Annotated in this window: 112 protein-coding genes and 3 pseudogenes (2 of these 115 only partly in view); 57 read left to right on the top strand and 58 right to left on the bottom strand. The window is 71.1% G+C overall.

The window, feature by feature from the left end:
* Positions 1-151, top strand: the 3' end of a protein-coding gene (locus tag G401_RS0115355; protein ID WP_027343195.1) for a DUF4437 domain-containing protein. 695 nt of this gene lie to the left of the window's left edge; 151 of the gene's 846 nt are visible here — the last part of the coding sequence; the start codon falls outside the window, past its left edge; the stop codon is at positions 149-151.
* Between the two features lie 59 nt (positions 152-210).
* On the opposite strand, the gene G401_RS0115350 is transcribed toward G401_RS0115355, so the two are convergent.
* A complete protein-coding gene (locus G401_RS0115350) occupies positions 211-1638 on the bottom strand; it encodes a dihydroorotase (protein ID WP_027343194.1) in 1428 nt (475 codons plus the stop codon).
* A gap of 78 nt (positions 1639-1716) precedes the next feature.
* Here G401_RS0115350 and G401_RS0115345 point away from each other — a divergent pair, with 78 nt between their 5' ends.
* Genes G401_RS0115345 through G401_RS0115335 form a run of 3 tightly spaced genes read left to right on the top strand, consistent with a single transcriptional unit; the run spans position 1717 to position 5065 of the window.
* Positions 1717-2907 (top strand): CaiB/BaiF CoA transferase family protein, encoded by a 1191-nt coding sequence (locus G401_RS0115345; protein ID WP_027343193.1) that lies wholly within the window; start codon positions 1717-1719, stop codon positions 2905-2907.
* Complete coding sequence (locus G401_RS0115340) at positions 2907-3698, top strand: cyclase family protein (protein WP_027343192.1); 792 nt, start codon at positions 2907-2909, stop codon at positions 3696-3698. Before G401_RS0115345 ends, G401_RS0115340 begins: the two co-directional genes overlap by 1 nt.
* Positions 3695-5065: an MmgE/PrpD family protein gene (locus G401_RS0115335; protein WP_027343191.1), complete on the top strand. Its 1371-nt coding sequence runs from the start codon at positions 3695-3697 to the stop codon at positions 5063-5065. The genes G401_RS0115340 and G401_RS0115335 overlap by 4 nt, the downstream gene beginning before the upstream one ends.
* A 71-nt stretch (positions 5066-5136) precedes the next feature.
* On the opposite strand, the gene G401_RS0115330 is transcribed toward G401_RS0115335, so the two are convergent.
* From G401_RS0115330 to G401_RS0115280, 11 genes are all read right to left on the bottom strand, one after another.
* Positions 5137-5985, bottom strand: a complete 849-nt coding sequence (locus G401_RS0115330; protein ID WP_027343190.1) for an HpcH/HpaI aldolase/citrate lyase family protein — start codon at positions 5983-5985, stop codon at positions 5137-5139.
* Positions 5982-7145 carry an acyl-CoA dehydrogenase family protein gene (locus tag G401_RS0115325; protein ID WP_027343189.1) on the bottom strand — a complete coding sequence of 388 codons (1164 nt, stop codon included), beginning with the start codon at positions 7143-7145 and terminating at the stop codon, positions 5982-5984. Before G401_RS0115325 ends, G401_RS0115330 begins: the two co-directional genes overlap by 4 nt.
* Entirely contained in the window at positions 7130-7540 is a 411-nt protein-coding gene (locus G401_RS45935; protein ID WP_034591733.1) for a Zn-ribbon domain-containing OB-fold protein, read from the bottom strand. The genes G401_RS0115325 and G401_RS45935 overlap by 16 nt, the downstream gene beginning before the upstream one ends.
* Positions 7537-8652 carry a thiolase C-terminal domain-containing protein gene (locus tag G401_RS0115315; protein ID WP_027343188.1) on the bottom strand — a complete coding sequence of 372 codons (1116 nt, stop codon included), beginning with the start codon at positions 8650-8652 and terminating at the stop codon, positions 7537-7539. The genes G401_RS45935 and G401_RS0115315 overlap by 4 nt, the downstream gene beginning before the upstream one ends.
* An 82-nt stretch (positions 8653-8734) precedes the next feature.
* Positions 8735-9169: a MaoC/PaaZ C-terminal domain-containing protein gene (locus tag G401_RS45930; RefSeq protein WP_064741771.1), complete on the bottom strand. Its 435-nt coding sequence runs from the start codon at positions 9167-9169 to the stop codon at positions 8735-8737.
* Positions 9166-9633 carry an FAS1-like dehydratase domain-containing protein gene (locus tag G401_RS0115305; RefSeq protein ID WP_027343187.1) on the bottom strand — a complete coding sequence of 156 codons (468 nt, stop codon included), beginning with the start codon at positions 9631-9633 and terminating at the stop codon, positions 9166-9168. Before G401_RS0115305 ends, G401_RS45930 begins: the two co-directional genes overlap by 4 nt.
* A complete protein-coding gene (locus G401_RS54735; RefSeq protein ID WP_051366697.1) occupies positions 9630-10589 on the bottom strand; it encodes a RidA family protein in 960 nt (319 codons plus the stop codon). Before G401_RS54735 ends, G401_RS0115305 begins: the two co-directional genes overlap by 4 nt.
* Positions 10586-12013 carry an MmgE/PrpD family protein gene (locus G401_RS45925; RefSeq protein ID WP_051366696.1) on the bottom strand — a complete coding sequence of 476 codons (1428 nt, stop codon included), beginning with the start codon at positions 12011-12013 and terminating at the stop codon, positions 10586-10588. The genes G401_RS54735 and G401_RS45925 overlap by 4 nt, the downstream gene beginning before the upstream one ends.
* Complete coding sequence (locus G401_RS0115290; RefSeq protein ID WP_027343185.1) at positions 12006-13205, bottom strand: CaiB/BaiF CoA transferase family protein; 1200 nt, start codon at positions 13203-13205, stop codon at positions 12006-12008. The genes G401_RS45925 and G401_RS0115290 overlap by 8 nt, the downstream gene beginning before the upstream one ends.
* On the bottom strand, positions 13202-14203 hold the full coding sequence (locus G401_RS0115285) for an LLM class flavin-dependent oxidoreductase (RefSeq protein ID WP_027343184.1): 1002 nt from the start codon (positions 14201-14203) through the stop codon (positions 13202-13204). The genes G401_RS0115290 and G401_RS0115285 overlap by 4 nt, the downstream gene beginning before the upstream one ends.
* Before the next feature lie 2 nt (positions 14204-14205).
* Positions 14206-14721, bottom strand: a complete 516-nt coding sequence (locus G401_RS0115280; protein WP_027343183.1) for a MaoC family dehydratase — start codon at positions 14719-14721, stop codon at positions 14206-14208.
* Between the two features lie 76 nt (positions 14722-14797).
* Between G401_RS0115280 and G401_RS0115275 the strand changes: the two genes are divergently transcribed.
* Together G401_RS0115275 and G401_RS45920 are read left to right on the top strand one after the other, a co-directional pair.
* On the top strand, positions 14798-15505 hold the full coding sequence (locus G401_RS0115275; protein ID WP_027343182.1) for a hypothetical protein: 708 nt from the start codon (positions 14798-14800) through the stop codon (positions 15503-15505).
* An 86-nt stretch (positions 15506-15591) separates the two neighbouring features.
* A complete protein-coding gene (locus G401_RS45920; protein ID WP_051366695.1) occupies positions 15592-16482 on the top strand; it encodes an alpha/beta hydrolase family protein in 891 nt (296 codons plus the stop codon).
* 166 nt (positions 16483-16648) lie between these two features.
* On the opposite strand, the gene G401_RS0115265 is transcribed toward G401_RS45920, so the two are convergent.
* Positions 16649-17524, bottom strand: a complete 876-nt coding sequence (locus G401_RS0115265) for an IclR family transcriptional regulator (protein ID WP_027343181.1) — start codon at positions 17522-17524, stop codon at positions 16649-16651.
* A 163-nt stretch (positions 17525-17687) separates the two neighbouring features.
* Here G401_RS0115265 and G401_RS52765 point away from each other — a divergent pair, with 163 nt between their 5' ends.
* From G401_RS52765 to G401_RS0115235, 6 genes are read left to right on the top strand one after another with little or no spacing between them, the layout of a single operon-like run.
* Positions 17688-18680, top strand: coding sequence for a flavin reductase (locus G401_RS52765; protein ID WP_169734196.1), 993 nt, complete (start codon positions 17688-17690; stop codon positions 18678-18680).
* The gene (locus G401_RS0115255) at positions 18677-19963 is read left to right on the top strand and encodes an acyl-CoA dehydrogenase family protein (RefSeq protein WP_027343180.1); all 1287 of its coding nucleotides are present in this window, start codon (positions 18677-18679) and stop codon (positions 19961-19963) included. Before G401_RS52765 ends, G401_RS0115255 begins: the two co-directional genes overlap by 4 nt.
* Positions 19960-21456, top strand: coding sequence for an aldehyde dehydrogenase family protein (locus tag G401_RS0115250; RefSeq protein ID WP_245601726.1), 1497 nt, complete (start codon positions 19960-19962; stop codon positions 21454-21456). The genes G401_RS0115255 and G401_RS0115250 overlap by 4 nt, the downstream gene beginning before the upstream one ends.
* Positions 21453-22310, top strand: coding sequence for an isocitrate lyase/PEP mutase family protein (locus G401_RS45910; RefSeq protein ID WP_034591730.1), 858 nt, complete (start codon positions 21453-21455; stop codon positions 22308-22310). The genes G401_RS0115250 and G401_RS45910 overlap by 4 nt, the downstream gene beginning before the upstream one ends.
* On the top strand, positions 22307-23446 hold the full coding sequence (locus G401_RS0115240) for an FAD-dependent oxidoreductase (protein ID WP_034591728.1): 1140 nt from the start codon (positions 22307-22309) through the stop codon (positions 23444-23446). Before G401_RS45910 ends, G401_RS0115240 begins: the two co-directional genes overlap by 4 nt.
* Positions 23443-24882: an aldehyde dehydrogenase family protein gene (locus G401_RS0115235; protein WP_027343177.1), complete on the top strand. Its 1440-nt coding sequence runs from the start codon at positions 23443-23445 to the stop codon at positions 24880-24882. Before G401_RS0115240 ends, G401_RS0115235 begins: the two co-directional genes overlap by 4 nt.
* Positions 24883-24956: 74 nt before the next feature.
* Here the strand turns inward: G401_RS0115235 and G401_RS0115230 are convergent, their stop codons facing one another.
* On the bottom strand, positions 24957-25265 hold the full coding sequence (locus G401_RS0115230; protein ID WP_027343176.1) for a Dabb family protein: 309 nt from the start codon (positions 25263-25265) through the stop codon (positions 24957-24959).
* A gap of 89 nt (positions 25266-25354) precedes the next feature.
* Between G401_RS0115230 and G401_RS0115225 the strand changes: the two genes are divergently transcribed.
* From G401_RS0115225 to G401_RS0115185, 9 genes are read left to right on the top strand one after another with little or no spacing between them, the layout of a single operon-like run.
* A complete protein-coding gene (locus tag G401_RS0115225) occupies positions 25355-26950 on the top strand; it encodes a carbon-nitrogen hydrolase family protein (RefSeq protein ID WP_027343175.1) in 1596 nt (531 codons plus the stop codon).
* A 6-nt stretch (positions 26951-26956) separates the two neighbouring features.
* The gene (locus G401_RS0115220; protein WP_027343174.1) at positions 26957-27760 is read left to right on the top strand and encodes an oxidoreductase; all 804 of its coding nucleotides are present in this window, start codon (positions 26957-26959) and stop codon (positions 27758-27760) included.
* Entirely contained in the window at positions 27757-28734 is a 978-nt protein-coding gene (locus tag G401_RS0115215; RefSeq protein ID WP_027343173.1) for an alpha/beta hydrolase family protein, read from the top strand. Before G401_RS0115220 ends, G401_RS0115215 begins: the two co-directional genes overlap by 4 nt.
* Positions 28735-28737: 3 nt before the next feature.
* Positions 28738-29937, top strand: coding sequence for an aromatic ring-hydroxylating dioxygenase subunit alpha (locus tag G401_RS0115210; protein WP_027343172.1), 1200 nt, complete (start codon positions 28738-28740; stop codon positions 29935-29937).
* Entirely contained in the window at positions 29934-30638 is a 705-nt protein-coding gene (locus G401_RS0115205) for a hypothetical protein (RefSeq protein WP_027343171.1), read from the top strand. Before G401_RS0115210 ends, G401_RS0115205 begins: the two co-directional genes overlap by 4 nt.
* On the top strand, positions 30631-31602 hold the full coding sequence (locus G401_RS0115200) for a hypothetical protein (protein WP_027343170.1): 972 nt from the start codon (positions 30631-30633) through the stop codon (positions 31600-31602). The genes G401_RS0115205 and G401_RS0115200 overlap by 8 nt, the downstream gene beginning before the upstream one ends.
* A complete protein-coding gene (locus G401_RS0115195; RefSeq protein WP_027343169.1) occupies positions 31599-32360 on the top strand; it encodes an SDR family oxidoreductase in 762 nt (253 codons plus the stop codon). Before G401_RS0115200 ends, G401_RS0115195 begins: the two co-directional genes overlap by 4 nt.
* The gene (locus G401_RS0115190; RefSeq protein WP_027343168.1) at positions 32357-32977 is read left to right on the top strand and encodes a hypothetical protein; all 621 of its coding nucleotides are present in this window, start codon (positions 32357-32359) and stop codon (positions 32975-32977) included. Before G401_RS0115195 ends, G401_RS0115190 begins: the two co-directional genes overlap by 4 nt.
* Complete coding sequence (locus G401_RS0115185; protein ID WP_027343167.1) at positions 32974-33717, top strand: maleate cis-trans isomerase family protein; 744 nt, start codon at positions 32974-32976, stop codon at positions 33715-33717. The genes G401_RS0115190 and G401_RS0115185 overlap by 4 nt, the downstream gene beginning before the upstream one ends.
* Positions 33718-34268: 551 nt before the next feature.
* Here G401_RS0115185 and G401_RS0115180 read toward each other — a convergent pair.
* The 7 genes and pseudogenes from G401_RS0115180 to G401_RS52760 form a co-directional block, all read right to left on the bottom strand.
* Positions 34269-34889, bottom strand: coding sequence for a neocarzinostatin apoprotein domain-containing protein (locus G401_RS0115180; RefSeq protein WP_027343166.1), 621 nt, complete (start codon positions 34887-34889; stop codon positions 34269-34271).
* Positions 34886-37549, bottom strand: a complete 2664-nt coding sequence (locus tag G401_RS0115175; protein WP_027343165.1) for an ABC transporter permease subunit — start codon at positions 37547-37549, stop codon at positions 34886-34888. The genes G401_RS0115180 and G401_RS0115175 overlap by 4 nt, the downstream gene beginning before the upstream one ends.
* Positions 37546-38190, bottom strand: a pseudogene (locus G401_RS0115170) (ABC transporter ATP-binding protein); the annotation flags it as partial. The pseudogene G401_RS0115170 and the gene G401_RS0115175, both read right to left, overlap by 4 nt.
* Before the next feature lie 64 nt (positions 38191-38254).
* On the bottom strand, positions 38255-39610 hold the full coding sequence (locus G401_RS0115165; RefSeq protein ID WP_027343163.1) for a type 1 periplasmic-binding domain-containing protein: 1356 nt from the start codon (positions 39608-39610) through the stop codon (positions 38255-38257).
* Positions 39603-40640, bottom strand: coding sequence for a hypothetical protein (locus G401_RS0115160; protein ID WP_027343162.1), 1038 nt, complete (start codon positions 40638-40640; stop codon positions 39603-39605). Before G401_RS0115160 ends, G401_RS0115165 begins: the two co-directional genes overlap by 8 nt.
* Positions 40637-41575, bottom strand: a complete 939-nt coding sequence (locus G401_RS0115155) for a WxL protein peptidoglycan domain-containing protein (protein ID WP_027343161.1) — start codon at positions 41573-41575, stop codon at positions 40637-40639. Before G401_RS0115155 ends, G401_RS0115160 begins: the two co-directional genes overlap by 4 nt.
* Positions 41576-41644: 69 nt before the next feature.
* On the bottom strand, positions 41645-43294 hold the full coding sequence (locus G401_RS52760) for a beta strand repeat-containing protein (RefSeq protein ID WP_051366692.1): 1650 nt from the start codon (positions 43292-43294) through the stop codon (positions 41645-41647).
* A 256-nt stretch (positions 43295-43550) separates the two neighbouring features.
* Here G401_RS52760 and G401_RS0115145 point away from each other — a divergent pair, with 256 nt between their 5' ends.
* Positions 43551-44531 carry an alpha/beta fold hydrolase gene (locus G401_RS0115145; protein ID WP_034591723.1) on the top strand — a complete coding sequence of 327 codons (981 nt, stop codon included), beginning with the start codon at positions 43551-43553 and terminating at the stop codon, positions 44529-44531.
* Positions 44532-44782: 251 nt separating this feature from the next.
* Here G401_RS0115145 and G401_RS0115140 read toward each other — a convergent pair whose 3' ends face one another.
* Positions 44783-45376 (bottom strand): NAD(P)-dependent oxidoreductase, encoded by a 594-nt coding sequence (locus G401_RS0115140; protein WP_027343159.1) that lies wholly within the window; start codon positions 45374-45376, stop codon positions 44783-44785.
* Positions 45373-46245, bottom strand: a complete 873-nt coding sequence (locus G401_RS45900) for an alpha/beta fold hydrolase (protein ID WP_245601725.1) — start codon at positions 46243-46245, stop codon at positions 45373-45375. Before G401_RS45900 ends, G401_RS0115140 begins: the two co-directional genes overlap by 4 nt.
* Positions 46246-46413: 168 nt before the next feature.
* Here G401_RS45900 and G401_RS0115130 point away from each other — a divergent pair, with 168 nt between their 5' ends.
* Positions 46414-46965 carry a TetR/AcrR family transcriptional regulator gene (locus G401_RS0115130; protein ID WP_027343158.1) on the top strand — a complete coding sequence of 184 codons (552 nt, stop codon included), beginning with the start codon at positions 46414-46416 and terminating at the stop codon, positions 46963-46965.
* A gap of 17 nt (positions 46966-46982) precedes the next feature.
* On the opposite strand, the gene G401_RS0115125 is transcribed toward G401_RS0115130, so the two are convergent.
* The 4 genes from G401_RS0115125 to G401_RS0115110 form a co-directional block, all read right to left on the bottom strand.
* Complete coding sequence (locus tag G401_RS0115125) at positions 46983-47483, bottom strand: cupin domain-containing protein (protein ID WP_027343157.1); 501 nt, start codon at positions 47481-47483, stop codon at positions 46983-46985.
* Positions 47484-47559: 76 nt separating this feature from the next.
* On the bottom strand, positions 47560-47919 hold the full coding sequence (locus G401_RS58580) for a hypothetical protein (protein ID WP_027343156.1): 360 nt from the start codon (positions 47917-47919) through the stop codon (positions 47560-47562).
* Positions 47920-47973: 54 nt separating this feature from the next.
* Entirely contained in the window at positions 47974-48396 is a 423-nt protein-coding gene (locus tag G401_RS0115115) for a VOC family protein (RefSeq protein ID WP_027343155.1), read from the bottom strand.
* Between the two features lie 58 nt (positions 48397-48454).
* Complete coding sequence (locus G401_RS0115110) at positions 48455-49213, bottom strand: helix-turn-helix domain-containing protein (protein ID WP_034591722.1); 759 nt, start codon at positions 49211-49213, stop codon at positions 48455-48457.
* Between the two features lie 190 nt (positions 49214-49403).
* Here G401_RS0115110 and G401_RS45895 point away from each other — a divergent pair, with 190 nt between their 5' ends.
* The 3 genes from G401_RS45895 to G401_RS0115095 all read left to right on the top strand — a co-directional run bounded on the left by G401_RS45895 (position 49404) and on the right by G401_RS0115095 (position 53373).
* Entirely contained in the window at positions 49404-50192 is a 789-nt protein-coding gene (locus G401_RS45895; RefSeq protein WP_322787737.1) for a proprotein convertase P-domain-containing protein, read from the top strand.
* A 286-nt stretch (positions 50193-50478) separates the two neighbouring features.
* On the top strand, positions 50479-50970 hold the full coding sequence (locus G401_RS0115100; RefSeq protein ID WP_169734195.1) for an NUDIX hydrolase: 492 nt from the start codon (positions 50479-50481) through the stop codon (positions 50968-50970).
* Positions 50971-51417: 447 nt separating this feature from the next.
* A complete protein-coding gene (locus tag G401_RS0115095; protein ID WP_034591721.1) occupies positions 51418-53373 on the top strand; it encodes a S8 family peptidase in 1956 nt (651 codons plus the stop codon).
* Between the two features lie 41 nt (positions 53374-53414).
* Here G401_RS0115095 and G401_RS0115090 read toward each other — a convergent pair whose 3' ends face one another.
* Positions 53415-54353, bottom strand: coding sequence for a hypothetical protein (locus tag G401_RS0115090; RefSeq protein ID WP_027343151.1), 939 nt, complete (start codon positions 54351-54353; stop codon positions 53415-53417).
* Between the two features lie 162 nt (positions 54354-54515).
* Here G401_RS0115090 and G401_RS0115085 point away from each other — a divergent pair, with 162 nt between their 5' ends.
* Positions 54516-55043, top strand: a complete 528-nt coding sequence (locus G401_RS0115085) for a CYTH domain-containing protein (RefSeq protein WP_027343150.1) — start codon at positions 54516-54518, stop codon at positions 55041-55043.
* A gap of 342 nt (positions 55044-55385) precedes the next feature.
* Here the strand turns inward: G401_RS0115085 and G401_RS0115080 are convergent, their stop codons facing one another.
* Together G401_RS0115080 and G401_RS45890 are read right to left on the bottom strand one after the other, a co-directional pair.
* On the bottom strand, positions 55386-56237 hold the full coding sequence (locus G401_RS0115080) for a hypothetical protein (protein ID WP_027343149.1): 852 nt from the start codon (positions 56235-56237) through the stop codon (positions 55386-55388).
* A 309-nt stretch (positions 56238-56546) separates the two neighbouring features.
* A complete protein-coding gene (locus tag G401_RS45890; RefSeq protein WP_034591719.1) occupies positions 56547-58397 on the bottom strand; it encodes a HEAT repeat domain-containing protein in 1851 nt (616 codons plus the stop codon).
* Positions 58398-58676: 279 nt separating this feature from the next.
* Here G401_RS45890 and G401_RS45885 point away from each other — a divergent pair, with 279 nt between their 5' ends.
* The 3 genes from G401_RS45885 (at position 58677) to G401_RS0115050 (ending at position 61135) form a co-directional block, all read left to right on the top strand.
* Positions 58677-59357 carry a hypothetical protein gene (locus G401_RS45885; RefSeq protein ID WP_051366688.1) on the top strand — a complete coding sequence of 227 codons (681 nt, stop codon included), beginning with the start codon at positions 58677-58679 and terminating at the stop codon, positions 59355-59357.
* A 56-nt stretch (positions 59358-59413) separates the two neighbouring features.
* Positions 59414-59881 (top strand): DUF4279 domain-containing protein, encoded by a 468-nt coding sequence (locus G401_RS0115060; RefSeq protein ID WP_027343146.1) that lies wholly within the window; start codon positions 59414-59416, stop codon positions 59879-59881.
* Between the two features lie 720 nt (positions 59882-60601).
* A complete protein-coding gene (locus G401_RS0115050) occupies positions 60602-61135 on the top strand; it encodes a hypothetical protein (protein WP_027343145.1) in 534 nt (177 codons plus the stop codon).
* A 68-nt stretch (positions 61136-61203) separates the two neighbouring features.
* Here the strand turns inward: G401_RS0115050 and G401_RS0115045 are convergent, their stop codons facing one another.
* Positions 61204-61728: a hypothetical protein gene (locus G401_RS0115045; RefSeq protein ID WP_027343144.1), complete on the bottom strand. Its 525-nt coding sequence runs from the start codon at positions 61726-61728 to the stop codon at positions 61204-61206.
* Positions 61729-62026: 298 nt separating this feature from the next.
* Between G401_RS0115045 and G401_RS45880 the strand changes: the two genes are divergently transcribed.
* From G401_RS45880 to G401_RS0115025, 4 genes are read left to right on the top strand one after another with little or no spacing between them, the layout of a single operon-like run.
* On the top strand, positions 62027-62263 hold the full coding sequence (locus G401_RS45880) for an acyl carrier protein (RefSeq protein WP_034591718.1): 237 nt from the start codon (positions 62027-62029) through the stop codon (positions 62261-62263).
* On the top strand, positions 62263-63486 hold the full coding sequence (locus tag G401_RS0115035) for a beta-ketoacyl-[acyl-carrier-protein] synthase family protein (protein ID WP_034591717.1): 1224 nt from the start codon (positions 62263-62265) through the stop codon (positions 63484-63486). Before G401_RS45880 ends, G401_RS0115035 begins: the two co-directional genes overlap by 1 nt.
* A gap of 10 nt (positions 63487-63496) precedes the next feature.
* Positions 63497-65260: an acyl-CoA dehydrogenase family protein gene (locus tag G401_RS45875; protein ID WP_051366687.1), complete on the top strand. Its 1764-nt coding sequence runs from the start codon at positions 63497-63499 to the stop codon at positions 65258-65260.
* Between the two features lie 15 nt (positions 65261-65275).
* A complete protein-coding gene (locus G401_RS0115025) occupies positions 65276-65593 on the top strand; it encodes a ubiquitin-like domain-containing protein (protein WP_027343142.1) in 318 nt (105 codons plus the stop codon).
* Positions 65594-65747: 154 nt separating this feature from the next.
* Here G401_RS0115025 and G401_RS55840 read toward each other — a convergent pair whose 3' ends face one another.
* From G401_RS55840 to G401_RS0115010, 3 genes are all read right to left on the bottom strand, one after another.
* On the bottom strand, positions 65748-65918 hold the full coding sequence (locus tag G401_RS55840) for a hypothetical protein (RefSeq protein WP_157545745.1): 171 nt from the start codon (positions 65916-65918) through the stop codon (positions 65748-65750).
* A 41-nt stretch (positions 65919-65959) separates the two neighbouring features.
* A complete protein-coding gene (locus G401_RS0115015; RefSeq protein WP_157545744.1) occupies positions 65960-66517 on the bottom strand; it encodes a hypothetical protein in 558 nt (185 codons plus the stop codon).
* Between the two features lie 101 nt (positions 66518-66618).
* Positions 66619-67842 carry a helix-turn-helix domain-containing protein gene (locus tag G401_RS0115010; RefSeq protein WP_027343140.1) on the bottom strand — a complete coding sequence of 408 codons (1224 nt, stop codon included), beginning with the start codon at positions 67840-67842 and terminating at the stop codon, positions 66619-66621.
* Positions 67843-67988: 146 nt separating this feature from the next.
* Between G401_RS0115010 and G401_RS0115005 the strand changes: the two genes are divergently transcribed.
* Complete coding sequence (locus G401_RS0115005; RefSeq protein ID WP_027343139.1) at positions 67989-68408, top strand: carboxymuconolactone decarboxylase family protein; 420 nt, start codon at positions 67989-67991, stop codon at positions 68406-68408.
* Positions 68409-68414: 6 nt separating this feature from the next.
* Here the strand turns inward: G401_RS0115005 and G401_RS52755 are convergent, their stop codons facing one another.
* The 3 genes from G401_RS52755 to G401_RS45865 are packed head-to-tail and all read right to left on the bottom strand — an operon-like array spanning position 68415 to position 75462.
* On the bottom strand, positions 68415-73055 hold the full coding sequence (locus G401_RS52755; protein ID WP_051366686.1) for an SDR family oxidoreductase: 4641 nt from the start codon (positions 73053-73055) through the stop codon (positions 68415-68417).
* Complete coding sequence (locus G401_RS58320; RefSeq protein WP_169734194.1) at positions 73052-74377, bottom strand: acyltransferase domain-containing protein; 1326 nt, start codon at positions 74375-74377, stop codon at positions 73052-73054. Before G401_RS58320 ends, G401_RS52755 begins: the two co-directional genes overlap by 4 nt.
* A 41-nt stretch (positions 74378-74418) precedes the next feature.
* Entirely contained in the window at positions 74419-75462 is a 1044-nt protein-coding gene (locus G401_RS45865) for a beta-ketoacyl-ACP synthase III (RefSeq protein WP_034591716.1), read from the bottom strand.
* A gap of 208 nt (positions 75463-75670) precedes the next feature.
* Between G401_RS45865 and G401_RS56740 the strand changes: the two genes are divergently transcribed.
* Together G401_RS56740 and G401_RS0114980 are read left to right on the top strand one after the other, a co-directional pair.
* Complete coding sequence (locus G401_RS56740; protein ID WP_034591714.1) at positions 75671-75910, top strand: acyl carrier protein; 240 nt, start codon at positions 75671-75673, stop codon at positions 75908-75910.
* Positions 75907-77127, top strand: a complete 1221-nt coding sequence (locus tag G401_RS0114980) for a beta-ketoacyl-[acyl-carrier-protein] synthase family protein (protein WP_027343137.1) — start codon at positions 75907-75909, stop codon at positions 77125-77127. Before G401_RS56740 ends, G401_RS0114980 begins: the two co-directional genes overlap by 4 nt.
* Before the next feature lie 10 nt (positions 77128-77137).
* Here the strand turns inward: G401_RS0114980 and G401_RS0114975 are convergent, their stop codons facing one another.
* Complete coding sequence (locus tag G401_RS0114975; protein WP_027343136.1) at positions 77138-78082, bottom strand: LnmK family bifunctional acyltransferase/decarboxylase; 945 nt, start codon at positions 78080-78082, stop codon at positions 77138-77140.
* 264 nt (positions 78083-78346) lie between these two features.
* Entirely contained in the window at positions 78347-78880 is a 534-nt protein-coding gene (locus G401_RS0114970; RefSeq protein WP_157545742.1) for a hypothetical protein, read from the bottom strand.
* Between the two features lie 268 nt (positions 78881-79148).
* Between G401_RS0114970 and G401_RS52750 the strand changes: the two genes are divergently transcribed.
* The 3 genes from G401_RS52750 to G401_RS0114955 all read left to right on the top strand — a co-directional run bounded on the left by G401_RS52750 (position 79149) and on the right by G401_RS0114955 (position 82191).
* Complete coding sequence (locus G401_RS52750) at positions 79149-80261, top strand: helix-turn-helix domain-containing protein (RefSeq protein WP_051366684.1); 1113 nt, start codon at positions 79149-79151, stop codon at positions 80259-80261.
* A 202-nt stretch (positions 80262-80463) separates the two neighbouring features.
* On the top strand, positions 80464-81120 hold the full coding sequence (locus tag G401_RS52745) for a helix-turn-helix domain-containing protein (protein WP_051366683.1): 657 nt from the start codon (positions 80464-80466) through the stop codon (positions 81118-81120).
* 180 nt (positions 81121-81300) lie between these two features.
* Positions 81301-82191, top strand: coding sequence for an esterase/lipase family protein (locus tag G401_RS0114955; protein WP_027343134.1), 891 nt, complete (start codon positions 81301-81303; stop codon positions 82189-82191).
* Here G401_RS0114955 and G401_RS52740 read toward each other — a convergent pair.
* Complete coding sequence (locus G401_RS52740) at positions 82178-83299, bottom strand: helix-turn-helix domain-containing protein (protein WP_169734192.1); 1122 nt, start codon at positions 83297-83299, stop codon at positions 82178-82180. The two genes, G401_RS0114955 and G401_RS52740, sit on opposite strands and share 14 nt — an antisense overlap.
* Before the next feature lie 245 nt (positions 83300-83544).
* On the opposite strand from G401_RS52740, the gene G401_RS0114945 reads away from it, so the two are divergent.
* On the top strand, positions 83545-84036 hold the full coding sequence (locus G401_RS0114945; RefSeq protein ID WP_027343132.1) for an RICIN domain-containing protein: 492 nt from the start codon (positions 83545-83547) through the stop codon (positions 84034-84036).
* A 148-nt stretch (positions 84037-84184) separates the two neighbouring features.
* Positions 84185-84730 carry a hypothetical protein gene (locus tag G401_RS0114940; RefSeq protein ID WP_027343131.1) on the top strand — a complete coding sequence of 182 codons (546 nt, stop codon included), beginning with the start codon at positions 84185-84187 and terminating at the stop codon, positions 84728-84730.
* Positions 84731-85156: 426 nt separating this feature from the next.
* On the opposite strand, the gene G401_RS55835 is transcribed toward G401_RS0114940, so the two are convergent.
* Complete coding sequence (locus tag G401_RS55835) at positions 85157-85459, bottom strand: hypothetical protein (protein ID WP_157545740.1); 303 nt, start codon at positions 85457-85459, stop codon at positions 85157-85159.
* A gap of 159 nt (positions 85460-85618) precedes the next feature.
* Here G401_RS55835 and G401_RS0114930 point away from each other — a divergent pair, with 159 nt between their 5' ends.
* Both G401_RS0114930 and G401_RS45840 read left to right on the top strand, forming a co-directional pair.
* Positions 85619-86170, top strand: coding sequence for an EF-hand domain-containing protein (locus G401_RS0114930; RefSeq protein WP_027343129.1), 552 nt, complete (start codon positions 85619-85621; stop codon positions 86168-86170).
* A gap of 135 nt (positions 86171-86305) precedes the next feature.
* A pseudogene (locus tag G401_RS45840) lies at positions 86306-87555 on the top strand (IS256 family transposase).
* A 31-nt stretch (positions 87556-87586) separates the two neighbouring features.
* Here the strand turns inward: G401_RS45840 and G401_RS0114920 are convergent.
* Positions 87587-87877, bottom strand: coding sequence for a hypothetical protein (locus G401_RS0114920; protein WP_027343128.1), 291 nt, complete (start codon positions 87875-87877; stop codon positions 87587-87589).
* A 604-nt stretch (positions 87878-88481) separates the two neighbouring features.
* Here G401_RS0114920 and G401_RS45835 point away from each other — a divergent pair.
* The 6 genes and pseudogenes from G401_RS45835 (at position 88482) to G401_RS0114890 (ending at position 92925) form a co-directional block, all read left to right on the top strand.
* The gene (locus G401_RS45835) at positions 88482-88961 is read left to right on the top strand and encodes a hypothetical protein (protein WP_051366682.1); all 480 of its coding nucleotides are present in this window, start codon (positions 88482-88484) and stop codon (positions 88959-88961) included.
* Positions 88962-89068: 107 nt separating this feature from the next.
* Positions 89069-89662 (top strand): glycoside hydrolase family protein, encoded by a 594-nt coding sequence (locus tag G401_RS52735; protein WP_027343127.1) that lies wholly within the window; start codon positions 89069-89071, stop codon positions 89660-89662.
* Positions 89662-90168: a glycoside hydrolase family protein gene (locus G401_RS0114905; protein ID WP_157545738.1), complete on the top strand. Its 507-nt coding sequence runs from the start codon at positions 89662-89664 to the stop codon at positions 90166-90168. The genes G401_RS52735 and G401_RS0114905 overlap by 1 nt, the downstream gene beginning before the upstream one ends.
* Before the next feature lie 13 nt (positions 90169-90181).
* Positions 90182-91039, top strand: coding sequence for an endonuclease/exonuclease/phosphatase family protein (locus G401_RS0114900; protein ID WP_027343125.1), 858 nt, complete (start codon positions 90182-90184; stop codon positions 91037-91039).
* A 405-nt stretch (positions 91040-91444) separates the two neighbouring features.
* Positions 91445-91749, top strand: a pseudogene (locus tag G401_RS45825) (LysR family transcriptional regulator); the annotation flags it as partial.
* Between the two features lie 450 nt (positions 91750-92199).
* Positions 92200-92925, top strand: a complete 726-nt coding sequence (locus G401_RS0114890; protein WP_245601724.1) for a maleylpyruvate isomerase family mycothiol-dependent enzyme — start codon at positions 92200-92202, stop codon at positions 92923-92925.
* A gap of 344 nt (positions 92926-93269) precedes the next feature.
* On the opposite strand, the gene G401_RS0114885 is transcribed toward G401_RS0114890, so the two are convergent.
* Complete coding sequence (locus G401_RS0114885; protein WP_027343122.1) at positions 93270-93761, bottom strand: DUF2231 domain-containing protein; 492 nt, start codon at positions 93759-93761, stop codon at positions 93270-93272.
* Positions 93762-94041: 280 nt separating this feature from the next.
* Here G401_RS0114885 and G401_RS0114880 point away from each other — a divergent pair, with 280 nt between their 5' ends.
* The gene (locus tag G401_RS0114880) at positions 94042-95385 is read left to right on the top strand and encodes a chymotrypsin family serine protease (protein ID WP_157545736.1); all 1344 of its coding nucleotides are present in this window, start codon (positions 94042-94044) and stop codon (positions 95383-95385) included.
* A gap of 247 nt (positions 95386-95632) precedes the next feature.
* Here the strand turns inward: G401_RS0114880 and G401_RS0114875 are convergent, their stop codons facing one another.
* The 6 genes from G401_RS0114875 to G401_RS0114850 all read right to left on the bottom strand — a co-directional run bounded on the left by G401_RS0114875 (position 95633) and on the right by G401_RS0114850 (position 98726).
* A complete protein-coding gene (locus G401_RS0114875) occupies positions 95633-95878 on the bottom strand; it encodes a hypothetical protein (protein ID WP_027343120.1) in 246 nt (81 codons plus the stop codon).
* A gap of 145 nt (positions 95879-96023) precedes the next feature.
* On the bottom strand, positions 96024-96227 hold the full coding sequence (locus G401_RS0114870; RefSeq protein ID WP_027343119.1) for a cold-shock protein: 204 nt from the start codon (positions 96225-96227) through the stop codon (positions 96024-96026).
* Positions 96228-96461: 234 nt separating this feature from the next.
* Positions 96462-97004: a maleylpyruvate isomerase N-terminal domain-containing protein gene (locus G401_RS52730; protein WP_051366681.1), complete on the bottom strand. Its 543-nt coding sequence runs from the start codon at positions 97002-97004 to the stop codon at positions 96462-96464.
* Positions 97005-97045: 41 nt separating this feature from the next.
* On the bottom strand, positions 97046-97549 hold the full coding sequence (locus G401_RS52725) for a GNAT family N-acetyltransferase (RefSeq protein ID WP_245601733.1): 504 nt from the start codon (positions 97547-97549) through the stop codon (positions 97046-97048).
* A 137-nt stretch (positions 97550-97686) separates the two neighbouring features.
* The gene (locus tag G401_RS0114855) at positions 97687-98145 is read right to left on the bottom strand and encodes a peroxiredoxin family protein (protein ID WP_027343118.1); all 459 of its coding nucleotides are present in this window, start codon (positions 98143-98145) and stop codon (positions 97687-97689) included.
* A 56-nt stretch (positions 98146-98201) separates the two neighbouring features.
* Positions 98202-98726 carry an RNA polymerase sigma factor gene (locus tag G401_RS0114850; RefSeq protein ID WP_027343117.1) on the bottom strand — a complete coding sequence of 175 codons (525 nt, stop codon included), beginning with the start codon at positions 98724-98726 and terminating at the stop codon, positions 98202-98204.
* 201 nt (positions 98727-98927) lie between these two features.
* Between G401_RS0114850 and G401_RS45810 the strand changes: the two genes are divergently transcribed.
* On the top strand, positions 98928-99752 hold the full coding sequence (locus G401_RS45810) for an alpha/beta fold hydrolase (protein WP_051366679.1): 825 nt from the start codon (positions 98928-98930) through the stop codon (positions 99750-99752).
* A gap of 49 nt (positions 99753-99801) precedes the next feature.
* Here G401_RS45810 and G401_RS45805 read toward each other — a convergent pair whose 3' ends face one another.
* The 8 genes from G401_RS45805 to G401_RS0114810 form a co-directional block, all read right to left on the bottom strand.
* Complete coding sequence (locus G401_RS45805; protein ID WP_084557251.1) at positions 99802-101016, bottom strand: MFS transporter; 1215 nt, start codon at positions 101014-101016, stop codon at positions 99802-99804.
* A gap of 201 nt (positions 101017-101217) precedes the next feature.
* A complete protein-coding gene (locus G401_RS0114835) occupies positions 101218-102546 on the bottom strand; it encodes a hypothetical protein (RefSeq protein ID WP_027343116.1) in 1329 nt (442 codons plus the stop codon).
* Positions 102547-102817: 271 nt separating this feature from the next.
* Positions 102818-103384, bottom strand: a complete 567-nt coding sequence (locus G401_RS0114830; protein ID WP_027343115.1) for a carboxymuconolactone decarboxylase family protein — start codon at positions 103382-103384, stop codon at positions 102818-102820.
* A 57-nt stretch (positions 103385-103441) separates the two neighbouring features.
* Complete coding sequence (locus G401_RS54725) at positions 103442-103612, bottom strand: winged helix-turn-helix transcriptional regulator (protein ID WP_157545734.1); 171 nt, start codon at positions 103610-103612, stop codon at positions 103442-103444.
* 298 nt (positions 103613-103910) lie between these two features.
* Positions 103911-104357, bottom strand: coding sequence for a DUF2690 domain-containing protein (locus G401_RS0114825; protein WP_157545732.1), 447 nt, complete (start codon positions 104355-104357; stop codon positions 103911-103913).
* Between the two features lie 159 nt (positions 104358-104516).
* Positions 104517-104897 carry a VOC family protein gene (locus G401_RS0114820; RefSeq protein WP_027343113.1) on the bottom strand — a complete coding sequence of 127 codons (381 nt, stop codon included), beginning with the start codon at positions 104895-104897 and terminating at the stop codon, positions 104517-104519.
* Positions 104897-105421 carry an SRPBCC family protein gene (locus G401_RS0114815; RefSeq protein WP_027343112.1) on the bottom strand — a complete coding sequence of 175 codons (525 nt, stop codon included), beginning with the start codon at positions 105419-105421 and terminating at the stop codon, positions 104897-104899. The genes G401_RS0114820 and G401_RS0114815 overlap by 1 nt, the downstream gene beginning before the upstream one ends.
* Complete coding sequence (locus tag G401_RS0114810; RefSeq protein ID WP_245601723.1) at positions 105418-105810, bottom strand: ArsR/SmtB family transcription factor; 393 nt, start codon at positions 105808-105810, stop codon at positions 105418-105420. The genes G401_RS0114815 and G401_RS0114810 overlap by 4 nt, the downstream gene beginning before the upstream one ends.
* Before the next feature lie 52 nt (positions 105811-105862).
* Here G401_RS0114810 and G401_RS0114805 point away from each other — a divergent pair, with 52 nt between their 5' ends.
* Positions 105863-106513: an NADPH-dependent F420 reductase gene (locus G401_RS0114805; protein ID WP_027343110.1), complete on the top strand. Its 651-nt coding sequence runs from the start codon at positions 105863-105865 to the stop codon at positions 106511-106513.
* Positions 106514-106561: 48 nt separating this feature from the next.
* Here G401_RS0114805 and G401_RS52720 read toward each other — a convergent pair whose 3' ends face one another.
* Entirely contained in the window at positions 106562-107986 is a 1425-nt protein-coding gene (locus tag G401_RS52720) for a Shedu immune nuclease family protein (protein ID WP_027343109.1), read from the bottom strand.
* A gap of 257 nt (positions 107987-108243) precedes the next feature.
* On the opposite strand from G401_RS52720, the gene G401_RS0114795 reads away from it, so the two are divergent.
* The 4 genes from G401_RS0114795 to G401_RS0114785 form a co-directional block, all read left to right on the top strand.
* Positions 108244-108924 (top strand): hypothetical protein, encoded by a 681-nt coding sequence (locus G401_RS0114795; protein ID WP_157545730.1) that lies wholly within the window; start codon positions 108244-108246, stop codon positions 108922-108924.
* 194 nt (positions 108925-109118) lie between these two features.
* A complete protein-coding gene (locus G401_RS52715; RefSeq protein ID WP_157545728.1) occupies positions 109119-110264 on the top strand; it encodes a hypothetical protein in 1146 nt (381 codons plus the stop codon).
* Entirely contained in the window at positions 110254-110922 is a 669-nt protein-coding gene (locus G401_RS45790) for a Fic family protein (RefSeq protein WP_064741768.1), read from the top strand. Before G401_RS52715 ends, G401_RS45790 begins: the two co-directional genes overlap by 11 nt.
* Positions 110919-111530: the 5' portion of a hypothetical protein gene (locus G401_RS0114785; RefSeq protein WP_027343107.1), read on the top strand. It continues 330 nt past the right edge of the window; the window shows 612 of its 942 coding nt (coding positions 1-612); its start codon is at positions 110919-110921; the stop codon falls past the right edge of the window. Before G401_RS45790 ends, G401_RS0114785 begins: the two co-directional genes overlap by 4 nt.

The following is a 111530-nucleotide window of genomic DNA, read 5'->3' as shown; positions in this document are numbered from 1 at the left end:
CGGCGAGCTGATCAACTGGTACACCACCGAGGAATGGATCAAGTGGGGCGGCCACCCCGAGAACTACGACGAGCACGACCACGCCCCGGTCGTCTCGACGCTGCCGGTCCGGTCGCGCTCGCGCGGTCCCTGGTCCGGCGACGGCATGTGATCCCTCGCCGTGCTCCCGGCCCGGCGCCCCTCCGGTTGGGCGCCGGGCCGTCGTTTCCCTCACCGGGCGAGGAACTCACCGCGTGGCGCCCCCACGACCTTCCCTTCCCGGTACGCGACTCGGCCGCGCAGGACGGTGGCGATCGGCCAGCCCCGAACCACCCGGCCCTCGAACGGGCAGTGGTCCTGGCCGGACTGCAGCAGCTCCGTCGTGACGGCCTGCTCCAGTTCCGGGTCCACGACGGTCAGGTCGGCGTCGGCCCCGAGCATGAGACTGCCCTTGCGCCCCGCCAGCCCGTACGCGGCCGCGGGGTTGGCCGCCGCCAGTTCGGCGATCCGGCGCGGACTCAGCCCACGCTTGTGCATGCCCTCGCTCAGCAGGACGGGATAGAGCAGTCCCGTGCCGCCGAAGCCGGGCAGCGCCGGCCACAGCGCGTTGCCCTTGTTCTCCTCCAGGCAGCACGCGTGATCGCTGGCCACCCAGTCGATCGCACCGCTGCGTACGCCTTCCCACAGCGCCTCGGTGTCGGCGACCGCGCGGATGGGCGGGTTCACCTTGGCGCCCAGACCGCCCCGCTGATCGAGGGTCTCGTGGTCGAGGCAGAGGTGGTGCAGCGTGACTTCGAGACGCATGTCCAGACCGAGGGCCGCCTTCGCGGTCGCGGCCGCGTCGAGGGCTTCGGCCGACGACAGGTGCAGCAGGTTGACCGGGCACCCCGTCGCCTTCGCCAGCGTGGTCGCCTCGCCGATCGCCACCCGTTCGGTCAGCGGCGGCCGCGCGTCCGAGTAGGCCTTCAGCGTCTGCGGGTCGCCGTTCGCGCGTACGCGGTCGATGAACAGCCGCATCAGCTCGGCCTGCTCGCAGTGCAGCGACAGGGACACACGGCGGTCGCCGGGCTGGTTCGCCGCGACCGCCTCCATGATCTGGTAGAGGTGGCCGAGGTCGTACTCGTCGCTCATCGTGAACGCCTTGGCGTCGCGCGAATCGGCCGACAGGTTGAAGCCTTTGTAGAACATGTAGTACTTGAAGGAGCTGATCCCGGCCGCGCCGACGAGCGCGGGGATCTCGCCGACCTGGGCGGTGTCCATGGGCGCGAGGTGGAAGCCGTAGTCGGTCCACGCGTGCCCGGCGACCGCGGCGCGCACCTCGGGCAGGATCTCGGCGTACGGGCCGGTCCTGTTGAGGTAGTGCTGCCCGGTGCGGAAGTAGGACAGCACCGTGCCGACCCCGCCGACCAGCGACGAGCGGGTCTCCTCGGCGGCGTCCACCGCGAGCGGCCGGTAGATGCCCAGGTGGTAGTGGGCGTCCACAGCCGCCGGGAAGACCAGCTTCCCGGTCGCGTCGAGGACCTCGTCCGCCTCGGCCGGATCGAGGTCGTCGGCCAGGGCGGCGATGCGGCCGTCGCGGGTGGCGAGGTCGCCGCGCACCTCGCCGACGTAGGGCAGGACCAGCGTCCCGTTCTTCACCAGCAGCTCATACCGCGCCACGGCGCACCTCCCAGGGTCAGCGTTTCGCACACTGTAACGGGGTTTCCATTTTGCCGACAGACCCGTTACCCTTCCCGCATGCCCGCCCCGCTCTCCGGCATCACCGTCGTCGACGCCGCCACGCTGTTCGCCGGGCCCCTCGCCGCCACGATCCTCGGCGACTACGGCGCGGACGTGATCAAGGTGGAGCATCCGGCGAAGGGCGATCCCGCGCGCGGGCACGGTCCGGCGAAGGACGGCGTACCGCTGTGGTGGACGTCGCTGGCCCGCAACAAGAAGACCGTCACGCTGAACCTGTCCGATCCGGACGGTGCGCAGTTGTTGCGGCGCCTGCTGTCCGGCGCCGACGTCCTCATCGAGAACTTCCGGCCGGGCACCCTGGAGCGCTGGGGTCTCGGCCCGGACGTGCTGCTGGCGGCCAACCCCCGCCTGATCGTCGCGCGGATCACCGCGTTCGGCCAGTCCGGCCCGTACGCGCACCGGCCCGGCTTCGGCACGCTGGCCGAGGCGATGAGCGGATTCGCCGCTATCACCGGTGCGCCGGACGGGCCGCCGACCCTGCCGCCGTTCGGCCTCGCCGACGGGATCAGCGCACTGACCGCCGCCCAGGCGATCGTCACCGCCCTCTATCACCGGGACGCCCGCGGCGGGACCGGCCAGGTGATCGACCTCGCCATCGTCGAGCCGATGCTCAGCGTCCTCGGCCAGCAGGCGATGGTCTACGACCAGCTCGGGCGCGTGCAGCGGCGTACCGGCAACCGGTCGGTCAACAACGCTCCCCGCAACACCTACCGCACCCGGGACGGGCGCTGGGTGGCGGTCTCCACCAGCGCCCAGGCCATCGCGGAACGGGTACTGCGGCTCGTCGGGCACCCCGAAGTCGTCGCCGAGCCGTGGTTCGCCACCGGAGCCGGCCGCGCCGAGCACGCCGACCTGCTCGACGGCCACGTCGCCGCCTGGGTCGCCGAGCGGGACCTCGGACCGGTGCTCGCCGCCTTCGACGAGGCCCAGGCGGCCGTCGCCCCGATCTACGACATCGCCGACGTGTTCGCCGACCCGCACTTCGCGTACCGGGACTCGATCACCACCGTGGACGATCCCGTGCTCGGGCCGGTACGCATGCCCAACCTGCTCTACCGGATGTCGCGTACGCCGGGCGGGATCCGCTGGACCGGCCGGCCGCGAGGGGCCGACAACGAAGCCGTGTTCGGCGCGCTCGGGCTGTCCGGCGAGGACCTCGACCGGCTGCGTACGCGGGGAGTGATCTGATGCTCTGGGAAGCCTTGCGCGGCAAGACGATCCTCGACCTCGCCCAGCCGATGCGCAGAGGGATGCCGCAGTCGCCGAACCATCCGCCGTTCCGGATGGCGCTCGAACGGCGGCACGGCGACCTGAGCCGGCCCGACGGCGGATCGGCCGCGAACGAGATCGTGGTCACCGGCGGCCACGTCGGTACGCACGTCGACGCGCTCGCCCACGTGTCGCACGAGGGACTGCTGTACGGCGGGGTGGCGGCGGCCGGGCTGCAGAGCCACCTCGGCTTCAGCGACCTCGGCATCGACACCTTCCCGCCCTACGTCGGCCGGGCGGTCCTGCTCGACGTCGCCGCCGCGCGCGGGGTCGACGTCCTGCCCGCGGGCTACGAGATCACGCCCGCCGACCTCGACGCGGCGGCGGCCGGTGTGGACATCGAGCCCGGCGTCGTCCTGCTGATCGGCACCGGCTGGTCGCGGCGCTGGTCGGAGCACGACGCGTTCATCGGCCAGCGCGACGGTACGCCCGGCCCCGGCGAGGCGGGCGCCCGCTGGCTGGCCGCCCACCGGCCGGTCGCCGTCGGCGGGGAGACCATCGCGTTCGAGTGCATCCCGGCCGGGAAGGGGCACGCGCTGCTGCCGGCGCACCGCGTACTGCTCGTGGAGGCGGGGATCAACATCGTCGAGACCATGAACCTCGCTCCCCTGCTCGATTCCGGCGCCCGGGAGCTGCTGCTGGTGCTGAACCCGCTGCCCATCGTCGGCGCGACCGGCTCCCCGGTACGCCCGCTGGCGGTCCTGCCGTGACGGCCGTCGAGGACCTGGCCGCGTTCGCCGTCGGCTGCCGGGACGACGGGGTGCCGGCGCTCGGCGTACCCGGGAGGATCCTGGACATCCTGGGGCTGTGCCTGGCGGCCGCCGACGACCCGGCCGCCCTCGCCACCCTGCGCGCGACCCGCCGCCTGGCCGGTACGCCGGAAGCGACCGTGGTCGGGTTCGGCGACCGGCTGCCCGCACCGAGCGCGGCGCTGGTGAACGGAGTGCTCGCGCACGCGCTCGACTTCGACGACACGCACCTGCCGTCGGTGCTGCACCCCAGCGCGGGCGTGGTCCCGGCCGCGCTGGCCGCCGCCGAGGCGACCGGGGCGAGCGGCGCGGACCTGATCGCGGCGGCCACGGCGGGCATCGAGATCTGCAACCGGCTGGGCCTGGCCGGATACGACCCGGAACAGCGCAACTCGATCTACTTCGACCGCGGCCTGCACGCCACCTCGATCTGCGGCACGATCGGCGGGGCGGCCGCCGCGGCGCTGCTGTACGGCCTCGGCGCGGACGGCGTCGCGGACGCGATGGGCGTGGCCGCGAGCATGGGAGCGGGGCTGATCGAAGCCAACCGGACCGGCGGGCTGATCAAGAAGGCGCACTGCGGCTGGGCGGCGCACGCGGCGGTCACCGCGGCCCTCCTGGCGGCCGAGGGGCTCACCGGACCGCCGACCGTCCTCGAAGGGCGCTTCGGCTTCTTCGCCGCCTACACCGGTGGCTGGTACGACGAGGACGCCCTGCTCGGCGACCTCGGTACGCGCTGGGAGGTCGAGCGGACGGTGTTCAAGCCGTATCCGGCCAACCACTTCACCCACCCGGGGATCGACTGCGCGCTCGCCCTCCGGGCTCGGGGACTCTCGGCATCCGATGTGGACTCCATAGAGCTGGGCGTGGCCGAGCCGGTGCTGCGGACCATCGCGGAACCAGCCGCGGAGAAGGCGTCGCCGCGCAGCGGGTACCACGGGAAGTTCTCCGGGCCCTACACGGTCGCCGTCGCCCTGCTCGGCGGGGGCGGGCTGGGGGTCTCCTCCAGCGACTTCGCGGAGTTGAACCCGGCCGCGGTGACGCTCGCGCAACGGGTGCGGTGTTACGCGGACCCGGTCGCGACCTCGCTCTTTCCGACCGCGTTCGCGGGGGTGCTGCGGGTCCGGACGTTCTCGGGCGCGGTCTTCGAGCATCGGGTGGACGCTTCGCGGGGCAGTGCGGGCTATCCGTTGAGCGCCGCGGAGCTCACACGGAAGTTCCGCGCCAACGCGGCCGCCCTGTCCGACGAGCAGGCGGCGGCCTTGGCGTCGCTGACACTGGGCGGGGGCAGCGCTGGGGACATCGCCCGGCTCACCGTGGCAGCTTGATCGGCTTTCCTTGATCATGTGATGCGTATACGTCGCCAGAAGGCCGTTTTCGACGTATACGCATCACCTGATCAAGGGGCGAGGGGCGTGGGTGGGGCCAGGGCGAGGAGGCGGCGGGCCGACCGGGCCACGGCCTCGTCGATGAAGCGGCCGTGGGCGTCCACCGCCACTCCTCCGCCCGCCGCCGCGAGCCGGTCCAAGACGTCCTGGGCTGCCGCGACCTGCTCCGCGGAAGGCGTGAACACCTCGTGGACTGCCGGCAGCTGCGCCGGGTGGATGCAGGCCCGCCCCTGGAAACCCAAGCGGCGCAGGGATTCGGAAGACTCTCGCAGCCGGTCGAGGTCGCGGAAGTCGGTCGACACCGGCCCGAGCGGCGGCGCCAGGCCCGCCGCGGCGCTCACCGCCACCACGTGGCTCCGGGCGTAGAGCAGTTCGTCCGGGCCGGGCGTCACGCCGAGATCCGCCGCGAGATCCGCCTCCCCCAACTGCATCCGGTGTACGCGAGGCGCCCCGGCCAAATCCAACGCCCGCAGCAAGGCAGCGGCGGACTCGATCAGTGGCGAGACCTTGACGTGGCCGGGGGTCAGACCGACGAGTTCCTCGGCCCGGGTCAGCACCTCGTTCAGAGCGCGGAGTTCGTCGGCGGTCTCCGTCTTCGCCAGGCAGATGCCGGAAAGCCACGGTCCCGCGACCGCCTCGGCGTCGGCGAGTCCGGCGGGGCCGGGGTTGACGCGTACCCAGAGGCGGGGGGCGGGGTCGGTGACGGTGGCGAGGAAGGCGGCGACCGCGTACCGGGCGTCTTGCTTGGCTGCGGGAGGGACGGCGTCCTCCAGGTCGATGATCAGGCTGTCGGCTCCGGAGGCGAGGGCCTTGGCCAGTTTCGCCGGGGCGTCGCCCGGTACGTAGAGCGCCGACCTCATCCGATCCGGCCCTTTCCGCCGAGCAGCGCCCGGGCGATCACGATGCGCTGGATGTCGTTGGTGCCTTCGCCGATCATCATCAGCGGGGCGTCGCGGTAGAGCCGCTCGACCCCGAACTCCGGCGAGTAGCCGTAGCCGCCGTGCACCTGCATCGACAGCAGGGCGCACTCGACCGCCGCCTCGGACGCGTACGCCTTGGCCATGCCGGCTTCGAGGTCGACGCGGTGACCGGCGTCCGCGCGACTCGCCGCCCAGTGCACCAGCAGGCGGGAGGACTGCACCCGCATCGCCATGTCGGCCAGTTTCAACTGGATCGCCTGGAACTCGCCGATCTTCTGGCCGAACGCTTCGCGCTGGCCGGCGTACGCGAGGGCGGCGTCGTAGGCGGCCTGGGCGATGCCGAGCGCGCGGGCGGCCACGTTGATCCGGCCGATCTCCAGTCCGGAGAGCACCTGCTGCATGCCCCGGCCCTCGACGCCGCCGAGCAGGTTCGCGGCCGGTACGCGTACGCCGTCGAAGACGATCTCGCAGGACTCGGTGCCCTTGTAGCCGAGCTTGGGCAGGTCCCGCAGCACCTCGAAGCCCGGCGTGCCGGCCTCGACGAGCAGGACGGACATGCCCTTGTGCGCCGGGGTGGCGGCGGGGTCGGTCTTGCAGAGCACGGGCAGCGGGTCGGCGTGCCGGGCGTTGGTGATCCAGGTCTTGCGGCCGTCGAGGATGTAGTCGTCGCCGTCGCGGCGGGCGGTCGCGCGGATGCCCTGCAGGTCGGTGCCGGCGTCCGGCTCGGTCAGCGCGATCCCGGTCCGGCGGCGGCCGGCGGCGAGGTCGGGCAGGTAACGCTCCTGCTGCTCCGGGGTGCCGTGCCGGGCCAGCAGCCAGCACGACAGCGAGTGGCTGCCGAGGATGCCGGCGATGCCCATCCACGCCTTCGAGATCTCCTCGAAGACGATCGCGAACGAGACGAGGTCGACGGCGAGCCCGCCGAACCGCTCCGGCACGGTCAGCCCGAACAGGCCGAGCTCGCGCATGGTCGCGACGATCTCCTCGGGATAGCGGCCGGACGCCTCCCACTCCGCGGCGACCGGCCGGATCTCCCGGTCGACGAACACGCGCATCGTGTCGCGGAACAGCTTCTGTTCCTCGGTCAGCTCGAAGTCCATGGGCTCTCCGGGTCGGGGTGGAAGACCGGCAGGCGCCGGCCGTCGGGCAGCGGTCGCCAGGCGAGGCGTACCGGCTGGTCGCAGTGCGGCTCGGCGGTGCCGGTCAGGTGGGTCAGCAGGATCGGGCCTTCGGCGAGGCGTACGCGCGCGAGCACATACGGAACGGCGGTCCCCGGTACGGCAGCACGATGGACGACGGTGAAGGAGTCGACGATGCCGGTGCCGGTCGCCTCCTCGAACGACAGGTCGCCCGCGCCGCAGGCGGTGCACAACAGGCGGGGCGGGTGCTGGGCGCAGGCGCAGCGCGTACAGCGCTGGAGGAGGAGGCGGCCGTCGCGGGTCGCGTCCCACCAGGGTGCGGTGACCTCGTCCACCGGGATCTCGTCTTCGGTCACGGGCGGACTCCCAACAGGACGGTCGCGTGGCTGGACCCGATGCCGCCGATCCCGTGCACCAGCGCGGTACGCGCCCCGGCGACCTGCCGCGCCCCGCACTCCCCGCGCAGCTGGCGTACCGCCTCGACGAGCAGGAGGACGCCGAGCTGGCCGGGATGGCAGTAGGACAGCCCGCCGCCGGTGGTGTTGACGGGGACGCCGGTGAACGCGGTCCCCTCGCCGGGCGCGCAGAAGCCGAGCTGCTCCAGGGCGAGCGGCACGCTGACGGTCGCCGCGTCGTAGATCTGCGCGACGTCCACGTCCGCCGGTCCGAGGGCCGCCCGGGCGTACGCGCGGGCGCCCGCCTCGGCCGCCCCGGTCGCGAGCAGGTCGTCGGGACTCGCCATCGCGCTGTGCGTCACAGCCTCCCCGTAGCCGAGGACGAGCACCGGCTCCCGGCGCAGATGCCGGGCGCGGGCGGCCGAGGTCAGCACGATCGCCCCGCCGCCGTCGGTGACGAGACAGCAGTCCAGGACGCCCAGCGGCGACGACACCATCGGCGCGCCCAGCACGTCGTCGACGGTCAGCGGCGGCTCGGCGTACCGGAAGGCGGCCGGATTGAGCCGGGCGTACGCGCGCGCCCGCACGGCGATCGACGCCAGGTCGGACCGGTCGAGGGCGTAGGTGTGCAGGTACCGCTGAGCCAGCAGCGCGTAGTAGGACAGCGGCCAGAGCGGCTGGTACGGCTGCTCGAACTGGGCTTCCGGCGTGGCGGGATCGTAGGCGCCGCCGATCGACCGCGACCGGGCCGACCGCTGGTTCGACGCGTACGCGATCACGACGACCGAGCACTGGCCGGCCTCGATCGCCTGCGCGGCCCGGGCGACGTACATCTCGAACACCGCCCCGCCGGCGGCGGTCGAGTCCGTCCACGCGGGACGGATGCCGAGCTGGTCGGCGAGCTGCGTGGCCGGGAAGCGGCCGAGCCCGGTGGTCGCCAGGCCGTCGACGTCGCACGGCGACAGCCCGGCGTCGTCGAGCGCCCGGCCGACCCCCTGGGCCAGCAGGTGCTGCGCCGACCGGCCGGTCCGCCCGAGGTCGCACTCGGCGGCCCCCACGACGGCGACGCTCATACCGCCAGCTCCCGTCCCCGCGAACAGGTCCGCAGGCGGGTCCGCGGGCAGATCCGCCCGGCCGTGGAGACGACGGCCGCGCTCACCCGAGGATCTCCCCGGTCGAGGTCAGCAGGCGCAGCCGGGCGAGCCGGTCCGCCGACGCGAGCCCGACCTCGGCACCGGCGGGGCGGACGGCGATCCGGCCGTCGGCGGGTACCTCCACGCGGAGGTCCACCGACACCACGTCCAGGTTCACCGCGGTGACCTGGCCGGTACAGCGGACCGTCTCGCCGGCGTACACGGGGGCGGCGAAGCGCAGGTGCAGCGAGCGCAGCACGGCGCCGGGCCCGGCCCAGCCGAGGACCAGCTCGGCCAGGAGCGCGCCGAACATCTGGCCGTCCACGATCGGGGCGGGCAGCCCGCGCCCGGCCGCGTACGCCGCGTCGTGGTGCAGGCGGTGCCAGTCCCAGGTCGCCCCGGCGTAGGCCACGAGAGTCGAGGGGGTCAGCGCCCAGTCCCGGGTGAAGGCCATCATGCGGCCACCGCCACGTACAGCAGCGTCTCGGTGTTCACCGCGAGGAGGTCGCCGTGCTGGTTCCGGTAGGTCGCGGTCGACGTGACGACCAGCATCGCCTGCCCGGCGCCGGTGACGCGCTCGTCCATGCCGGACAGCCGCCACGTCACCGTGAGGACGTCCGAGGCGCGGGCGGGCTGATGGAACTCGTACCGGTTGCCGCCCCGGACCAGGCGGGTGCCGGGCACGTCGAGGTCCCAGCCGTGGCCGGCGTACCCGTCGGCGTCGGGGGTCCGGCCGGCGTACTGGTTGGTCTCGCAGATCAGGGTCGGCGGCGCGATCGGGTCCGGTCCGGCGTACTCGGGCCGGGTCGAGCCCACGGCCAGCGCGAAGTAGCGGATCGACGCCGCGCCGAGCTCCTCCGGCGCGGTGTAGACGAGTTCCCGGCCGATCTCGGCCCGCAGCTCTTCCGTCAGCAGCTTCACGGCAGCACCGCCCGGGGAACGACCTCGATCAGGAACTCCGGGCGCAGCAGCCCGTCGCAGACCACCGACGTCACGGCCGCGTCCGGGAAGCGTTCCCGGCGCAGCGCCGCTAGGCCGCCGTAATCCGGGGCGCCGGCGGGGGTCACGTACTCGACGAGCGCCACCGCCCGTGCTCCGCCCGCCGCCGCGAGGACCGCCGCGATGTTGTCGTAGACGAACCGCGCCTGCGCGAGCAGGTCGCCCGCGTGCACGGCCAGCTGCGTACCCGGGTCGAGCGCGCCGAAGCCGGAACCGAAGACCTCCCGCCCGGCCACCACCGCGGGTTTGTAGGTGAGCGTGTCGTACCGGTCCCAGCCCGGGTTCACGGCCCGCAGGTCGCCCCGCGCCGCGAGCACGTCGAGCGCCACGTGCGCGCCCGGTGCCAGCGGATGGTCGGCGAGGATCCCGGCGGCCCCCGGATGCACCGGCCCGTCGCCGAGCAGGTCGCGGCGCGGTCGGCCGCAGCGCGCGTACTCGCCGCGGGTGGCGGTCGCCGTGTAGTCCACAGTGGAGACCAACGAGCGCAGGTCGAGGCCCGCTCCCGCGAGCAGCTGTCCGGCCCGCTCCAGGCACCACCGGTACTGGTCGCGGAACTCCCCCGCCGCCGTCCACAGCGAAGGCAGATGCACGATCCCACCGGCCTCGCGGAGAATCTCACCGTCCACGTCGATCAGAAGACCACCGCCGGCGTACGCCGAGAGCCCGACTCGATACGCCTCAGCGCTGCCGGGGAAGCCGCGTACGGGGATGCGGGACACGGGCACCCGGTGGCCGCCGAGGAACGCGACCCGGTCGGCGGCCACGGCGGCGGGGTCGGCCGCGGGCGTGACGTATTCGGCGACATGCACGACGTCCGCAACAGCGACACCGCTCAGCTGCGCATAGCCGCCGGTCGCCGGGTGATGGGCGAAGGTCATCCGAGGCTCCTCACGATCTCCGCCACCGTGGCGGCGGTGTCCAGCGCGTCCGACAGCCGGGCGGCCCGGCCGGGCCCGAAGGCACCGATCGCTTTACGGCGCACCAGGTCGGCGGCGCCGGGATCGTCCGGCCCGCCGCCGCTGCGATCGACTTCGGTGGTGACGGTCCGGCCGTCGGTCAGCGTGGCGACGATCCGGCCGGGCGCGTCGGCGGCCACCGTCGGTGCCGGTCGCGGCTCCACGCGTACGCGGGAAAGGAGCGCGAGGACGTCGGGACGGTCGTGGGCCGCGAAGCAGTCGGGTTCGAGTGTTCCGTCGAGGAGCATCGCGGCGACGCACCAGGCGGCGGAGAACTTGGCGGCGTACGCGTCCGCGGGCGCCGCGGTGCCGCCCACGATCGGCAGCGCGTCCGGGTGCAGGGCGATCGACAGGCTCGCCAGGTCGGCGACGGCGATCCGACCGCGCAGCCGGTACGCGGCGTCGACGGCGGCGTGGCTCAGCTGGCAGGCGGCGTAGGGCTTGATCGTGATGCGGGCCGCCTCCCATCGCGTGCCCAGGCCACCCGCGAGCCGATCCTCATCCGCAGTGGCCCCGGCGAGCGCGGCGAAGAGCCCGGCCCGCCCGGTCAGCGGCGCGGCCGGGCCGGTGCACCCGGCGGCCGCGAGCCGGGCCGCGAGGATCCCCGAGTACGCGCTGAACCCCGGGTGCAGCTGCTTGGTCGACGATCCCGAGTGGAGGAATTCGAGCAGGCCGCTGGAGCCACTGGCGGCGATGCCGATGGCGGCGGTCAGCCCGGCGGCGTCGAGCCCGGCGAGCCTGCCCGCGGCGACGGCGGCCGCGATCGTCCCGCAGGCGGACGTGGCATGCACTCCGCGGCTGTGGAACGCGTGCGGCGCCGCGGCCCCGAGCCGGCAGACCACCTCCACTCCCGCCACGTACGCGGCCACGAACTCCGTACGCGATGCCGAGAACTGCTCGGCGACGGCCAGCGCGGCCGGGGCGACGGCGACGGTCGCGTGCACGAGGCCGCCCGCGTGGGTGTCGTCGAAGTCGAGGGCGTGCATGGCGACGGCGGTGGCGAACGCGGCGGCCGGCGCCCCCACCCGTCTCGGCTGCCCGCGCCCATCCGGCGACGCGAGGGCTTCCGGCGTGCCCGAGCCGAGGAGGGTCGCCTCGGGTGGCCCGCCGAGACCATCCGCCACCTGCCGCGCGGCCGACGCCGCCGGGGTGGTACGCCCGGCCGCCCAGCAGGACAGTCCGTCGAGCAGATGCCGCGAAGCCGCCGCCCGGACCTCGGCCGGGAGATCGGCGTAGGTCAGCCCGGCCGCCCAGGCGGCGAGCGCGGCGGCCGGGTCCGGCCGGTCGGGCGGTCCAGGCCGGTCAGGCGGTTCAGACCGGTCAGGCGCTTCAGGCAGGTCAGGCACCGAAGGCCCCCTCGCCGGTCAGCCGGGCGATCCGGGCGCTGTCGTAGCCGAGCAGGTCCCCGGTGATCGCGGCGAAGTCCTCGTTGCGCCGGGGCGCCCGGCGGTACTCGGGTGCCTGGCCGCCGACGCGGACCGGCGAGGCGACCTGGCGTACGCGGCCGTAGCGGGGGTGTTCGGTCTCGACGATCATGCCCCGGGCGGCCGTGTGCGGATCGGCGAGCGCGGCGGCGACGTCGTTCACGGGTCCGCACGGGACGCCGGCGGCCGTCAGCAGGTCCAGCCATTGGGCCGAGGTGCCGGTGAGGAACCGTTCTTCGAGCCCGGCCAGCAGTTCGGCGGCGTGTTCGCGGCGGCCGGCGAAGGTCGCGTACCGGGGGTCGTCGGGGAGGTCGAGGACGTCCGCGAGGCGCCGCCAGAACTTCTCCTTGGCGCAGCCCACCACCAGCCAGCCGTCGGCCGTCGGGAACACCTGGAAGGGGACGAGCGACGGATGCGCCGACCGCGCGGTACGCACCGGCGTGAACCCCGCGCTCAGGTGCCACGTCGCCGGGTAGGTGAGCAGGCCGATCGCGGTGTCGAAGAGGCTGAGGTCGCAGTCGAGCCCGACTCCGTCGCGCCGGGCCGCGTGCACCCCGGCGAGCAGGGCGATCGCCGCGACCAGGCCGCCGCAGTAGTCCACGAGGGACAGTCCGGACTTCGCGGGCGGCCCGTCCGGTTCACCGGTCAGGTCCATCCACCCCGCGATGCCCTGCAGGATGTAGTCGTAGCCGGGCTGGGCCGAACGCGGCCCGGTCATCCCGAACCCGGTCAGCGAGCAGCACACGATGCGCGGGTTGAGCGGCGCGAGGTCGGCGTACGCGAGGCCCATCTTGGCCGGCACGTCGCCGCGCAGGTTCGAGTAGACCGCGTCGGCGGTGCGGACGAGGTCGCCGAACACCTCCCGGCCGGCCGCCGTCGTCAGGTCGAGGCTCAGCGAGCGCTTGTTGCGGTTGAAGGTCTCGAAGAACAGCGAGTCCTCGCCGTCGGCGTCCCGGTCGGCGTACGGCGGCACGTAGCGGCCGACGTCCCCGCCGGACGCCGGGTCCTCGATCTTGATGATGTCGGCGCCGAGGTCGGCCAGGTGCAGGCTGCCGAACGGCCCGGCGCCGTACTGCTCGACGGCGACCACGCGGACATCGGCCAGCGGTCTCACGACAGTCCTCCCAGCAGTTCTATCAGCCGGTCCTGCGCGGCCCGGATCTCCTCGGGTGGCAGACCGTAGGTGGGCGGCGAGAGCTTCACGGCGTCGGCGATTCCTTCGTACGCGGACAGCCGCGCGGCCACCTCGTCCGGCGTACCGCTGAGGGTGAAGGCCGCCGCCATTTCGCGGGACACCAGGTGACCGAGGGCCTCCGCGGGCGTACCCGACCGCAGGGCCGTCACGGCTGCCGCGTGCTCGTCCGGGTACGCGGCGAACAGCTCCGCGTAGCTCTGCACCCCGGCGTAGAAGCCGACGGTGGACCGGGCCCGGTCGAGCGCCCGGCCGGGATCGGGGTCGACCGAGCAGCACGCGGACACCACGACCTCGGGCCGGTTGCCCGAGCGGGCCGCCCCCGCCGACAGCCTCGGCAGGATGCGCGTACGCAGGACGTCGGGCGGGCACAGCTCGTGGGACAGCCAGCCGTCGCCGACCTCGCCCGCGAGCGCGGTCATGGCCGGTCCGACTCCGGCGAGGTACACCGGGATCGCGGGCCGCGCCGGTGAGTAGGGTCGCCGCCAGCCGCGTACGGAGATCGATCGCGATCCACTATGGACGATCGGGTCGCCGGTGTGGGCCAGCGCCACGACCCGCCGGACGATCTCGACCGTATCGCGCATCCGGGTCAGCGGCGGCTCGAAGACGGCGTCGTGCCAGGACTCGTTGAGGCGGCGTACGCCCGCGCCGAGGCCGAGGCGGAACCGGCCGCCGCTCAGCTCGTCGAGGTCGAGCGCGCTCAGGGCGGTCACCATCGGGCTGCGGGCGAAGGCGAGGGCGATCCCGGTGCCGATCCCGACGGAGGTCGTCGCGACGGCGATGGCGGCCGCGGCGACGATCGCGCTGCGGTGCAGTTCGGGCACCCACACGACACCGGCGCCGGCCGCCTCCGCGCGCCGGGCGGCGTCGGACAGCTCGGCGAGCGTCTCGCCCCACGGCTGGAAGTCCAGGCGCACGGTCAGCCCCGGACCGGCGGGAGTTCCAGCGGACCGGTCTTCGCCACGGGGAACACGCCCTTGTCGTGCGGGGCGTCCCGCCGGTAGACCATCACCGTCCGCGTCCACGACATGACCTCGTCGCCGTCCTGGTTCAGCCCGCGCGTACGGCAGCCGACGATCCCCGCGTACGGGCGGCTGGCCGACGGGCGGGCCGCGGTCACGATGGACTCGGCGAACAACGTGTCGCCGACGAACACCGGATGGGTCAGCGTGATCTGCTCCCAGCCCAGGTTCATGATCGCGTTCTGACTCATGTCCGACACGGACAGTCCGAGCACGATCGCCACCGACAGGCCCGAGTTCACGATGAGGCGGCCATAGGGGGCGCGCTGCGCGTACGGGGCGTTGAAGTGGTTCTGGTTGGTGTTCATCGTCAGCAGCGTGAACCAGGTGTTGTCGGCCTCGCTGACCGTGCGGCCGAGCGGATGCTGGTACACGTCGCCGACGGCGAAGTCCTCGAAGTAGCGGCCGGCCATGCGGCGACGCTAGCCACCGGCGAGACCGCCCGTCAAGAGCTTGTTTCTCACAGCGAACCGATGTTTCCATTACGCGATGGGACCTCACGCGCACGGCTGGTGGATTCTGCTGCACCTCGTCCTGTTCGTCTTCTGGCTCGGCGGCGACCTCGGCGTGTTCTGGTCGAGCCGGTTCGTGCTCAAGCCGGACCTGCCGCCGGCGGCCCGCGCGACGGCCTTGAAGATCATGGGCGGGCTGGACCTCGGCCCGAAGATCTGCCTCGTCCTGTTCCTGCCGAGCGGCATCACCCTGATGTCCCTCGACCCGCACGGCGCCCGGGCCTTCGGCCTCGACCCGTTCGCGTGGCCGGTCGTCGTGGCGGTATGGCTGTTCGCCGGAGCGTGGCTCGCGGCGACGATCTCCGATCACCACCACCCCGGCCGCCGCCCCTGGGTACGCCGGGCCGACTGGACGATCCGCATCACGCTGGTCGCCGCCCTCGGCGCCACCGCGGTGTACACCCTCGCCGCCGCGCGGCCGTTCGGGGTGGACACGAATCCGCGCTGGCTCGGCGCCAAGCTCCTGCTCTACACCGTGGCGATCGCCTGCGGCCTCGGCATCCGGCTGACCCTGCGGCCGTTCGGCGCGGCGTTCGGCGCCCTGATGACCTCGGGCTCCACACCGGACGGCGAGCGGGCGATGAAACGCGCCATCGACGGCTGCCTGCCGTACGTGTGGGGCATCTGGATCAGCGTCCTGGCCGCCGCCGCGCTGGGCGTCCTGAAGCCCTTCGCACACCTGTAGGCATTGACTACCGTCCACATCGACTCTCATGATGTCTCGCTATGAGAAACAGTGTTTCACTGAAGGAAACGTCCAGGCGCATTCTGGTGGCCGTCGCCGCACTGGCCGCCGTCGTCGCGGGAACGATCGCGGTCCCGGCCCCGGCGCAGGCGGCGTACCACTCGGTGCAGACGTACACGACGAGCGTCAACGGCGACGCCGCCGACGTCTACGCACCGCAGACCTCGGTCGCCCACGACCCGTGGCCGGTGGTGCTGCTCCTGCAGGGCGCCAACGTCGGCCGAGCGCAGTACGCCCAGTTCGCGGCCAAGGTCGCCGGCTACGGCTTCGCGGTCGTGGTGCCGGACCACTTCCAGGTGCTCTACGGCCAGCCCGGCCTGTACGCCACCGGCGACGAGGCCGCGTGGACGGTGGCCTGGGCGGGTGCCGAGAACACCCGGACCGGCTCGCCGCTCTTCGGGCAGCTCGACGCGGGCCGGCTGCTGCTGCTCGGCCACTCGTTCGGCGGGGCCGCCGGGCTCAGCCTGGCGACCGGCCTGTGCACCCCGCCGTTCTGCGCCGTCCCGACCCCGGCCCCGGTCCAGCTGAAGGGCGCGGCGTTCTACGGCGCCAACGCGGGAGGCGCGCCGGTCATCGCCAACACCGTCCCCGTCGCGCTGGTCCAGGGCGACGCCGACGGGATCGCGGCCCCGGCCGCCGGGCTCGCCGCGTACCAGAGCGTGCAGGCTCCGCCCAAGCTCTACGTCCTCGTCGGCGGGGCGAACCACTACGGGATCACGAACACCCAGAATCCGGCGGGCGCCCGGCCGGACCTGTCGGCGCAGACGCTCGACCAGGCGGTCTCCGTGGAGACCGTCGCCCGGTGGAGCGCGTACTGGCTGCGGGCGCAGCTCGGCGACGTCGTCGGCCAGGCCTGGGTCTACGGTCTCGGCGACGCCCTCGACACCGACGTCACCACGGTCTTCGCCGCCCACTGAGCCCAGCGGCCCGCCCCGCCCCCGCCCCCGCCAAGATCCCGTTTGGATCAGGGAAATCACCCGAATCTTGGACCAAGATTACGTGCGAAAACCTGATCCAAGCGGGATCTTGGCGCGGGTGCGGGTGCCGGTGCGGGTGCCGGTGCTGGTGCTGGTGGCGGGAAGATCAGGCCGGGATGTGGCCCAGCTGGGCCGAGACCCGGCCGGCCGCCGCGACGACGGCTTCGGCCAGGGTGTCGTCCTCGTGCTGGAAGCGCATGGCGGGGCCGGCCACCGACAGGACCGCCACCACGTGCCCGTCGTGGTCGAAGACGGGCGCCGCGATCGACGCCGCGCCGATCTGCCGCTCGCCGGCCGAGGTCGCGTAGCCGCGCTTGCGGATGGCGGCCAGCTGCCTGCGCAGCTTGGCGGGGTCGGTCACGGTCTTCTCGGTCACCGCGGTCAGCGGATGCCGTTCGAGGTACGCGTCCACATCGGACTCCGTGCCGAAGGCGAGGAACACCTTGGACGAGCCGCCCGCGTGCAGCGGGTACGGAATGCCGAGCGCGACCTCCATGCGCAGTTCCTGGTCCGGCACCACCTGGTCGACGTAGAGCCGGGTGTCGCCCCGGCGCAGCGACAGCGTGGCCGTCTCGCCGGTCGTCGCCGACAGCTGCCGCAGCTCCGGCGCGGCCATGGCCCGCAGGTCGGTCCGGGCCAGGTACGCCCGGCCGAGCGCGATCGCCGCGTGGCCGAGCGCGTACCGGCGGGTGTTGGGGTCGACCGTGATCAGGTCGCGGCTGCGCAGGGCGGTGAGGATGCGGTGAACCGCGGCCTTCGTGAGGTCGAGCGCGGTGGCGATCTCGGTGACGCCGAGGTCGGGCTGGCCGCTGCGGCCGAACAGCAGCAGCACGTCCATCGCCCGTTCGACGGCCGCGATCGAGCGCGATCCGCTGTCCCCGTCGTCCTCCGCGGCCGCCGGCCGACCGGACGCGTCCCGGGCTGCGGTCGCCTTCGCGGCCCGGCCGCCGGACGCCGTCCTGGCGGTTGTAGTGCTCGCCACGTCCCCTCCTCAGCTGACTTCGCGCCAGTCTAGAGCCCGCACCGGCGCGCGTACGCGACCCTCGGGGGCGTTGACACGGCGCGGCCGATGTCGTTACCTTCACGGTAACAGTGTTTCCTTATGCGAAACGATACTCCGAACCGGCGAGCGGCGGGTGATCCGGGTGGACGGCACGCACCTGCGTACCGTGCTCAGCCAGTGGCCGAGCGGCGTCGCCGTGGTCACCACCGTAGCGAACGAGCCCGCCGGGCCGCGCCCGCACGGCATGACCGCCAGCTCCTTCTCCTCGGTGAGCCTCGATCCGCCGCTGGTCTCCGTGTGCCTCGGCAACCACCTGCCGACCCGCGGGCTCATCGCCGCGCGCGGCGCCTTCGCCGTCAGCTTCCTCGGCAAGGACCAGGCCGAGGTCGGCCGCCGCTTCGCCGGCCAGCACCCCGCCGGCACCGACCGGTTCGCCGGCCTGTCCTGGCTGACCGGCCCGACCGGCTGCCCGGTCCTCGCCGACGCCACCGGCTGGCTGGAGTGCACGGTCGAGCACGCGTACCCGGGCGGCGACCACACCATCTTCGTCGGCCGCGTGCTGGACGCCGGGATACCGCGCGTCACCGCGCCGCTGCTGTTCCACTCGCGGTCCTGGGGGCAGCTCGCCGACCCGCTGCCGGGCGAGATCGTGCTCACCCTCGCCGATCCACCGCTCCTGCAGGTGTACGCGCCGGGCGAGGCGGCCGCCGCCGCCGCCGCAGCGGCCGGCCGCACGGTCTACGTGGCCGACGCGTTCCACCCCGATCGCGAAGCCGACGTGCTCGCCACGCTGGACGCGCTGGCGGCCGTCCCCGGTGTGCGCATCGGCTGCGCCGAGGAGACTCCCGCCTCCCCCTTGCAGGTACGCCGAGTCCTGCAGGACGCCGTCGTCCGCGTACGCCCGCACGAGTTGCGCGTACGCCTGCACGGTCACCACCGTCTCGGCCTGGTGAACGCGCTCGTGGCGATGAAGAGCGGGGTCAGCCGGTTCGACGCGGCCCGGGACGCGGGCGGTGGCCTGCTCGCCGCCGCGGACCTGGCCCACCTGGCGCGCCAGCTCGGTGTGGCCTGCGTGGAAACCCCAGACGCCGAAAACCCAGAGTTGGAAAGCCGAACGGAGAGTGGGCGACGATGAGTGACCGGCTGACCGGCGAACGTCTCGTCGGGGACATGACCGACGCCGAGCGCGACCGGGCCCGGCGCGTCGAGCAGGTGCTGCCCGCGCTGCGCGCGGCGGCCGAGCGGGCCGACGCGGACGGGGTCTTCCCGGTGGAGCACGTGGCGCTGCTGCGCGACGCCGGGCTGCTGGGGCTGGTGGTGCCGCAGGAGTTCGGCGGTCTCGGCGGTACCCTGCGCGACCTGGCCGCCGCCACGTACGCGATGGGCACCGCGTGCCCGTCCACCGCGCTGGCGTACTTCTTCCACAACACGAGCGCCTCGCGCGGGCTGCTGCCGCTGGAGGCGATCGACGCGGGCCTGTTCGACCCGGCCGACGTGCCGACGGTGCGCGCGTTCGCCGAAAAGGTCCTCACGACGATGGCCGGCGGTACGTGGCTGGCGAACTTCGCGAGCGAGGCGGTCAAGAGCGCGAGCGCGAACATCGCCATCGCGACCACCGCCACGCCGTCCACACGCGACGGTGCCGAGGGCTGGCTGATCACCGGCGAGAAGTCGTTCGGCTGCGCCACCGGCGTCGCCGACACCTACCTGGTCACCGCCCGCGTCGACGGCACCACGACCGCCGAGGGCCTGGCCCTGTTCCTGGTGCCGCGGCAGGCGCCCGGCGTGGCCGCCCGACCGGCCTGGGACGGGCTCGGCATGCGCGGCTCGGCCAACCACGGCATCACGCTCGACCAGGTCTGGGTGCCGGCGGCCGACGCGCTGACCGTGCCGGGGGCGTTCGTGAAGATGCTCCAGTGCAGCCGGGGCAGCTTCGTCGGCAACCAGCTCGCGATCACCGCCGTCTACGTCGGCTGCGCGCAGGGCGTCTACGACGAGACCCTGCAGCGGCTCACCGCCAAGACGTTCGCCGACACCGGCCGCCCGATCGCCGAGAGCCCGATGCACCAGGTCATCATCGGCGACATGACCGAGAACCTGCAGACGGCGTACCTGTGGCTGCGCCGGCAGCTGGAACTGGAGACGTCCGAGCCGCCGCTCGTACCCAAGAACGAGGTCTACCAGCAGTGGCGGATGGCGAAGGGGTCCATCTGCGAGAACGCCTTCGCCGTCGCGATGGGCGCGTTCAAGGCGTCGGGCACGTCCGGGGCGACCATGCACGGCACGATGGGCCGGGCGCTGCGCGACCTCGCCATGGGGCTCGTCATGACGTTCCCGCCCGAGCGCGGCCGGCTGGAGGTCGCGGCGATGGTCACCGCCGACCGGGCCAACGACCTGTTCGCGAGCGTGGCTCGATGACCTCGCCGGATCCCGCCGCCGATCCGGTGGCCGGGGTGATGGTGCCGGATCCCGCCGCCGATCTCGTCGCCGGCGTGTGGCGGGAGGCGCCCGCCGGGGACGGCCCGATCCTCGAGAACCCCGCCACCGGCGAGCCGCTGCGGCCCATCGCCGTGACCCCGGACGACCGCGTCGAGGCCGCGCTCGCCCAGGCCGCAGCGGTTCAGACCTGGGCGGGCACACCGGCCGCCGAGCGGGCCGAGGTCCTGGACGCGGTCGCCGTCGCCGTCGAGGCCGCGGCCGAGCGGATCACCACCTGGGAGGCGTACGCGACGGGGGTCCCGGTCCGGCAGACCGCGATCCTCTCGGTGATCCTCGGCGGCGCCTTCCGGCTCGCGGCCGCCCAGCTGCGGGAGGGCTGGACGGCCACCACCGCGGTACGCGAAGACGGCCGCACCGTCCACATCGAACGGTTGCCCTGGGGCCCGGCGGTTTGCCTGGTGCCCTGGAACGCCCCGGCGCCGATGGCGGCGCACAAGGTGGCCAACGCGCTCGCCGCGGGCTGCCCGGCGATCCTCAAGCCGTCCGAGTACGCGCCCTACGGCAGTCAACTCCTGGCGACCGCGATCGACGAGGGGCTGCGCGGATGCGGCGTACCGGCCGGGGTGTTCCAGTTCGTCCACGGCGCGGCGGCGACCGGCGCCCGGCTGGTGGGTGACGACCGCGTCCGCGCCGTCTCGTTCACCGGCGGCCTCGCGGGCGGCCGGGCGGTCGCCGCGGCCTGCGCCGCCGGGATGAAGCCGGTGCAGCTGGAACTCGGCGGCAACAATCCGCTCATCGTGCTGCCGGACGCGGACACCGGCGCGGCCGCGCGGGCCGCCGCCGACCTCCTGACGACGCTGAACGGCCAGTGGTGCCGGGCGCTCGGCCGGCTGATCGTGCCCGCCGACCGGCACGACGAGATCGTGGCGGCCGTGCTCGACCGGCTGGGCGGCCTGGCCGTCGGCGATCCCCTCGACCCCGCCACCGACTTCGGGCCGCTCGTCCACTCCGGACACAGGGCGGCCGTGGCGGCCGCCCGCGACCGGCTCGGCGGGACCGTGCTGGCGCCGGTACGCGTACCGGCGGCGGGCAACTATCTCAGTCCGGCCCTGGTGACGGGGGCGGATCCGGCCGCGACGACCGAGGAGATCTTCGGACCGGTGGCCGCCGTGCACGCGTACGCGACCGTCGACGAAGCCGTGGCCCTCGCCAACGGCACGCCCTACGGGCTGGAGGCGTACGTGCTCGGCACCGACGAGGACGCGGCGCTGGCCGTCGCGCGACGCGTACGCGCGGGCGAGGTGAAGGTCAACGGTTCCAGCATCATGAGCCTGCACCTGTTCACGCCGCGACCGGCCTGGGGACTGTCCGGCCTGTCGGAGGAGGGTACGGCGGAGACGCTGCGCTTCTTCACCAACGCGCGGGTGATCGGGGTGGAGGGCGGCTTCGCGCTGCACGGGCGGTCCGCATGAGCCTGCGTACGCTGCTGGCCGCCGATACGGTCACCCACCTGCCCGGGGTGTACGACCCGCCGACGGCGGCGCTCGCGGTGCGGGCCGGTCACCACGCGGCGCACCTGTCCGGGGCGGCCTGCGCGGCCCTCGACCTCGGCCTGCCCGATCTCGGCTACGTCCACGGCACGCACATCGCCGCCCGGGCCGCGGCGATCGTGCCCCACCTGCGGAAGCGGCCGCTGCTGGCGGACGCCGACACCGGTTACGGCGACGCGTTGCAGGCCGTCTGGACCGCCCGCCGGTACGCCGCCGCCGGTGTTTCCGGTCTGCATCTGGAGGACCAGGTGCAGCCGAAGCGCTGCGGGCACCTCGCCGGCAAGGAGCTGATCGGGGTCGTGGCGGCCGCCCGCAAGATCAGAGCGGTCGCCGAGGCCGGTACGGGTCTCGTCATCGTGGCGCGCACGGACGCCTACTCCGAGCACGGGCTGGCCGAGGCGATCGAGCGCGCGGTCGCGTACACGGCGGCGGGGGCGGACGCAGTGTTCCTCGAAGGCGTCGACGATCCCGCCGACCTGGCCCGGGCGCACGAGGCGACCGGTGCCCCCCTCGTCGTCAACCGCTCCGAGGCGGCGGGCCCGCGCCCGGTCGCCGGGGACGCCGAACTGGCCGCGGCGGGCGTACGCCTGATCCTGCATCCGGTCGCGCCGCTGCTCGCTGCGTTGGCCGCGGCCCGCGACGTCTACGAGAGCCTGGCCGCGACCGGCCGCGTCACGCGGGAACGCCTGCCGTGGCGGGACTTCACGGATCTCGTCGGGCAGGACGAGGCGCTGGCTCTCGACGCCCGCTACGCGACCGAGGCAGGCAGATCATGAAGGTGATCGTCGTCGGGGCCGGGCCGGTCGGGCTCGCCGCCGCCCTGGCCCTGCTGCGCCGGGGCGTGGACGTCCTCGTCCTGGAGGCCGGCGAGTCCCTGGCCGCCGAGTCCCGCGCGTCGACATTGCACCCGCCGACCCTGGAGATCCTCGACGAGCTCGGCGTCATCGAGGACGTGCTGCGGCGCGGGCTGCGGGCGCCGACGTTCGCGTACCGGGACCGGGCCGAGGGGCACGTGGCGACCCTGGATCTCGGGCTGCTGGCGGGCGACACCCGTTATCCGTTCCGCGTACAGCTGGAGCAGTCGAAGCTCACCCCGATCCTGCTCGGCGCGATCCTCCAGGCCGGCGGCGACGTACGCTTCGGCCGCCCGGTCACCGCCGTTGAAACCACCGGTACCGTCCACACCGGAACGGGCACGCATCACGCGGACTGGGTCGTCGCCGCCGACGGAGCGCACTCGGCCGTCCGACGGAGCCTGGGCCTCCCCTTCGAGGGCATGACGTACGCCGAGCGCTTCCTGGTCGCGTCGACCGACGAAGACCTGACGGAGATGCTGCCGGACCTGGCCGCCGTGAACTACGTCTTCGATCCGGTGGACTGGTCGGTGCTGCTGCGCACGCCGGACCACTGGCGGGTGCTGCTGCCGACCCCGGGCGATACCGAGGACGACGCCGAACTGTCCCGGATGGACGGACGGCTGCGGTCCATCGCCGATCCCGGGCGGCCCTGGCGGATCGCGCACACCACGATCTACCGCGTGCACCAGCGGGTCGCGGCGGACTTCCGGGCCGGCCGGGTGCTGCTGGCCGGGGACGCCGCGCACGTCAACAACCCGCTCGGCGGGCTCGGCATGAACTCCGGCATCCACGACGCGATGGCGTACGCCCGCGCGATCGCCGATCCGGGCGCCTGCGGGGACGACGTCTTCGCCGCCGCCGACCGCCGCAGGAAGACCGCGCTGGACTACGTCCAGACCGTCTCGCACCAGAACTACCAGCGGCTGTCCGCCGCCGATCCCGGGCAGCGGCGCGCGTACCTCGACGAGTGGCGGGCGGTCGCGGCGGACCCGGTGCGCGCCCGCGCGTCCCTGCTGCGCTCGTCGATGCTTGCCTCGATGCCGGCGGCGTCGTGATCTCGCGCTTCAATCCCGCCCGGACCCGCGAGCTCGTGGGCACCGTCCGCGTGACGCCGCCGGCCGCGATCGAGCGCATCGTCCATTTCGCCGGGTACGCGCAGCGGGCCTGGACCGCGACGGCGACCGCGGAGCGGTGCGCCCTGCTGTCCACCGCCGCCGACCTGGTCCAGCCGAAGATCGCCGAACTGGCCACCCTGATGGCCCGCGAGACCGGCAAGGTACGCGCCGACTGCGCGGGCGAGATCGGCTTCGCGCTCACGTTCCTGCGCTGGGTCGCCGGGCGCGCGCCGGCCGTCCTCGCCGACCGGGTGACCGACGACGACCTCGGCCGGCTGCTGCTGCGGCGCTCGCCCTACGGGGTGGTGGCCGCCATCACCCCGTGGAACGCCCCGGTGATCCTCACGATGCTCAAGGTCGGCCCCGCCCTGGCCGCCGGGAACGCGATCGTCGTGAAGCCGTCGCCGCTGGCGCCCTTCGCCGTCGAGGCGGTCATGAAGATCATGGCGTCGGGGCTGCCCGAAGGCGTGCTGCAGGTGGTGCAGGGCGACGGGGACACGGGGGCCGCGCTGGTCGGCCACCGGGGCGTGCACAAGGTCGCCTTCACCGGCGGTTCGGCGGCGGGCCGGCTGGTCGCGGCGGCGGCGGCCGGGCAGACGACGCCGTGCGTGCTGGAACTCGGCGGCAACGATCCGGTGCTGCTGCTGCCCGACGCCGACCTGTCCGCGGAGCCGATGCGCCGCCTCGTCATGGCCGCGTACGCGACCAGCGGGCAGGTCTGCATGGCCGCCAAGCGGGTCTACGTGCCGGCCGCCCGGCACGAGGAGTTCGTCGCCGCCTTCACCGAGGCGGCGGCCGGTCTGCTGCGGGTCGGCGATCCGCTCGCCGAGGGCGTCACGATGGGCCCGGTGATCACGGAGCAGGCCGCCGCCCGTGTCGAGTCCCTTGTGGAGGATGCCGTCGAGCGGGGCGGCCGGGTCCATCCCGTCGGGACGGTCGCCCCGGACACCGACTGGGACGGCGGCCATTTCGTGCGGCCCGTGCTCGTCGCCGGCCTGCCCGACGACGCGCCGCTGGTGGCCGAGGAGCAGTTCGGGCCGGCCCTGCCGGTGCTGGCCTACACCGCCGAGGACGACCTCGTCGCGCGGGCCAACGCCGGCGATCTCGGGCTCGGCGCCTCCGTCTGGTCCGCCGACGAGGAGCGCGCGTTCGCGCTGGCCGGACGGATCGAGGCCGGCTTCGTCTTCGTCAACACGCACAACCGGACGGGCATGGCCCTGCGGGCACCGTTCGGCGGGGTGAAGCGGTCGGGCTACGGCCGGGAGTACGGCGACGAGGGCATCACCGAGTACGCCCAGACGCGCGTGCTGCACGCCCCGGCCTCGTTCCGGCCGGGGGCGGCCGGTTCCGCCTCGCCCACCGCCTATCCGTCGTGATCCGCCGGCCGGGGAGCTGACCGAGAGGGGTTGCGGTACCCGCCGGCCGGCGGCAGACTACTTCGATGGTCGAACTATTCGGTCATCGAAGCTGTTGCCGGGGCCGCCGTGTAGTCGACGGCCGTCCGGGCGGACAGGCGCGTCCGCAGCCACGCGCCGACCTCCAGGTGCGCGGGATGCGCCTGGTACGCGCGCAGCCCGTCCGCGTCGTCGTGCTCGCTGACCATGACCAGGTCGCCGGACACCTCGGTCCGCAGCTCGTCGAGGTGCACGCGCAGCGACCGGATCGACGGCACCACCCCGATCAGCGCCTCCAGCCGCGCCTTCGCCCCGGCGGCGTCGGCCGCGTCGGCGAACTTCATCACGACCACGTGAACAAGCACGGCAACCTCCGTCGGACCCCTGTTGCAAAAGTTGTTCGGAGTGTAGTTTCTGGAAACAGCGTTTCGCTAGGGGAACCGGAGGCCCGAGAATGGCAGCCATCCGCGTCGCGGCGGTCCAACTGCAAGCCGGTCAGGACATCGCGGCCAACCTCGCCGCCTGCCTGCGCCTGATCGACGCCGCCGCCGCGCAGGGCGCGCAGCTCGTCGTGCTCCCGGAGTTCTGCAACCACCTCTCCTGGTACGCGTCCCGCGAGCAGGCGCACGAGCTGGCCACCCGGGACGGTGACGACTTCCTGTCCGCCGTCGCCGAACGGGCCGCCCGGCACCGGTTACACGTGAAGATCAACGTCACGCACGCGTACGCGGACGGGCGCACGGGCGGCACGAACTTCCTGTTCGGACCGGACGGCACGGTGCTCGGCCGGTGCGACAAGCAGACGTTGATGGGCGCCGAGAACGACCATCTCGATCCCGCGGTCGAGACCGGCCCGGTGATCGACACCCCGCTCGGCCGCATCGGCATGTACGCCTGCATGGAAGGCGTCATCTCCGAGGTGACCCGGGGACTGGCGTTGCGCGGGGCGCAGCTGCTGCTCAACAGCCTGAACTCGTTCGCCACGGACGAGGCGAGCCTGCACGTGCCGGTCCGCGCGGCCGAGAACAAGGTGTGGGTCGTCGCGGCCAACAAGGTCGGCCCGCTGCTGCCCGAGGAGCACCTGCCGCGCATCAGCGCCGCGCTCGGCGTACCCCCGGAATGGCTGCACGGCGCGGGCGAGAGCCAGATCGTGGCGCCGGACGGCACGGTGGTCGCGCGGGGACCGCGCACGGGCGAGGCGGTCGTGATCGCGGACATCGACCCGGCGCTGGCCGACGCGAAGCAGCGCCCCGACGGCACCCACGTGTACGCGTCCCGCCGCCCCGACCTCTACGGACCGCTCGCCGAACAGCCGACCGGCCGGCTGCGCCCGGCGGGCGTCGAGCGCCTGCGAGTCGCGCTCGTACGCGGACCCGCAGCAGCCGCCGAGGCGCGCAGCGCGGCACTGGACGGCGTGGAACTGGTGGTGGCCGACGGCCTGGCCCCGGTGGATCTGGTAGCCGCGCTGGCGGGGAGCGCCGCCCACGGCGTCGCGACCGGCGGGGCGCACACGGTTCTCGTCGACGCGACGGGCGTGCTGGGCGCGCAGGCGCCCTTGCACCGCCGGGCGGACGAGCGGGCGGGGGCACCGGACTGGACGGACAGCCAGCTGTCCACTTTCGATCTGCCGTGGGGCCGGTTGATCCTGCTGGCGGGCGACGACACCATCTACCCCGAGACGTTCCGGCTGGCCGCGATCGCCGACGCGGACGTGGTCGTGGCCGCGGTCGACCCGCAGGAGGACTGGGAACTCGCGTACGGGCTGCCGGAGCGGGCGGCCGAGAACCGGCTGAACGTGATCGCCGCGGCGCCCGCCGGGAAGCCCGGCGCGATCTACGCCCTCTCCCCCGACTTCACCCTCTGGACCGCCTGGGCGAACCCGTTCACCGGGCGGATCAGCCACCCCCTCGTCACGCCGGTGCCACCGGACGCGAGCGCCGTACGCGCGACCGTCGCGCCCGCGCAGGCGGCCAACCGCAACGTTTCCCGGCAGACCAACCTCGTCGACGGCCGTCCCTGGCGGCTCGTCGGCGCCCTCCTCGAAAGGTAGGCCACGGTGGCCGAGACCCTCCAGCACGTCGAGGACATGGTCGACTCGTCGCCCGTGGTCGACGTGCACGACACGTTCCACCGGTACCAGCAGCTGCTGGCCGAGCTGAAGGCGAAGATCGACGCCCGGTTCGAGACGGCCCGCGATCCATCCACATTGGAACTGGAGAGCTACGGCGGCTATCCGGACGGGCCGGGCGGTTCGCTGGCCGCGTACGCGGGGCCGGAGGTGGACTGGATGGTGCACTCGTGGCTGGGCAATCCCGCCGCCAGCTTCGCCAACCTCCACCTGACCTGCTGGCTCGGGCCGCAGATCAAGGTGCCGCACCTGGGCATCGCCCTGCTCGTCTGGCCGCAGGGCTGGTTCTATCTCGACTCGGTGCCGCGCACGAACCTCATGGTGGACGGCGACTACTACGACCGCTACTACGCCCCGCTCGACGCCGAATGGCTGGAGCTGCGCGGCGACCCCCAGTTCGAGTACTTCGTCAGCCGGGCCGGGTTCATCCGGGCCAGCCTGAGCCCGACGGCGTACTGCTATTCGTTCGAGCGCAGCGAGCGCAACCTCGACATCGTCGCCGCGCGCCTGCACGCCCACGTCGACCGGTGGCTGGGCTGGGTCGACGCCGCCGAACCGGTCCCGGCCGCCGAGCGGGCCGCGCTGGCCGAGACCGACCTGCGCGTGCGGCGCAACATCGCCGAGCGGGACCCGGCCAACGTGATGGGCGTACGCTTCTTCGGCCAGGAGACCACCGACAAGCTGGTACGCGGCCTCTGGGGCGGCGACCGGCAGCTGGCGCGGCCGCTGTGAACTCAGAGACGCCGAGCCCGGTGATCCGCTCGATCTGGGCGGCGGCCGCGGTGCCCGGGCACGAGCCGCCCTACGACACCGTCCACTTGCGAGTGTTCTACCCGGCCGCGCCCGACGGCAGCGACCGCGAGCGGCTGTCGGGCGTGATGGCCGCCGACCGGTCCGGCGCGCCCTATCCGGTGGCGGTCATCGTGTCCGGCGTCAACGTCGGGCAGGAGGCGTACCGGTGGCTGGCCTGCCGCCTGGCCGCCGCCGGGATCGCCGCGGTCACCTACGACTGGGTCGGTACGCTCTTCGGCGGCCTCAACGGCATCACCCCCGGCGTGGACCTCGACGCCGCCCGCCCGGCCGGCTACGGCACCCGCCCGACGACGCCGTCACTGCGGCCGGTGCTGGACGCGGTGGCGAAGCTCGGCGAGCCGCTGGACGGCGTCCTCGACCTGAGCCGGGTGGCCCTCATCGGGCACTCCGCGGGCGGGACGGTCGCGTTGCAGTCGGCGCGGTACTTCCCCGAGGTGAAGGCCGTCGCTACGTACGGCGCGCACACGATGGTCGCCACGATGCTCGGCTGGCCGGCCGGAACCGTGCTGCCCGCCCAGGCCGACTGCCCGGTCCTGCTCGCCGCCGGTACGCGCGACGGCGTCATCCTCGGCTCGGCCGACCGCTACGGCGAGGACGCGGCGACCCGGCGCGACCCGATCGCGCGGACGTTCGACGAGGCCCTGCCGGACCGGGACGGCGCGAACCTGCTCGTCCACCTGGCCGGGGCCAACCACTTCGCGATCGCGGACCCGGTCGACCACACCGCGGCGCGCGCCTTCCTGGACCGCGACGCCGAAGGCGACCCGGAGGCGATCCGCGACCTGCTCGGCGACCTCGTCACGGCGTTCTGCGCCCGCCATCTCGGCGGGGCCGCCGACGCTCTCGACCCGCTCCTCGCCGCCCCCGGCGTCGCAGCACTGCAGCGGAGGTAAGCCATGTTGAAGAACTTCTGGTACGCGGTCGAATTCGCCGACCGCGTCACCACCAAGCCGGTACGCGTCACCGCCCTCGGCCAGCACCTCGCGCTCTACCGCACGCCGAAGGGGCGGCCGGTGGCGCTGTCGGACCTCTGCGTACACCGGGGGGCGGCGCTGTCGGGCGGGACGGTCAAGGACGACTGCATCGTGTGCCCGTATCACGGCTGGGAGTACGAGCCGGACGGCCAGTGCACCAAGATCCCCGCGAACCTGCCCGGCCGGCCGATCCCGCGTAAGGCCCGCGTCGACTCGTACCCGGTGCAGGAGAAGTACGGCTTCGTCTGGGTCTACCTCGGCGACCTGCCCGAGGCCGAGCGGCCGCCGATGCCGGTCTGGCCGGAATTCGACGACCTCGTCGAGAACGGCGGCAGGTTCCGCGCGGTCACCGGCGAGTTCCTCTGGAACGCCAACTACGAGCGCATCCTGGAGAACGGCTGCGACATCGCGCACGCGCCGTTCGTCCACGCGGGCGCGTTCGGCAACCCCGAGCGCCCCGAGGTGCCCGAGTACGAGCTCGACCAGCCCGACGAATGGTCGGCGTTCGCCACGGTCGACCTGCACCCGCCACGCCCGCGCGGCCTCTGGGCGGCCCTCAACCGGGACAAGGCCAAGCTGGCCAACCGGCCGCCGGTGCGCACGTCGGCGGGGTGGATGCTGCCGAACATGATCAAGCTACACGTCCGGCTGCCCATCGGCGACCTCGTCATCTACGACACGAACATCCCGATCGACGACACGCACACGCTCGTGAAGTGGGTGGCGCTGCGGACGTTCTTCACCGGCAAGTGGGCCGACAAGAACGCGGTCCAGCGTACGCTCAAGATCTTCTATCAGGACGCGGCCGTCGTCGACAAGGTGCGCCCCGAGCTGCTCCCGTTCGACCTCGGCGCCGAACTGCACATCAAGAGCGACCTGATCGCGGTCGCGTACCGGCGGCGGCGGCAGGAGCTGGCGGCGCAGGGCTGGCTGCTGTCCGACGAGGACACGATCACCGGTGACGTGCCGAAGCGTACGGCGACGGTCATCCCGAGCCCGGCCCGCCGGGAGAACCCCGAACTCGCCCGCGCCTGGGTGCACAAGGCCCGGGGCGAGCACCCCAGCGTGGCCGACGCCTGGGCGTCCGCCGACACCGCACCCCTTGCCGAGGAGTCCGCATGAGCCTGCCGTTCGACCTGTGCGACCAGACCCTGCGCGCGATCGTCTCGCGCCACGGCCTCACGGAGGTCGAGACGCCGCTGGCCGATCTGGTGAGCCCGATGTCGCCGCACCCGGTCGGGCACACCCGGATCTTCCGGGGTGACGCCGTGGCCAAGCTGGTCTACGTCGGGCTGGTCGTGCCGCCGATCCAGCTGGACAGCCACATGATCTTCGCGTTCACGCCGGCGGACTCGGCCGTGCCGCATTTCACGCTCGACTCCGTCTACGGCGGCTCGTACCACGCGTTCCACCTCGACCTGATCTCCCGGGCCGACCTGGCGACCAACCTGGAGTACCTGGACGCCGCGTACCGGCCGCTGACCGAGACGTTCGAGCGGACGTCCACATTGGATGGGCTGACCCCGGCGGCGGTCGGGCCCCGGCAGCGGGCGGTCATGTCGCCCTGGATGCTGGTGCACCGCGCCACCGAGGAGGCGTTCGGGCAGATCCGGGCGGCCGTAGACGCGTACGCCGGCCATTGGGGCGACCTGGTGGAGAAGGGGCTGCCCGCGCCGGCCGGGACGGATCTCGCCGCCCGGGACGCGGCCGTCCGCGCCAACATCTTCAGCCGCGACGTCGACCCGGTCTGGGCCCAGGTGTCCCGGCTGCTCGGCGACGACACCACCGACGCGATCCGGCGGGAGCTGCTGGCCGATGAGTGAGAGGGCTGTCGAGAACACGAACGGGCCCAGCGAGTGGCAGAAGCGGATCGCGGGCGAGTGGCACGGCCGCCCGTCGCTGTTCGACGCGACCGGGACCTGGTGCGGTTTCGAGGAGATCCGCCGCTCGTCGGTCTTCGCCGACGGCGTGACGACCTACTACATGGACGGCGGCCTCATCGGCGGCGGCCCGCTGGCCGGACAGTTCCGGCTGGGCGCGCCGTTCGCCTTCGGGGTCGTCGACTCCGACGCCGACCGCGTCTACACCGGGCCGGACTTCTACGGCACCGGCCAGCCCTACGGGTCCTTCGTGGACTCCCACTACTACGGTCCGGGCTGGCAGGTCGACCTCAACACCTGGAACCAGGTGCTGCCCGACGGCGAGACCCAGGTCTACTCGTCCACGCTCTACCAGGGCTGGGCCGTCGTCGGCTGCTTCAACGGCGTCTACACCCGCACGACCGACCACGGCGAGAACCCGGCCACGAGGGAACGCGTACGCGCCTTCCTGGACGGGGAGTCCCGCCGGGGGCCGGTCCCGTTCATCCTGCCGACCAAGCAGCGCGGCGCGTACGCCGGGACGCTGGAAGCCTGGGGCGCCGACCAGGAGAAGCGGGGCAGCGTACAGGTGGAGCTGGGGGTGGAGCCCGTCGACCTGCTGCACACGCGGCGGACGGTGAGCTGGCGCGGCGCGATCGAGCGGACGGCCTCGTGCGTCGCGCGGCGCGACGGCAACCGGCACTTCTACGAGGGGCCCGAGATCTGGGGCAACGCGGCCGGATTCGGGCGCGCGGTGTTCGGCTGGTGGCATTTCACCGACGCGGTGAAGGTGAAGACGCGCGAGTTCGCGATCGACAGCGAGCCCGGCATGTCGGCGGGCGGCCGGCTGGCCGTGGTCTACGAGGTGTTCCAGGGCAACGTCCTGGACCGCGTCCTGCACGGAGTGCTCGACTGGGAGGCGCGATGAACAAGGTCGTGGTGGTGACCGGCGGCACCCGCGGCATCGGTCTCGGCCTGGTACGCGAGTTCGCCGCCCGCGGCGCGCAGGTGGTCTTCTGCGGCCGCCGCGAGGTCGCCGAGGCGCAGAAGCTCGTGCCGGGCAGCGTCGGCGTCGTCGCCGACGTGACCGACCGTGCCGCCGTGCAGTCCCTGTGGGACACGGCGATCGAGCGGTTCGACCGGGTCGATGTGTGGGTCAACAACGCGGGCATGTCCCCCGCCCGGCGTCCACTGTGGGAACTCGACCCGGCGGCGATCGACGCCACCGTCGGGCTCAACCTGACCGGCCTGCTGCACACCAGCGCCGTGGTGCTGGGCGGCATGACCGCGCAGGGCTCCGGGGCGCTGTGGAACATGGAAGGCTTCGGCTCCAACGGCATGCGCCAGCCCGGCCTCACCGTCTACGGCGCGACCAAGCGGGCCGTCACCTACGTCACCGACAGCCTCGCCAAGGAGGTCGCGGGCACCGGCGTCACCGTGCACCACCTCTCCCCCGGCATGGTCGTCACCGATCTGCTCACCCACGACTACACGCCCGAGGAACTGGCGAAGGTGCGGAAGATCTTCAACATCCTCGCCGACCGGGTCGAGACCGTGACCCCCTGGCTCGCCGAGCGCGTCCTGCGCGGCGGCCCCAACGGCAGCCGCGTCGCCTGGCTCACCCGCGGCAAGGCCACCGGCCGCTTCCTGACCGCGCCCTTCCGGTCCCGCGACGTCCTGTCATGAACTACCCCGTCGCCCTCGCCCTGGAAGACCTCGTCCCGACCCTCCTGGCCTTCGCCGCCTTCTTCCTGCTCGCCGGCCTTTCCCCCACCCCTTTCCGGGTACGCGCGGGGCGGCTCGGCGCGATCTGCATCGTGGCCGGCGGCCTGGCCAAGTGCCTGTGGAAGCTGCTGGTCTCGGCCGCCTCGACCGACGTGCCGTGGCTCGAAGCCGCCCTCTTCCCGCTGATGGCGCTGGGTGCGCTCCTGCTCCTGTGGGCGCTGTTCCGGTGGCCGTGGTGGCCCTTCGCCGCTCTTGCTCTCCTTGTCTTGGGCGGCGCTCTTCTTTCGATGTCGATGCAGCCTGTGTTCGTTCTGGCGACCGCTGCGGTCACCGCGCTCAGCGTGGCCGGGGCGATCTACGCCGCCCGCCGCGGGCGATGGCCCGCCGTCGCCCTGTACGCCGTCGGCGTCCTGGCCGTCCTCGGCCTGGTTCCCTTGCGGCACAGCGCTTCCCATTCGACTCTGACGTTCCAGTGGATCGAGCAGTCGGTCAACACGGTGGCGCAGGGCGCGCTGCTGCTGGCCGCCTGGCTGACCGTCCGCGCGTACCGGCCTTCCGCATCCGAGGTGATCGCATGACCGACGCTCTCGGCTGGCGCCGCAAGTTCGGCGTCATCGCCCCCTCCACGAACACGATCGTCGAACCCGACTTCTACGCGATGACCGTGCCCGGCGTGACCGCGCACTTCTCCCGCATCCACATCCGCAACCAGGATCTGTCCGACGACGCCAACTTCGAGAACCTGCTCGTGCAGATCCGGGCCGAGATCGGCGCGGCCTGTGAACGCGTACTGACCTGCGAACCGGACTACATGGTCATGGGCATGTCGGCGGAGACCTTCTGGGGCGGCGTCGAAGGCAACCGCGAGTTCGTACGCCAGATCCACGACATCACCGGCCTGCAGGTGGCCACCGGCGCGGAGGCGTGCGAACGGGCCTTGCAGCTGTTCGGCGCCCGCCGCATCGGCATCGTCACGCCCTACCAGCCGGTCGGCGACCAGAACGTCGTCCGCTTCTTCAACGAGATCGGCTTCGACGTCGCCGCCATCGAAGGGCTGCGCTGCCCGACGGCCGTCGCGATCGCCCACGTGACCGAGGACGAGCTGCGCCGCGCCATCCTGGCTGTGAACGCCGACGACGTCGACGCGATCGTCCAGTGTGGAACGAACCTTTCCATGGTCCGATTGGCCGACGAGGCGGAGCGCTGGCTCGGCAAGCCGGTCATCGCGATCAACGCGGCGACCTGGTGGATGGCTTTGCGCGACAACGGCATCACCGACAAGGTGTACGGCGCCGGCGCCCTCCTGCGCGACCACTGACCGCCCCGCCCGTCGCCGGAGCAGCCGGCGAACCGCCTGGATCTTCGCGGCACAGCCGGAAACCGCCTCGATCATGCGATCGTCGGCACCTTGCCCGGATCGTCCGCAGCGGCCGAGCCCGCCGCGACGGGCGCCGTGATCGAGTACCCGAAAGCTGTAGTAGTTGATGTCCCCTGCTTGATCAAGAGCCGGGGATCTGCAAAAACGGCGGGGTTTTGACTGCATCCGGGTACTTGATCATGCTTTCCGGACCGCGATCGCGCCGCCCGCGCGGCGGCCGGCGATCAACTACCGCCATATCGGCAAACCGGGCCTGATTCGCAAGGGGATCAGGCCGCCCCCGACCCATCGCATCGGATCTTGGCCCAGGATGAGGCTCTCCGCCCGTATGCGTGGGCGACTCCTGCGGCGATCGTCCGAATCGGGAAAGGCGCAACCACCTGCATGATCGAGGTGGATTTCCGGTCGCGGCACGAAGATCGGGACGGGCTTCCGGCCAACGGGACAGCCAGGAAGCCACCTCGGTCTTCGCCCCACGACCGGAGACCCACCTAGCGGGCGGTCGCGGTGCGGCGGCGGCGCGGCAACAGCAGGAGGAGGCCGATGCCGGGGAGGGCGAGGGCCGTCCCAGCCAGGATGAGCACCCACCGCTCGTCGCCCGGCCCGGTCTTGGCCAGTCCAGCGCTGCTGGAGGTGGTCGGGGAAGCAACTCGGGAAGTCGCGGGGGTGGGCGACTTCGAGGCGGCCGGCGTACCGAAGGAGATACGGGTGGCCGCCTTGTTGGCCGCGACCTCCGCGGGCGTGGCCGCCGATGGGATGAGCTGGGCGGCGATCACGCACTGGCGCTTCGTGCAGTCGAACGTGGCGAACTTCTTCGCGAGCTTGAGGGTGATCGTCGGGATCTTGCCCGTGGCGTCCGCGTTGACGAACTGGGCGCCGCCCGCGAGGTTGCAGTCGGTCGGTCCCTTCACCTCGGCGATGCACTCGCCGATGGCGATCTGCTTGAGGTTCGCGGTGAAGCCCCGGCCGCTCACGGTGATCCGCTCGCCGTCGGCCAGGCCGCTGGACTTGCTGAGGGTCAGCACGGGCGCCGACCACGCGGGCGGCGGGAGGACGAACACGGCCAGCAGCGCGGCGGCCAGCGCCGCGGCGGCCCGGCGAGTCCAGTTCACACGGTCTCCTTTCCGAGGGGTACGCCGCCCAGGTAGGCGGCGACGACCTCGGGATGGGCGCGGATCTCGCCGGCGGGACCGTCGGCGATCACCCGGCCGGATTCCATCGCGACCAGGCGGTCGGCGAGGCGGGCGAGCAGGTGCAGGTCGTGCTCGATGACGACGAGGGCGACGCCGAGTTCGGCGTTGATCCGCAGCAGCAGATCGGCCAGCGCGGCCCCGTCGGCCTGGGCGACGCCCGACGAGGGTTCGTCGAGCAGCAGCAGGGCCGGTTCGAGGGCGAGCAGGCAGGCCAGCTCGACGAAGCGGCGGGTGCCGGTGGACAGCTGACCGATCGGCTGGTCGGCGACCGTGCCCAGGCCGAGCAGCGCGATCAGGCGGTCGGCGCCTGCGGCCTTGCGGCGGTCCGGGCCGGGCGCGCCCAGCACGGCCGAGACCAGGCCGCTGGGATGGCGGCGCTCACCGGCGACCATCAGCGCCTCGCGTACGCTCAGGGTGGCGAAGAGGCGGGCGTCCTGAAAGGACCGGGCGAGGCCCAGCCGGGCTCGGCGCTGCGGACTCCAGGTGGTCACGTCGCGACCGGCGAACGTCACCGTGCCGCTGGCGGGCCGGGTGAAACCCGCGACGATCTCGAAGAACGTGGTCTTGCCGGCACCGTTGGGTCCGATGATCCCGACGATCTCGCCCGGCCGGACGTCCAGGTCCACTCCGGACACCGCTTGGACGCCGCCGAAGGACCGGGCGACGCCGCGTACGCGCAGGAGGGCCGCATCGGCGGGCGGCACAGGCAGGGTCCGGGCGGGCAGCACGGGTTCGGCGGGCACCTCCGGCGGCGGCGGTGTCCGGCGGGGCAGCAGCCGGCGGCCGAGGCGGGCCAGGGTTCCGCCGAGCCCGTCCGGCAGGAACACGATCACGGCCAGCCAGCCGAGCGTCAGCGCCGCCTGCCCGGCGATGCCGAGGTCGAGCAGGGCGGGCAGGCCGATCAGCAGGATCGCGCCGAGCACGGGCCCGCCGAGCAGGCCGAGTCCGCCGACGACCACCAGGGCCACCACGTCGATGCCGGCCGACGCGGGGAAGCTGTTGACGGTGACCTGCGTCTGCCCGTGGCCGATGACCGCGCCGCCCAGCCCCGCGAGCGCACCGGCCAGCGCGTACGCCTGCAGGCGCCGCAGCGGTACGCCGACGGTGAACGCCCGGGCGGCGTCCTCGTTCTCCCGCAGGGCGATCAGGACCCGGCCGAAGCCGCTGCGCCGCACGTTGTACGTCAGCCACAACGCGAGGCCGAGGACGCCGACGGCGTACAGGTAGTAGTCCTTGGCGAGGTCGAGCGGGTAGCCGCCCCACGACGGCTTGGCCGCGGTCACGCCGTCGCCGAGGAGGATCGGCAGGCGCAGCAGCCAGGCGCTGGTCGCCAGGGCGAACGCGAGGGTGGTGGCGGCCAGCGGCAGCCCCCGCAGCCGCAGCGCGGGCAGGCCGACGAGCACCGCCGCGAGCGCTCCGGCGGCGCATCCGGCCGCGAGCGCCGGGACGAACCGTCCGGTCGCGGCGGCCACGTGCAGGCTGACCGCCGCGCCGATGCCGGCGTACGCGAACTGGCCGAGCGACAGCTCCCCGGCGAGACCGGTGACGATGAGGACCGAGAGCCCGGCCACGGCGAACCCGGCGATCGAGGTGAGCGCCGAGGCGGTGTCGTTGCTGACGGCGTACGCGAGCCCCGCCGCGATCGCGAGACCGGCCAGGGTGACGGCGCGACCGGCCCACGGATGGGCGGCCGGCGGCCGCAGCCAGCCCGGCGCGCCCGCGTCCCGGCGGCCCAGGCGCGGCTGGGAGAGCAGCACGACGAGGACGAAGCCGGCCAGGCAGGCCTCCACGACGCCGGAACTCGCCCCGGCCGCCAGGAGCAGCCGCTCCCCCACCCCGATCGCGAGTGAGGCGGCGAACGCCTTCGGCAGGGACGTCATCCGCCCGGCGACGGCACCGGCGAGGCCGCGCAGCAACAGGTCCGGGCCGAGGGTGTCGACCGACTGCGTACCTTGTGTGGGGGTGACGAGGATGGCGGAGAACGCCGCCACCGCGCCCGCGATGCCCCACGCGAACGACGCCATCCGGTGCGCCGGTACGCCGTTCAGCCGAGCCGTCTCAGGCGCGTCGGCGGCGGCCCGGATGCCGAGGCCGTAGCGCGTACGCCGCAGGAACAGGGCCAGTCCGCCGAGGACGACCGGGGTGAGCAGGGCCATGGCGACGAAGGCCGGTCCGATGGGCGTACGCCCTACGGTGATCGTCGGCAGCCCCGGCGGCTTCGGATAGGTCAGGCCGGACAGCCCGCCCCCGTCGATCAGCAGCGCCGCGACGAGCAGGAACTGCGACAGCCCGAGGGTCACGATCATCCCGGTGACGGGCGGGCGGCCGGCGAGCCGGCGGACGACCCCGGCCTCGACGAGGGCGGCGATCGCGGCCGCGGCGAGCAGTGCGGCGGGAAGCGCCGCCCAGTAGCCGAGGCCGGTCCGGACGAGGACGGCGAGCACGGCCGCGCCGAAGACGCCGATCGAGCCGTGTGCGAAGTTGAGGAAGCGGCTCGACCGGTAGACGAGGACGAGGCCGACCGCCAGCAGCCCGTAGGTCAGGCCGGTGAAGAGTCCGAGGACGAGCGCGTCGATCACGGGTGGCCGCCCAGCATCAGGTCCTGCACGAGTTCGGGATCGCCGGCCAGTTCCGCGGCCGTACGCTCGGCGGCGACCGCGCCCTTGGCCAGGAAGTAGACGCGGTCGGCGACGGACAGCGCGGCCGGGACGGACTGCTCCACGACGACGATCGTCATCCCGGTGGCGCGCAGCATCCGCAGCATCTCCAGCAGGCCGCCGACCACGATCGGGGCGAGCCCGAGCGACAGCTCGTCGACGAGCAGCACCGACGGCCGCTGGACGAGCGCCTTGGCGAGCGCGAGCATCTGGCGCTCCCCGCCGGACAGCGTGGCCGCCGGTTGATCGGCCCGCTGGCGCAGGCGCGGGAACACGGCCAGGGCGGCCTCGACACCGGCCGCGGTACGCGTACGCCCGAGGGTGTAGGCATGGAGAAGGAGATTGTCCACAACCGACAGTGAGCCGCAGACGGCCTGGCCCACGACGGTGGACAGGCCCAGCCGCGGCCGGGTGGCGGCGGGCAGCCCGGTGATGTCGCGGCCGTGCAGGCGCACGGTTCCCGCGGACGGCCGCTGCAGCCCGGACAGGACCCGCAGCAGCGTGGACTTGCCGACGCCGTTGGGGCCGCAGACGGCGACGATCTCGCCGGGCGCGGCCCGCAGGTGGGCGCCGAACAGCACCTGGATCTGGCCGTAGGAGCAGTCGAGGCCGGTGGCGGCGAGCGCGTCAGTGGGCAAACTTCACCTCCGGGCCGCGGTAGCCGAAGCAGGCGCAGCCGTCGTCGTAGGCGAGCACCCGGTAGCCGTCGGCGGCCGCGTGCCGCTCGGCGGTCAGCAGGCCGGCGAACCCGGCGGCGGGCTGGAATCCGGTGCCGAGCCCGGCGGCGGCCCGGGCGAAACCGGCCGCGTCGAGCGTCGTGAGCCCGGCGGCGGCCTTCTGCAGCAACAGGGCGGCGTCGCAGTAGGTGAACGCGACGCGGGCGTTCTCCCGGGCGGCGAACTTCTGCCCCGCCGCCGCGAACAGGTCCACGCAGGTACGCTCCGCATCCGTCGCCGGGAACGCGTACGCCTTGTCGGGCACGTCCTGGCTGGGGTTGAAGCCGATGCCGAGCATGCCGCGCAGCGCCTCGGCCGGGATGGTCGCCGGGTTGTTCACCAGGAAGCTCGGGTTGTCGAAGCTGGAGACGCCGTAGCGGGCGGTGAAGCCCTGCGCGGCGGCCGCGGTGAGGAAGAACGACGCGAGCCGCGCGCCGCCGAGGAACAGGACGCGTTCGATGCCCTGGGCACGGAAGTCGACGGCCGCCTGGTTGAGCCCGGCGTTCAGCGTGCCCAGGTCGGTCGTGTCGATCCAGGCGACCCGCGGCCGCACGCCCGCCTTGCCCAGCGCCGGTTCCGCCAGGGCTTTGTACGCGGCCCGGTTGACCGGCGTGTCGGCGGCCACGACACCGGCCTGCGTGGTGCCGTCGAAGAAGCCCTGCCCGGCAAGGGAACCGACGAAGGCGGTGACGAAGTCGTCGTAGGACGGGAAGCTCGGCGCCCACAGGTACGGCGCCAGCTGCCGGTAGGTCGCCTCGTCGGTGCCGATCAGCGTCGCGTCGAGCACGAGCGTGCGGCGCTGCGCGTAGCAGGGCCGGGCGTTGGCCTGGAACTGCCCGGTCAGCACCACGGCGAACGCCCGGTCGTCCTGCGTGATCTGGTTGCAGAGCTTCTCCTCGGCCGCCGGGGAGTCGTCGCTCGCCTCGTAGCTGCGGAAGACCGCGTCGAGACGGCGCCCCGCGATGCCGCCGTGGGCGTTGACGTAGGTCGCGAGCGCGGCCACCTGCGCGGCCGGATCGCCCGCGGGGACCGTGGTGAACCCGGTCAGCTTGCTGGTGGCGGCGAGGTCTACGCCGACGAACACGACCTTCACCGCGTCGGCCGTCACGCCCGGCGCGGGCGCACCGTCCGCTGTGGAGCGATCGGTCAGCGCGCCGGGCATCAACGCCCCGCATCCGCTGAACGCCACGAGGACGGCCGCGGCGGCGAGCGCGGCGCGGACGACCGTCCCCCGATCCCATCGCGCTTTCACGCCGAGGTCAGCCACGGTGTCTCTCCGGATGGACGTCAGCCACGGTGGCCTCCAGGTGGTCGCGCAGCGCCGCCAGGTCGACGATCGCCTGCGGCGCCGAGGGCTTGTCCAGCAACGTCTTCAGCTCGCCGGGGGCCAGCTGGGCACCGCTGACCCGGGCCAGCCGGCGGGCGATCGGGGCGTCGTCGAACACGACGAACGCGTCCAGCGCGGGCACGCGTACCACGGCGGGCAGGCCTTCCCCCGACGGCAGGGGACGGCGGCGGCGCCGGGCGAGGCCGAGCACGATCAGCGCCAGGCCCGCGAGGTTCAACCCCACCAGCCCCCAGGGGTACGCCTGCAGGCTCGTACCGGCCTGGCCGAGCCCGCCGATGTCGGCGGTCACCGGGTACGCGCCGAACGCCGCGAACGGGACGGTCAGCGGGATCCGAAAGGTCTTCGTCTCGCCGGGGCGGATCGTGCCGGTCGGCGGGACGGGCACCGTCTCCTCGCCCCGGCCGAACCGCACGGTCAGCGGCAGGTCGGTCAGGTCGGTGGCGCCGGTGTTGCGGACGGCGTAGACGAGCTCCGGACGGCGTACGCCGCCGAACCAGCCCGCAAGGGTGTTCCCGCCGGCCAGCCGGGCCTCGACGACCTCGGCGGCGACAGGCGCGACGCCGGGCGTGGGCACGGCGGCCGTGGCGTGCCCCGGAAGGTCGACCGGCGTGTCGACCCGCAGGGCCGGGCCGCTGCCGACGCTCGCGGTGTGCACGACGCACGGGCAGGGCACCGGCGGGTCGCCGACGGTGAGCTCGACGGTGAACCCGCCGTCCGCCCGGGCCACGGTCGCCACCGCCGTACGCATGTCGCACGACGCCGAGCCGGCCAGGGCGAGCTGCCCGCAGGTGACCAGTTGCACCAGCTGCCCGGCCGGCCAGCCCGTGCCGGTGGCGCGGATCTGGGTCCCGACGGCGGCCGACCCGGTGGACAGCACGACGCTGCGCGCGACCGGGGTCTGCGGGTTCGCCAGGCCCAGCAGGATCAGCACGACGACGGCCGTCCTCATGCGACGCTCCGCGGCCGCAGCCGCCGGTACCGGGCCCGGCGCCGCAGCAGCCAGAAGGCAAGCAGGAAAAGGAGCACAGCCGCCGCGATCGCGGGCCACACTCCGATGAGGACGGTCGTCGTCGCCACGGTACGCACGCCGCCGTCCGCGGTCAGCGTCACCTTCGTGGTGACCACGTCGACCGGCCAGCCGGTGGCGAGCGGGGTGCTCAGCCGCGTACGCGCGCCGGGGACGAGATCCACCTTCGGCTGCGGGGCGGCCGGGAGGATCCGGTGGCCGAACAGTCCCGAGGACTCGACGGCGATCTGCGGGACCAGGTGCACGTTGCCCGTGTTGACCACCGTGTACGCGATGCCCCGCCGGTCACCCGTCAGGCCGTCGATCGACAGCCCGGGCCGGACGGCGCCGCTGACGCGCAGGTAGATGCGGGCGCCGACGGCCTGGCGGACCGCGACGGTGGATCCGTCGGCACCGGCCGTCCGTCCACTCGGGAGCGTCTCGGCGGCCACGATCCCGCCGACGTGGTCGCCCGGTGTGGCGTTGGGCGGCACGACGATGGTGAACGGCACGTCGGCCTGCCGCCGCGCGGGCAGCACCACGGTCTGTGCACCGGCCCGCGTCCAGGCCCCGACGTCGGCCTGGTGCGCGTCGGCGTCCCGCAGCCCGAACCCGCCGTCCGCGGCGGTGTTGTACGCGTCGGCCGCGTACAGGCGCAGGGTCAGCGGCTGGTCGGTGAGGTTCGCGAGGCGTACGGAATCGGTGACCGTGCCGCCGGGCGCGGATTCGAGGAAGAAGTAGAGCCGGGGGGTGGCGACGGCGGTCGCGGGCGGCGTCGGCTGCACGGCCCAGCGGCCGTTGCCGGTCGCGTGCGCGGGCGCCGGAAGGGCGAGCACGCACAGCGCGGCGAGCGCGGCGGCGGCGCTGCGTACGGTCATCGGCGTCTCCGGTGCTTGGATGGGGTGGTGCCGGTGGGGACGGATAGCGCCCGCCCCCACCGGTGCCCGTCAGCTCAGCGTCAGCGTGAGCGTGGCGGTGTAGGAACCGGCCGGCTGGTTCGCCGGCACGGTCAGGGCGAGCGCCGCGGAGGCGTCGAAGCTGCCGCCGGTGCCCGTCGCCGCGGCCGGAGCCGAGCACAACGTGGCGCCGTCGACCGGACCGGCCGTGCCCGCGACGGCGGTGACGGCGTTCGTCGCGCCGGCGGTGCCGGTGCAGGCGGGAGTCCAGGCCAGGTTCGCCTTCGCGATGGTGCCGATCGGTACGCCACCGAAGTCGGTGACGGTGCCGACGAGGCTCCAGCCGAAGGTGCTGCCGCGGTAGTCCGTCACCGTGACCGCCGCCAGGGCGCCGGTGCTGGTGTGGACGGTGCCGTCGAGCGTGACGCCCGACAGCGTGATGGTGCTGGTGCCGCTCGCACGGCCCATCGCGAGGTTGCCCGCGGTGACGGTCTGCACGAGGTTGTACGCCAGCGCGCACGATCCGCTCGCCGCCGAGCCGGCCTTGGCGACGCAGCCGTCGGCCGAGACCGTCCAGCCGGCCACGGCGAACAACGTCGACGCGCCGGCCCCCGAAGACGCGCCGACGTACGCGGTCGCCGGATCGTTGACCACGAACGTGCCGCTGATCCCGCCCGACGCCGAGGCCGTGACGCCCACGGGGGTGTCCGCGGTCGGGGCCGGCGGCGGCGGTCCGGCCAGCGCCTTGTAGCCACCGATGGTGACCGCGCTGCCCGGGTTCCAGTTGGTGCCGGTGACGCTCACCGACGTGCCCGCGCCGCCCCCACCGGGGGTGATCGACAGCGAGGGCGTACCGAGGATGGTGATCGGCGCCAGAACCGTGTGTACGCCGTCGCTGACGGCCACCGTCCGGGCGCCCGTGGTCGCTCCCGCGGGGACGGTCAGCGTGCCGGTGCCGGCGCCGGCGGCGTCGGTCGTGCCGCTGGCCGAACCCTCGCCGGTACCCGCTCCGGCCGCATCCTTGAGGGAAGCGCTGAGCGTGGCCGACGGAGCGAGACCGCTGACGGAGAAGGTGACGGCGTTGCCCGCGCGGGCGTGCGTCTTCACCGTCTGGCCGCTGACGGCCGTGATGGCGGCGGAGCCCGCGAACACCGTCGCGCTCTCCGCGATCGTGGTGGGCTGGGGGCTCGCCTTGTGGTCGCGGTCGCCCGCGTCGGAGCAGTAGGTCGCCGCCGTGGTGTTGGCGAACTCGACCTGCCGGACCGTCGCGGTGAGGGTGCCCGCGCCGCCGGCGACGAACGTGCCCGTGGCGGTGACCGGGCCGAGGGGCGTGTACCCCGCGACCGAGCCCGCCGGGTACGCCGCCTGGTGCAGCGTGACGGTGCCGGACTGGGAACCGCTGACGGCCACGGTCACCACGACCGGTACGTCACCGGCGTTGAGCGGGGCCGGGCCGTTGTTGGGTCCGGCCGCCGCGGTGAACGTCACCGTGACGGTCTGCCCCGGCGTCGGCTGGGCCGGGCTGAGCGTCAGCCCGTAGGTGTCGTTCCAGGTGCTGGGTGAGCTGCCGGTGCCGGTGTCACCGAAGTAGAGCCGGCAGCCCAGCGTGTTCGCCGCCGGGCCGTAGGCCTGGGCTGGTGCGCCCGGTACCGCGAGGACCGCGGCCGCGAAGCCGGCGAGCGCCGCCCACTTCCTGCGCATGGGACCTCCCTTCAGTACTACACCGCCAGAGGTGTTTCCCTACGGGAAACAGCGTTGTCTCCAGCGATACGTACATGAAGACAGCGCGGCGACGCCTTGTCAACCGGCCGGATGGCGAAACACTGTTTCGCCCACGAAAACAGTCCCTCCGGCAACGGCACCTCCCGCCTCTTGACAGGCTGCCAATAAGCGGCGGTAAATGTCTCAGAAGGGAAACAGCGTTTCACTTAGCGATACAGAAAGGCGGTCCGCTCCGATGTCCCTCCGCCGCATCACGGCCCTGCCCGCCCTGCTCGTCGCCGCCCTGACGGCGATCGCCGGGACCACGCCCGCGCCGGTCGCCGCCGCGACCGGCTGGACCGAGGTCAGCAACACCGTCGACGTCGCCTGCGCGGCATTCACCTACCACCCGTCCGCCGACTGGTTCTTCCCCGCCGGAACCCCCAAGGCGCTCGTCTACCTGCAGCACGGGTTCTCCCGGTCCAACGGCAACGTGGCCGACCTCGCCGAGCACTACGCCGCGGCCGGCTTCCTCGTCTTCGCCCCCACGCTGCCGTCGGCCGACATCTTCGGCTGCACGGTCAGCAACCTCGGCAACAACGCGCCCTTCCTGAACAACGTCGCCACCTGGCTCGGCCAGGCCGCCACCCCGACGGGGGCGCTGGCCCGCAGCTACGCCGACGCCGCCGCGAAGGCCGGCCGCACCGGAACGAGCCTGCCGGGCGCGTACGTCATCGCCGGGCACTCCGCCGGCGGGGAGGTCGCCGCGTACGTGGCCAACCGGTTGCGCAGCACCTATCCGGCCCAGTACGCGAAGCTCAAGCTCGTCCAGCTGCTCGACCCGGTGAAGTCGGCGATCGGCTCGAACATGCCCACCGGCCTCAACGGCATCGCCCCCACCGGTACGCCGGTCTACGCCGTCTCGTCCCCGCCGTACCTGGCCAACAGCAACGCCAACGGCACAGTGGAACTGGTGAACGACCTGCACCGGCCGTTCCTCGGCGTACGCCTGACGACCGGTTGCCACTGCGACGCCGAAGGGGCCAGCACCGACGGCCTGTGCACGGCGCTGGACGGCACGCCGCAGGCGCAGAACATCGCCGCGTTGCAGACGCTCGCGGTCGCCTGGGCGAACGACGCCGTCGCCGGCACCGTGACCACGTCCTACTACCCTGGCGGCACGTTCTACCAGTCGCTGCTGTCGAGCGGCGTGATCCAGACACTGTCCGGCGCCTGATCTCCACGATCTTGAGCTCCCAGCAGCGTCATGTCCCAGCGGTCTGATCGCCGATCAGACCGATCCACCCACCGGCGGGAAGACCGGGTGTCCGCGAAAGAACCCACACCCGGTCGTTCCCGCAGGTGGATGCCGGTCGGCCGGCACGCCGGCACGCGCACTCCGCACATCATCGGCAAGAAAGGGGCTGGATGGGCGAACGCCTGGGGCCGCAGGGTTCCACGGTCCCAGGCGTCGGACAGGCGACCGCGTCAGTAGGCGACGGTGAATCGCTGTTGCGGGAACAGGTCCTGTTCCATCACGTCGAGCACGGCCGAGGCATAGTCGCCAGTGGAGATGCGCGACTCGCCGCCCGCGTCGATCAGTGGGGTGTCGCCGGCCTCGGTGCGGTACGTCCCGGTCTTGTCCCCGGGGATCAGGTGCACGGGTGGCGGGCTGACATAGGACCAGACCAGGTCGGTCTGCGAGGTGCGCAGAATGTCCAGCGCGGCGGCCTGGTCCATCGCCGTTTCCAGGTACTGCGGCGGGAAGGCGGGCGAGTCGACGAACCGCTGCCCCGACGGCGTCAGCAGGCTACCGCCGCCGCCCAGGAACACCAGCCGGTCCACGCCCGCGGCGGGCAGGGCCTCCAGCAACGCTTGAGCGCCACGCGAAACGGTCTGCTCGGGTCCCTTGATCGCTACCACCACGGCGTCGTGGCCGGCGACGGATTCCTTCACGGAGGCGGCGTCGGTGACGTCCACGTCGGCACGGCCGAGCGCCGTCACTTCATGCCCCCGCGTACGCGCCTCGTGTGCGACCACGTTGCCGAGGTTGCCCGCGGCGCCGATGACGGCGATTCTCATGTCGTTGCCTCTCTCCGGGTACGGTCGATCTTCTGGGTGCGGTCGGTTGTCCAGGTCCGGTCGACGAAGTCGGCGATCAGCGGCGCGATCTCGGGCAGGCGGTCCTCGAGTGCGAAATGGCCGGTGTCGAACACGTGGATCTCGGCGTCGGGCAGGTCCCGCCGGTAGGCGTGCGCGCCCGGTTCGGGGAAGAACGCGTCGTTGCGCCCCCACAAGATCAGCGCGGGCGGGCGGTGTTCGGCCAGCCAGCGCTGCCAGACCGGATACAGCGCGACGTTGCTGTGATAGTCCAGGGCGAGCTGGACCTGCGCTTCCTTACGGCCGGGCCGGTCGAGCAGGTGCTGGTCGAGGGTCCAGCCGTCCGGTGCGACCAGCGCCGGGTCGGCGGTGCCACCCTCGTATTGGTCACGGGTCACGGGCAGGACGAGGATCTGGCGTACGCGGTCCTCGGCCCCCTCCACGCCGGGCTGGTTGGCGATCATGCCCCGCGCGAGATCCGACAGCCCTTCGTCGTAGACGTTGGCGTTCTGGACGACGACAGCGGCGACGGTGTCCGGGCGCCGCGCGGCCAGGCGCATGCCGATCGGCCCGCCGAAGTCGAAGGCATACATGACGAAGCGGTCGACACCGACCGCGTCCAGAAAGCCCTCGACCACATCGGTCAGGCTTTCGAAGCTGTGGACGAATCCCGCCGGCACCTCGGTGTGCCCGAAGCCCGGGTAGTCGGGGGCGATCAGCCGGTAGCGCGTCCCGAGAACGTCGAGCAGGCGCCGGAACTGGTGCGAACTGGCGGGAAATCCGTGCAGGAGCAGGAGCACCGGCGCGTCCGGTGGGCCGGTTTCCCGGTAGAAGACGCAGACGTCGCCCACTTGGACGTAGCGATGGTAGACGCGTGGAACCACGAACAACTCAGGACCTCTTAACGGGAAGCGAATTGCGTTAGCATGGACATCGTGACGCAGTCCCAGCGCTTAACGCAAGAGGGTTCCCGTTTGGCGGGTTCGGTACGCCCCGGCGGGCGGACTTCACGTACCCGCGTGGCCGTCCTGGACGCGGCGATCGCCGAACTCGCCGAGAAGGGCTTCGCCGGCACCGGCCTGGAGAAGATCGCCGCCCGCGCCGGTGTGGCCACCTCCACGGTCTACCGACGCTGGGGCAGCTTCATCGGCCTGCTGCAGGACCTCGTCGACGAGACCACCGTCGACGTCGCGCTGACCGACACCGGCCCGCTCACCGACGACCTCACCCGGGTCGGACGGCTGATCGTCGCCCTCAGCAGCCACCCGGTGCACCGCCAGTGGATGGACGCCGTCGTCAGCGCCGCGGTGTCCGACCCCGCGGCGCGCCAGGTGCTGTCCCAGACGATCGCCCGGCGCATCCAGGCGACAACCGTGATCGTCGCCCGCGCCGCCGAACGCGGTGAGATACCCGCGGACACCGATGCCGCAGAAGTCATCCGCATGCTGGCCGCGCCGTTCTACTACCGCCTGTACATCAGCGCTGAGCCGCTGCCCGACGACCTGCCCGAGCGGGTCGCCGCCGCGGTCGTCAGCGCCGTCCAGGCCGGCGCGCTGCGCGCGGCACCGTAGGCGCCGCCCCGCCAGACTCACGCCTCGTACTGGTCGTGACGGTTGTACAAATCCGTCCATTCCTCGTCCGTGAGCTGACGGCCGCTGTCGACAATGGCCGCGAGTTCCTCGAAATACGGCTCCCGCGGCGCACCCGGAGCGAACAGGACCAACATCGACGCCGCGGCACCCGAACGGTTGCTGAACGCATGCACCCCGCCCGGCGGGACGAGCAGGAAATCACCGGCCGTCGCGTCGCGCCACGTCGCGCCGTCGTAGAGGCTGACAGTCCCGTCGAGGATGTAGAACGACTCGGTGAACGTGCGGTGGAAGTGGCCCCCGGGCAGGCTGTCCGGCGCCGGGGCAGCGGCCATGTCCCAACGGTAGAGACCGAAACCGCCGGCAGTCGTCGCACCGGTCGCGAGGTGCCCGACCCGGGTACGGGTTCCGATCCGCAGATCGACCGGTGCCCCGGCGGGGCGGAAAGTCGCGCTGTTAGTGGCTGAGCTGTCGAAATACTGGCGAGGCGGATAAGTCATACCTCGAACCTACGGACCATATCGGCCCACCAGAAGATCCAATTCTTGCCAACACCACTGGGCCAATCTGATCGTTTCACCGCAGCGGCTCAATAGCGCCAAGGTTCATCCCCCGTCCGACGGGCGCGGCAGGTCCCCGGCCACCCGGATCACGCCAGCTCAGGACGCTGATACCTGTCAGCTGGCGGTATTGACGGACCAGGGCGCGGTCCCGCGGGGGACGCATCTGCCGGCCGCGCAAGCGTCCGGACTCCATGGCCTGCGACAAGGCGTATTCGTCGCAGGCCAACCGGACGCTGCTGCGTTTGCGGGACATCACCACGGTCATCACGGCGCCAACACCCAGATCGCCCGTCGGAAGCAGCGCGGCCGCGCCGGCGGCAGACCGCCGAACTTCGACCGCGCCGCATACCGCAAACGTAACCAGGTAGAACATGGGTTCAACCGGCGCAAACACTGGCGTGGACTGGCGTGGTCCCCTCGGCCCGGGTCAGTCGCGCCCGGCGGCGGGATCATCGCCGGTCGCGCTCGCGTCGTACGACAGCAGCTCCCAGGAGTGACCGTCCGGATCGTCGATGGCCCGGTTGTACAGCCAGCCCAAATCCTGCGCGGGCCGGGGCTCGACCGCGCCGGCGGCCAGCGCCGCCTCGGCGAGCCGGTCCACCTCCTCCCGCGACCCGGCGGCCAGGGCGTTGATCACCTCGACCGGCCCCTGGGCGATCGGCCGCTTGGTGAAGTTCTCGAAGTGTTCGTGGGTCATCAGCTGCACGGCGATCGCCTCGTTCAGCACCACCTGAGCCGACGTGTCGTCGGTGAACTGCGGATTGATCGTTCCGCCCAGCGCCGTGTAGACCCTCGTGCTCACCTCCAGGTCCGCGACCGGCAGGTTCACATAGATCTGCGTGTACGCCATCTCAGCGCCTTCCTTCAACGTCCTCGCGTACCGGTGTCGTCCGGCCGCACCTGCAACGCTAGGGGCGTACCTCAGCATCGGTCTTGTACAGAAGCGACAGCACCTCGCCAGGTTCGGGGCGCTGCAGCCGGGTCGCCGTGCAGCCCAGGAAACGCATCAGCGAGCGGGCGAGGTGCGGCTGGTCGTGATACCCGACCTGCTGGACGACGTCGGTCGCGGTCCCGCCGCCGGCCAGGAGGATCGCCGCCTGGCGAGCCCGTTCGATCTGCCGGACCGAGCCCTGGGTCAACCCGGTCGCGGCCACCACCCGCCGCTGCACGGACCGCGGCGTGACCAAAGTCGTCGTGTCGCCCCGCAGCACGTCGGTGACCAGCGGGTCGCGTACCAGCAGCCCGGCCCGGACCAGGCGGTCGACGAAAACGTCGGCATTGTCGTAGGTCGGCAGCTGCCAGTCGTCGCCCTGCAGGACGAACGAGCGCGCCGTCACGTGCGGGCTCTGCACAGCGGTGTCGACGAGGTCCGGCACCGGCAGCGGCCTCAGGTAGGCGCCGTGCCGGAAGATGATCCCGAAGGTCTCGCCGTCGCCCAGGGGAACGTCCACCACCGCGGGCGCCGTCTCCGGGCCTCGGACCGCCACGCCCGTGACGCCCCGGTGCCGCCAGACCACCAGCTCCCAGTTGGAATTCGCCACCGACCGCATCCGGACCGGCGCCGTCCCCGTCGTCCCGCCGGTCCGATAGAGCCGTTCAATGTACGGAGAGTCGGACGGGCGCTGCTCGACGCCGAGATCCTGATCCAGGTTCCGGCCGCCTGTCATGATCGCAAACGTAGCATGACCAGGGACAGCACCCGGTGTTGTGGGGGACCCGGGTGCCGCGCCCTGGCGTACTCCCCGGGGGATCAAGGGCACATCCGTGGGGTTTCCCCCACTACCTGGTCCACTTCGTGGGCGGCAATCTGGTGACACCGTCCCCGGACGCTTCGGGGGTGCGATGGGAGAGATTGCTGTGAAGAGAGTTCTGACCCGGCTCGGGGTCGTCGGCGCCGCCACCGTTCTCGCTTGTGGACTGGCGGTGGGCATGGCCTCGGCACCGGCACTGGCGGCCGGTTGTATCGGTACCAACAACACGGACGTGGCCGTTCCGGATCTCGGTTCCGCCGACAGCCCGATGGTGATCAGCGGTTGCCCGGGTGCGGCGGCGGTGACCTCGCGGGTAGAGGTGCACATCGTGCACCCTTACCAGGGCGATCTCGTGGTCAGCCTGGTGGCGCCGGACGGGTCGGCGTACGTGTTGCAGAGTCGCGTGGGCGGGTCGGCGGACAACCTCGACCAGACGTTCACCGTGAACTTGTCTTCGGAGGCCGCCGCGGGCACGTGGCGGTTGCATGTACAGGACGCGGCGTCGGGGGACGCCGGGTTCATCAACACCTGGACGCTGATGCTCGCCGCGGCCGCGACCTGTTCGCAGACCAACGCGACCGCGTACACCATCCCGGACAACGGCACCGTGACGTCGAACGTCGCCATCACGTGCACGGGACCGGCGTCCACGGCGTCGACGGTCGCCGTGAACATCACGCACACGTACTCGGGTGACCTTGTCATCAGCCTGGTCGCTCCGGACGGAAGCGTGTACATCCTGCGTAACCGGTCGGGTGGCAGTGCGGACAACGTCGTGCAGACCTTCACGATCAACTTGTCGGGCGAGGTACGCACCGGCACGTGGGGTCTGCGGGTGCAGGACGCCTCGCCGGCCGACGTCGGCCGCATCAACAGCTGGACGCTGTCGGTCTGACCGGGAGGGCCGGCTGGTGGCCTCTCCGTATGGAGAGGCCACCAGTGAGGTTCCCCCGATAACCCGGAGAGTGTGATCTTCCCGTGCTTTCCCGCAGCCGCACCGAAACCCTCCCGACCAGGACTCTGCCGACCACCCGGATCCCCCAACACGCGGCCCACCCACGCCACGACGTCCACATCGTCAGGAAGACCACCATCCCAGCCGACGCGAAGAAGTCAGGCATACGCATGTCGAGGCTGACATGTCCGGCCAGCCATCCCCATCTGTAACTACACTCGCACAGGTGCCGCTCGATCCCGCCCCCATCTCGCGCCCGAGCGTGCGGGTACTGCTGATCGACGACGCCGATCGGTTGCTGCTGTTCTCGTCAGGTGCGCGCGCCGACGGAACCCTTCGCTGGTTCACAGCAGGCGGCGGCGTGCACCCAGGTGAAAGCCATGAGCAGGCGGCACTGCGGGAGATTCGCGAGGAGACCGGTCTCACCGGCGTAACGCTGGGCCGGGAGGTGTGGCGCGGACGACCGTGGAACACGGTCCGAAACGGCGTCACCTACGAAGTCGAGCAGCGCTACTACCTCGCCCGCGTAACAGCCTTCGAGATCGACACATCCAGCTTCGAGGACTTCGAGAGAGCAACCATCACCGGCCACCGATGGTGGACCGTCTCAGAGTTGGCCGCGACGAACGACACATTGCGGCCCGCCGGCCTCCCTCAGCTGCTTGCGCACCTGCTCAGCGACGGACCACCGGACGAACCGATCATCGTTTCCGGCTGATCCTCATTTTCGGTCAGAACAAGCGGCCCAGCATAGCGGCCCGGGTGCTTCCATAAGCACAGTCGAGGAACGGAGAAACCGCAGGTCGGACGTTCGTCGGACTCCTGCGGGAGCCGTGAGATCCAGAGCGGAGCGACCCGCTCGAGACATCGAGGGACCTCCACCACCGCCGGCGGCCACGCCGATTCTCGATGGACGTGGTACACGACACCTCGATCAGGATCGCGGCGACGCGGATGCGCTTCCCACGCGTCGATGATCATCTCGAGGCACGTGGTGAAGCGGCTGAGCTCCTTTCCCAGTTTTCAACAGTTTTGCCGCGACAAGTTGTCGTCTGCGGTTCATGAAGCTGCCGCCGCGAATGCACGTCCTCTTAGGTTCTCCCCAACCTCCGCGCCCGGCGTCGACCAAAGCCGGTCGCGGAGCGTCATGTGGGAGGAGACCACTGTGTTGCAACGCATCCACGGCATCGGTGCCGTGATCTTCATGGCGTTGGCGGCCACGGCCGGCATCGCCACTCCGGCTCAGGCCGCCCCCGAAGGCACCATCCGGTACGCCGACAGCCCCAGCGCCGTCGCCGGCCGGTACATCGTCGTGCTGAAGGATTCAGCGGCGGCCGCCACCGCGGCGGCCATCAGCACCAAGGCGCATGACCTGACCGGCCGCTTCGGCGGGCAGACCCGCCACGTCTACGGCGACGTCCTGCACGGCTTCTCGGTGACGATGTCGCAGCAGCAGGCCAAGCGGCTGGCCGCCGACCCGTCGGTCGCCTCGGTGGAGGCGGTGCAGCGGATCCAGATCGCCGACACCCAGAACAACCCGCCCAATTGGGGTGACGACCGCATCGATCAGGCGAACCTGCCGCTGAACCAGACGTTCACGTACCCGGCCAACCCCGGCCAGGGCGTCACCGTCTACGTCACCGACACCGGTCTCAACGCCAGTCACCAGGAGTTCACCGGCCGGGTCAAGCAGGGCGTCGACATCGTCGACGGCGACAACAACCCCGCCGACTGTCACGGCCACGGCACCCACGTGGCGGGTACCGCGGTCGGCACGACCTACGGCATCGCCAAGAAGGCGAGCCTGGTGTCGGTCCGCGTCCTCGACTGCCAGGGCACCGGCACCAACGACGACCTGATCGCCGGCTTCGACTGGGTACGCACCAACGGTGTCAAGCCCGCCGTCGTCAACTACAGCATCGGTTGCACCAGCCCCTGCACCAGCCAGGCCATGGACACCGCGGTCACCAACCTGATCAACTCCGGGATCCTGGTCGTCATGGCGGCCGGGAACGCCGGCGACAATGCCTGCAGCTACAGCCCGCAGTCCGTCGCCGCCGCCATGACTGTCGGTAACTCCAACAGCTCGGACGCGCGTAACAGCACCAGCAACTACGGCACCTGCCTGGATCTGTTCGCTCCCGGCACCAGCATCGTGTCCGCGTCCTACTCCAGCAACACCGGCAGCGCCACGATGACCGGCACCTCGATGGCGTCCCCGCACGTCACCGGCGCGGCCGCCGTCTACCTCGGGCAGAACCCCAACGCCACCCCCGCCCAGGTACGCGACGCGCTCGTCAACAACGCCACCACGGGAAAGATCACCAGCGCGGGTACGGGTTCCCCCAACCGTCTGCTCTACACGGGCTTCATGAACGGCGGCACCCAGCCGGGCAACCCGTCCGTGACCAACCCCGGCAACCAGAACACGGGCGTCGGACAGTCGGCCGACCTGCAGATGCAAGCCAGTGGCGGCACGACGCCGTACACGTGGACCGCCTCCGGCCTGCCGGCGGGCCTGTCGATCAGCTCGTCGACCGGTCGGATCACGGGCAGCCCGACCACGGCCGGCACGTCGAACGTCACGGTCACGGTGACCGACGCGGCGAGCAAGACCGGGACGGCCACCTTCACCTGGACGGTGACCTCCGGTGGCGGTGGCTGCACCCCGGTGCAGGTCGTCGGCAACTCCAGCCTCGAAAGCGGCACCACTCCGTGGACGTCCAACAGCGGCGTGATCGGCGCCTGGTCGTCCTACGGCTACCCCGGCCACACCGGTACGCGCAGCGCCTGGCTGGGCGGCCAGGGCCAGACGCACACCGACTACATCTCCCAGTCGGTGACCATCCCGGCCGGCTGCACGAGTGCGACCCTGCGCTACTGGGTCCGGATCACGACCGCGGAGAACGACGGCCAGGTCTGGGACCGGTTGACGGTGACCATGGGCAGCACGACGGTCGCGTCCGCCACCAACCTCGACGCCAACTCCGCGTACGTGGAGAAGGTCGTCAACGTGAGCCAGTTCGCCGGGCAGACGGTGACCCTGAAGTTCAACGGGGTCGAGGACCAGAGCCTGCAGACCAGCTTCGTCATCGACGACGTGACCATCAGCGCTTCCTGACCGGCGAGGGCGGCCGGGCTTCGCACGACGAGGCCCGGCCGCTACTCCCATTCCCAGCGCATGCCCACGATGCCCGGCGCCACATCCGAGCCGACCAGATGCGTTCCGTGCGTCGAGCCGATCCACACCTCGCGTACGCCCTGATCCGGGGCGGTCACTCCGCGGCGCTCAAACCGGTAGCACCGGGCCGGCACCGCGTCGCGATGGAACTGCAGCTGCAGCAGATACTCTCCCACCGGTACGGAAAACCCGCGATAGTAGATGTCGGTGGGCGCGGTCGAGCTGCCGAGGAACTCGTACTCCAGCACCACCGTGTCGCCCTGCGACAGCACGCGGTCGAAAATGAACTCAGCGGCGCACAGCCCGCTGCCGGGGTCGGTGCGCACCCGCCCCAGGCGGCAGTTGCGCAGCGGATTGATCTGTACCGGCGCCGACGGATCGTCCGTGTGGAAGATGCCGACCGTACGCGACACCCGGTCGATGTTCGCCCGCATCACCTGACGGCAGGTGAGGCCGATCTCCTGGCGCTGCGCGCCGACCTGGTAGACATCGTGCAGGCTGAGCCGGCTCAGCTCGTGGTAGAACCAGCGGTCGAGTTCGCCGACCATCTTCGAGACGCTGGTCGCATTGGTGAACAACCGATCGATGTCGATCGTCCCCGGCGGCTGCCCCAGCCAGCGACCGCGCGGACGGCGCGGCCCGAGCTGCGCGATCAACGACTCGGCGGGCAGCGACAGAATCTGCTCCAGCAGCCGGACCGCCTTCATCGACTCGGGCCGTTCGGGGCGGCTCCTCCCCCGGCGCCAATAGCTCAACGTGGTCGTACTGACGGTGATCCCCGCGTCGGCCAGCCGCTCCTGGATCTCCTCCAACCGCATACCCCGGTCTTCGATGGCCAGATGCAACACCGCGGAGAACGGTCCGGTACGCAGCGCATGCGCCAGGTCCCGGCCGACCGGGTTCCGGCGAGCCTTCTCCATGAACGGTGAGTATCACCACCATCGGCGGTTTGCGCCACCGGAGTACACGGCGGCCCACTCCGATCGAACGCGGCTTCATGGTCAGCGAGATCGCGGCCGTGATCGCCGTCGCCCGATGCCCGCGCCGCAGGGACGCCGCTCTTGTTGATCTAGAATGACCCGATGGCAAGCCATGTACGCCGTCCCGGTGAAGGTAAGTACGCCAAGCTGGAGTACGAGCGGCGGTTCCTGCTGTCCCGGCTGCCCGCCGACGCCGTCGACCCCTGCCTCATCGAGGACCGTTACGTGACCGGCAGCCGGTTCCGCGTACGCCGGATGGAGCGCGACGGTCAGGTCGTCCACAAGTTCTGCCAGAAGGTACGCCCCGACGGCGGCGGCCCGCTGGTCGTCGCCATCACCAACATGTACCTGTCCACAGCGGAGTACGCGCTGCTGTCCAGCCTGCCCGCGGCGACGTTGAGCAAGACACGCTGGCAGTGGGGCCCGTTCGCGGTCGACGAGTTTCACGGCCCGCTGAGCGGACTGCTGCTGGCCGAGACGGAGCTCGCAGACCCCCACCAGGACGTCCCGGTACGCGATCCGATGACGGCGGAGGTGACCAACGACGAGCGTTTCACCGGCGGGTTTCTGGCCACCGCCGACGCCGAGCAGATCACCGACCTCCTCACGAGCTTTCCGGCAAACCGGTAACCGCACTCGTGGAGAAATACGCTGTAGCCGATCCTGGCTGACAACTGCTCCACTTCGCGTACGACAAGGTCGGCGAACGTGGTGTAGTCGACCCGCCGTGCTCGATCGTCACCGGCATTCCGCTGGTGTCGCCCAGTCCGGCTCGGCCTTCCGGCGGTGCCGGGCGTCGGAGTGCCTGGCGGGGAATGGTCAGCTTGACCTGCACCGTGTGGTGGGGCTGTCGCCCTTGGGCAGACAGTGATGCGGCAATGTTGAGCGACGGGCTGGACATGAAGCCGTCGATGCTACCGGTCGGGCCGTGGGGGCAAGCCGGGACCGCTTGCCGATCTTGGCGCGCTCGCCTCAGAATCGCCAGGCCAGCCAGTTGCGAACGACCAACCCCACATGGGAATAGTCGATCGAGGTACCCAGGCCGACCCGCTGGTGCGCCACCGCGAAACCTGCGGCCAAGCCGACGAAACAGCATGCGATCACGAAGTTGCGCACGGTCTGCCCGTGCCAGAACATCGACAGCTCCATGATCAGCCAACTCACGGCGATCAAGACAATCGCGCTGAGGCCGAGCGCGACAAAGTTGCCAGTACCCAGATGGGGAACGGCCAGCTGCGATACGCCTGCTCCCACGAACGCGTACAGGACCAGAAAGCCGGCAGCCGCGACCGCGGTGGTCAACCGCCAATGACTGGCGTACGCCTCACGGTTGCCGGCTCGTTCCTCGCGCTCATCGAACTCGTACTGACGCAGGCGTACCCTCTCGGCGCGCACCGCGGCCCCCCGCCACTGGGCGATCAGCTGACGCGGCAGATCCATCGACTCCAGCAGCAGCGACGTCGACGACCAGTCGATCTTGTTGTCGGGGTCGCCATCGTAGTCCAGCAGCGTACTCAACTCCCGCACACGGCCGCCTGTACGCCGGCCGACCTCCTCCGCCGCCGGGGAGCCGGCCCGGATCCACGTGCGGGTGAGCGCGGCGTAGTAGTCCCTGGCGGTCTTGACAGCCCGCGGATCAGGCCAGCCCGCCTCGGTAGTCTTGGGATCCTCAGCCACAGCTGGGCGGTCGCCAGCCCAGACCGTCAGGCCGGCAAGCAATGGGCCGGCGACGAAGCCGGCGATCGTCAGGGCCGAGCTTCGATCCAGGTGCGCACGTTGCTCCGCGACCCACCAGGCTGCTGCGAAAAGGCCGAAACCGACCATAGCCATGATCGTAAACTTGGTCGGTCGGCGCACCGCAGCCCCTTCGATCGTCTACATGCTACTCCGGCAGCCAACCATTCCTTCTGATCATCATCAATCAGCGGTTTGGTCGAGACGTCACGACCCTGTGTGCGATAGCTGTTCGAGCCTCGCGCCGGACCTCGTTGCGTCGCCACACGTCCCAGCACTGATCCAGCCATCGAATCATCTCTGTGCGCCGCTTCCATGGGAATCGGCCGACCGGGAAATGCGCACCGGGGCACGGGCGGCTGGTCAGCAGACCGAGCAGAACCACTGGCGCTTCGACGCCTACGCGGATGGGCTGCCGGCTGTTCTGAGTGCGGTGGCGGCGGCTGCGCGTACGCGGCGGTCGGGATCGGTGAGGAGGCCCCGGATGGTGGGCGTGCTGGCGGTGTCGCCGAGGCGGGCCAGTGCTTGCACCGCCCGTGCCCGCACGATCGGGTCTGTGTCGTCGAGTCCTTGGCGGAGGGTGCCGGCGGGCTGCCATTGCGGTTTGAAGCCGAGCAGCCAGATGTAGGCGCGCTTCACTCGGATATCCGGGTTGGGCGGATACCTACGTGGTCCGTCGATGCGGGCGAGTGCTCGACCGGCGGCGTGACGGGTCTGCCGGCCGGGCGCGCAGAAGAACAGGTGCCACAGTGTCGGGAGCGCTCGTTCGTCGGCGCAGTGGATCAGGGCCGCGGCTGCGCGGGCGGCATGGGGTCCGTCGCAGAGTCGCAGGAGCTGGGGTACGGCGCGTTCGTCGGGGTGACGGACGAGTATCCGCGCGGCCCGGTCGCGGACCACGGGGTGAAGGTCGTCGCATGCGGCGATCGCGGCGTCGACGACGCGCGGGTCGTCGAGGTGTGCAAGCGCCCGCAGTGCGTGGTCGCGGATGTCATGGCGTGGGTGTCGAGTCTGCTCGAGAAGTGCGGGAACGGCCCGAACGTCACCGATCCTACCCAGCGCATCCATATAGGCCAGCTTGAACGCAGTCGTAGGCAGGCCTGCGCACAGCGGCCCGACTGCCTGTGCGGTACGTAGATGTGCCAACGCCGCCGGCGCAGCGGCCTGCCATCGCGGGTCGGCAAGCTTGTCGATAAGGACCGGGACGATCGTCGCCTCATGGCGGTTCAGCCACTCCGGATACCCGGCCCACGGCGGCGCCATAGGATTCAGATACCGCTCCTCGAGAGCGCGAGCAGCATCAGGTCCGCCAATCCGAGTGAGGCGTCCGGCAGCCGCACGGTGAGCCCATTGCCATGTCGGTTCGGGCTTGGTGACGATGCGACGCAGGGCTTCGATCTCGGTCTGATCGCCGGGTCCGGTCAGCGCTTCGATCGCGGCCACGACCACCCATTGGTCGCCGGAGCCGAGCTTGGCGCACAGCGCGGTCCGGTCGGCGGGCACGCGGGAGGCGGTTCGGGCCTTGATGGCGACCCGCTCCTCCCAGACAGTGGTGGATGACCACCAGCGTCGGCTGAGGTCGAGGAGCTGCTCGGATGGAACATTCGCCGGCGTGCCGACCAGGGTGTAGACGGCCGATCGAATCTCTGCCAGGCAGCAGGCGGGCCCGCGGTCGACGGTCTCGGCGTAGGCCGCGAGCAGCGCGGGCAGCGCCTGCGGTCCACGCGCTGCTTGGAGTCGTCGTACCACCGGCCCCCAGTGTTCACCGGCGCCGGGTCGCCAGCTCACAAGCTCGCCGATCTCGACCGCCGCTGGCGGTGGCGGGGCGGCGGGCCGCGGGAGCGACAGGGTGTCCGCCAGGCTGATGTGCTCGTAGCTCGTGTACCCGAACCGGTCCGGCCCGGACAGATGCCGATGCCAGTCGGTCAGGACCGCATACCGGACCAGCGCAGCGCGACGGTCACGCCGAGGCCATTGGGAGATCCCGTTGCGGGACGGGTCATGGTCACGCTGGAGCAGGTCCACCATCTCGACTACCCGGACCGAAACACCCCGACGCAGAAGGTCCACCGCGCCCACGCCGGTGGCCGGGACGGCATACAGCCAAGCAGCCTGTATCTGGGCCAGGCTGCCGCCGTATTGCTCCACAAGCTCGACGACGCGCGCCAGATGGTCGGTGAACAGCCCCCCGGATACGAACAGCTGCCCGGCATGGGCGCGTTCGGCGAGTCGGCGGATCTTGGCAGTTCCCACCCGGTGATTGAACCCCACGTTCCCGGCGCCAGCCACCCGCGCAGCAGAGCGCCATACGAAAGTGCGGCCATGCGACGCCACAGCGGCAGGATCTGCGACCGAAATCGCCGACGCTCACCGGTCGCCTCGTCGGCGCTTGTCGTTGACCCGCGGCGCCGCCACCTGCACAGTGCCGGCCGCGGTCATCCCCTTTTCAAGGCTGGGCAACGATCACATGACTACTCATCTGCCGCCGCCGCACGATGCCAAATGAGAGACGTCCCAAACGATTCGCCGAGGATGGGCAAGCAGTTCTGGCTCGGACCTGCCCGCTCCGGGGTGACGGTGACGTTCTGGGCCGACACCGATGTGATCCATCTGCTGATCGGCCGGGCTCGGGTGAAGTCGGTGCGGTCGCACCTGTCCGTGGCCGATCTGGAGATCCTGGCTCGTGACGGTGGCCGTCGTGGCGGGCCTTCGCCACTTCCGCCTCCGGTGGCTGGTGACGTGGTGGAGGTGGACCGGACGGTCAACCGGACCGGATCGGTGTCGCTAGGCCAGCACATGGTCCTCGCTGCCGACATCTTGGGCGGGCGCAGGGTGAGCGTCCGCGTGGAGGAGCACACGCTGATGTTCTTCGACCCGCAGACCCGCGAACTGCTGCGCACCCGCCCGAACCCGCTGAACCCGGCGGAGGTCGCCCGGCTGCGTGGCGCCCGCCCGGCTGGCCCGGCTCCGCAGCCGCTGGATGAGCCGGTGCGGGTGCAGCGGCGGGCCAGCACCAATGGCGTGATCATGGTGGTCGGGCAGAAGGTCGCCCTCGGCCGCGTCCACGCCGGCAAGACCCTCACCGTCGCCGTATCCGAGACGCACCTGGCGGTGGAGTGCGACGACGGCGTGCGCACCGTTCGGCGTACCACCAACCAAGCTGTCACCAGGATCAAAGCCCACCGTCCGAGGCGGGTGGCGTCCGATGCATAGATCGCCAGGTCGGAAACCTGGCGAGCCCCGCCAGCCTGTATGGGTAGGGTCCGGCCATGCGCCTGCACCAGTACGTGTACTTCGCGTTGAAGTCCGAGGAAGTCTCGGCCGCCGAGATGACCGCAAGGCTGGGCATCGAGCCCGACGAGGTGGTCACGCGGGGCAGCCGCCAGACCGACCCGGTTGTGCCGGTGTGCCACGTCTGGAGGGTCGTCTGTCGCAAGCCGCACATGACCGTGGACGAGCAGATCGACCACGTCCTGGATCGGCTGCTGCCTGCCGCCGACCGCATCGGTGCGCTGGCCGCCGAGCCTGGCCGAACCGACGAGCACCCGATCTCCAGTGTCCTACAGGTCGTGCGGGTCTTCGAGCCCACGGACGACGGAGATGAGGACTCGACCACCCCCGTCGACCAGGAGTCGCCGGAGCAGCGCAACATATTCGGCTGGCACCTTGACGCCCGAGTACTCGACTTCCTGAGACGCACCCACGCTGAGCTGGACGTCGACGAGTACGGCCACTGACGGCGCCAGCCGGGCGTCACCGCACAACGACCCCGCAAGGTCGCAACCATTTCCAGGTCATCGGTCAAGCAGCTACTGGGACGGATCGGTCAAGCAGGAACTGGGACTAGACACGAGTGGTAGTCGGCACGGCCGAGTCCGCGTACCGTTCCCGTGAGGGTGTTGATCAGCGATGCGTTGACGCCGAACCGTTCGGTCACGCACACTCAGGGTCCGTGCACGTACAGCTTGATTGCCGGTTGCTCGCCATGCAGGCGGCCGTCGCCCGTACCTTGTCCGACCTCCTGGATTCCCGGCAGGTCGGCGACAAACTCGGCCTGCATTGTTCCGGCGCGCGACCGGAACAGCCGGCCCTGTTGGTCTTCCAGCCGCGACCAGGTCGTGGTCGTGATATCGACCAGCCGGTTACTACCTCGCGCAGGAGATGCTGCCGGACGTTCGGAGACGGGAACAACAACGCCCCGGTCAGCCCACTCCCGCCCACCGCCGGGCGGAGCCATCCGTTTACGGCTGGCCGCCCACGACAGTCGCCGCCACCGATCCGCTCCCCCGCGGCGGCCGAGGCGCTTCGACGATCCGTAACACCTCCTCGCTGGTGAGCGCGCGGCGACAACCCTGCGTTGCCGGTCGGCAACAGGTCAGGCGGACGTTGTCCACGCTTGCGATGACCGGTCCGGCCGTAGAGCCGGACGCCTGAACTCTGCCGATGGAGGTCATCGCATGTTCAATCGGACCATCACCCGAACGCTCCTCGCCGCCGCGGCGACGACGCTGGTCGCCGCAGGCGTGGCAGTTGCGCCGACGCCGGTGTCGGCCGCGGTCGGCGATCTCGTGTGCACCGCGTCGGGAACGACGACGTTCAGCCCCGGGCTCACCCTGACCCCTCGTACGCAGGACATCGACTTCGACATCGCCTACAGCGGCTGCACCTCGACCAATGGTGCGACCGTCACCTCGGGTGGGCGCAGCGGCAGCTTCACCGGCGTACGCGGATGCCTGACCATCCCGCCGTCGGCCTCGGGCACCGTGGTGGTGACCTGGAACGACAGCACGACGAGCACGATATCGGGGACCTCGCAGAGTGTCGACACCGGTGGGCAGACCGTCATCACGCTCACCGGAACCGTCCAGTCCGGACGCTTCGCGGGGGACGAGTTCATCGAGGTGCTCACCCAGTCGTCACTCGATCTGCTGACCTGCGCCACGACCGGCGTCACCACGCAGACCGCCGCAGGGGCGCTGACGCTCGCCTAGTGGGAGACGGTGAGCGTCTGCTCGGGTTCCCGGTGCGGCGAACGCCCGGGAACCCGGCGGACGGGACGTCAGGCGATGATCAGTTCCGAGATTCCGTACGTGCTCGTGATTCCGGTCGCCGTCGCGCAATCCAGGAGGTCGAGCGCGACGCTGGTGATGGTCTCGGTCGCATGCGCTCCGGCGAACACCCCGGAGGTGACGGTTCCATCGAGGGTGACGACGGTCTGGCCTTCGGCGATGGTGACCGTCCGGTCGTACGCGAAGGTGCTGGTGGCGCCGAACGACCAGGTGATGACGTCCACGCCGGTGTTCGCCGCGGTCAGGCTCAGGCACGACAGTGTCGATGTGGACGTGAAGCTGGTCGACCCGGAGAAGGCGAACGGGCTGACGGTGGCGACGCACGGCGTGTGGTTGTTCTGGCCTGAGCGGACCAGGGTCCGCGGAGTGTCGGTCAGCCCGGGGTTGTAGGTGGTGGTCTGGTTGCCGCCGCAGGTGACGAGGAATCCTGACGCCTGGGCCGGTGCGGACGCCACGACGACGGCTGCGATCACCAGCGGAAGGAGCCCTGCGAGGGCGAGTACTCGATGGCGCATGGCCGGCTTCTCCTTATCGGCTCGGGCCGACGTCCGGCCTTCGGCGGATACCGGAGTTCGTCGGCCGACTCCGCGAGCCGGATGTTCTCGCGGCCGCGCGAATCTAACGCGGCTGCCGCTGGTGACGTTGCCGCCAAGCATCGGCATATGCGCCGACCGTGCCGTGGACGTTCACCGCTGCCGTCCGGCAACAACCCGCCGCCGACCGGCGGCACGCTCGTGAGGCGGCCGCCGCCCCGGCGCGCGGCCGCGTCAGATCGCGTCGACAGAGGAAGACGACAGTCGAAGGAGCCGACAGATGTACGAGTGGGACGACCGCATCGTGACCGCGCTGGCCAGGTTCGGTGTGGACGCCCGGATCGCCGGTCCGGACACCACGCTGGACGAACTCGACCTCGATTCGCTGGCGAAGGTCGAGTTCGTCGAGATTCTCGCCGAGCTGTACGACCGGCCGATCGGCACCGATGAGGCAGCCGGTTTGTCCACGATGGACGATGTCCTGACGTTGCTGTCGGCGAAGGGCGTACCGAGCTGATGGGCGCCGCCGTCGCGGTCACGGGAATCGGCCTGGTCACCTCGGCCGGTGTCGGGGTGTCGCGCAGCTGGCCGGTTCTCCTGACCGGAGTCTCGACCGCCGCATCGCTCGCCGAACTGGCCGGCCTACCCGTGACCCTCGGCTGCCAGGTGCCGCGGTTCGATCCAGCCGAAGCGGTCGGTCCCCGGCGGGCCTGGCGACTCGATCGCCATGTCCAGTTCGCCGTGACGGCCGCCCGTGAGGCCGTGACGGATGCCGGCCTCGACCCGGACGGATGGGCGGGCGATCGGGTGGCGGTCGTCCTGGGCAACGGCGGTGGCGGAACCACGACCTGGGAACGCGAGCACGCCACGTTCCTGAACGCAGGCGCCGACAAGGTGTCCCCCCTCGCACTCCCCATGTCCCTGCCGAACATGGCGGCCGCGCAACTGGGCATCGACCTACGTGCCCGGGGGCCGAACCTGAGCGTCGCCACCGCCTGCGCCTCGGGCGCGACGGCCATCGCCGTCGGCCGTGACCTGCTGCGCTCCGGAGCCGCCGACGTGGTCCTGACCGGTGGCACCGAGGCCCTCCTCACCCCGTACAACGTGGCGGCGTTCGCCCGCGCGGGTGCGCTGTCGCGGCGCAACGACCGGCCGGCGGCCGCGTCCCGGCCGTTCGACGCCGAACGTGACGGGTTCGTCCTCGGCGAGGGCGCGGGAATTCTCGTCCTGGAGACGGTCGCCCACGCCCGGTCGCGCGGCGCGCACGTGTGGGCGCGGCTCGCCGGGTGCGGCCTGACGTCGGACGCCTTTCACGTCACAGCACCGGATCCTGACGGCGCCGGCGCCACCGCCGCCATTCGTACCGCGCTCGACGATGCCGCCATGTCGGCGCTCGACATCGATCACGTGAACGCCCACGGCACGTCGACGCCGCTCAACGACGCGGCCGAGGCACGCGTGCTGCGCGACATGACGCAGGGCCGGGCGGTTCCGGTCACCTCGTTGAAGGGCGTCCTGGGCCATGCCCTCGGCGCCGCCGGTGCCATCGAGGCCGCGGGGGCGGTCCTGTCGCTGCGCGAGTCGCTGATCCCGCCGACCGCCAACGTGACCCGTGTGGATCCGGCCGTCGACCTCGACATCGTCACCGGGGTGCCGCGCGTCCTGACCGGCGACACCGTCCTGAGCACGTCCTTCGGTTTCGGCGGGCAGAACGCCGCGCTGATCTTCACTCGCCCCTAGGAGGCGTCCCATGACCGTCGCCACCTCTCCCCCGCTCGCGGGCGAGCTGGCGGACCTTGCTCGTGACAGCCTCTTCGCGTACCGCGACGGGCTGTCCGCCGAGCAGTCCTGCCGGCTGTCCTACGCGCGCCTGCGCCGCATCCACGAGCAGCTGGGCTCCGCCGTCGCGACGGTACGCGATCCGCGCCGGCTGACCGCGGCCATGCAGTGGTCCGCGATGCTGGACGAGACCACGTTCGCCCTGCTCAACATCCATTACAGCCTCGCTCTCGGCACGATGCTGGACCATGCCGGCGACAGCCCGGTCCTCGCCTCCTTCGTCGCCGAACTGGACGACATGACGTCGGTTGGATTGTTCATGGCGACCGAGCTCGCGTATGGCAACAACGCCGTCAACCTGCGGACCACCGCCGTGTACGACCCTGAGACACGCGAGTTCGATCTGCATTCGCCCGACGTGAGCGCCTACAAGTACATGCCGAACGCCGGTCTGGCCGACGTTCCGAAGCTCGCCGTCGTCCTCGCCCGGCTGATCTCGCACGGCACGGATCACGGCGTCATGCCCTTCGTGGTACGCATCAGCGACGCGAACGGGCTGCGCCCCGGCATCGAGGCGGTGCCGCTGGGCGACAAACCGGGATTCGCGCTCGACAACGCGCTGACGAGGTTCCGGCACGTACGCGTACCGCTGGCGAACATGCTCGGCGGAGGCCTGGGGCAGCTCGCCGAGGACGGCACGTTCCATCCCGTCCTGCGCAGCCCGCGCGAGCGCTTCACCGCGGCGATGGGGCGGGTGACCACGGGCCGGCTCTGCCTCACCACCGCCATGCTCGCCTGTGCCCGGGCCAGCTGCGCGATCGCCATCCGGTACGCCCGCCAGCGGCAGACCTTCGCTCCCGGCGCCCGGCAGGTGGCCGTGCTGGCCTACCGCAGCCATCAGCGAGCGCTGTTCGGTGCGCTGGCCGCCACGTACGCGATGACGGCGCTGGCCGACCGGGCCCTGGACGCGTACGCGGACTCGCCCGAGGGGCCGACGGCCGCGACCGGGCACCTGATCTCCGTGACGAAGGTGGCGTCCACCTGGGCCGCATCGGAGATCATCCACAACGCCCGGGAACGGTGCGGCGCACAGGGCATGTTCCGCGAGAACCGCATCGCCGGCTACGTCGGTCTGGCCCAGGGCGCGGTGACCGCCGAAGGGGACAATCTGGTGCTGCTGAGCCTGACCGCCGGCGCGTTGGTCGGGGGCACCGGCGCCCCGGCATGGACGCCGCGCCCCGGCGACCTGGCCGACCTCGGCCATCTGCTCAACCTCCTCCGTGGCCGCGAGGAGACGCTGCGCGCGCAGGCCCGGTCCCGGCTGGTCGGCGGCGACGGCGATTCGTTCGCCACCTGGAACCGCGGCCTCACCACGATGCTGTCATTCGGCCAGGCGGCCGGCGTACGCCTGGCGTTCGAGGAGCTGTACCGGCGCTGCCGGGAGACGGACGGCGCGCTCAGCCGGCTGCTGTGCCTCTACGGCCTGCTGGAGATCGACCGCAACGGCGGGTGGTACCTGGCCCACGGCGCCGTGACCGCGGACCAGGTACGCGAGCTGCCCGATCTCATCGACGCCCAGTGTGAGCGGATCAGTCACGACGTCGACGAACTGGTCGACGGTCTCGCCGTGCCGGACCTGGTCCTACGTGTGCCGATCGGTGGGGACGACTACCTGGCGGCGTTCGCCGGCCGCCACACGACCGCACTACCCGAGCCTTCCGCCGATCTACCTTGACCCGAGGAGGAAACCATGTCCGGCACATCCATCACCGTCAACGTACAGTCGGGCACGACGACGGTACCGTGCAGCACCACTTCCGGCGCGACTGTCAGTGATTTGAAGACCGCTATCAAGAACGACGGAAGGTTCGGCGCCGACATCGCCGGCGACTTCGATCTCGTTCACGGTACGCGGGTCATGGACGCGAGCGGTCACCTGAGCGACTACGGCGTCGCCAACGGAGCGACCGTGACGATAGCGGCCGGCAGCCCGCCCGATAACGAGACGATCAACGCCAAGGCGGCTCTCGACGTCGAGATCGAACAGTTCCAGGCGACGGGCGAGTAGACGCCCACGAGTTCGCGCGGGGCGGTCGACGGCTGTTGGCCATCCTCGATGTACTGATCAGGGCTCGCCGTACCGGATACGGCGAGCCCTGATCGATACGACGCCCGGCCGGGCGGTCACTGCACGGAGGCACCCATACGCGCCTGCGCGTACGTCAGCGGCCGAGGACGTTGACGTCGCTGAAGCCGAGCACGAACGGGGCGAGGCAGGGCGCGAACGCGAGGCGATCCGCAGGATCCTTTTGGCTGTCGACGAGAAACGAGAGGAACGGATGTTGCGCCAGATCGCGCCGGTGACGCCCGAGGGATCGTAGGACGACCAACATGGTCAGGCTCCCTTCGTGGTGGGTGAGTCGGTGGTCGGGGCTCAGATGCCGATCTGCGTCACATTGGCCAGGCTCTGGCGCTGCTGGATACCCGGCGCCGTCAGGCACTGCAGCAGCGGGTCGACGGCCAAGTACGTGATCTGCTCCACGAACGGCTGGCCGGCGAACAGGCCGGCGGTCACCGAGCCCGTGTAGGTGACCAGATCGGTCTCGGCGGCGTCGGTGACGGTGCGGTCGGCGGTCACCACGCTCGTTCCGACGATGGATCCATTGCCGCTACGCCAGACGAGCGAGAAGGCAATGGTGTCGGTCCGCGCGAGCGTCCCGCAGGACTGCACAGCCTGGCCTGATATGTCCATCGTTCCGCTGGCGATGGTGGGCTGGGACAGCGAGAGGCAGGTCTGGTAGTCGGTGTGCACGGTGATCGTCTGGAGCGTGGGGGTGACGGTGACGCCGGGACTGTAGGTGACGACCTGGGCGCCCGTGAGGCACGTGATGCCGGTGAGGTTCGCGGCCGACGCGGTGCCGGACGGGGCCGCGCCGAGTGCCGCCGCCAGCAGGGTCGCTGATCCCAGCGTGATCCACATACGTCTGTTCATGGTGTTCCTCCGAACGTCGACGGAAGGACAATGATGTCGGCGCCTGGAGGTCCGGATGTTGCCGCCGGGCAACGCCGTCGCGGGGACGCGCCGGACGGCTCTCAGCCCTCGGCGTGCCGGTAGCGGTGCCAGATGCCGGCCACCCGGCGCCGGCCGGCATCGGTACGCGTCTGGACGGCCAGCTGGGCGAGGATGTTCGCGGCTTCGGCGCTGCGGTGGGCGTACTGGGCGGCGACCTGCTCGCAGCGCACGAGGGTGTCCAGCGACCGTTCGTGCTCGCCGCGGAGCAGGTGGAACAGGGCCAGGTCGACCAGGAACGCGGCCAGGTACTCCGGTTCCGTGCACAACCGGCCGCCCAGGTCGTGCAGGCGGTGCTCAGCCGCGCGCAGGTCGCCTCTGTGGACGGCGAGGCTGAACCGGGCCTGCGGGACGAGTTCGGCCTCGATGACCGGCTCCGTGGGTGTGCCCGGCGCCGCTTGCGCGGCTCGGGTGGCGCCGCCGAGATGCGCCTCGATCTGCCGGTCGGACAGTACGCCAGCACGACCCCCGGCCACCGCCGCGTGAAGGTGTAGGAGGCCCGCCACTGCCGCGGGTAGTTCCGGCCCGCGCAGCTCGTCCTCCGCCAGCTCGACCGCGCGATCGTCGGCTCGTTGGCGAACCGCCACCACGGTGAGCGCGAGTTGTCCCAGAGCCCGGTACGCGCGATCGCCGGTGTACTCGGCGGCTTCCCGGCATCGATGAGCCATGATCCAGGCGGTGCTGACCTCGCCGGCGTAGCCGAGGACCGCGCTGCCGTCGTAGCACAGCCGGACCAGCGGCCCGGCGACCATGGCGCGCTGCGGCCCGTGTATGTACGCGTGCAGGCTGGTCAATGCCCGGGGCGCCAGGCGGGTCACCGCCCGGAAGTCGCACTGGCGCCGACGTTCGCGTACCAGGTCCACCTGGCACAACGCGAACGACAGCGGGTCCACCGGGGCCGTCGGGGGGTGCTGGAGGGTGGTGCCGATCAGTGACCGCAGCAGGGGTGTCGACGGGGTGTGGCCGGAGCCGACCTCGACCGCACCGTGGGGGCCGTCGTCGTCGGCGATCAGGTCCTGTGTGGCGCAGCCGAGTGCCAGCGCCAGCCGGGAAAGTGTGGTGATGCTGGTGATGCCCCGCACCCCGTTCTCGATACGCGACACCGTCGACGGGTTGAGGTCTGCCCGTGCCGCCAGCTGACGTTGGCTCCATCCGCGTACCGTCCGCAGATATCTCAACCGTGAGGCCAGCTGTGCATCCTGTCCGTCGTCACGCGCCGTCACCGACATCGACCCGGCTTGCGCCATTGCCCGCCTCCTGCCCTCAGGGATGAATGCGACGCTGCCACGGCCGCCAAGCGCGGTGCCAGCGGTTGTTCCATCCGGCGGGACACGCGGTCGGAAACGCTGCCACCCGGCAACGGTCGACACCCGATCGGTTCTGAGATTGATCCATGACACACAGTGACAATGTGGAGGGCCTCGCCGAGAGCCGGCAGGCACGTGGTTACGCCTCGGCGACTCGGCTGGCTGGCGCCGAGACCGTCGAACGGTTCCGTGAGCAGTGGGCCGGCGTCTGCCCGGACCTGCCGGACCTGGTCGCCGAGTTCATCTACGGCGACCTGCACGGCCGGCCCGGGCTCGGCGCCCGCGACCGGCAGCTGGCGACGCTCGCGGCCCTGGTCGCCCTCGGCGGCTGCGAGCCGGAACTGCGCCTGCACATCGGAATCGGGCTGCGCGCCGGCCTGACCGCCGTCGAGATCACCGAGACGATCCTGCATCTGAGCGCGTACGCCGGTTTTCCCCGGACCCTCAACGCGATGGCGGTCGCCCGGGAGGTGCTGGCCGGCGCGGCCGGGTACCGGCAGGAATGAGCCGGGTCATGGGTCGACGCGTACCAGGCCGACCTCGGACACGGCGAGCACGGTCGTTCCGTCCGGTGTGACGGCCCGGTAGCGGTCCTCGGCGGGTGTACCGGTCAGGGCGATCCCGGCCGGGCAGCGGGCCGCCCAGTCGCGATCGCCGCCCAGGCCCGTCAGGTCGATCCGGCCGATCCGGCGCGGTGCGTAGGTACCGCGGCCGCCCGGCTGGTCTTCCACGAGGGCCGCCGTACGCACGGTCGCGCAGACGAGCAGTGCCGGAATCGCCCAGCCGGCGAGGTCGTCGACCGAACCGGGGGCCGGCTTCCACACCGAGTAGCCGGTCCCCCCGTCGGCTCGGGCGCTGCCGGTGTTGTGGAAGAACCCGGTCAGCCGGATGCCCGCCCCGTCCTGATAGTAGGGATCTGCGACCGCCGGCCCCCGCGGGACAGGGACGTCCACTCTCGACTCCATGGATTCCGGGCGGGCGGGCGCTGCGACGATGACGACGGTCGAGAAGTGCTCGACCGGCGGCCGGTACGCGCCGAGCGCGGGCGACGTGCTGCTGATACGCACGGCGACGTTCCGGTTCCCGTCGGCTCCGACCGGTCCGGGCCGAGCCGCGATCAGCAGGGTCATCGGGAAGCTGCCGCTGAACGGCCGGATGAACCGGTCGAAGGCGCTGTCCCGGAAGCCCCGCACCGCGGTCGCCGGCAGCAGGGCCAGGGCGGCCTCGGCGGCCATTTCGAGCATGAAGGTTCCCGGCACGGTGGCCCGGCCACCGACGAGGTGGTCGTTCAGGTACGCGTCGCAGACGCCGTCCAGCGGGCACTCCCACACCGTCCAGTCCCCGTCGGCCCGGGGCCGCGTACGCAGAAACGCCGCCGGCGCCGGCTCGATCGCGCCGGGGTACACGGCGCTGAACCGCTGGCGTTCGATGTCACCGAAGTAGTAGGACGGTCCGTGGCCGCGATGGTGCAGTTCGGCGCGGAACTGCTCGACTCCTTCCTCGTTGTCGACGGCCGTGAGCAGGCGGCGGCGGGCGAGATGTTCCCCGGCGACCGTGCCGGGGCCGGCCAGGCCGGCGCCGCGCCACAGGGGGAAGCCGATCGTCGTCTCGTCCGGGCGGCTCCGGCTGACGCGGGCCAGGACGTCGTTGCCGGCCGCGTAGTCGGGTTCGCCGGCTTCACCGAACGCGCTGACCAGCGATCCGATGTTGCACCAGCGCACCGGTGGCGGATGGTTGAACGACGCCCGCAGGTGGCGATAGCCGAGACTCTTGACGTCGCGGATACGGCAGAACTCCGCCAGGTCCTTCGCCGCCAGTGCACGGGGCCGGTCGAAGCCGGCGGCGTGCACGAGAAGATCGATCCGGTCGTGCTCGGCGTATACCTGCGCGGCGGCCCGCTCCACCGCGCCCGGGTCCGTGACGTCGCACATGACGTAGCGGACGTTCGCCGTGCCGAAGACGGCCCGGAGCCGATCGAGCCGGGTCGCGGACCGGGCGCGGGCCAGTGCCCGGTCGGCCGCCTCGATCGCCTGCGGCAGCGAACGGCCCTCGTCGACGTACCGCTGGATGAGCGCGCTACGGGCGGCGGCGGGGTCGCCCAGGGGCGTACCGCTCCGCTCGCCGGCCAGGTCGCTGGAGCCGAGCAGCCAGATGGCCGGCTCGGTCTCGTGGCGCAGCCCACCCACGAGCAGTTCCGTCGCCACGCCCCCGGCTCCTCCGCTGACGACGATCACCGGGCGGGGCGGCAGCAGAGGTACGCGTCCCGGCGACGGCAACGGTGCCCGCACGAACACTTCGACCCGGCGGGCGGCACCTGTGCGGTACACGACGCTCCCGCCTCCGCCGGCCAGCTCGGCTTCCAGCTGTCGCAGCGCCGACGCCTCAGATTCTGCGTCGGTGACGAGGACTGCTGTGCGCGTACCGGGGCGCTCGACGGCGATCGCCTTGAGCAGGCCGGCGAAGAGCCCGGTGACGCCGCCGTCCTCCGGTGTCCGGATCGCGACGCCGATACTGGCCGCGCTCGCCCCGTCCGGCACGGCTGCGCCTTGCCCCTGCGGCACGGTCGTGGCGGGACCGGTCAGTACGGCCCCGGCGATGAGGAAGGCCAGTTCCTGCAGGCGAGGCGCGGTCGGCGGGCCACCGGCTGCGATGATCCGAACGTGGGGCGTCCGGTCCGCGACCGTTCGCCGTACCGTGGCGGGGAGATCCGTGTCGGGCAGTACGCGTACAGGCGCTTCTGCGGTCGGGCGGCTGGACAGGACGAGCGTCTGCGCCGCCGCGGCGGCATCGGCCACCGCGTCTTCCACCAGCGACGCGTCGGTCAGCAGGACTCCGCCGTGCGCAAGTGCCAGATCGGGCGGGGAAGCCGGCGCCGGCCGGGCCCGCAGGACCGTCACGTGTCGTTCGGTCAGCACGGGGGTCGGTGGCTGGTCCGCTTCGGGCGGCGTTTCCGTCCTTGCCGCAACGACCTTCAGGGCGGGCGTCGCGGGTCCCGCGCCCGCGATCGTCGCGGGGCGGCCCGACTCGACCGCCGCGATCACGTCGAGGGCCTGATCGAGCAGCTGGTCGCGGCCCGCCGACCCGATGGCGGCCGTGGGGCGCAGCTCGGCCAGTTCAGGCCATCCTTCCCGCCGGGCCACCGACCGGCGGGCCAGCGCGAGCAGTGCGGCACCTTCGCGTACGCGGCCGGGGGCCAGGCCGGCGAGCGCGGCCGCCTCCGCACTGCCGGTCGCGCTGACCGCCAGCACCAGCGCGAGATCGAGTTCGCCGGCCGCCAACGCGGTGCCGGCGATGTCCGCCGCCCACAACGTGCTGTCCGCCCCCGCGTCCACCACCATCACGGTGCCGTGCAGGTCGTACCGCTGAGCCACCCTCGACGCCAGCACGTTCGGCAGTACGCCGGGCTGGGTGTCCTCGGTGACCGCGGGCAGCCGCCGGTCGGTGACAGCCAGCCGGCTCGCCAGGGCCGCCGCGGCGGGACCATCGAGGGCCGAACGCAGCCGGTGGGCGTAGCACCGCAGCGCACATTCGACCATCAACTGCGGTACGCCGCTGTGCGCCGCGAACACGCCCGTCGTCTCGGTGACGGTGTTCCACAGTTCCCCGTTCTCCTCGGCGAACCGGTACGCGACGTCGAGGGCCAGCAGCTGACTCGCGTCGATCCGCCGAGCCGTCCGGCCCGGCAGCCGGGTCACGAGCGGGGCCGGGACCGGATAGGGGTCGCCGAACGAGGCAGGCGGCTGCTCGGCCGGACCGGACAGCCACTCGCGTACCGCGTCGCGATCGGCGAGCCCGGGAAGGTGAGCGCTCCATCCCACCAGGACCAGGGTGTCGTCCGCCGGAACATCAAGTCCGGTACGCCGGATCGGGCCGGGCCGGTCGCTGATGAGGACGTGGGCGTTGGTGCCGCCGAAGCCGAACGCGGAGACGCCGACCGTCCGGGGCCGGTCGGGCCGCTCCGGGAACGCCAGGTGGTGGTCGGGCACGGTGACGGCGTCAGGTACGTCGGCGGGCAGGCCGGCGAAGGCGTACTGTGCCGGGATCACTCCGTGGCGAAGGCCGAGTATCGCGTGCGTCACCGACGTCGCCCCGGCCGCCCAGCCGGTGTGGCCCACCAGGGCCTTGGTCGCGCTGACCACCCCGCCGGCCGTCGTCGCCGCCAGGGTCGCGAGCTCCGACCGGTCGCCGGCCGCGGTCGCGGTCGCATGGGCGATCGTCCAGTCCACATCGGATGGTCCGATGCCCGGCGCCTGCCGCGCCCTCAGGATCGCCCGGCGCTGTCCGTCCGGGTTCGGGGCGGCCACCGACTTTCCGCGACCGTCGGCGGCCGACCCGCAGCCGGTGATCACCCCGAACACGGTGTCCCCGTCGACTCGGGCCCGCGTGAGCGTCTTGAGTACCAGGACGGTCGCGGCGTCGCTGAACAGCGTGCCGTCGGCGTCGGCGTCGAGCGCGCGTACGCGGCCGCTCGGCGACAGGCCGCGCAGCTTGGCGAACATGACGGCGATGGACGGGTCCAGGGACTCGGTTCCGCCGCAGAGCACCACCTCGGCCCGCCCGGCCCGCAGGTGCTTGACCCCGAGGTCGACGGTGTTCAGCGACGAGGCGCAGGCGGTGTCGATGAGGACCAGGGCGTCGTCGTCGCCGATCAGTCCCGTCAGGGCCCGGCGCAACCGGCGTGCGGGTAGCGCGTCGGCGGGCAGCGGGTCGGCGTACGGGAGATGCCGGTGCAGGGCCGAGCGGACATCCTCGGGCCGGGTACCCGGGACGGCGGTCTGCGCGACGGCCTCCGCGACCGCCGTTTGCAGCGTCGCCTGGCTGCCACCCGGCCACGCGCCGAGGAAGGCCGCCCGCCGGTGCCCGGGCGTCAGGTGGACTCCCGCCAGCGCTTCGCGGGCAGCCCGTCGCAGCCAGCCGACTTCCAGGTCGTCGCCGTCGTCGTGGATGTAGCCGGCGACGCGGGAGTAGGTGCGGTCGGGCGCGTCGAGGTCCGCGGACCAGAAGTCGGCGAGCGGGAACCTGTCCCCCGGTTCGGTGAACACCGGGCGCGGGTGGTTCAGCAGCCGCCAAAACGCGTCCACATCGGATGCTCCGGGCAGCACGGTGCCCAGGCCGACGACGGCCACGTGGTCGTGATCCGCACCGCCGGTCACCGGGTTCCCTCCCGCAGCAGCGCGGCCAGGGAACGGACACTCGTGTACGCGGTCGGCCGCAGGCTCGACGGGGGCGCGTCCCCGCGTACCCGCTGCCAGATCTGCTGGAAGGGCTCCGTCTGCTTCAGCGAGTCGACGCCGAGGTCGGCCTCGAGATCGAGGTCTTCGGTGAGCAGCTCCGCCGGGAAGCCGAGCTTCTCGGCGTAGTGCGCACGGATCAGCGCGGGCAGGTCCTGGTCCGCATCTGGCGTGGTTGCGTTCGGCACGGGCCCGTCGTTGACCGCGGCGACCTCCGGCCGTGGCGCAGGCACAGGCGCCGGTGCGGATGCCGGTGCGAGTGCCGGTTCGGGCGCCCGTGCTGGTGATGGAGGCATCGGTGCGGGCGCCTGCAGGCGAGGCAGGTGCAGCAGGTCCGCGACCGCATCCATCGTGGACGGTTCCCGCCAGGGAGCGACCGCCGTCACCGGACCTGGGAGCGCCCGCAGTATGATCTTGGCGAGCGTGTCGCGGGCCCCGCACTCGACGAAATCGGTGAATCCGGCTCGCTGCAACAGGAGTATCGCCGGATAGAACCCCACCGGGTCGATCAGGTGCCGCCCCATGATCTCGCGGACGTCCGCCGCCTGCGCCACCCAGCGACCGAGCAGCGGCGAGTACACGGGCCGATCGGGCCGGCGGACCGCCACATCTTCGGTGATCTCCGACAGCCAGTGCTGAGCGGCCGTGAACACCGGGCTGTGGAACGGGTACGCGATCGGCAGCGTCGCCGTCGAGATGCCGGCCTCGGCAGCCAGGCGCTCCGCCAGCGCCAGCGGCTCAGCGGGTCCCGCGATGACGACCTGATCGGGACCGTTGTCGACCGCCACAGCCAGCCGCCCGTCGTCGACGAGTCCGACGAGGTACGCGGCCCGGCGTGCATCGGTCCGCACGGCCACCATCGCGCCGCTGACTCCGCTCGACTGGAGGATGGCGGCCCGCGCGCCGATCAGCCGGATCGCGTCCCGCAGCGACACCGCGTGCGCGGCGGCGAGCGCACCCCACTCGCCGAAGCTGTGCCCGACGAACGCGTCGGCGTGCAGGCCGAGCTCGTCCAGGATCGCCGCGCAGGCCAGTTCGGAGGCGAAGATCGCCAGGTCCGGCGGATCACCGGCAGCCTCCGGGGGACCCACGATGTATTCGTGGACCGGGGGTATGCCGCACTCCCCGGCCACTGCGTCCACTTCGGACAACAGGTCGGCCAGTCGGGGCAGCCGATCGCCGTCCGGCAGGAGACCGGCCAGGTACGCTCCCTGACCGGGGAACATCAACGCGCGCTTGGGCATCAGCTTCTCCATCCTGTCCGGCGATCGTCGTCAAGGCCCGCTCAGGGCAGCCGCTCGTCCTGCGGATCGGGCGGCGGCGCGGGTTCGCTGTGCACCGGCATGGCAGCCGGCCAGGTCAGCCCGACCGAGCCCCAGGTCACCCCGCCACCGAAGGCGGTGAGCACCGTCCGGCCACCCGGGCGTACGCCCGGCGCCTCGGCCATCGCCAGCGGGATGGAGGCGGCCGCGGTGTTGCCGACCTCCCGCAGGTTGCCGATCCGGCTCTGCGGCGCGATGCCGACCCGGTCGGCGACCGCGTTGAGGATCCGCTGGTTCGCCTGGTGCCCGACGAACGCCTCGACGCTGTCCGCCCGCCAACCCGCCCTCGCCAGCACCGCCTGGGTGGACGCGGTCATCTGGCGTACCGCGTACCGGAACACGTCTGTGCCCTTCATGTGCAGATAGCGATGCTGTCGGGCGGTTCCGCCCAGACGGGCCGGGTACCGCGAGCCGCCTTCGACGAGGGTGATCAGATCGTGCCCGCCGCCGTCGCTGCCCAGATCGGCGTCCAGGATCGCGCCCGCGGCGTCCATCGGACCCCGCTCCAGGACGACCGCGCCCGCGCCGTCCCCGAAGATCACCGCCGTGTTGCGGTCGAGGGGATCGACGATGCTGGAGTACGTGTCGGCCCCGATCAGCAACACCCTCGCGTACGCCTCGGCGCGGATGAGAGCCCGGGCGACCACCAGCCCGTAGACGAATCCGGAGCACACCGCGGCCAGGTCGAACGCGGGGACGCCGGCCAGACCGAGTCGGGTGGCGACACGCGGCGCACTCGCCGGGCACAGCCGGTCGGGGGTCGTGGTCGCCAGCAGCACGAGATCGACCTCGGACACTGCGGCCGAGGCGAGGGCGGCACGCGCCGCCGCGACACCGAGATCCGAGGTGGCGGTGCCGGGTGTGACCCGCCTGCGCCGCTCGATCCCGGTCCGCGCGACGATCCACTCGTCCGATGTGTCCAGTCCCGATCGGGCCAGGTCCTCATTGCCGACCACGAGCGGCGGCAGGCATGCCCCCAGCCCGGTGATCACCGCGGTCTGTTCCATCACATTCCTCCGTCCACAGCGCCGCCCACGCACGCTATGGCCGCGGCCGCCCCCGCCGATGCCGCTCGGCAACGCCACCGTCGACGGACGCGGGCGATCCGCCGTTGCCGGTGGGCAACGGGCGGGCGCGGCTCACCGGCCACGATGGAGCTTCACGCGTTTGCCCCGGTCCGCGCGACGCGCCGGGCCTTCGAAACAGGAGCAGCTCATGGCGGAGGACCTCTACCAGCGGATCGCCGACACACTGGTCGGCAAGTTCGACGTCGACCGCCGTGACCTCGGTCCGGACCGCTCGTACGCGGACATGGGCCTGGACTCGGTGTCGATTGTGGAGCTGTTCGTGATGATCGAGGAGTGGTGGGGCCTGGCGCTGCCGGAGGGCACCCCGTTGCCCGAGCTGACGCCGGCGCGGACGGTGGCGCTCGTCGCGGAGAAGATCCGGGCATGACCCCGGACGCCGCGATCACCGGCATCGGCCTGGTGACACCGGCGGGCGGTACGCGGGAGTCCACCTGGGACACCGTCTGCGCGGGGAGACCGACCGCCGCGCCGGCCGCGGGGCTCGCGGGCCTGCCCGTCGACTTCGCCTGTGAGGTGCCGGCGTTCGATCCGGTCGAGGCGACCGGGAACCGGCGAGCCTGGCGCCTGGACCGGTACGCCCAGTTCGCCGTCGCGGCCGCACGGGAAGCGGTCGCCGATGCGGGCCTGGGACCCGCCGGCTGGGAGGCCGGGCGCGTCGGCGTGGTCGTCGGCACCGCCGCGGGGGGCGTAGCCACGTTCGCCGAACAGCAGCAGCGGCTGCAGCGCAACGTGCGGCTCGTGTCGCCGCTCACCCTGCCGATGTTCCTGCCCAACATGGCCGCGGCCCAGGTGGCGGCCGCGCTCGGCGCGCGGGGGCCGTGCCTGCAGACCGGTGCGGCCTGCGCCTCGGGCGCGGTGGCCGTGGCCTCGGCGGTGGACCTCCTCCGCACCGGCGCCTGTGACGTCGTCATCGCGGGTGCGGCCGACGCGATGGTCACCCCGCTGTGCGCCGCCGCCTTCGCCAGCCTCGGCGCACTGTCCCGTCGGCGCGACGCGCCGGCCACCGCGTCGCGCCCCTTCGACGCCGACCGCGACGGGTTCGTGCTCGGCGAGGGAGCGGGCATCCTCGTCCTCGAACGCCCGGCGACCGCCCAGGCCCGCGGCGCCACCGTCTACGCACACCTCGCGGGCTACGCGGCGACGTGCGACGCGTACGACATCGTGGCCCCGGATCCCGAAGGTCGCGGGCTCACGGCGGCCCTGCGGGAGGCGCTCGACACGCTTGACCGGACCGGCATCCCGCCGTCCGGCGTCTCGTACGTCAACGCCCACGGCACGAGCACCCCGTTGAACGACCGGGTCGAGGCCGCGGTCCTCGCCCGGCACCTGCCCGCCGACACGCTGGTCAGCTCCACGAAGGGCGTCACCGGGCACCTGATGGGCGCCGCGGGGGCGGTGGAACTCGCCTTGACTGCCCTGACCATCGCCCGCGGCACCGTGCCGCCCACCGCGAACCTCACCCACCTCGACCCCGCGGTTCACCTGGCCGTGCCGACCGTGGCGCAGGACCGCCCGGTCGCCGCCGCGCTCAGCGTCTCCATGGGCTTCGGGGGCCACAACACCGTCTGGGCGCTCACCCGCTGACGGTCCCGGTTCAGCTCGCGTACGCGGGCACGGGAGTACGCAGCAGACGCTGGGTGGTGATGGCGATGAGGCGGCCGCTGCCCCGCTCACGTAGCGTCACGTCGACGATCTCCTCCGCGGCCCGGTCGCGATGGCGCCACAATGCGATCTCGGCCTCCAGGGTCGAACCCGGATCGGCATTGCCAAGGTAGCAGATCTGGTAATCGAGGATCTGGCCGGCGAGATAGTCACGCTCGTCGCGACCGAGCAGCTGCCAGAGTTTCCACACCGCTCCGTCGACGATGGCGAAGAACGATGCGAAGTAGACCAGCCCCACGCCGTTGAGGTCGCGGGTCACGTCCACCGGATGCACTGCCCGTACGCCGTCGCGTACCAGGACGTAGTCAGGTGACCCGACGTCGCGGAACGTGCCCAGCCTACGGGCGTCGCGGCAGATCCAGCGGGGCGAGTGACGATTCTGGATCTTGGGCAGACGCTCAGGGGAGAAGCCGACCGGGCTGCTCCGGCGCAGATCCGCGTTGCTGTGCGTACGCCGCCGCCCGACCCACTGGTTGAAGGTCTCGACATAGAGGCAGTCCTCGCGGGGCCGGACGTAGAACTCGTCGAGATCCAGCTCGTCGACATCCGGCACCGCGCCGCCGGCCCGGGCGAGGCGATGCAGGGTGAGAACCGACCGGGCGCCGACGTCGTAACAGCCCGACACCAGCGTGAGTTCGTCGCCGAAGGTGAGGCAGCGCGGGTTGATCGTCACACCACCCCGCAGCCGGACATAGTAGAAGGCGAGGTAGCTGGGCGCGCCGCTGCTGTCGTGCGCGGTGTAGGGGTCCACGCCGCAGCGGTCCGCGACCGCCTGCCACGTCCAGTCGCCGGCCGTCGCGGCGAACAGCATGGTGGGACCGCACATCGCGGGCGACACCACCACCCGGCGGGCGGCCCTGGGATCGAGTTCCATCATGCACTCCCGACGGACGACTTCCGCTTGGTACAGGGCCTCGCACGGGTGCTCGGCCGTGGCTTCGTGCCCTGTCCGCCGATCGTCGGTGACGACGGACCGGCCGTGTTGCCGCAGCGCACCGGCCGCCCGTCCGCGGCGCGCGGCCGGACGGCGGCGAGCCGGTTCTCCGCAGCCGGCGCGGAGCAGTGCCCAGATACACGCGGGCACGGTTCCGCGCCGGTGCCGGCCGTCGTCACCGCCCGGCTTCGACAGCGCCGGGATCGGTCACAGTCCGTCGAAGGTGGCCAGGATCGGGCCGGAGTTCGTGGCGACGCCGCTTCCCGCGCACGCCAGCGGGTCGAGATCCAGTCCGGCCGAGGTCTGCGTATAGGCCGCCCCCGCGAACAGCCCGGAGGTCACCGAGCCCAGCACCTGGCTCACCGTCTGCCCGTCCGAGCGGCTGACGGCGTACACAGCAGTGATCGTGCTCGTCAGCCCGTTGTTCCAGTGGATCGTCACGGTGGCCGTCACGGCGGGCGGATTGAGCAGACACGAGGCGTCCGCGGGCGGGGTCGGCCCGAGCGAGAAGCTGCCGGTCAGACCACCGCCGCACACGGCCAGGGTGGTCACCACCGAGAGGCTGGTCGGCCGGGTCGTCAGGGTCAACGGCGGCTGGTAGGTCTGCTGCGACGTGCCGACACAGGTCGTCAGCACCGACGCCGACGCCGGGGCGGGTGCCGTCACGACGGCGGTGCCCACACCCGCCGCCAGTACCGCGCCCAGCACCGCGAGGCGCCGGACCAGAGATCGCGGAATCACGAAATACCTCCTCGACAGAAACCACGCGGACACGCCGTCCGCCCGATCCACGGTCGTGTCCGGCGGGCGAACGTGTTGCCGCGCGTCAACGCCGCTGCCGCCGCGCACCGCGCGGGCCACGAACGGGTACCCCCGATCGGCGGAATCGAAGAGCATCTCATTATTCGGCGGTCGCCGAATAGTTAGAATTCGTCCTATTGCCGAGTCGGCAACGGTCCTCATCAGGCACGCTGCCGATGCGCGTCGGCACCTCCCCGTAGGCCGCCCCATGACCTCCACCGAACAACTGACCGTCACAGCGCGCATGATCGGCGTACGGATCCGCCGGCTGCGCGGCGAGCGGGGATGGACGCTACGCCACCTCGCCGAGCGCAGCGGCGTCGACAGCTCCACCATCTCCCGCCTGGAGAACGGGCGGCGCCAGACGGCGACGGCGAGCGTCGTCGACCGGCTCGCCGCCGCCCTGGGGTGCGCGCCCGCCGACCTGCTCGGCTCCGCCGACCCCGTGCCCCCACCGTCCCCCGGCGACGGACGCGACCTGCTGACCTCGCTGATCGCCACCAGCCTCGACGAGAACGGCGGTCACGCCGATGCCGGGACCGTGGCGGCCGCCGTCCGGCAGGTCCGGCGGCTGCGGACCCGGTGCCGCTATCGAGAGGTCCTCCGCGCGGCCGCAGAGGCCATGCCGCTCGCGCACGCCGGGTTCGGCTCGTCATCCTCGGCCGCCGTCCAACTCGTGATGCTGTGCTTCGACGCCGCCATGGCCGCCCGGGCGACGGGCGACACCGCGATAGCCTGGATCGCCGCCCAACGGGCGCAGGACGCGGCCGAGCGCAGCGGCGAGACCTACCTCGTCCTCGGTGCCGCCTTCGCCCGGGCGCACGTCGCCCTCGCGTACCGGGCCAACGCTCGCGTCCTGCACATCGTCGGGGCCGCCGAGGTGTCGCCACGCGACGCACGGGAGGCCGCGCTGACCGGCATGCTGCGTCTCGTCGCCGCCCAGTCGAGCGCACGGCTACCGGGCGGCGCCGAACGCCGGGACCGTGAGCTGCAGGCGGCGCACCTTCTTCTCCCCGCGGCCGCCGGCGCCCCCGATCCGTTCGCCCTGCACTTCACCGAGGCGAACATCTGGCTCTGGCGGCTGGGCATCAGCCTCGAGGAGGGCGACATTCCCGCGGCCGAACAGGCGGCCCGGCGCATCCGCTCGAACAGGCTGCCGCTCACCCGCCGGACGAGCTACTACGTGGACCTCGCCCGCCTCGCCGCGCTCGCCGGCGACGACCTCACGGCCCGCGCCTGGCTCGCCCGGGCCGAGCAGCAGGCACCTCAGTACCTCGCCGGGAATCGCGGTGCCCAGGCGCTGCTCCGGCGGCTGGCCTAGCCGGCGAAGGCCCGCCCTCGCACGATCGGCCGTCCCGGACACCCCGTGCGGGTGACGTCGCAGCGTTTGCCCGCGAGCAACAACCCCCAGCTCAGGCAGGGCAACAATCGAGAGGCGAGGATGAGCACCGGGGCCGCCGACGCGTGCGTGGCTGATGCCCTCCGGCGGCTCGTCGCTTCTCGACCCAAGGGAGCGATACGTGATGGACAACGCGCTTGCGAAGGTCCCCCTGGTCGCCAGGACTGTGGCGGTCCTGCGGGTCCTGGCCGCGCAGAACCGCCCAGCGAGCCTGGCCGAGATCGCGCGCGAGACCAACCTTCCCAAGTCGAGCGTGCACCGCCTCCTCGGCGCCTTGGAGAACGCCGGCGCGGTGGAGCGCGTCGGAGCCGGGTACCGGATCGGCGGCGGCCTCGGCGACGCGCTGCAGCGCCGCATGCTCACCCAGCACAGCGGCCTGCGCGCCGCAGCCCTGCCGCATCTCGCCGATCTGCACCACCGCAGCGGACTGCCGGCCAGCCTGGCCGTCCGCGACGGCGTCGGCGTCATCCTGCTGGACACCATCAGCTCGCGCGGCGACCGGGTCTGGCTCGTCCAGCAGCCGTACGCGCCGGCCGCTGAGCAGGCCGCGCACGGCGTCCTGACCGCGAACCGGAACGAGGCCGTCCACACGGGAGTCACCCATGCGAATTCCGGGCCCTTGCACGCCATGGCGACGGCCGTCTACGCATCGTCGGGTACTGCCGTCGCCGCCCTGATCCTGACCGGCCGGGAGCCCTACCTCGGCCAGCCCGCACAGGAGACCCTCCTGCGACGCGCCGCGTACGCGACTTCCATGTCGATCCGGCGGCAGGCCGGCTGACCCGTACATCGAACGCCGCGGCCCCGAAGTCACGGCCGCGGGGCCGCGCCATGCCCGCCGCGGGACGGTGGCGATCTCCCCGAAAAATGGCGTTCTACCTGGCGGAATGTCGCGTATCGGGGAAGGCCGCGCTCCGGAACGCTGAGGGACGACTCGTCCCACCGAACTTCGGAGGCTGCAATGCATCGCCGCATCCTGCGCCTGGTCATCGGGGTCGCCGCCGTCGCCGCCATGAGTCAGGCCGCGATCCCCGCGTACGCCGCCACGCCCTACTACCTGTTCGAAGCAGCCCAGGCCGCGTCGCTGCTCACGCCCGACGCACCGCCGCCCGGCGCCAACGACTGGTCCTGCCATCCGTCCGCCGGCCATCCGCGCCCCGTGGTGCTCATCCACGGTACGTTCGCGAACGCCCTGTCGTCCTGGGGCCGGATCTCCGCCGAGCTGAAGAACAACGGCTACTGCGTCTTCGCCCTCGACTACGGCGGCGCGGCCGGAAATCCCGTCAAGGCGACCGCGCACATCCCCGACTCCGCCGCCGAGCTGGCCTCATACGTGGACTCCGTCCTCACCGCGACCGGCGCGGCCAAAGTGGATCTGGTCGGCTACTCGCAGGGCGGCGGGGTCATGCCCCGCTGGTACCTGGCCTTCGACGGCGGGGCCGCCAAGGTCGGCCGGCTCGTCGGGATCTCGCCGAGCAACCACGGCACGACCCTCGACGGGCTCGGCCTGCTCGCGAACGCGTTGGGGCTCGACGTCAGCCTGCTGGCCGGACCCGCCGCGCAGGACCAGCTCGTCGGTTCCGAGGTGAATCAGACCCTCGACGCCCAGGGCGACACGCGGCCGGGCGTCGCGTACACCACGATCGTGTCGCGGCTCGACGAAGTCGTCACCCCGTACCAGAACCAGTACCTGACCGCCGGTCCCGGCGCCACCGTCACCAACTACACCCTGCAGAACTTCTGCCCGCTCGATCTGTCCGACCACCTGCACACGCCTTACGACCCGGCCGCCGTCGCGCTCACGCTGAACGCGCTCGACCCGGCCCATCCGCGTACCGTCAGCTGCCTGTGACCTCACCGGCTGCCGCGGCGCCGGCCGCGGCAGCCCCCGCCGCCCCCAACGCGAGGCTGACCAGCCGAGCTGCCCGGTGGCCCGCCACGTACTGCGGGGCCAGCTTCGCGGCGCGTTCCATCAGGCTGCGGGCCAACCGCTGATCACCTTTCAGCAGGGCCAGGCGCGCCAGGCCCACCTGCAGACTCGCCTTCCGCGCGAGCGGAAGATCGCGTGCCTGGATGTACGCGCGGACGCGGTCGGCCTCCGCGACGTCGCCCCGGTCGAGGGCGATGTTCAGCGCCCACAGCCAGACGTTCGGCGCGGCGAAGCCCAGCGCGAACACGTCGGTGTCCTCGCGGGCGGCAGGCAGCAGACCGCGAGCCGCATCCAGGTGCGCGCCGTACCGGCCACGCGCCACGGAACCGCGCAGCCGCGCGGTGGCCGCCGCGGCGACGAGATGGAGCATGCCGGCGCCGGACGCGGTGCCAACGCCCTTCCGGACCAGCCCGCCCTCGGCGATCTTCAGAGCGCGGTCGGCGGCTCCGTCGGCGAGGGCTGCGAACGCTCTCGCGAACGTCGCGCCCTGCCGCAGTGCGGCACCCCCGTCACGATCGGCGGCCTCCTGCGCGCGTTCGGCGCAGATCCACGCGACCGCGGTGTCGCCGGCGATGCGGGCGGCGATGGAGGCGTCGAAGCACACCGACACGAGCTGTCCCGCAGCGGCGTGGGACCCGCCGAAAGCCGCGTGCGCGGCCGGCAGGATCTCGGTGGCGGCCACCAGCACCTCGCGATAGAGGCACCGCTGGCGCAGCCGGCGAATCTGCGCGACGCCTGATCGCAGATCCCGGGCCCGCATGATCGGACCGGTGTCGTCGACGCTTGTCATGATCAAAGTGGAGAGCAGGTCGCCGGCCGGGTCCCGGACAGCCTCCCCCGGCGGCTCGACGCCCATGATGTCCGACGGGGAGCAGTCCAGGGCAGCGGCCAGGCGCTCGATGACGGCCACCGTCGGCGTGCGGCGCCGCCCGTTCTCCAACCGCGAGATCGTCGAGGCGGCGACCCCGCTACGCTCGGCCAGCCGCTGCAACGTCAGCCGGCGCTCGACGCGCAGCCTTCGAATTCGCAACCCGATCTCCCGGATGCGGGCATGAGAAGCACTCGGTTCCCCCACAGTGGCGATATCCAAGGAGGCCACGCGTCCAGCCATGACGGACGGACACCGCGTGCGGCGGTCGCCCGGGCGGGTGGTGCCGACGTGGGTGATGCCGTGACGCATCATCCAGCCCCTGGTGACGCCTACCGTCCCCGCAGGTACAGGCCGCTCCCGTCGCCCTCGACGGCGGGAAACGAGGTCGCCCCCGGAGGTCGACGATGAAGAAGCTGACGGGCCTGCTCGCGCTGTTGCTGCTCGCGACCGGTTTCACGGTCATGTTGCAGGGACCGGCGCAGGCGGATCCCCTGCCCCTCACATTCCAGATCAGATCTGTTCCGTACGGTAAGTGCGCCGGCACAGACGTCAACCCGCCGTATCCGATGGTCGGCCGGAGTTGTGATCCGACCTCGCTGGATCAGCGGTGGGTCTACGACCCGCTGACCCAGCAGATCACCAACGGCCGACTCAGCACTCTCGGACGATGCCTGAGCTTCGAGAACTCCGACGGCACCGGACTCCTGAAGTACCTGCAGATGGTGGCGTGCGACGCCGCGGACGTCACGCAGAAGTGGTCCCGGGACGGCGACGTGCTGTTGACCGTCTACCAGTACCAGGGCCAGCCCTACCTGCTGAACAACGAAGGGGGCGTGAACTTCAAGTGGTACCTCCGCCGCGGCGAGGGTTCGGCCTATACCTTCCCCGTGCTGTAGGCCTGCCGGGCCGGCGTCCACTCCCGTGCCCGGCGAGCCCGCGAGTCCGGTGTTGCGTCGCGGCAACACCGGCTCGCGGCCGGAGTTCCAATGGCAGGACCGGGCGGCGCAACCGCAGTCTCGCCCGCCGAAGAGAAGGGTCCTGCACATGTCCGTTCGCGCGCTGGCGGTCCTTGCCGCCGTCATCCTCGGGGTCCTGGCCGCACCGTCGGCCGCCCAGGCCGATCCAGTCACGCTGCTCGACTGCACCGGCTGGCAGGATGTGTCGTACAGCCCGCCGCTGACCAACACCGAGACATCCACGCTTCAGTCCGTCGACGCCCGGTTCGGGACGAGCGCGCTGCCGCTCGGTCTGTGCCTCACCGTGGGATCGACCATCACCGGCGGCGGGTACACCACCAGCTTCACCAGCCTCCGGTCATGCCTCGAACTGGCCGTCGCCTCGGGCGAGCCGGTGACGCGTGCCTACTCCTGGAACGATGCGACGACGAGCACGGTGTCCACCACCCGACGCGTCGAACGGACCGAGGGCACGACCGTCATCACCTTCGAAGGAACCGTCACCGCCGGTCATTTCGCCGGCGCGACGATCGTCGAGACACTCGTCGCGGTCAACCCGAATCCGCTGATCTGCGCGACGACGGGAGTGTCCTCGTTGCACTTCACCGACGAGGTCCTCATCCTCTCCGACTGACGGGTGGCCGCTGCGATCCGATCGGAGCGGCCAACCATGGGGCTCCACCTCGCGCGACCGGTGGGCCGTCGATGACGACCACGACAGCCCACCCGTCTGTGCCGCGTGCGCGTACAGGCGGTGGAATGGCGCTGCCGTTCGGCGATGTGCCGCTGGGCCGTCGAAGGGCCGTAGCCCCGGAAGGCGGACCCAGCGGGCTTCCACGCGAGCCACCGCAGCCGGCTCATCCACCGCATGATCACCTTCGAGCGAGCAAGGACGTGCCGAAGGCCTTCGACGAACACAGCTTCGCCGCTCTGGGCCGACCGCGCCGACGGCGGACGGCCCCTGGGACGCTCGGCCCGACCCGCGGGCGACGGCTTTCCACGCCGCCCGCCCGTGGTTGTGCGCCTGCCGCTACCCGGCAGGCGCACAGGAACTCGACCATCAGTCCACTACGAGGTTCGACTTGAACTGGAACAGCGCGGGTGGTCCCGCTGCCTGGGCGGGCGCCGCGAACCCCTGCGTGGCCAGCATCATCGCCCCGGCAAGCGCGGCCAGGCGCGAAATGTCGTCCGAGACATTCGTCCTCCTTGCACGAGGTGTGACGATGATGCTTCGCTCGGTTCGCCGCGAAGCGTTGCCCGGCGGCATTACGCCTGAGTAGGTGACGTATGGGGCGTATGTCGACGTTCGGCAGACTTCGAGGTTGGTGATCGCGCCGACGGTGGCGGCGAAGTTGGCGGTCATCCTCCGGCAGCCGTAGGCCAGGATGCGACCGGTGCTTCCGAAGCCAGACTGAGTCTGGTGTTGTTCTGCGGCAACACCAGTGCTCGACATGCGTTCCAATCGCAGGAACGGGCGACGGATCCATGTCGCCGCATCACGGGCAGGACATGGAGGAACACAATGGTCGGCGAACTACTCTCCCGCAAGCTACGACGTGGTTTCCAGGCCCTAGACACCAATGAAGACGGCACGCTGGACGTCCAGGACTTCGAAGCGGCGGGCCGACGGTTCGTCGATGCGCTCGGCATCGACGTACAGCAGCCTGAAGCGAGAGCCGTCATTGACGGCTGGGTGCAGCTGTGGCGAGACGTGATAGCGCCGATGGACCAGGATCACGACAATCAGGTCTCGTTCGAGGAGTTCAGTTCGGCCCTGACGCAACGCATTGGTGCTGATCCGGACAGCTACAACCGGTATCTCGGGCCGCTGGTCGACGCAACGCTGTCTACGGCGGACAGGGCTCGTAAGGGGTGGCTCACACCGGACGAGTTCCAGCTGCTCTACCAGACGATGTTCCGCCTATCGGACCATGCCACACGGTCCGCATTCGCGCATCTCGACGCGGATTCCGACGGTCGGCTCACCCTGGCCGAGCTGCGTCAGGCTATCGCCGAGTTCTGGGGCACTGACGACGAATCAGCTCGTGGCAACTGGCTATTTGGTCCACTCTAGTACTCCAGCCGCAGGTCGCGTCCACGGGGGTGGTGTACGGCGGGCCTGCGGTTGGGCGTGTCGTGAGGTAGAAGACGGTCATCACAGAGATCCTTTTTCAGACCGCCAAAGTCATGATCAAGGAGAAACTGCGTGATGACCGTTCCCAAGAGTGTGGACCCTGCGAGCTTTCTACGCGAGCAACTGGAGTCGGCGAGTCCGGATCTGTTGCGGGACATGGTGAAGACGTTCGCGGATGCGTTGATGTCAGCCGAAGCCGACGCACTGTGCGGCGCACCGTACGGTGTCCGCAGCGACGAGCGAATCAACTCGCGTAACGGTTACCGGGCAAGGGATTGGGACACCCGCACCGGCACGATCGAGCTGGCGATCCCGAAACTGCGCTCGGGATCGTATTTCCCGGATTGGCTGTTGCAGCACCGCCGCCGGGCTGAGCAGGCTCTGGTCAGCGTCGTGGCCACCTCCTACCTGCTGGGGGTGTCGACCCGGCGGGTGGAGAAACTCGTCGAGCAACTCGGCGTGACCGGGCTGTCCAAGAGTCAGGTCAGCGAGATGTCCACGCATCTGGACGCTCAGGTCGAGGCGTTCCGCCACCGGCCCTTGGACGCCGGCCCGTACATGTTCGTGTGGTGCGACGCGCTGACGATCAAGGTCCGAGAAGGCGGCCGGACCGTCAACGTCCACGCCCTGGTCGCGGTCGGCGTCAACGCCGACGGGCAGCGCGAAGTCCTCGGCTTGGACGTCGCCTCCGCTGAAGACGGCGCCGGCTGGCTGGCGTTCCTGCGCAGCCTCACCGCCCGCGGCCTCGCCGGGGTCCGCCTGGTGGTCTCCGACGCCCACCGCGGCCTGGTCGACGCGATCGGCGCTACGCTGCCCGGCGCGGCGTGGCAACGCTGCCGCACGCACTACCTGCGCAACCTTTGACCAAGGTCCCCAAAACGGCGCAACCATGGGTCGCCACCATGGTCCGAACCGTTTTCGACCAGCCTGACGCCGTCTCGGTGGGCGAACAGTTCACCCGGGTCGTCGACGCGATCGCTGCCCGATTCCCTGACGCGGCAACACATCTGGACGAAGCCCGTGACGACCTCCTGGCGTTCTCGGCGTTCCCGCACGAGATCTGGCGTCAGGTCTGGTCGAACAATCCCCAAGAGCGGCTGAACAAGGAGATCCGCCGCCGCACCGACGTCGTCGGGATCTTCCCCAACCGGGCCGCGATCATCCGCCTCGTCGGCGCCGTCCTGGCCGAGCAGACCGACGAATGGACCGAACAGAGGCGTTATATGGGCATCGAAATCCTCGGCAAAGCCCGACTCACTCTCATCACCGGCGACAACGAGCCCAGCCCGACAGCCCTACCCGACAACACCGCCATCGCCGCGTAACATCAACCGAGATCTCCACGGTGATCGTCTTCTACACCACGCCCGTGGACGCGACCCAGCCGCACACGTAGAGCCTGCCATGAAAGTAGTCCAAGTAGTGTTCGGGCCGAGGCTCACCTTGCCGGTACGCGGTCGGCTGCCGCGGCGTCGCCAATTGCCCGGTGGCGGCCTCGGAAACCTCGAGCCGATTCCATGCCGTCCGGTGAATCACCACCGTGCGCGCGCCATGCTCGACGAACGCGACCGAGGACGGCACAGTGTCGGCGTGATAGTCGCCGCCATCAATGGTTAGGGTCGCATCCCTGGTGCCACGGTCAAGCACCTAGCCGTAGCGGCCGAAGTCGCTGACTACGGCGGCGTACCGCCCGTCAGCGCTGACGTGCAGCCGCCTGCGCAGCAAGGCCCCCTCCGCGGCGGCTTGTGGTCGAGTTCGACAGGTACCGTGCGGCTGCGATGGAGGCAACGTCGATGACCGGCACCGGCAGGGACGTCTTGATGACGAAACGTCAAGCGGTTCGGGCCGCTCGACGATCCCCGGCGTGCCCCACCAACCGACGATGCCCCAGTCCGCGTCCGTCACCCGGGCGACGCAACCCTCGCAGGCGACCATGAGGTCGATCCGCTCGCCGTTCTGGGCTGTTTGATCGCACAGCCGACAGGCACAGGTCACTGTCCAACTGACGCCCGGTGAGCAGTCGGACGCGGTCCTCTGCCTCCGTACCGATCAGATGGGCACACATGCGGCTCGACCCGGGAAGGGCGACATGCCCGCAGGCAAGAGCACCCACGGCAGCGTTCTGCCACCAGCCAGCCGCCAGTATCGCTGTCAGATTGGACGGGCAGGCACTGCCCCGAACCTGTCAACCTCGGCGCCCCGGGTACGCGTTCTCCTTCTCGACCAGATTGTCTCCAGAGGATGAGGTGTCATGATGAGCCGCGACGGCAGCCGGGACTTCGACTGGGAGATCGGCACGTGGACGACCCACGTACGAGTGCTGCGAGGCGCCTTCACCCCCGAGGCGAGCTGGCTCGAGTTCGAGGGGACGTCGGTCGTCCACCCCTTCTGCGACGGTGCCGCGAACCTGGTGGAGCTGGACGTCGCGAACGCGTCGGGCAGGATCCGAGGGGTGTCGCTCAGGCTCTACAACCCTGAGGCCGGCCAGTGGAGCCTGAACTTCGCCAACCTGGGCGACGGCGTGCTGACCTCTCCGACGTTCGGTGAGTTCACCGACGATCGGGGCGAGTTCTTCGGTGTCGACACCCTGCGCGGGCGGGCGATCCTCGTCCGTTTCGTCATCCTGAAGATCGACGACGACTCCGCGCGCTTCGAGCAGTCCTTCTCCGCCGACAGCGGCGCAACCTGGGAGCTCACCTGGGTGGCGACGGACACCCGCACCATCGGATAGGCGCGGCCGAAGGCTGTCATCAGGCCGGTGCGCGCCATCCCGGACTGTGCGCCGGCTGAATGGAACTTGTAGCAGTTCTGTATACCCTCATGTTTGTATCGACGCTCATGAAGACCGTTCTCCGAACTGTCGCGATCGGACTGACTCTCGCCCTCGCCGTCCTGAGTGGCACCACCGCCGTGTCCGCGCAGGCGGGACTCCTCGACGCGGCCGACGAGTCCCAGGACTTCCCGTTCCCGGGCGCCGACACGATCGCCCTGCATGACGGGTCCGACCAGTACATCTCCTACGGTGCCAGCGCGCACGGCCGCAACGTCCCCTACGCGGTCTCCGGCTCGGGCAACGTGGTCGGGACGTCGCCGGTGATCGCCGGTGACGCGATGCCCGCCGGGGGTGGCGCCTGGGTGGAGGACGGCTCGGGCATCTGGACGCCGGGCGCCTGGTATCAGGTGAAGGACGGCGTCGGCCGCTACTACCTGTTCTATACGGCCACCCATCGCAACGACAACGGCCGCAAATGCATCGGCGTCGCCCGGTCGCAGAACCCGTTCGGCCCGTTCAACCCCGAGTCGACGCCGATCGTCTGCCCGGACAAGGGCGACCGCTGGGCCCTCGACGCCGACGTCACGCAGGGGCCGGAGGGTGCGATCTGTGGCGCGACGGTCAGCGGGCCGAGGGCCTGGAGTCGGCGCTGTCGGTGATGATGCTGTCGTTCAACACCGACGGCACCGTCGACCGCAACGGCGACCCGGTCGTGATCCTGCGCAGCGACAACCTCGCCTGGGCGAAGTGGCGTGACACGGGCGGCGTGACCGTCATCGAGAACCCCAGCGCCTTCTACAACAACGGATCCTGGTACCTGTTCTACTCCGGCAACGCCTGGGCGGAGAACTATTACGCGACCGGGATCGCCTACTGCGGTTCCAAGATCGACGACGGGCTGTGCGCACCGATGCCCGGCCCCAACCGGGCCTGGTTCTCCTACTCCGGCCCGGCCGTGCGCCTGCCCGACGACATGCGCAAGTACGGCCTGCCCGGCAACAAGCGCGGTCCCGGGGCGATGGACGTCTACCGGGCCCGCGACGGCAAGCCCTGGGTCACCTGGAACTACCTGGCCGACCAGAGCAGCGGCCGCAACAGCCGCACCGGGCGGCTCGTGATCACCGGCTCGGGCGCCGACGCCGACTTCAAGGTCCAACTGCCGTAAGGAGAACAGCACCATGCGCAGGAGAAACATCGCCCTGATCGCCGCCGCGGTCTTCGCGGCCGGCCTCCTCCCGGCGTCGCCGGCCGCGGCCGCCAACGCCACGTTCCAGGCCGGCACGCTCAACATCCTCAACGAGCTAACCCAGGCTCAGTTCGTCCACGACCTGGAGCTCATCACCTCCAAGGCCGACCTGGTCGGACTCAACGAGGTCGCCAACCGCCGCGACTTCCTGCAGACCTGGGCCGCGGACAACGGCTGGTGGTTCTACTCCCCCACCCCGTACAACGCCTCCGCCGAGGCGCTGCTGGCCAAGAAGAGCATGTTCGACGTCCTGGACAAGGGCTCGGACTTCGTCTGCGACACCAACGGCCCCGGCGACGTCCCACCCGCCCGCTACAACAACTGGGTCAAGTACAGGCACAAGGCCAGCGGCCGGGTCGTCTTCCAGATCAACTTCCACGCCAACTCCAGCATCGAGGACAACGGGCATCCCACCGACATTCCGCGTACGCAGTGCGCCGAGCAGCAGTTCCAGGCGGTCAAGGACCTGGCCGCACGCAAGAAGGACGAGGGTCAGGTGATCGTCAGCGGTGACCTGAACGTCGACTTCGAAGCCGACCGGCGCGTCGGGTACGCCAAGTTCCCGTGGAAGGTGTTCGAGGCCAACGAGCTGCCGAACCTCCGGTCGGTGTACAACATCCTCGGCGTCAAGGCGACCCCGACGCACGACACCCGGCACATCGACTACGTCTACTTCTGGAAGCGCGTACCGGAGTCACAGCTGATGTACATGACCGACTACCGCATCATCACCGGCACCAACTCCGACCACAACGGAGTCGTGGCCGACTTCGCCATCGACATCGCCTGACGGACGTCCCTGCCGCGCTCCCCTCGTCCGCCTGGCTGTGCGCCGGCGTAGTCCCGCTTCCGGGACTGTGTCGGCGCACAGCCGTGACGTCAGGAACCGCGTGCGAACCGTTCCGCGTCTGCAGCCGACGTCGGGCCACCACGCCTTTCGGGCCGACATGACGGGCAGTCGGCGAGAAGGTCGGCGAGGGGTGATGGGGTTGACGTACGGCCACCGGACGGTGTCGGTCCATTTGCCGGCCACCACATGCGGGAACTGTCTGCGCACCGCACCAGGTGGTGTTACGGCCGCGGATCGGACAGCGCCATTCGAGAAATAGTGCATCGATGTCAGCGCATCCCATCCTCGTTGTCCACAGATCAGAAGTCCTACAGATGGATCCGATAGGAGCTAGAACCCCCAGTCATGCACCTGAGGCAGCCGGAGTACTTCGTCGCCGTCGCCGAGGAGCAGAACTTCACCCGGGCGGCCGAGCGGGTACACATCAGCCAATCCGGGGTCAGCGCCCAGATCCGCCAACTGGAACGTGAACTCGGTGCGGAACTGTTCGACCGGTCGGCGCGCACCGCCACCCTCACCGTGGCGGGAAAAGCGCGCTCGAGCACGCCGGCGCCGCGCTCGCCGCCGTGGGAGCGGTCAGCCAGGCGGTGGGTGAGGTGACCGACCTGATCCGGGGCCGGCTCACTGTCGGGATGGTCGTCGGCTGCACACCCCTTGGCGAACCAGCGACAGATCACCCTGCGCGACCTGAGCGGACACCCGATCGTGTGCATGCCGCGTCGAAACACCCGCGCTGCTCGCCCTGATCTGGAAGAGCACGCACAGTCCCGCGATACGTGAACTTCTTGCGCACGCCTGGCAAGCATTCACCATGACCGACCCTGGCAAGAACCGCACCAGCCGAAAAACGGGCCACCTCAGTTGAGCAGGTCATCCGCTGGGCGCCCCGGCGACACCGTGGCGCCGTCGCCGGCTCAACCCCGGCAAGGTCTCAGGCCGACCATGACATGAGGTACGCGACCCCAGATCGCCTGTTCACCCGGGCCTACCACCTAGTACCGAGCTTTGCGGTCCTCGAAAACCCAGTGTCGGTTGCCGGTGTGTGGTGCTACAAAGCCCCAGTGGAAAAGAATCTTGCGTTCGCCGACATGTTGCGGCTGATGGATGAGCGATCGACCGCTTTCCAGGCGGCGGTCGCCGCGGCACCCAGCCTCGACATGCAGGTGCCGACCTGCCCCGAGTGGACTTTGCTCGACTTGGTGCAGCACCTGGTGGAGGGGCGCTACAAATGGGCCGCCATCGTTGCCGCCGGGCCCGCCGACGATCCGGCGACCTTCTCCGTCCCGGCGGCTCCCCAGGAGCGCGAAGCCCTGCTGGCCTGGTTCGCCGCCTCGGTACAGGAACTGCTGGACGCGCTGCGGGAGGCCGGACCGGACCGCGGCTGCTGGACGTGGTGGGGTGATTCGCAGTCACCGCAGACCAGCGGTGCCGTCGCTCGCGACCAGCTCCAGCAGCTCGCCGTGCACACCTACGACGCCCAGGTCACGGTGGGCGCCCCGCAGCCACTGTCCAGCCAGGTGGCGCTCGACGGGGTCGACGAGTTCCTGACCACCCGCTGCGCAGGAACGGAGCCCTGGCCGCACAAGCCGGTGGTCGTCGACTACCACGCCACCGAGGGCCGCTCCTGGCGCCTCTGGGTCTCCGACGGCCACACGCGCACCGCCGAACTCCCGCACGGCCCTGGCGCCGATGAGGCCCTCGAGCCGGCCGACGCAGCCGTCTGGGGCACCGCCAACGAGCTGGTCATGTTCTTCTACGGCCGGATCCCCGTGGAGTCACTGCGTACCGAGGGCGATCAGGGCGTCCTCGTTCAGCTCCACGTATAGAAGCCGGCGGCGTAGAACGCGACGACGGACCCACCGCTCTGCGCCGACCTCGGCCCGGCACACGGCGGTGGGCCGCCACCCGTCACCCGCATCTGCGACGACCCGGAAGGCAACGCCCGCTGATCGGCATGCTCACAGCCGCCCCCGGGTCTCGGCCACCGGCCGCGAGAGCGACCCTCCCTAGGCGATCCGCGGCGTCTTCGCCGCCCGGCACGAGCATGGTTCCGCGCGGGCTCGGTTTTCTCGAAGCAGGTGCTCGGCCCGACGCGGCACGGTCCCGCGCAAGGCTCTCGACGGTGGCCCTCGGCCTGAATTCGGCCCGGGTGCGCGGGCCGTCCGTCCTGTCAGGACTTGCGCGGGTGCGGCTCGCTCGAATACTTGCCGACCCACGCGGCGCGGGCACCGGAATCGCCGATGAGGTAGATGTCGTAGCAGGCGCCGCCGGCCGCGAGGGTGGCCAGGACCATGACGACCGCGGTCACCACGGTCGAGGACGGCGCGAGGATCTTGGCACCCCATTCCCGGGTACGCGCGAAGATGACCGCCGCGACGACGGCCACCGGGATGGCGGCGTAGATCGCGTTCTCGCCGGCCTGCGCGTGCTCGTGGAGCGCGGCGGACCGGGGCACCCGGGCGATGAGCCACTCCCCGGCGTCGGTGGTCAGCGGGACGAGGGCGAGTGTGACGAGGGACAGAACGAGGTTGGACAGGGCCAGCCGGGCACGGGCGGCGGGCCATACCGCTGTGAGCAGGACGAGGACGGCCGACAGTGGCAGCAACACCACGATCGCGTGGACGAGCAGGATGTGGGCGGGTAGGCCATTGATAGTTGTCACATCGATAAGTTCTCATGGACTTCTTAGAGAATTCTAAGCGTATCCACATCGTGGGAGCGTTCCCATAGTCGCTCATCGCCGCTGCGTGCGCTGATCATATTTCACCTCGAGCTCGCCTTCGATCCTCCCGCCGGACCATGAGGACGTCACGCGAAACTCGGCCGGCGGGGTGTCAGGATCCGCCACGTGCGCCGTGCCATGCCTTGACGACTGATCGTGTACGTGGAATGTAGAGATTGTCGCTGTCGGTCGGGCCACGTCCTGGCCAGACTCTGCGGCCATGAGAATGCGATCTCCTTTGGGAGCCCACTCGTTGCGGCCGGCCCGGGCGCTGTACATCGCCGCCGCCGTGACCCTCCTCGCGACCGTGGTCGCCGCGCCGCAGGCTTCGGCCGCCGCCGCGGCCGGCCAGTTCCAGGTCGCCTCCAACGGCGTACCCGATGTCGCGGCCGGTCTGGACAAGGGCCGGCTGCACGACAAGGCGTACCTCGAGGCGCTGTCGAACACCAGCGAAAAGGTCGCCGCCGCCAAGGCGAGGCTCGGCTCCGCGAAGGCCGCTCTCGCCGACGCGGTCGACTTCGGCGTGGCGCCGGCCTCGAACCAGATGATCGTCTACTGGTCCGGCGCCGCCGACGCCCCCGCGTTGCAGCAGATCCGCCGTGAGGCCGCGGCGGACGGGCTCGGCGTACTCGTCGCTCCCCGCAAGGTGAGCCGCGACCGGCTGGCCGTGGCGACCAGCTACCTGGAGACCCACCTGACGGCGTTCGCGAACCGCGGCATCGCGCTGTCGGGGTTCGGCGGGTTCTCCGCCGACTTCGACGGCGTCCAGGTGTACATCGACGCGAACAAGTCCAGGGTGAAGGACATCGGGGTCATCAAGTCCACGCTGGAGGCGGAACTCGGCGTGCCGGTGAACGCGCAGTACGGTGTCGCCCAGACGCTCAGCGGCAAGTACAACGACTCCTCGCCGTACAACGGCGGCGGCATCATGCTCGGCGCGGGCGGCAGCTTCTGCACCACCGGGTTCGGCGTCATCTACGGCGCGAGCGTGTACCGCTACATCTCGGCCCGGCACTGCAACGACGGCCCCTACCACGCGCCGAGCGGGGCATCGATGGGCGGCCAGCAGCTGGTCGGCACCGGCTACAACGGCGCGGCGGTCTTCAGCGCCGCCGGCTCCGACCTCGTGTTCGGCGGGTCCAACGTCGGCAACCCCACCAACGTTCGCTACCTCACCCAGCAGGATCCCGGCATGAGCACCGTGGGCACCGTGGTTTGCCAGGAGGGGGCGAACATGGGTCAGCGGTGCGGCACCATCCGCCAGATCGCCGTGGAGTTCAACGACGGCTTCGGCATCATCCGGGCGAACTACGTCACGAGCACCGATGGCTCCATCATCGCCGCCAGCGGCGACAGCGGCGCGTCGGTCATCAGCCTGCACACTCAGGACCGCGCCTGGGCCGCCGGCATCCTGCAGGCCGGCATCATGAACGCCAACGGCGGCTCCGGCACCGAGTGCCCCGACCGCTACCCGAACGGGAACATCTGCACGGACAACTTCCTGTTCAGCAGCGTCGCGTACGCGCTGTCGGGGTTCTCCGGCTACGGCATCAACTACTTCTGAGGGTTGTGACCCGGCCGAACCCCCGGAATCGGCGGCGGCGCGGCGAACACGTCCGGGAAGTGTTCAGCACACCGATGTGCTGGGGACGGCCGCTGGCCCATGGACGCGGGGCGTGGGGCGTGGCTGTCTGGTCGCGTCTGGCAGGCGAAGGTCACCTGCCAGGCGCGACATCTCGGCGTCACCCGAGTGTCAGCAGGGCTTGAGATGATCTCCACGCCATGAACTCCCATGGAGTACATGGCCGTCGTCACTGTCCAGTATGGTCCGTGTCGGATGCCACGGTGAACGGGTGGCGCAATCGATGCATCGTCACCTCGTCGCTGTCGGAGGTACGAGGCGCGGGCTTCTGCTCCTCCGAAGCGGGCGGAGCAAGGAACGGCGCCGTGCGATCGCGATCCGCAGCGGGGGTCGGGTTCCGGGGCGAAGCGCCGGCGACCGGTTCCTGGTCGTGGCTGAACCCGCCGGGCGTTGTCGGCGTGATGATCACGGTCATGCTAGGCCTTCCTCGATGGCACGTCGCGAAGAAGGCACGGGCCACAGGCCACGGACATCCCGAGAACGAACCTGAACATATGGTCGGCGAACGCCGAACGGCGGCCTGCTGAACCAGTCAGGGCCGCCGTTCGGGAAAGTGTGGATCAGAGCGGGCGGATGTCCGCCGCCTGGGGACCCTTCGGGCCCTGGGTGACGGTGAACTCCACGCGCTGGTTCTCGTCGAGGCTGCGGAAGCCGTTCCCGGAGATCGCCGAGAAGTGGGCGAAGACGTCGGCGCCGCCGTCGTCCTGGCTGATGAAACCGAAGCCCTTGTCGCCGTTGAACCACTTCACAGTACCTGTAGCCATGTCTGCTCCTTCGCAGGCTGTTGGAGACCGCCCAGTGCGGCTCCCACGCCGCTGCGTTGATCACCCGCGTCGGAAACGACACAAACGAAAAAAGCACCTGGATTGGGTCTTGGTTAGACCACCAGGCGCCGAAACGTCTACGGAAATCAAAACTGCAACCCGGCCACCGTAACACAAATCCGTCGTTGGTCGCACCTGCACGGCGCCATCGCTGGTGCTGATGTGAAACTCGCCTCATGAAACCGTCGCGGTGAACGTGGCTGACCGGTCGGCAGCGCCCGCGTCGACAGCGGGCGACGACCTCCTGCGCGAGGTGGCGCCGCCGATGGCAACCTGCTCGAAGGCAGTCGTGCCTTTCAGGCAGCTCGGCAGTGCACTGAACAAGGGTGTCGGCAGGCCCAGGCTGACCGCCAGATCATCGGTGTGGACGACGAGTTCCAGCAGGCACGCGGCGGCGCAGTCGTCGATCGGAAGGAGCCGGCCGAACATCTGGACCGCAACGGTGGGCGACACCGGCACAGCCTGGTCGCGTAGCCGGGCGACGCTGGCCGCGAATCGGTCGGCCAGCACCGCCTGACCTGGCGCAGCCTCCTGGTCGCCGAGTTGGCGGATCCGTCGGCCGATCTGCGAGTCCGGCGGTTCGGGATCGGAGTTCGCGTAGTACGCGACAGCGTCCACCACACCTTCGTCGCTGCCGCGCTGATCGAGTGCCAGTTCGAGATTGAACGCCGACCGGGCGAGATGCCCGGCTAGCCCGCCGTTGGACCACTCCGTCAACGCATACCAATCCCGGACCAGAAGTCCGGGATTACTGCGTTCTACGTACGCTCACTCCATCGCGCGCGGGTCAGGCCGAAGAGGGCGCGGGAGACCCGCTCACCGCGGCGGAGGAGGTGGGACTCCTGGGTGCCTTCGAGGCGAAACCCGGCCCGGTGCAGGACCCGCATCGAGCGGTCGTTGCGAGGGTCGACCCGCGCCCAGACCTTGTGGATGTCGTTGCGGCCGAAGAGCGCGTCCACCAGCGCTCTTACCGCAGCGGTTGCGTACCCTTGTCCCCAATACGCGCGGGCGAAGCCGTAGCCTAACTGCGCAAGGCCGTTGTAGAGATCCAGATCGGCCCGGATCCACCCGACCGCCTCGCCCGTTGATGCGTCGTTGACGATCCGGAAGTCGACCGTCGGCAGTAGAGACTCGGTGATCTGGCACTGGAGCTGCTTCTCGGTGGGACGGTGGTCTACGGCGAAGAACGCGTACTCGTCGTCGTCGTGCAACGTGTCGAGGTATAGGAGATCGCTGTCCATCACCGGCCGGAGTTCGATCATCGCCACAGCGGGAACCTACCAGTGCCGCATCTGAAACGTCCGGCGTAGCCGCTGTCCACGAGGGAGCACCGGCTGCACCGACCCGTACACACCAGTTCATCCGGGTCGCGGAGCGCGCGGACGATCACGATGCGACGTCAACGCAGCTCAGCCAGCGTACGCAGCACCGCCGCGCGGTCGTATCCGGCTGTCGGTAGCGTCGCCGCCTTGACATGGCGAACGACTCCGTTGGGGTCGACGAGGACGGTGCCGGACTGCTGGACAGCCCCGAACACGGTACGCAGGAGGCCGACCTCCTCGTGCGGGCTGCCCTGGGCCCCGGTCACGACGGGGAAGGGCAGTTTCTGCCGGGCCGCCCATGCTCGGGCGGTCGCCGGGCCCTCCGGTACGACCACCACGATGCGTGCTCCGAGGGCGGCGTACTCGCCGATGTGCCGGGACAGGTCGCGTACGTGCCGGACGCAGATCGGGCAGGTGGTGGCCCGCATGAAGTACAGCAGCACGTGCCTGCCGTCGAGGTAGTCGTGCAGCCGGACGGCGGCGCCGTCGCTGTCGACGAGCTCCAGATCGGGCATGGTGGTAGTGACGCCGAGCATGGTGAACTCCTGAGGAAGGGCGAAAGGAAGGCGGAGACAGAGCGGAGGTAGGGCGTTCAGTGCTGCAGCGCGGCCTTGAGGCTTGCGCGCGCCCGGTGCAGGTGGGACTTCATCGCCGCGAGGCTCAGCCCGAGGTGGTCGGCGACCGCGCGACCCGGGTATCCCTGGACGTCACGCAGGATGAGTACGCGGCGCTGGATGTCGGGCAGCGTGGCGATCGCCCGAGCCACCCGTTCGGCCTCCAGCTGCCGGATGACGTCGTCTTCGGGTGATTCCGCTATGCCGGTATCGACGAGTTCGTCCAGGCCGGGCCGGCGCAGCCGGCGTAGGCACTCGTTGCGCACTATGCGGAACATCCACGACGACAAGGCGGTGATCGACCGCAGCGTGCCGACCTTGCGGAACAGGATGAGCAATGCCTCCTGCGCGGCGTCCTCGGCGTCCTGCGGCGTCGCGCACAGCGTGTGGGCGAAGCGCAGGACGTGGGGGTGGGTGTGGGCGACCAGCGTGGTCAGCGACTCGATGTGGCCGTCCCGGGCGGCGGCGACCAGCTGTGCGCTGGCCCAGTCGGCACGGTTCATGGCCGCCCCTCCCGTCTGGCTTGATGCGTAGGACACCCTCATAAGAGTGTGCCGACGGCGAAAAGGATTCACGGATCCGTCGGCGAACACCTGCTCGGGCACCGATGAGTGATCAAGCTCTCCCCCACCGAGCTTCGGACGGCCGGCGGCGGGCCGCCACGGTTGAATCGGGTGAGATGTCCACCGCAGGTCAGGAGACCGATGACCGACAGTTTGTACACCCCATCCGGAATCGCCTACGACGCGAGCGCGCCGCGGGAGGGCGGGCTGCCCGTTGTGCTCATCCATGCGGGCATCGCCGATCGGCGTATGTGGGACCCGATCCTGGGCGATCTGTCGGCCGACCGCACGGTCGTGCGGGTCGACCTGCGCGGATACGGTGCATCGACCACCCGGCCGGAGGGAGTGCTCGATCACGTCGCCGACGTCGTCTCGACGCTGGAGCACCTGCGCATCACGCGATGCCACCTGGTCGGCGCCTCGTTCGGTTCGGGGGTGGCGACGGAGGTCGCCCTGACCCGGCCAGACCTGGCGCAGTCACTGCTGCTGTGCCCGCCTGGAGGCAGCCTCCTGGCCGAGCTGACTCCTGATCTGCGGGCCTTCTTCGATGCCGAGAAGGCCGCCCTGGCCGGTGGCGACCTCGATGCCGCGGTCGAGGCCAACGTGACCTCCTGGGTCGCCGGTCCCGGGCGCGACGTTGCCGAGGTCGAGCCGTCGGTGGTGTCGGCCGTACGCGAGATGCAGCGCAACGTGTTCGAGATCGCCGAGGCGTGGGGCGACGTCGATCAGGCGGAGCTGGAGCCGCCCGCCCTGGAACGGCTCAACGAGCTGGACCTGCCGGTGCTGGTACTCGTCGGCGGCCACGACCTGGACACCACGCACGACGCCGCCCGCCGGGTGTGCGCCGGCGCACCACAGGCTCGGCGGGTGGACTGGGACGATGTCGCCCACCTGCCGTCGATGGAAAGGCCGGCGGAGTTCGCGGCACTCGTCCGCGGCTGGACCACGGAGCACGACCCCTCCTGACGTCTCGCTGCGTCGGGCCCGAGCGCGCGGCCCGGCGAGACCGCCAACCTCACGTGACGTTGGCGGTCTCGCCGCCGGCCGCCGGCGGCTCGCCCACCCGGCGCAGCCGTCGCGCCACGATCGCGGCGACGGCCAGCCCGCCGCAACCCGCGACCACCAGCGTCACGCGGGGGGACGTCAGATCGATCAGGAAACCGCCGAGCACATAGGACAGTCCACCGGCCAGCCCGATGGCGCCGTAGAGGTTGCTGAACACCCGGCCCTGCAAGCCCGCTGGGACAGTACGCTGGATCAGCGTGTCGTGGCCGGTGTCGTTCGCCGACAGGCCCAGCCCGCGTACCGTCTGCATGGCGAAGGCGATCAGCACCGACGCGGCCACTCCGGTGAGAAGGTTGCCGAGGCTGCTGACCGCGTACCCCACGGGGATCAGGGCCAGTGGCGAGAACCGATTGCCGTAGCGCGACAGCAGCGCGAACCCGATCAGCAGTCCGGCGCCGACGCCCGCGTACAAGATGCTCGCGGCGGAATCGCCACCGTGCAGCGGGCCCTTGGCCAGGAAGACGAGCGCGACGTCGTCCACGCCGTTGAACGCCACCACCAGGCAGAAGCCGACCACGATGACGCGCAGCACCCGATGACTCCACAGGTACGCCAGACCGTCGCGGGCGTCGGCGAACATCGACGGCGGCGCGATCCGAGCCGGCGGTAGAGCCGGCAGGCGTACCAGGAGCGCCGCCGACACCAGGAAGCTGAACCCGTCGACGAGCAGCAGCCCGCGTACACCGAGAAAGGGAAGAAGACCGGCGGCCAGGACGGGACCGAGGACGTCGAGACCGTGGGTGCCGGCGCCCAGCGCCGCGTTGGCGCGCGGGAGGTCGTCGGAGGCCACGAAGGCCGGAATGGCGGACCGGGACGCGGGTTGGAAGATGACGGCCAGCGTGGAGCGGGCCGCGACGAGAACGATCAGCAGCGGCAACGGCGGCAGCAGGACGGCGATCACCAGCATCACCGCCGCCTGGCCCAGCTCGCAGGCGACCATGACGCGGCGCAGGTCGAAGCGGTCGGCGACAGCGCCCGCGAAGGGCGACAGCAGCTGCGGCGCGACGTCACCGGCGAGCATGAGCAGGGCGACGGCGAGGCCGGTACCGGAACGGTCCGCGACGTAGAGGATCAACGCGACCAGGCCTATCGAGTCGCCCATGAACGACACGACACGTGCGGACCACAGCCGCCGAAAGGCCGTGTGCGTACGGATGAAGGCCATCGTCACCCCGCGAGGATAGGGGGCGGGGTGGCTCCGGCGGCAACCGATATGCGTCGCCGACCTGCGGCCCGGCGCAATGCCCGACAGCGGTCGCCGGGCGGGAACGTCGGGCCGTCTCGGCGTCAGCGCGGCGGGCGGCCGCGCCGGATCCCCGTCCTCCACCTGGCGCGCGGCTGCTGTGCGTGCGCGGTATCGGTCGCGTCAGCTGTCGAAGTCGTAGTTCAAGGCCGCTCGGTCCGGGTTGTAGAAGAGGGCGGCGTGGGTGTCCGGTGCCGTCCGGTACTCGAACAGCAGGGCGTCTGACGACCCTACGAAGGCGGCCGGCGGATTGTGCCCGCCCATCGGCAGGCCACTGAGGATGTGCGCCTTGGCGAGGTTCCACGTCCCGGCCATGGCGGTCAGGCTGCCGGACAGAATCGTCGCTCCCGGCCAGTCGATTGTCGGGCACGCCCGTTGCCCGACGGCGTACCGGACCAGGGCGGCCGTGTCGCCGCCGAGTGTGTCGAGGATCCGGATCGGCGCGGTTCGCGGGCGGACGACCCATCCGTTCTTGACACTCAACCGGTTGAGCAGGCCGAGTTGCTTCGGCTGCGCCCAGATGCCGGCTAGCCGCGCGATGGCCGACATGAGGAAGGCGTATGCGAACCGGCCTCGGGCGCCCAGGCCCTCGACAAGGTCGTCATCGGTGAAGTCCTCGATGTACCACGGCAGTGTCACGTACTCGTGGACGATGCCCTGCCGCCGGTGGTCGGGTCCCATCGCGGCCCAGTCGAAGCCGAGCTCGGTGGCGGGTATCGCGACGGTCACCTGCCGGCCCGTCCCGGTGACCTTGGCCGCCCCCGGGAAGTAGATGGAATGGTCGACGTTGAACAGTTCCATCTCGTAGGCGCCGTACGGGTTGGGGTTGATTGGTCGGTCCTTGCTGTTCTCGATCTGGAACACCGCATATGCCACCGCGTGTACCCGATGATCCCAGCCCGTGTCGTCGCTCAACTCGGTTGGCGTGGTACGCAACTCGATCGTGTACCGGCCCTGCGTTTCGTTCTCGGCGCCGATGTCGCGGGTGATCTCGAGGAGCACCTCGGTGTCTCCAGTGCGCCGAACGACTCCGAGGATTGAGGAAGCCGCGACGTCCATGTCTACCTTGGCGTCCGACAGTTCCTCCTCGGTCCCCAGCGATATCGAGGTGAACAGTTTCCGGTATCGCTCGTGGCTGCTGCGCACGTCCTCGTCGGCGGTGTTCACGGCGGCGGCCATGGCAAGAATCGCTGTGTTCTGCACCGGATCCAGGTCGCCCGCCGTGTACGGGTCCAGATCGCCAGTGCCGTACAGGTCGTCGAAGTCGTTGTCCGCGAGGAGGCGCCTCAGCTCTTCGTCGTCGCTGTCCAGCCGGTCGCCGAGGTCCGTGGGCGAGATCTCGATCTGCGGGATCTGCGCTTCTTCTCCGCGCTGGGGGTCAGGCTGAACGTGGGGCTGGCCTTCGGTCGTCTGGGCCGTGGTCGTCGGGTCGGAATCCTCGTCGGGATACATGCCGCGCCTCCATCCAGGTGCTCGATGACGGCGAGCCTAGCGGCGTGTAACGGGGCGAACACTTATCGCAATGGGCGCGATAGTCGGACTGATCGATGGTGCCCGATCGGGCCGCTGCGTACACAATCCGACTGCGGTCAGCGGCCCGAGATGTCAGAACGCTCGCAGGCGCACCCTGCCGATTTCCGCGGCGTCTCCCCGGCGCAACGGTAGGCTGCCGCCTTCGCCATCGCGGGTGCAGCGTTTACCACTGCCACCGGCGGGCCGGCCGTCAGGCGGCCGTGACGTCGACAAAGCGGGGAGCACCGGGCTCGAGTTCGACGCGAGCGGTGCGGGCGGCGAAACAGATCGCGTGGTACCACCCGCACAGCAGGGGTATGTCGAGCAGTTGCCGCTCGTCGAACAGTTCCTGCGCGGACTGCCAGAGTTTGTCGTCGACGTCGCAGGAGTCGTGCAGGGCATCCACCATGCGGATGAGCGTGGCTTCCTGGCCGGTCGTCCAGCATGGATCGTCGGGCGAGCCGCAGGTGAGCGAGGTGACCTGGGCCGGCGTGAGCTCGGCACGGTTGGCAAAGACCATCAGGTGGACGCCCCACTCGTATTCGCAGCCGCATCGCGCGCAGGTTCGCAGTATGGCGATCTCCCGCTCGCGGAGGGGCATGGACAGGAAGCGGCCGAGTTCGTACCTGCCCCAGGGGCTCATTGCGATGGTCATCGGCAGGTTCCTGGCGAACGTTCGGAACAGGCCGATTGGAGGCATTCCGGCCGGCATCATCGTGGCGAGCTGCGCTTCCACGTCCAGCGTGAACGGCGGTTCGAGGGCTGGGATGCGAGCCATGGCCACCCTCCGGCGATTCGGATTCAGAAGCACCATACCGATTCGATTTCCAAAGCGCTAGGGAGTGCTTCCAGGGTTCAATCCTTGCCGTCCGCGCTCAGGGCCGAGGACGCTGGAAGACATGTTGTCGCAGCGCTGCCGCAGATCGCGGAACCCGACCGGCCCATGCCGCAGTTCCCAGACGACGCGCAGGTTCCAGCGGCGGCCGAAGAGGTCGAGAGCGGCCATGAGGGGTCAGCACCGACGATGGCGGCCGGCACGCTGAGCCCGGCGCCGATCAACGTTGACGCGATCGCAGCGACCACGATCCGGAATCCGACGACTGCCGGGTGGACAGTCACATGCCGCGACGAGCTTGATCGCCGCGTATCGCTGTGCCGGCCTTGTGTACGAAGTCCGCTCATGGCTGGACATCGATCCTGCGCATAGTCTCTAAGTTGCCGAGATGGGCGGGTGCCTGGTCGTCTGCCGACAAGATCCAGCTGTCGTTACGGCCGCTCCAACGCCGGAGTTGTATCGCGGCCGTTCAGAACCAACCCGTGCAGACCACGGTGGTTTTGCTGGCACACGCCTGTGCGAGGTAGCGACCATCCACCATGTATGTGGCGTTCCATCCGTCCGCCGAACTCGCGTCACGGCCGTTGTCGTCCGGCGCCGAGCTCTTGCTGTAGACCGACACGTGGTGCAGACCACCGCCAGGCGGGAAGCTGATGGTCGCCCAGTTGGAATTGCAGCCGGTGGAATACCACAGCGACACCGAGAAGTCCTCGGCGTACTTTGTCTGCACGACGTACGCCCCATTGTTGCCGCAGTTCGAATACGGCCCGGAGTACGAATAGTTCGTGAACGGCCACACCAGGTCACAGCCTGCCGCCCAGCAGTCGCTGGCCAAAGCCGGCTGAGGGACCACCAGGGCCGCCCCGATCCCAGCGACGACGGCCGCCGCTGTCGCCAACCACCTCTTCATCGTCATGCGACGCAGTCTGCCCGACGCGTAGGGGGCGGATGCCCATTCTTTCCGGTGCAGCCAGGCACGGCAAGAAATCGGGAACCAAACCCGGAGGCTTCGAACTCACTCGTCTGTAGCCGTGTTCCGGCTGCGGCCCGCTGGTAGATGCCGGAACGAGTTGAGTCAGTCGCCGACTCTCGGGGCTCCCCACGTGGACAGGCAGAACGGATGCCCGGCCGGGTCGGCGTACACGAAGCAGTGGTCCGCGTTGGGCTGATACTCGAAGCGGGTGGCGCCGGCCGCCAGCACACGCGCTCCGGTCGCTTCCAGGTCGTCGACGAAGAACTCGAGGTGCATCTGCATCCCCACCTCGCCATCCGGCCAGGTCGGTGGCCGGTAGTCATCGATCTGCTGGAACCCTATGTCGCCGTTCGGGCCTTCCACGAGCGCCCAATGCTCGTCGCCCTTCGCGACCCCGCCGGTGATCTCGGCGTAGAACCGCGCGAGCGCGATCGCGTCGGGCGCATTGACTGTTGTCAGGCTGAGCCTGATCACGTCCGACATCAGCTGATCTCCATCTGCTGGTATGCCGGCGTGAGCTCTTCCCAGCGTTCTTTCCAGCGGGGCGCTCCGGCATCGGAGCTCCAGCCCTCCGGATGGACCGGGCCGTCAACCTCCAGCGACCGACCAAGATCCTCGAGGTGGACCCGCCAACCGGAGGCGTGGAACGGAAGATGTTTCATCGGCAGGCCGCGTTCCTCGACCACCAGCCGGGTCTTGGAGCCCTCCTCGGTCAGCCACGCCTCGATCTGCCCCTCGTCGTCCGTACCCGGCTCCGTCGTCAGCAGCAGGTGGCGGGGCGCATCGCACACCTCGATGCGCGCCGGACCGGTCCAGCTGCTCGTGAAGACGACCTGGATCGTGCCGCCGACCTGCATGTCCCCGTCGACCCGGGCGATCCAGCGGGCCAGCCGCTCGGGCGTCGTACACGCCTGCCAGAGGTCGCCGATGTCCGTGTCGTAGAGGTTCTCGACCCGGACTGCTCCGTGGGTCTCGTCGAGCGTTCGCATCGTCGCGATCGTGGTCATCGTCGTGCCTTCTTTCCTCGTGCGATCTCGGTGTGAAGAGCGTCGAGCCGGTTCTCCCAGAGCCGGCGGTACCCTCCCAGCCACTCGTCGACCTCGACGAGCGCCTCCGGGCGGAGCGTGTAGATCCGGCGCTGCGCGTCCTGGCGTACGTCGACCAGCCCGGCCTCCCGCAGCACGCGGAGATGCCGGGACACGCCCGGGCGAGCGATCGGGAGGGCGTCGGCCAGCTCTCCTGCGCTCGCCGGGTGGTCGCGGAGGATCTCGAGAACCGTGCGCCGGCTCTCATCTGCCAGCGCGTGCAACACGGCGTTCATGACGCTAACGTAACTGCTCGGGTACGTACCCGCAAGGGTACATTCGACGGTGAAGACCGGCTGGATCTGGATCATTCCGCTCTGCCTGCGCCTCATCGTCCGTCGCCGTTGAGGTAGTTTCGCCGTCATGCACATTGCTGTTCTGGGCACCAGCGCGGTCGGCCGAGCCGTCGCGAGCCGTACCGCCGAGCTAGGTCACACCGTCCTCATGGGAACCCGCGATCCTTCCGCCACCGCCGCCCGCGACGAGTTCGCCGCGTGGCACCGCGACAACGAGGCCGTTCAGCTGGCGACCTTCGCGCAGGCCGCCTCGGGCGCGGATCTCGTGATCAACGCGACCGGCGGCGACGCGTCCCTGGCGGCGCTGCGGGCGGCGGGTGAGCTGGCCGGCCAGGTGATTCTCGACATCTCCAACCCGCTCGACCATGCCGCGGGCTTCCCGCCCACCCTGTTCGTCGCGAACACCGACTCGCTCGGCGAGCAGATCCAGCTCGCCTTTCCCGCGGCGCACGTCGTCAAGGCCCTCAACACCATGAACAACGCGATCATGGTACGCCCGCGGGAGCTGGCCGACGGCGACCACACGGTGTTCGTGTGCGGCAACTCCGCCGAGGCCAAGGCACTCGTGACGGGACTGTTGCAGGAGTTCGGCCACCGCGACGTCTTCGATCTCGGCGACATCACGGCCGCCCGGGGTACCGAGATGTACATCGCTCTGTGGCTGCGGATCGCGATCGCTCGGGGCAAGTCGGACTTCAACATCAAGGTCGTCCGCTGATTCGTCGAGCGGCGACGCCAAAGGACCAGGTCGGCAAGTACGTGAAGGTCACGGCCGACGACGGCAAGGTGCCGTGCGTCGGGGCGGACATCCACTCGCCTGGGTGACCGCCTCGTGGACGTCCACGCCGACGATGAGATGGCCGCGATGCCTGCGTACCAGCGGGAACCGGGTCTTCGCGAGTTTGAGCTCCACGCCGTGCAACGACCGGTCGGGCCGGATCAGCGACAGATCGAGCTGGTCACCGGCGACGAGTCCGCGGCGGGCGGACCGCGGTTCGTAGCCCTCTCCGAACATCCACACGTTTGCTTCGAGGATGCGCTGGAAATCCCGCTCCGCGCTGCTCGGTTCCGCTACCGCCCGGACGAGGTCGTCGAGTCCTTTCAGGCGCTGGTGACGCTGGGCGAGGCCGGCGACCGCCTGCGCGTCCGGCAACGCGGCCAGGGCGGCGAGCGCGACCGGGTCGTCGCGCATCGCGTACGCGAGGCTCTTGAACTGGTCGGTCAGGGCGTCGCCGTGGAAGCGGGCACCGTAGTGCGGGCTCTCCTCGCGATCCACGAGCGCCAGTTCCAGGACCCGCGGTTGTGCGTATTGCCGTACCGGCGGAAGGTCCTCCGGTGCGATCGCCGGCCCGTCGGGCACAAGCTGGAAGACCGGGATCCGCTTCGGCACGCGGTGGTCGCCGCGCGGTGTACGCACGGCTTTGTCGGAGCCGGTGTCGATCTCCCGAACGATCGGCTCGGCTTCGTCGATGCGATAGGTGCCGCAGAACTGGTACAGATTCTCCTGTTCGATGAACACACGCAGGGGTACGCCTCGACGCAGGTGCCGCCGGAAGACGTGGTTCTCGGGGACGGGATAGCCCTGCGCTTCCGGCGCGCCATGGACGAGGATCCGCCCGCCGATGCCGCGCTGCCACCTCGCGATGCTCCTGTGACGCCCCTCGTTCCCCGGGAAGATCAGTGCGTTGGGGGTCTCCTGCGCGAAGCTCGCACTGCGGACCGGTGAGCCGCCGAACAAATCATGAACCTCGAACCGGTTGACGACATCGCCGGGATTCTGCTCCCACAGACTCGGCCAGCGGGGACGCCTCGGCTGCTGGATGACGCGTTCCCAGTCCGGCCATCTGTCGTCGGGCAGCACGGAGAACGGCACCTCCCGGAAATGCTGCTTCGCTTCGGCGAGAAGGTCGCTCGCATAGCAGAGATCGAAGGCGCGCTGGCCGGCGGGATCGGCCAGGAACCGCTGCGTGAAGACCACGCTCGACCGGTCCGGTGCGACCCGGCCGTGGCCGACCACACCCCCACCCCGCCCAGGCCGCCAAACGATGACGCGATCGCCGACGTCCGGGAGGGCCGGGTGCAGGAAGCTGACCCGTTCCTGCTCCTGGCTCCGCGGGTCGTCGTACTGGCGCCGGACGCGGTCGCGTACCAGATTGTTGATCGGCTTGTCCTCGGTCTCGACGATCCACATCGGACTTTCCCTCCCCCGTAAGTCACGCCGCCTTCGCGCAGCGTGGACGGTAACCCCCGGATACGACAGTTCATCGCCTGCCGTTCGTGTACGCAGCGCCGGTGCGTGCCTGGTGATCTGGCCGTTCGGTGTCCTGGCCGTCTGTGGATCTGAGAAGCTGGGAGACGAGCAGCATGGGCCGGTAGGGGGCGAGAAGGACTATGCGGCTGGTCCACGAGCGCGAAGCGCCACGGCGACATGGGGCTGGTGTGCGGCGCGTGTCGCCTGACGGGTCGGGCCCGGCCGAGGCGGTGCTGTCGCTGCAGCGCCTGGCCGGCAACCTCGCGGTGGCGCGGGCGCTCGGGAAGCATGCCGGCACCCCGCCGCAGGTCCAGCGCTGCGCTGGTCATACCTGCCCGCCGGAGGGCTGTGAACGCGATACGGCCTTGATCGCGCAGCGCGACGGCGTCGACGTCGCCCTGACCGACGCGCAGGCCGAGCAGCTCGCCCGGCGCCCGAGCCTGGCGCTGACGCGGTGGCCTCAGCTGGGCCTGGACCAGCGCGGCGTGATCGGGTGGAAGATGGCCGCGGCGTACGGCGCCGACTTCACCCTCGACTTTCTGGCCTACGCCAACGGGGCGAAGAAGCCGAACCTGTCCGTGACCGTCAGCAACTCGGCGAGCCTCACCCCGAAGGTGCTCGCGGGTCAGGGATACCGCCTCGCCGGCAATCCGGGCGGGATCGAACTGTGGGTCCACCCGTCCGGGCACGAGATCCAGATGCTTTCCCGCTCCGGTCCGGCGCCTGCGGAGACCGAATGCGGCGATCCCAACGCGGGCACCGACTGCCTCACCGACTCCGACGACGAGGACTCGTGCCGCGAGTGCTGTGACAGCCAGTACGCCAGCGACCAGCCTTGCCGCTCCACCTGCCGGGCGGGCTGCGCCAACAAGCTGTGAACGGCTGAGGCGTCGAGGATTGGGCGGTGCTCGCGGCGATCTTCTACGTTGCGTGTCAGCGCCGCCAACACACGACCGCTGCCGCCGCCCACGACGGCAACGGCACCGGAAGGCGCGTCCCGTCGTTCGCTGAAACCCGGTTCCCGGTCGGCGTGCCGGTCACATATCCTGTCGGGCTGCCCGAAAGGAGATCGATGAGCCGGCCCCTACCCAGCCCTTGGACGCTGACCTGGCCTGACGTGGACCCAGCACGCCGGGAGTTCGACCCGGCGCAGGCTCCCGCGGTCGTGACCGGACTGCCACCAGCCGCCGACGTGCCCCCGCCCGGCACCGACTGGCGGCTGGTCGACATCTGGTACGACCGGATCACCGCCGCGCTGGTCCAGCGGTACGGCGACTGGGCGGTGGGGTGGGCGTACACGGTGGAGATGACCGACACCGCGGAGCACGGGCTGATCCCCTGCTGGCGCTCGGTCGCGCCGGTCATCACGACGGCGGACGAGGTGCTGGCCGGCATCGCCGCCGCCCTGGTGGCCTGGTACGACCTGCTGGTGGAGCTGGCCACCGACCCGCACGGGCGGTTCATACCCGGACGGGCCGCCGACGGGGTGATGGAGGCCGGACCGCCCGCGTGGCGTGCGGTCATGGGGTCGCGGGTGAAGCGACTCGCCTTCCCCGAGCATCCCCGGATGCCCCATCCGCGCGATCTGAGCTGGACGGACGTCGATCCTGCGGGACGCGACCCCGATCCGGAGTCCGTACTCGCCACGGTGACGGCGGTCGCGGCGGCGGCCACGGTGCCCGCCCGCGACGCCGACTGGCGGTTACGGGATCTGTGGCTGGAGACGGTGACCCGGGCGCTCGTCGACCGGTACGGTCTGTGGGCGGTGGGCTGGCGCTGGTCGACCGGCGAAGGCGACCTGGACGGCGGCGTCGTGACCGCCTGGTGCTGCAGTGGCCACTCACTGTCCACACCGGACGCGACCGCGGCCGCGATCACCGCGGCGGTCCTGGAATGGCACGGGTGGCTGGTCGATCTCGCGGATCGGTTCGGCCGCTTTCTCCCGCTGCCCGCCGACGACCCGCTGGACAGCTGGGAGCGGGCGGTCGCCCACCGGGTGACCGCGGTCGGCGACCGGACGTATTACGAGTCCGGCTGGTACAACTGCTGCCGGACGGCGCTCGGCTGGTTCCTCACCGCGGCCGGCGTCGAGTCCGCGGACCGCCCCGGGCTGATCGACCACGCGGTCGGCCGCTTTCGCAGCTGGGCCGAGCCGTCGTCCACGGACGTGCGGACGATCGCCGAACTCCTGGCCGAGCGGGTCGTCCATGGCGCCTGACCATCTCGTCGGCTGGCTTCAGGCCCGCGCACAGGTCGCCTGGCGCGACGTCGTTCCCGCCGGCCCCGGCCCGGTCCGGGCCCGGCGCGACGGCTTCGCCGACCATGCTCGCGTACGCGGGGACGCCCGGCTCCTGGCCGCCCAGGACGCGGTACGCCGGGCGGCCGGCACCGCGACCACGCTGACCCCGGATCTGCTGGCGGGCTGGAACGCGATCACGCTCGGCGTACCGGCGGTGGAGTTCCGGCGCGGGCCTGCGTACGCGAAGGACGGCCGGGAACGCTACGGCCTGCATCCCGACACCGCGTACCGGTTCGCCGCGTGCCTGGCGGAGGCGGCCGACCCGGCTGTCCCGCTCGCCGCGCGGGCCGCCCGGGTCTACCTCGACATCGCCTTCTTCCACCCGTACGCCGACGGCAACGCCCGGCTCGGCGGCCTGGCCCTCCAGTTCGTGCTGCTGCGGGAGCAGACCGAGCTCGACGACGTCGCCCCGATCCTCACCGTCGTACGCCGAGCCGACGATCCCGACGGCGCCGCGAGCCTGGCCCGGCTGGTCTACGGCACGGCCTCAGCCACCCGCCGGCGCTCGACGCCCCCGAATCCGGCACGGACTGGAGGTGAACGAATGTCCGAGGGTGTCGATACGCTCGCCGGATGACCGAAGTCCTGGACTGGCTGCTCGACGGCGACCCGGCGATCCGCTGGCAGGTCATGCGCGATCTCACCGATGCCACACCCGCCGAGGTGGCCGCCGAGCGGGCCCGGGTCGAACACGAGGGCTGGGGCGCCCGGCTGCTGGCCGCCCAGGGCGCCGACGGCCAGTGGGACGGCGGTTCGCTGTTCCCGACCGGCTGGTGGACCGACGGCCGACGCGATGAGCCCGGGCAGCCGTGGACGACCACCATGCACACCCTCCAGACGTTGCAGATCCTCGGGCTCGACCCGGACACCGACGCCGCCCACAAAGCCGTCGATCTCGTGGCGGCGAACTGCCGCTGGGATCATGACGGGCAGCGCTACTTCGACGGCGAGGTCGAGCCGTGCATCAACGGCCGGACCATCGCGGCCGGAGCGTACTTCGGAGTCGACGTGGTCCCCATCGCGGACCGCGTCCTGGGCGAGGTGCTGGCCGACGGCGGCTGGAACTGCGACACCGAACGCGGCTCCGTACGCTCGTCGATCCACACGACGATCTGCGTGCTGGACGGCCTGCTCACGTTCGAGCGGCTGACCGGCGGCTCCCCGGCGGTCGCCGCGGCCCGGCAC

The organism is Hamadaea tsunoensis DSM 44101 (assembly GCF_000428945.1).
Lineage (GTDB): Bacteria > Actinomycetota > Actinomycetes > Mycobacteriales > Micromonosporaceae > Hamadaea > Hamadaea tsunoensis.
Note: the sequence above shows the minus strand (reverse complement) of the source record. Positions and strands in the feature narration are given on the sequence as shown.

Excerpts from the sequence above, each read along its gene's own strand:
- G401_RS0115345 (WP_027343193.1), top strand. The coding sequence starts at position 1,717 with ATGCCCGCCCCGCTCTCCGGCATCACCGTCGTCGACGCCGCCACGCTG.
- G401_RS0115340 (WP_027343192.1), top strand. The coding sequence starts at position 2,907 with ATGCTCTGGGAAGCCTTGCGCGGCAAGACGATCCTCGACCTCGCCCAG.
- G401_RS0115330 (WP_027343190.1), bottom strand. The coding sequence starts at position 5,985 with ATGAGGTCGGCGCTCTACGTACCGGGCGACGCCCCGGCGAAACTGGCC.
- G401_RS0115325 (WP_027343189.1), bottom strand. The coding sequence starts at position 7,145 with ATGGACTTCGAGCTGACCGAGGAACAGAAGCTGTTCCGCGACACGATG.
- G401_RS0115315 (WP_027343188.1), bottom strand. The coding sequence starts at position 8,652 with ATGAGCGTCGCCGTCGTGGGGGCCGCCGAGTGCGACCTCGGGCGGACC.
- G401_RS45930 (WP_064741771.1), bottom strand. The coding sequence starts at position 9,169 with ATGATGGCCTTCACCCGGGACTGGGCGCTGACCCCCTCGACTCTCGTG.
- G401_RS54735 (WP_051366697.1), bottom strand. The coding sequence starts at position 10,589 with ATGACCTTCGCCCATCACCCGGCGACCGGCGGCTATGCGCAGCTGAGC.
- G401_RS0115280 (WP_027343183.1), bottom strand. The coding sequence starts at position 14,721 with ATGGCCGGCCGCTACTTCGAGGACTTCGCCGTCGGCGACGTGTACCAG.
- G401_RS0115275 (WP_027343182.1), top strand. The coding sequence starts at position 14,798 with ATGGGACCTCACGCGCACGGCTGGTGGATTCTGCTGCACCTCGTCCTG.
- G401_RS0115255 (WP_027343180.1), top strand. The coding sequence starts at position 18,677 with ATGAGTGACCGGCTGACCGGCGAACGTCTCGTCGGGGACATGACCGAC.
- G401_RS0115250 (WP_245601726.1), top strand. The coding sequence starts at position 19,960 with ATGACCTCGCCGGATCCCGCCGCCGATCCGGTGGCCGGGGTGATGGTG.
- G401_RS45910 (WP_034591730.1), top strand. The coding sequence starts at position 21,453 with ATGAGCCTGCGTACGCTGCTGGCCGCCGATACGGTCACCCACCTGCCC.
- G401_RS0115240 (WP_034591728.1), top strand. The coding sequence starts at position 22,307 with ATGAAGGTGATCGTCGTCGGGGCCGGGCCGGTCGGGCTCGCCGCCGCC.
- G401_RS0115225 (WP_027343175.1), top strand. The coding sequence starts at position 25,355 with ATGGCAGCCATCCGCGTCGCGGCGGTCCAACTGCAAGCCGGTCAGGAC.
- G401_RS0115210 (WP_027343172.1), top strand. The coding sequence starts at position 28,738 with ATGTTGAAGAACTTCTGGTACGCGGTCGAATTCGCCGACCGCGTCACC.
- G401_RS0115205 (WP_027343171.1), top strand. The coding sequence starts at position 29,934 with ATGAGCCTGCCGTTCGACCTGTGCGACCAGACCCTGCGCGCGATCGTC.
- G401_RS0115200 (WP_027343170.1), top strand. The coding sequence starts at position 30,631 with ATGAGTGAGAGGGCTGTCGAGAACACGAACGGGCCCAGCGAGTGGCAG.
- G401_RS0115195 (WP_027343169.1), top strand. The coding sequence starts at position 31,599 with ATGAACAAGGTCGTGGTGGTGACCGGCGGCACCCGCGGCATCGGTCTC.
- G401_RS0115190 (WP_027343168.1), top strand. The coding sequence starts at position 32,357 with ATGAACTACCCCGTCGCCCTCGCCCTGGAAGACCTCGTCCCGACCCTC.
- G401_RS0115185 (WP_027343167.1), top strand. The coding sequence starts at position 32,974 with ATGACCGACGCTCTCGGCTGGCGCCGCAAGTTCGGCGTCATCGCCCCC.
- G401_RS0115160 (WP_027343162.1), bottom strand. The coding sequence starts at position 40,640 with ATGAGGACGGCCGTCGTCGTGCTGATCCTGCTGGGCCTGGCGAACCCG.
- G401_RS0115155 (WP_027343161.1), bottom strand. The coding sequence starts at position 41,575 with ATGACCGTACGCAGCGCCGCCGCCGCGCTCGCCGCGCTGTGCGTGCTC.
- G401_RS52760 (WP_051366692.1), bottom strand. The coding sequence starts at position 43,294 with ATGCGCAGGAAGTGGGCGGCGCTCGCCGGCTTCGCGGCCGCGGTCCTC.
- G401_RS0115145 (WP_034591723.1), top strand. The coding sequence starts at position 43,551 with ATGTCCCTCCGCCGCATCACGGCCCTGCCCGCCCTGCTCGTCGCCGCC.
- G401_RS0115140 (WP_027343159.1), bottom strand. The coding sequence starts at position 45,376 with ATGAGAATCGCCGTCATCGGCGCCGCGGGCAACCTCGGCAACGTGGTC.
- G401_RS0115125 (WP_027343157.1), bottom strand. The coding sequence starts at position 47,483 with ATGACTTATCCGCCTCGCCAGTATTTCGACAGCTCAGCCACTAACAGC.
- G401_RS58580 (WP_027343156.1), bottom strand. The coding sequence starts at position 47,919 with ATGTTCTACCTGGTTACGTTTGCGGTATGCGGCGCGGTCGAAGTTCGG.
- G401_RS0115115 (WP_027343155.1), bottom strand. The coding sequence starts at position 48,396 with ATGGCGTACACGCAGATCTATGTGAACCTGCCGGTCGCGGACCTGGAG.
- G401_RS0115110 (WP_034591722.1), bottom strand. The coding sequence starts at position 49,213 with ATGACAGGCGGCCGGAACCTGGATCAGGATCTCGGCGTCGAGCAGCGC.
- G401_RS0115090 (WP_027343151.1), bottom strand. The coding sequence starts at position 54,353 with ATGGAGAAGGCTCGCCGGAACCCGGTCGGCCGGGACCTGGCGCATGCG.
- G401_RS0115085 (WP_027343150.1), top strand. The coding sequence starts at position 54,516 with ATGGCAAGCCATGTACGCCGTCCCGGTGAAGGTAAGTACGCCAAGCTG.
- G401_RS0115080 (WP_027343149.1), bottom strand. The coding sequence starts at position 56,237 with ATGGTCGGTTTCGGCCTTTTCGCAGCAGCCTGGTGGGTCGCGGAGCAA.
- G401_RS45885 (WP_051366688.1), top strand. The coding sequence starts at position 58,677 with ATGGGCAAGCAGTTCTGGCTCGGACCTGCCCGCTCCGGGGTGACGGTG.
- G401_RS0115060 (WP_027343146.1), top strand. The coding sequence starts at position 59,414 with ATGCGCCTGCACCAGTACGTGTACTTCGCGTTGAAGTCCGAGGAAGTC.
- G401_RS0115050 (WP_027343145.1), top strand. The coding sequence starts at position 60,602 with ATGTTCAATCGGACCATCACCCGAACGCTCCTCGCCGCCGCGGCGACG.
- G401_RS0115045 (WP_027343144.1), bottom strand. The coding sequence starts at position 61,728 with ATGCGCCATCGAGTACTCGCCCTCGCAGGGCTCCTTCCGCTGGTGATC.
- G401_RS45880 (WP_034591718.1), top strand. The coding sequence starts at position 62,027 with ATGTACGAGTGGGACGACCGCATCGTGACCGCGCTGGCCAGGTTCGGT.
- G401_RS0115035 (WP_034591717.1), top strand. The coding sequence starts at position 62,263 with ATGGGCGCCGCCGTCGCGGTCACGGGAATCGGCCTGGTCACCTCGGCC.
- G401_RS45875 (WP_051366687.1), top strand. The coding sequence starts at position 63,497 with ATGACCGTCGCCACCTCTCCCCCGCTCGCGGGCGAGCTGGCGGACCTT.
- G401_RS0115025 (WP_027343142.1), top strand. The coding sequence starts at position 65,276 with ATGTCCGGCACATCCATCACCGTCAACGTACAGTCGGGCACGACGACG.
- G401_RS55840 (WP_157545745.1), bottom strand. The coding sequence starts at position 65,918 with ATGTTGGTCGTCCTACGATCCCTCGGGCGTCACCGGCGCGATCTGGCG.
- G401_RS0115015 (WP_157545744.1), bottom strand. The coding sequence starts at position 66,517 with ATGAACAGACGTATGTGGATCACGCTGGGATCAGCGACCCTGCTGGCG.
- G401_RS0115010 (WP_027343140.1), bottom strand. The coding sequence starts at position 67,842 with ATGGCGCAAGCCGGGTCGATGTCGGTGACGGCGCGTGACGACGGACAG.
- G401_RS0115005 (WP_027343139.1), top strand. The coding sequence starts at position 67,989 with ATGACACACAGTGACAATGTGGAGGGCCTCGCCGAGAGCCGGCAGGCA.
- G401_RS58320 (WP_169734194.1), bottom strand. The coding sequence starts at position 74,377 with ATGCCCAAGCGCGCGTTGATGTTCCCCGGTCAGGGAGCGTACCTGGCC.
- G401_RS45865 (WP_034591716.1), bottom strand. The coding sequence starts at position 75,462 with ATGGAACAGACCGCGGTGATCACCGGGCTGGGGGCATGCCTGCCGCCG.
- G401_RS56740 (WP_034591714.1), top strand. The coding sequence starts at position 75,671 with ATGGCGGAGGACCTCTACCAGCGGATCGCCGACACACTGGTCGGCAAG.
- G401_RS0114980 (WP_027343137.1), top strand. The coding sequence starts at position 75,907 with ATGACCCCGGACGCCGCGATCACCGGCATCGGCCTGGTGACACCGGCG.
- G401_RS0114975 (WP_027343136.1), bottom strand. The coding sequence starts at position 78,082 with ATGATGGAACTCGATCCCAGGGCCGCCCGCCGGGTGGTGGTGTCGCCC.
- G401_RS52750 (WP_051366684.1), top strand. The coding sequence starts at position 79,149 with ATGACCTCCACCGAACAACTGACCGTCACAGCGCGCATGATCGGCGTA.
- G401_RS52745 (WP_051366683.1), top strand. The coding sequence starts at position 80,464 with ATGGACAACGCGCTTGCGAAGGTCCCCCTGGTCGCCAGGACTGTGGCG.
- G401_RS0114955 (WP_027343134.1), top strand. The coding sequence starts at position 81,301 with ATGCATCGCCGCATCCTGCGCCTGGTCATCGGGGTCGCCGCCGTCGCC.
- G401_RS0114945 (WP_027343132.1), top strand. The coding sequence starts at position 83,545 with ATGAAGAAGCTGACGGGCCTGCTCGCGCTGTTGCTGCTCGCGACCGGT.
- G401_RS0114940 (WP_027343131.1), top strand. The coding sequence starts at position 84,185 with ATGTCCGTTCGCGCGCTGGCGGTCCTTGCCGCCGTCATCCTCGGGGTC.
- G401_RS55835 (WP_157545740.1), bottom strand. The coding sequence starts at position 85,459 with ATGACCGCCAACTTCGCCGCCACCGTCGGCGCGATCACCAACCTCGAA.
- G401_RS0114930 (WP_027343129.1), top strand. The coding sequence starts at position 85,619 with ATGGTCGGCGAACTACTCTCCCGCAAGCTACGACGTGGTTTCCAGGCC.
- G401_RS45835 (WP_051366682.1), top strand. The coding sequence starts at position 88,482 with ATGATGAGCCGCGACGGCAGCCGGGACTTCGACTGGGAGATCGGCACG.
- G401_RS52735 (WP_027343127.1), top strand. The coding sequence starts at position 89,069 with ATGAAGACCGTTCTCCGAACTGTCGCGATCGGACTGACTCTCGCCCTC.
- G401_RS0114905 (WP_157545738.1), top strand. The coding sequence starts at position 89,662 with ATGATGCTGTCGTTCAACACCGACGGCACCGTCGACCGCAACGGCGAC.
- G401_RS0114900 (WP_027343125.1), top strand. The coding sequence starts at position 90,182 with ATGCGCAGGAGAAACATCGCCCTGATCGCCGCCGCGGTCTTCGCGGCC.
- G401_RS0114890 (WP_245601724.1), top strand. The coding sequence starts at position 92,200 with ATGGATGAGCGATCGACCGCTTTCCAGGCGGCGGTCGCCGCGGCACCC.
- G401_RS0114880 (WP_157545736.1), top strand. The coding sequence starts at position 94,042 with ATGAGAATGCGATCTCCTTTGGGAGCCCACTCGTTGCGGCCGGCCCGG.
- G401_RS0114875 (WP_027343120.1), bottom strand. The coding sequence starts at position 95,878 with ATGACCGTGATCATCACGCCGACAACGCCCGGCGGGTTCAGCCACGAC.
- G401_RS0114870 (WP_027343119.1), bottom strand. The coding sequence starts at position 96,227 with ATGGCTACAGGTACTGTGAAGTGGTTCAACGGCGACAAGGGCTTCGGT.
- G401_RS52725 (WP_245601733.1), bottom strand. The coding sequence starts at position 97,549 with ATGATCGAACTCCGGCCGGTGATGGACAGCGATCTCCTATACCTCGAC.
- G401_RS0114855 (WP_027343118.1), bottom strand. The coding sequence starts at position 98,145 with ATGCTCGGCGTCACTACCACCATGCCCGATCTGGAGCTCGTCGACAGC.
- G401_RS0114850 (WP_027343117.1), bottom strand. The coding sequence starts at position 98,726 with ATGAACCGTGCCGACTGGGCCAGCGCACAGCTGGTCGCCGCCGCCCGG.
- G401_RS45810 (WP_051366679.1), top strand. The coding sequence starts at position 98,928 with ATGACCGACAGTTTGTACACCCCATCCGGAATCGCCTACGACGCGAGC.
- G401_RS45805 (WP_084557251.1), bottom strand. The coding sequence starts at position 101,016 with ATGGCCTTCATCCGTACGCACACGGCCTTTCGGCGGCTGTGGTCCGCA.
- G401_RS0114835 (WP_027343116.1), bottom strand. The coding sequence starts at position 102,546 with ATGTATCCCGACGAGGATTCCGACCCGACGACCACGGCCCAGACGACC.
- G401_RS0114830 (WP_027343115.1), bottom strand. The coding sequence starts at position 103,384 with ATGGCTCGCATCCCAGCCCTCGAACCGCCGTTCACGCTGGACGTGGAA.
- G401_RS54725 (WP_157545734.1), bottom strand. The coding sequence starts at position 103,612 with ATGGCCGCTCTCGACCTCTTCGGCCGCCGCTGGAACCTGCGCGTCGTC.
- G401_RS0114825 (WP_157545732.1), bottom strand. The coding sequence starts at position 104,357 with ATGACGATGAAGAGGTGGTTGGCGACAGCGGCGGCCGTCGTCGCTGGG.
- G401_RS0114820 (WP_027343113.1), bottom strand. The coding sequence starts at position 104,897 with ATGTCGGACGTGATCAGGCTCAGCCTGACAACAGTCAATGCGCCCGAC.
- G401_RS0114815 (WP_027343112.1), bottom strand. The coding sequence starts at position 105,421 with ATGACCACGATCGCGACGATGCGAACGCTCGACGAGACCCACGGAGCA.
- G401_RS0114810 (WP_245601723.1), bottom strand. The coding sequence starts at position 105,810 with ATGATCCAGATCCAGCCGGTCTTCACCGTCGAATGTACCCTTGCGGGT.
- G401_RS0114805 (WP_027343110.1), top strand. The coding sequence starts at position 105,863 with ATGCACATTGCTGTTCTGGGCACCAGCGCGGTCGGCCGAGCCGTCGCG.
- G401_RS52720 (WP_027343109.1), bottom strand. The coding sequence starts at position 107,986 with ATGTGGATCGTCGAGACCGAGGACAAGCCGATCAACAATCTGGTACGC.
- G401_RS52715 (WP_157545728.1), top strand. The coding sequence starts at position 109,119 with ATGAGCCGGCCCCTACCCAGCCCTTGGACGCTGACCTGGCCTGACGTG.
- G401_RS45790 (WP_064741768.1), top strand. The coding sequence starts at position 110,254 with ATGGCGCCTGACCATCTCGTCGGCTGGCTTCAGGCCCGCGCACAGGTC.